The following is a 115343-nucleotide window of genomic DNA, read 5'->3' as shown; positions in this document are numbered from 1 at the left end:
ATTGAATATCTGCGTTGCCTGGGCGATCGAGAAAGTATTGGTCGAGTGTATAGGTATCCGGCGCGATCAACGATTTATGGTGGACACCTTCTTCATACTGAAAACGTGTTAGCTGTAGCGTTACAAATTGCCGCAGGGCTTCACGGTTGGCAGCCGTTGGGTCTTGCCAGTAGCGTTGTATGGGCGCCCAGCCTTCGCTCAGTCCCTCTTCATAGGCATTGCCATTTTGGGAAATGATGGCGGTGATCTTTTCGGGGTTTGCTACTGCCAGCCGGTAGCCTACCGGTGCCCCGTAATCAAAAACATAGATTGCAAACCGTTTCAGCTTGAGCGTATCGATAAAGACCTGCATCGTACGGGCCAGGTTGTCGAATGTATATTGGTATTGCTCGTGCGATGGCATGGCGGAATAGCCAAAGCCTGGCAAGTCCGGGGCGATGACACGATATTGGTCGCTTAAGGCAGGAATGAGATTGCGGAACATAAACGACGACGTCGGGAATCCGTGCAGTAACAGGACAACGGGTGCTTCGGGAGCTCCGGCTTCGCGGTAGAAGATGTTCAGGCCATCGGCCTGGGCCGTGCGGTAATGAATATGATTTTGTTGTTTCATAGAGCAATTGTGTTTTGCATGGCCAAAAGAAGTACTTTTAACCGATCTTTAGAAACGATTATAAATTATGGTAACTATCACTATTTATGATCTATGAATATCCACGATCTAAAACTGTTTGAAGCTGTCGTCTTTCATGGCAACTTTACCAAGGCGGCTGATGCGATGCATACCGTACAATCGAATGTGACGGCACGGATCAAAGCGTTGGAGGAAGCCTTTGACGCGCAGCTGTTATCGCGCAGCCCACGAAAAGTGAGTCTTACCACGGCGGGCGAGAAGCTGCTGTATTATAGCAAGCAAATCAATCATTTGCTGGAGGAAGCCCGTCAGGAGATACATTCCGCGGGACAGGTAGTGGGCGAGCTCAAGATCGGGTGTATTGAAACAACGCTGGCGTTGAAAATTCCGGGGATGATCAACCAGTTTGCAGCGGAGTATCCCGATGTGTTGTTGGAATTTAAGTCAGGCTTTCCCGGCGATCTGGCTCAGGATGTACTGCATTACAAGTTGGATGCGGCGTTTGTCACTGCGCCAATTGATATACCGGAGTTGGAAGAGCGGCACGTCAAGAAAGATAAGCTTGTATTGATTACGGCAGCGAATACAGACATTAAAACAGCGCTGGCCGCAAAGGCAGTGCGGGTTGTGGTGTTTGATCAGGGGTGTAGCTACCGGGCGCGGTTGGAGGCCTGGTTGAATGCCAAGGGTGTGAGCAGGTATACTTGTACCATTATGAATACGATGGAGGGCATTGTGAATTTTGTGGAAGCGGGCGTGGGGATCAGTGTGTTGCCGGAGGATTTGGTAACACAGTTTTACGGGCGGAGAAAGCTCAATACTTTTTCGTTGGGAAGAGGTTTGGATACATTGTCCACGGTGCTGATCTATCGGAAGGATGTGCCGCAGTCCGCGGCATTAAAGGCATTTGTGGATTTATATAAATAGTGGCTGGCATAGTTTTAGGCCTTTTCCGGCAACATTAAACTATTACGCATATGCCATGGAATAAAAAGAATTATCCACCGTCGATGAAGAATTTGCCGGCGGAAGTGCGCAATAAGGCCGTTGAAATTGCCAATGCTCTGCTTGCGGGAACTGATATGCCAGAAGGTATTGCGATTGCTACAGCAACGAGTCGTGCCAAGGACTGGGCGGCTAATCGAGGGAAAGAGACAGAAAGCCTCTCGCCCGAATCGCGTTCGACGGATGTAAAGCATCACGGAGAAGATCGGTATGTGATTCCATATCACGGTGACCAGTGGGCTGTCAAAAAAGAAGGTGCCGCGAAAGCTGAGAAAGTTTTTGATAAAAAGACTGATGCGGTGGATTTGGGACGACAAGAAGCGAAGGAAGCAAACGCCGCACTGACGGTGCGGAAGAAAACCGGTAAGCTGCAGAAGCGTACCTCCTACAATCCCAACAAGCGGGGACGCAAGCAATCATAATTGGTCCAAAAAAACCGATCCGAGCCACCCTTCAAGAAGTCTACGTATTCTTTGTGGAAAAAACATGCCGTTTAATGTTTCGTTCCTGGGGTATTGTATTGGTACAAACTGTGGATCGTTGAGGATAAATGCCACGCTGATTTTGTCCACGGATGGCCTCAATTGAGCGATTAGCCCGGTATTTGCGAAGGGCACAATATTTAAAAGATATGCATCGGAAATTTATCATCGATAAGAAACTAAAAAAGACAGTCATGAAAAAGGTAATGTTTGGATTTTGCTTACTGCTCGGGAGTGCAGTAGCTACGTACGCACAGGACACTACTTCTACTTCGAAGAGCAGTGATCAGTACCGCACCGCACAACAAGACAAACAACAAAAAGACGAGTACACCGATAAGGAAGTAATCGCCACCAGCGACCTGCCGCAGCGTGTTCGCGAACAAATCCAAGGTCAGGATTACTCTGGCTGGACGGTAAGCAAAGCCTATCGTAAAACAAAAGAAGGCAAGACGATGTACGCCGTTGAGCTGATGCAAGGCAGCGACAAGAAGATGGTGAAATTCGATGCCCAGGGCAACAAGCTGAAAGAAAAGAACAAGTAATTAGGGGCTAGCGCATAGTTTAGTCGCTATGTGTATAAAAAAGGTGCATCGGTTATCGGTGCACCTTTTTTATTGGCTGGCTTTCTTTGGCTGCGAACGTGAGCCCTGCATCGGCCAGTACTTTTCGCAGCTTGGGTATACTGGCCGGCCCCATGCCGTGTAACGCCAGGACGTGGGCTTCACTTTTTTTAGCCAGTTGCTGGAGGGTATTGATTCCAGCACCTGCCAGCGCACGTTGTGCCGGTGCGCTCAAGCCTGCCATAAATCCTTCCGTAGGCTTTTCTTCCTGGGCACAGACCGGGCATGTAGGGCAGTCGCTGCTCTTATAGTAGCGGTGCCCTTTCTCGCATATCCGCAGGCTCTTGAGCGAACGCATTTTTGATTATTGGGCTTCGGTATATTTCGCGAAGTTGTCGAGGATGGCTTGCCAACCAGCGCGCTGCATGTCAATGGGGTTTTGCGTCTCGGCTTCAAATGTTTCTACTACGCGCGTATTCTGACCTTCGGGGGTGAATTCTACCTTTACGGTACGACCGTCACCAATGGTATAGGCGATCAGCTTATTTGGCTCCACGGTGGTATACACGCCACCAAAGTCAAAACTCATGCTTCCGTCTTTGGCCGCCATGGTGGTTTTAAAGGTACCATCTTTGCGCAGATCGTTGTCCGCGTAGGGTACATGCCAATCGTCTGAAGCGAATGCCCATTTGGTAATATGCGTGGGTTCATTCCAGCAAGCCCATACTTTGTCTACGGGTGCCTTTACGATGGCTTCTACGGTGATGGCGGTGGCTTTGCTTTCTGTTGTCATTGTATTTTGTGTTTAAGGTTGTTGATGCATATTGATGGGACAAACCTATTACAATTTTTGCAGATGCGGGTGGGCAAAAAATGACAACCTTCGGGGTGTTCTGTGACAAGCGGATGATACGTTGCTTATTATGATGAACGGTTGGAAACTCATTCGCAAAATGTGTAGGTTAGGTTATGCAAAGATCTACCGCCTGTTACGCTTTTATCTCGCTGTTGTTCCTCTCCGTTGTCGCGCAGGGGCAGCAAAAGTCGTCCGATGTGACCAAGCCCTTCATTACCAATGTCATGAAACGCGTATGCGACTGGCAACTGGCCAACCCGGTCTCTTTTAACGCGAAGAACGAAAACGACTGGGCACGCGCTGCTTTTTATACCGGCGTCATTGCTACCTATCAAACCACCGGCGACACCCGCTACCGCGACGCCGCCACCGCATGGGCCGAGTCGTTTCATTGGAAGCTCGCACAACGGTTCCGCCATGCCGATGATCATGCGAGGGGACAGACATACCTGGCCCTCTATGCTGAGAAGAAAGACCCCGCCATGATCGCCGACATTCGCCAGACATTTGACTCCCTCATACTCGATCCCAGGCCTGGACGCGAGGACTGGTGGTGGTGCGATGCTTTGTTTATGGCGCCGCCGGTACTGTCGCGCCTGGCTGCGGTAACGGGCGAGCGCACGTACCGCGACTATTTAAACACGATGTTTTGGGATTCGCACGCCTTTCTATACGATAAAGAAGAGCATCTCTTTTATCGCGACAAGAGTTTTTTTGATAAGAAAACGCCGCGCGGTAAAAAGACCTTTTGGGCACGGGGTAATGGTTGGGTGATGGCCGGCACGGTGCGCGTGTTGCAATACCTGCCGAAAGACGATCCCCGCTATAACGACTACGTCAACTTGCTGCGCGAGATGGCTGCCGCGGTAAAGAAGATTCAATCGAAGGACGGTTTGTGGCGTCCGAGCCTGTTGGATGAAGAAGAAGTGCCGCATCCGGAAACGAGCGGCTCGGCGTTCTTCTGTTATGCGTTGACCTGGGGGATTAATAATGATGTGTTGCCGGCGAAGGACTATTTGCCGGTCGTGAAGAAAGCCTGGACGGGATTAAATCAGTATGTAACAGGCGAGGGAAAATTGCAGTGGGTACAGCCTATTGGCGCCTCGCCGGATAAAGTGACGATCGACAACTACCAGGAGTACGGTTCCGGCGCATTTTTGCTGGCCGGGAGTGAGTTGTATAAACTAAAATAGGTTTTAGGCTAAGTCGCCGGCTTGCGCATGGTGACGAGGTGCTTGATGAAGCCCGCTTTTTCATAGGCTTTTATGGCTGGTGTATTTTCATAATACACATCCAATTGCATTTCCGTGATTCCTTGTTTGACGGACCATTGTTGTAGCGCTTCGAGCACGGCGTTGGCGATGCCCTTACCGCGATGCTGGGGGACGACATACATGAAGCCGACGTAGGCATGGTACTGGTGTTTTAGATAAGGTCTGCCGCGTTCGATGCGGGTGTAGCCGCTGCCTACAATCTCGTCACCCAACATTGCTACGATTAATTCGATGTGTGTCGCCGTGATCATTCCTTCCAGGTCATAATAGTGTAACGGGTCGGGACCGAGCGTGGGATCAAAGGGGCGCTCAGCAAGGATCACGCCCTGTTCGAACACGCGGAGCGTCGGGAGGTCGTCGGGCGTTGCGGTACGTATAGTGAGTTGTGGTATCATAGGGGCCGAAGTTATATTATACGTCTAAATATAGTTTTCGTTGTACGTGATATCACAGAAAATTGTATGTTTGGTATGTGCTCCTCTCCTGTAAATAGCAAGCGATCGTTAGCACACGCGAAGCGCGGCGTGTATATACCTTCTATTTATGAACGAAACAATACAACAGTCTTTGCCGGCAGCGTATCTTGCCATCGATGAGGCCACGAAGGCCTCCGGGTTTGCCATGGCTTCGGATATACTAACCTGCTCGCTGCTGCGCACGCTGGCGGCATCGAAGCCAGGCGGCAAGTTTCTGGAGCTGGGTACCGGTACGGGTCTTTCAACCTCCTGGATATTAGATGGCATGAATGCTGATTCGACGCTGGTATCGATCGATCATGATGCGAATTTTTTGACGATTGCCGACAAGTTCCTGGGAATCGATCCCCGCTTGAAGCTTGTTACCACGGACGGGGAGCAATGGGTGAAGAGTCATTTGGAGGAGCGATATGATTATGTGTTTGCCGATACCTGGCATGGGAAGTATTTGTTACTGGAGGAAGTGCTGGCCATGGTAAAACCGGGTGGGCTCTATATTATCGATGATATGTTGCCGCAGGCGAATTGGCCGGAGGGGCATGATCAGAAGGCTATACGGCTTGTGGCGGAATTAGAGGAACGAAAAGATTTTGTGGTAACGAAGCAGGCTTGGGCTTCGGGGATTCTAATTGCCGTTAGAAAATGATACGCGACAGGTTATTGTCGAACTATATTTCAACCATACGCCAAAGCTTCTGCATCCTATAGATGACTGCAGGAGACGGCGGTGACGGTCATGGATTCGAGGGCGATGGCGACGGTGGGGGTGTTAGAGGACCAGAGAGCGTCAGGCATCACGATGAACATGGTTCGTTTACCCTCGTGGGAGGTGAGGCGGATGTGGCATTCGTCGAGGAATTGCTCGCAGTTCTTTTTGTTGTAGAGCGCGGCGACGTCGTCGAGGGTCATGCCGGGTTCGATGGATTCACATTTGCCATGATAACACAATACGCGGCGTTGATAGGCAACGGTTTTCAGGCCCACATACAGTACAGCGCATGCGCCGACGCAAGCCAGGATAATTTTAAGCATCTTCATGACGGTGGGTTATTTAAATTTATGCACAGTAACGAAACCAACGTGTCAAAAACAGGGGGGGGAATTGATTGGGCCAGAATTACGATCATGAAGATAGTAACTTTCACATACGAAGCAAAGACCGATCGTGCTAACGGCCGAAAGTTGGGATGTTTACGTCCACTAATATTTCCCCAATCCTTACACCTTTTATGTGCAAGAATGTACGTACGGATGTGTTTAACTTTAAGGATAAAGTGATGATACTCCTCAAAAACCTCGAAAATCTCTAAAAACTAATCAGTGATGAGTGGAAAAGCTCGATAGTATATACCTGAAAAATGAGGTTAAAAATAGATTGAGGATCTTGTGTAGAAAAGAAGCAGTTTAACCTTAAATTCATACCTCCAAAACATCACGATAATGGAAACAGTGATCTACACCGAAGCGCTGAAATACCAGTTGGCCATGGTGCGCGAGACTGCCAACGAGCTTGCCAAAGAAGAGCCTTCTAAGTCGGTGGAGCAGTTGCTGGCCGAGATCAGGTTTGTGAAAGAACTGTTAGACGAGGCTTGCCAGTTTGTCGACTGATGTACGCCGTGCGCAGTTGCCCCCAATAGCTTCCGCCCGCTTTATACGTTGCCGTCCCACGGCTGGCCTGACCGCATTATGCCGGTCAAAAGGTTTCGATAAACGCATTCCATACACTATGCCCACCGCACAACCCCTGTTGGAGAGGCTGTGCGATTGCACTTTACAGGCTTACTCTTATAACATGCAACGCTAAGCACACGGGCACGAAGCTGGTGTGAACCGTACACGCACAACTGTTGCGCTGTGGGCCTGAATGGATTGTAGCGCAACTTTCATTCCGATTTGTTGCGATTCGTTCAATAACCCTACATGGAAACGGAGGCAGCCCAAACGCTCAATATCTTTGAGGTTTAAACACGTACAAAATCCTCTGTATGAAAACGTTTGCAACTCTTGCCTTATCATTCACCCTGCTCTCTGCGCTGTCAGCGCAAAGCCTGAATCCCAACTGGAAAAAAGAGCTGAATACTTCGTTGGAAGAGTTTAAGGGCTGTGCCCCAAACAACACCGGTACGCCTACCAACTGTACCAAACTGCAAGGAGAGACGCTAAATACGGTATATAAAGTAAACGACTTTTTCTCGCCAAAGGCCGGCCGTTATATGACGGTGAACGAGGTTGCGGGCTTCCTGAAACAAAACGGCAGCTGGACGGCACTCGGTCCTGCTTACCTGCAAGAGACGCTGACACAAGCGCAGCAGGCTGCGAATGAAAACAAAGCTGTGGTGGCTATATATCAAAACGCTTCGGCGGTCGGTCACGTCGCGCTGGTCCTGCCGGGTGCGCTGGAGCCGTCGGGCTCCTGGGGTTTGAATGTGCCCAATACGGCATCTTTTTTCCTGCCGGAACCGGGTCGTTCGTTTGTAGCCAAAGGGCTGTCGTTTGCCTTTACGAAGATTATGTTGAAGGATATTACCTTCTATGTGCGTAAATATTAAGCACCCTCTTCATTTTTTAATTCAAAAACACTTTATCTGGGCCTCCTTTTAGCCCATCTATAGCCGGCAGCCGCCGGGGTTTCTTTTTATAGTCTGCCATAATTATCTTTATTATAGCCGTGACTTCCCGCCTTAGCCGACATTATGCCGTCGACACCGGCAGGGTCGTCAGCCGAAAGCGTTGCCCGACCGTCATGAGCCGGTGCGGACGATCACCTAAACCTAACAGCTATGCGCAAACCGCTCACAGTTCTTTTCCTGCTAATCTCCTGGCAAGGAGCGCAGGCATGCTTGAATGAATACGGTGCCGTAAATCTCGCGGGACGCGACCTCGCCGGGACCGATATCGCCCAGACGTATCCATTTGCCGAGCCGCCCTACTTCCGGTCATTCAACCGGGTCTTTTCCGAAAACTTTGTCGCGTCACACGATCTACCCTCAGTCCCCGCCGACGACTATAAAACACGTTCGGACATAGCCTTCCACCTGACACGGCTAGGGCGCTACCGGGAGTCGCTCGCCATTCTACAGGACCTTGTGAAACATTATCCGCACGAGTATAACATCCTTTCGAACCTCGGCACAGTATACGAGCTAAACAATATGCCCGACCTGGCATTGCGTGTACTACGCGCTACCAACAAACGCTTTCCGGATGGGCACCATGGCAGTGAGTGGGTTCACCTCAAGGTATTGGAGGCGAAATTACGCGTACGCAATGATCCGCACTGGCTGGAGCAGAATCGTGTACTTGACCTCGGCATTACAGAAGCTTCTCCCGACACGTCACAGCGATTTATGGCGAATATGAAAAAGCTGTGGGACGCCACCTATCAGTTACACGAGCGCCTTCCTTTTACCCGGACACCCGATCCAATCCTGGCCAATATTATCAACGAGTTGGGAGATGCCATTGCGATTGAGTATTCCATGCTGGAGGCTTATAAGTTCTATTATATGGGATTGCAATATGATACCAGCGATATCTATGGCATGCAGGCAAAACAACAGGCGCTTATTGAGGCCATGAAAAAGGGAAATATACCTGTGCCGACAGCCAATGAATTGAATCGGTTCTTCCCGCGAGCAGATAGCATTCCGTTGATTCGTGATCATGACACGCAGTATAGCTCTTCTGAGAAACAAATGGAGCGGGTGTTGGCGTATCAGGAGGAAGAATACGATCGGCGGAATCCGTTTCCGTGGAATTGGGTGGGGGCTGCGGTGGTGTTGGTTGCGGGGTATCTTTATATTAGGCGGATTAGGCCGGCGCCGGAGCGGTGACGTATATTTTTAGCGAGATTGAACGGCCGTGGCGCGGGGCGTCATTGCCGTTTCTTTTTTTGTTGTGCACATAGCGGCTTATCCCAAGCCTCGCCAGTCTAAACTGGCAGCAGAGATAGTCACCCCGACAGAGTCGGGACGCCAGACACGTGGGGACTCTTGCCAACAGTTCGAGCCTGGGCTCGCGTACTTTAGCAATTTTTGCACATTGGTGAATGGTTGGGTGTGGTACTTTTGTTGGCGCGCGCGATGAACGTCTCATTAACTTTAACATTATGATGGAATCAGTATCACCGAATATTTTTGTTTATGATATCGACGCTACGGCGGCGTTTTATAAAAAGCTGGGGTTTGATGTGGCGGTTACGGTGCCGGACGACGATGGTGGGTTGACCTTTGTTATGATGACGTGTGGAACGGCTACGTTTATGTTTCAGACTTTTCGTAGCATTGAAGGACAGCACCCTGTTGTGCGCCGGGAGAATGGCGGGTCGTTATTGCTATATGTCAAGATGAAAAATATCCGGGTATTTTATGAGCGGATCAAAGATACCGTCACGGTGGTGACCCCGCTGGAGAAGACGTTTTATGGCGCCACGGAGTTTTCGATCCAGGACAACAACCACTATATGGTTACTTTTGCGGAAGATGAGTGATCCCACCAACGTGTTAGATGTTAGTCCGCTGGAGAAAAAGAAACTGCGGGCACACGGTATTAAGGTGAAGGAAATGCATCATCATTCCGTGGCGGAGCTGCAGGCGTTGCTGGGTGTATCGAAAATTCGGGCGATGGAACTGTATGCGCTATCGGAGTTTCAGAGTCTGCCGTCGATCGGTATTCGCTTTGCGCATGATATTATCGCGATGGGCTATTATTCGCTGCGCGATGTAAAGGGAAAGGACGGCGCCAAACTTACCGACCAGTTTGAACGACACCTGGGGGCATGGGTCGATCCCTGTCAGGAGGATCAATTCCGATTGATTGTACACTATGCTCAACATCCCACCGTACACCGTAACTGGTGGGACTTTACCGCGGAACGCAAGGCGTTTCGCGAGAAGCACGGTTATCCTGTCAATCGCCCAACGCAACCGTGGTTCGAGTTGCCCCGGTACCAGGCACCCAACCGGGTAGATGCGTCCCTGGAGACCACCAAACAAGACCTGGCTGCTAAGCTGAAGCGGTCGGTGGCCTTTATGAAAAAACATTTGGACGACAAAATCACCTTGGCGCAACTGGCGGACAGCGCCAACCTCTCTTCCTATCATTACCTGCGGTGTTTCAAAAGCGTTTACGAGGTGACTCCCATACAATACCTGACGCACATGCGGCTGAAAAAGGCTTCTCTACTGCTGCGCAGTACCGCGCATCCCATTGCCGACGTGGCCGTGCGCAGCGGGTTCGAAAATGAGAGCTCGTTTATCCGGTTATATAAGAAAGAATTCCAAATTACGCCGGCCGTATTCCGAATCCGGGCAAAAAGCGCGACCAAAAAATCGGGATGAACGGCTATCTTTGCCACCATGATAACAACCATCGTACACGTTCATGTAAAGCCCGAGTTTGTGGCCGATTTTATTGAAGCTACGCGCCTCAACCATGAGCAGTCCATTCAAGAGCCGGGTAACTTTCGATTTGACATCCTACAAGACGCTCAGGATAAAAATAAGTTTGTCTTTTACGAAGCTTATGCCAGCGAACAAGCTGTCGCCGCACACAAAGAAACTTCCCACTACCTGGCGTGGCGTGATACCGTTGCGCCTTGGATGGCCAAGCCCCGAGAGGGTATCAAGCATGTGATGCTTTTCCCCACTGCGAAATAACCATTATTTTATGAATGGCTTTACTTTTGCTGCTACGCCACAGCTGCACTTTGGTGCTGGAAAGATCTCCATGCTTTCCGGTATCACACAGACCTATGGTAACAACGTGTTATTGGTGACGGGTGCCCAGGCGTTTGAGCGCTTGCCGTGGGGTGCGTCTATCCGGCAACAGCTGGATGTGCCGGAGCGCGAGGTTCTGCATTACCGCATTGATGGTGAGCCTACACCCACGATGATTGACGATGCCGTGCGTCGGTATGCCGGGCAGGGTATACATGTCGTTGTAGCCATCGGTGGTGGCAGTGTGCTGGATGCAGGCAAGGCTATCTCGGCCATGCTACCTTTGAACGAGCCGGTAAAGGATTACCTGGAGGGCGTCGGTACACGGGCAACACATCCCGGTGTGAAGATCCCTTTTATAGCGGTACCGACGACGGCCGGCACCGGTAGCGAGGCTACGAAGAATGCGGTGATTTCTGAAGTCGGCGAGCACGGATATAAACGTTCCTTACGGCATAACAACTTTGTGCCGGATGTTGCTTTGATCGACCCAATTCTCACGGTGACCTGTCCGCCGGCAACAACCGCGGCGAGTGGTATGGATGCGTTTACGCAATTATTAGAATCTTATCTTTCTACTGCCGCTACACCGTTGACCGATGCCTGGGCGATGGAAGGGCTACAGCATGTAGCGAAGGCGCTACCCACGGCTTACCAGCACGGTGATAATATCGAGGCCCGCAGTAGTATGGCGCTGGCCGCGTGCCTGTCGGGCGTGACGCTGGCAAACGCAGGCCTAGGTGTCGTGCACGGATATGCTTCGGCGGTCGGTGGATATGTGGCAATTCCACATGGAGTAGTTTGTAGCACGCTAATGACAGCGGCTAACCGGGTGACTGTGCGCAAACTGCTGGCTGGTGGCGGTGAAGAGGCCCTGGGTCGTTACGCAGCTGTCGGGAAGTTATTTACCGGACAATCGTCCAAAAGCGATCGCTACTATATCGATCACCTGCTTACCACAATTGAAACCTGGGCGGCGGATATGCAAATACCCGGACTGGGAGCCTATGGCGTGACGCGCGCGGATGTTGGGAGAATGGTTGCTGTGACCGACAACAAAAACAATCCTGTTAAGCTGAATGCCGAAGAGCTGGCGGAAGTGTTGGAGGATTCTCTTTAACAGGCAGAGTTTATCTAAGCTTCCGCGAGCGTGTATTTTTATCAACACCGAGCGTGCTGGCTCGCCGGGCAGGGTTTTGGAGCGATTGCTCATAAAACTCTGAGGTTATGGCAACAAAAGCACTTACCCGAAAGCCGGTTCGCAAGGTGGCGAAAACGACCCGGGCGGCAAAACCGGTGAAGGCCACAAAGAAAGATGTGAGCCGGTCATACAACGCTTTCAAGGAATTTGACGGCCAGCATTATACCGGCATGCAGGTGGGGCGGAGCCACAAGTGGAATTATGACAAGGGCGTTTGGCGCGAGACGAAGGTAACACCCGATCGTTGGGAATTAACATATAATGTTATTAAACGCCGTGCCGGTCATGCGCCTGAAGGATCGGGTGTACCCATCGGTACCGGGTATCATTGGTTCATCCTCTCCCATCAATACGTCGAAAAACTAAATGCAAACGACTATACTACCTCCATGGTGGGCCTCAAGTTCAAGCTGGCACATAAGCGAGCAACCAAAGATACCTGGAGCTCATCCGATACGGCCCAGCGCAACAAGCTTATTGAAATCCTTCGCGGACTGATCGACGAGTTAGAACGCGAACCCGAAAAGACTATTCCCGTACCATTGCATTTTGTACACAAGGAAAAGGACTATAAGGGTGTGGCCATTCCAGTCATATCGAGCTGTGTCGATGGCGTCTGCCATCAACTTGACATTACCTTAAACAAGAAGCATGTGGGCGTTTTGAAATATACCAAGAATGGCTGGCGGATCACCGACACACCCCAGGGATTGGTAAACGCGATTAGTGCCCAGATCGAAGAATGGTATGAACTTCCATAACAATACTCTGTATGCCTGAATTACCCGATCTCCAGGTTTTTAGCAGCAACCTTGACAAAGCACTCAAAGGTAAAACTGTAGAAAAAGTTTCCGTGCCGGTAAAACAAAAGCTTAATGTTTCCGTCGCCACGTTAACTAAAAAGCTAAAGGGGCAACGTATAAAACATGTCTACCGCGATGGTAAAGAGCTGCATATCTCCTTTGGCGACAATGTATTGGCCCTGCACCTTATGCTCCATGGCAACTTGCAATTGTTTGAAGATAAGAATGATCACAGACATACGGTTTTGTCATTGCACTTTAGCGACCGTACAGGATTGGCATTGACAGATTGGCAACGCGCTGCTGCTCCTACGCTGAACCCCGCGGAACGTGAGGCCCCTGATGCCCTGTCGAAAGATCTGAACGGGAGACGTTTAAAAGAACTGTTACAACGAAAAACTACTATCAAGGCATTGTTGCTGGACCAAAGGGTAATCAGAGGCATTGGCAATGCCTACGCCGACGAAATTTTGTGGGACGCACGAATAGCGCCTACGTCCATCAGCAACAAAATACCGGATGCAAAGGTGAAAGTATTAGCGCGGTCTATCAAAAAGGTGCTGACACAAGCGGAAAAGCAAATCCGCAAGGCTAATCCTGCTATTATTACCGGCGAGATCCGCGGCTTTCTGTCGATTCACAACGCGAAGAAGAAAGAAAGCCCTACTGGCGCTGCCATACGCCGCAGTACCGCCGGTGGGCGCAAAACATATTATACGGACGAACAGGAGGTGTTCAAATAATGCGAAAGGGTAAGATCTATATCGGCACATCAGGCTGGCACTATAAACATTGGGCTGGCACGTTCTATCCGGAGGACATTAAGTCAGACGAGCAGTTTGCATATTACCAGGACTATTTTGACACGGTGGAGCTTAACAATTCCTTTTATCATCTGCCGGATCGTGCCACTTTTCGGAAGTGGAAGGAGACAACGCCGAAGAATTTTATCTTCTCTGTGAAAGGCAGTCGGTATATATCACACATGAAAAAGCTTTCGGATGCGCGTGAACCGTTGCGCGCTTTCCTACATAACGCCCGCGGGCTCGGCCGTAAACTTGGTCCCGTATTGTTTCAATTACCCCCGGGGTGGAAGCTAAACCTCGAGCGCCTACAAATATTTTTAAAGCAGCTGCCGCCTACATTGCGTGTAACGTTTGAATTCCGGAATACATCATGGTATACGCCGGAAGTATACGATGCCTTGCGGGCGCGAGGATGTGCCTTTTGCATTTACGAATTAGCAGGGCATTTGTCACCGATAGAGGTGACGGCCGACTTCGTCTACATCCGGCTGCACGGCCCCGGCGCAAAATATCAGGGGAGCTATAACCGCACGATTTTGAAACAATGGGCCCGGCGGCTTCTGGCATGGCGCGACAAGGGCATTGACAGCTATATTTACTTCGATAACGACCAGGCGGGCTATGCCGCCTTCAATGCCCAAACACTGCAAGAATTGGTAACCGGCTAATGTTCCGGTAGCACCAATTGTGCATATAACCGGTCCAGCATCTGGCATGCATCGGGTGAAAGGCCGGGATGTACGCGTGAGCATTGTACGATCGTGCTGCGCGTGGCGGTCAGCCAACGGAAGCGCTCCACCGGTGGAAGCTTTCCAATAGGACCGGCGCCTGGACCTCCCTGGCAGATGCGCTCAAAGGAACGCACGTACTCACGCAGCTCATCCATGTCAAGCTTAGCGCATAGCAGCTTCAGGCGAGTTTCGTCCAGCGAAATGCGCACCTGTAAGAATTTTTCGGCAGCGCACCACAAGATCACACCGACGTTGAGGAACTCCTCACGTTCCACGCGGGGCACCACGCGAATGACGGCGTACTCAAATAAGCGATTCTCTTGCATGCTGTGCTTCTGTTACAAAGAATGATGAATGGGCCAGCCGTGCCTCCAGGAATTGAGCATATGCCTGGCGTTGCTCTTCGGGTGTGGCAAAAACGGTATCGTCGGTCAGCCACTCGTCGGGTATACACCGCACGATGGCCTGGATGTGTTCGGACGTAAGCTTCGGCCGGAATTCGGCATCGACCGTTTCCAGCAGCGTCGCCTGGGGTAGCAATACGTGATCTTTGACCCGCGTAAAAGGGCGACGTGGCTCTTGCCAGTCATTCCACGAATGGTGGAAGTATAGCGCGGCACCGTGGTCGATCAGCCAGAGCTCTTTATGCCACCAAAGCATGTTGGTGTTACGCGCAGTACGGTCGACGTTCATCAACAAACAATCGAGCCACACGATCTGCGAGGCCAGCTGTGCATCAACGGGGGTGGCGAGTGGATCAAACGTGATCGAACCCGATAGATAATGAATCGCCAGGTTGAGGCCGGTACTGGCTTTTAGTAGGTCCTGTATTTCTTCGTCGCCTTCAATACGGCCGAACGCGATGTCGAGGTTGGCAAGCACAATCTCGGGCACGCGGAATCCCAGCAAGCGGGCGATTTCACCGCCGATGAGCTCAGCAATGAGGGCTTTGGTACCTTGACCGGCGCCGCGAAATTTCAACACATAGAGAAACTGGTCATCCGCCTCTACCAGGCCTGGCATCGATCCGCCTTCGCGCAGCGGCGTGACATACCGGGAGACGTTGACCGTGCGGAGCGCAAGTTGGTTATCGTTCATCCGTAAACTTTTCGCATCGTATATGCCAGGCACCGTGCCCGGCAAGCGCGTAAAAGTACAACATGCCAGGTGATACGACAAAGCATGTATCCGCTAAACCAAAAAGGCCGTCCTAATGGACGGCCTTTTCCTATTTATATATATATGAATAGTCGCCGGTTAGGGCGGTCGTTGAAGTCGGGTCTAGCGGTAAGACTGCGTGATCAACACGGCCTTGCCTTCTTCATTCAGGTTATACGTAATAGAGCGGTTTTCGTTTTCGATGCTGATCACATAAAGATTGGTTTGACTGTCTCGGTACACACCGGCATCATTCCAACCCGCATATTGATCGTCTTTGCGCAGCACCTTGCGCAGTCGATTGGGAATCTCGCGCTCAGCAAGTCGCTTGGTGCTATCGGGTTGTACCGTCGTGGACGTTTGCGCAGCAAGTTGTTTCATACGGTAATCGCCTTCTGCCAAGGAAGACATGTATTGCAAGTCTACGGGCGTGGCACTGGTCTGATACTGATATTGCTGGGTGGGCTGGTCGTTTGGGGTCAGGGTCTGTGCCTGGGTGGCTGCTGCTCCGAGCAACAGGCCGATGGAAAGTATAAGCTGTCTCTTCATAGTGTCGTTCGCGGCGGCGGCTTAGTCCGTTGCCGTATTTACCCACCATGGAACAATAATGCCATTTTCAAAAAACCGCCTAAACAGGCCAAAAATAAAGGTCGGCTACCCGTGTGGTGGTGAAAAATGCCACACCCTGTGTAAGTCCATACCGTATTCGCAGCACAATTACCCGCGCGTTACTTTCGGGGAGAAGATTTAATAAAACCATTACAGCCTGCGGCCGTCGTGAAGAATTTATACCGCCTACTTTTCAGTATAAATTCTACTATGAAAAAGGAAAAGATTTTTACAAAGCTTAGTCGCAGAAGCTTCATTCGTAATTCCGTTGTAGCGGCAGCCGGTGTTACCCTTTTGCCAGGTGCCTTAGCCAGTTGTAGCGACGACGACAGCGGTGGTGAAAACTTCACGCCGGAAGGTGACTTCGGCTTTTTTGAAGGTGTCGCCAGCTTCGATCCTACACAACAAAAAGTAGTTTTATGGACGCGCTACACACCGGCTACCAATGAACCTACCAAGCCGTCTATTCTGCTGGACGTCGCCAAAACCAACGACTTTAAAGACCTGGTGGTGAGTGAGTCGGTGGTGGTCGATATGGAAAGTGATAACACCGTATATGTCGACGTTGACAAACTTACTTCGAACACCCAATATTATTATCGTTTCCGTCACGAAAAGACCGGCGCGGTATCGGTTGTTGGCGAGACCAAAACTCTGCCGGCTCCGGGTGAAGTATCGGAAGTAAAGCTCGCCGTGGTATCGTGCTCAAACTTCCAGGCTGGCTTGTTTAATGTATACGGCGCGGTGGCAGAATCCAACGCGGACATCGTTGTACACCTGGGGGACTATATTTATGAATACGCTTCCGGCGGTTACGGCTCAAATGAAACGACAGCGGCCCTGAATCGTCAGCACAAACCTGCCGGGGAGATCGTTAGCCTCGAAGACTACCGCGCCCGCTACCGCCAATACCGCGGCGACGAGCAGCTGCAGAAGGCGCACCAGCTGAAACCTTTCATTTGCGTATGGGACGACCACGAGATAGCCAACGACGCCTATACCGACGGCGCAGAAAATCATCAGCCCGATACAGAAGGCAACTTTGTCGATCGCAAGGCGCACGCCCTGCAAGCCTGGCACGAGTACCTACCGGCGCGTGTGAGCAATCAGACTGAGATCTATCGTAACTTCGAGATCGCCGATATTGTTAATCTGATCATGCTCGATACCCGCATTGTTGGTCGGAATAGGCAACTGAACTATGTCGACTATCTGTCTGAGGCAGGCTTAAACAGCGCGGCTTTTGTTGCCGATTGGCAGAACCCGCAGCGCACGCTGCTGGGAACAAAACAGCGCGACTGGCTGAGCGGTAGTCTAGCCGGCAGCAGCGCCAAGTGGCAGGTGCTGGGCAACCAGGTGTTGATGGCAAAGATCTTTATACCTGCCGAATTGCTATTGCTCACTGCGCAAATCGCCTCCGGTGCGGTGACCCCTGAATTATTCCAACAATATAATGCCCTGGTAACGGAGCTTGTTCAGATCAAGGTACGACTGATGCAGGGCGATCCGTCGTTGACAGAAGCCGAAAAGGCGCGCGTACAAACTGTACTGCCCTATAACCTCGACTCGTGGGACGGTTATCCCGTTGAACGGGAAATGGTGTTTGCTTCGGCAGCTGGTAAAAAACTTATTTCGCTGGCCGGTGATACACACAACGCTTGGTATTCACAACTGTCAGATTCCGACGGTAACAAGGTGGGTGCAGAGTTTGCCGCGGCGTCAGTTAGCTCCCCAGGATTCGAAGCTATCTTTGGGGATAATGCCGAAGTCGTTGCCGGATTTCAATTAGCCTATCCGATTTTGGTCAATGACCTGGACTATGTCGATGCCGCCCGTCGCGGGTACGTCATGGCAACATTCTCCAACAACAGTGCAAAAGCCGACTGGCAATTCGTCACGACGCTGGCAACGAAAAATACCAAGACCGATTCTGGCAAAGTGGCTACAGAATCATAAGCCTGCATCGCATTGATTCATAAAAAAAGAGACCGGTGTTGCCGGTCTCTTTTTTTATTTCGGGTATTGTTTTTTTATGCTATCCACCGATCGCTCGATGAGGCTTGTGAGGACCCTGGTATCGATATCCTGCAGGCGTTTGATATAAATACAACCTTTTCCGGCTTTGTGTTTGCCGAGTTTTTCCATAGTCGCACTGGTGCCCGGTGTAACGTATAGCGTGATGTTTTGCTTACGCGGAGAAAAGCCCGCCAGGCACATGTCGCCTTCGTGGCCGCTGTCATAGCGGTAGTGGTATTGACCAAAGCCTATAATGCTCGGTCCCCACATGCGCGGTGCTTCGCCGGTCACTTTCGTCATCAGCTTTATGAGTGCAAAACAATCGTCGCGCACATCTTCCGCGGGCACGCCATTCAGAAATTCCTCTACCGACTTTTCAGTTTTCTTTGTCTTTAACTCGGCCATAGTAATTCACTTATAAATGTTGTACGGCGCCGGCTTCCAATGTTGCTTTATCGAGCAAACCCAGGTAAGACCATTTCTCCTCGCCGCTTTTGAAGAGCTTCAGCAACGGAATTTGTGTTATCCCTAATTCGCCGGCGAGTTGTTTGCTCTCGTCGATGTTCAATCGGACGATCTTCAGACGGCCGGTGTGCTCGCGGCCAAACTCTTGCAGAATAGGCTCGAGCCTTTTGCAAGGGCCACACCACGGCGCATAGAAGTCGATGAGCACAGCGGTGTCTGACGCAATGATGGCGCGATACGCCTCCATCGTTATAGCATCCGTGCGCAAGTCGGCTTGTCCGGCCTGCACCAGCGGCAAATTACTTTGCTGCCAGGCGATAGTGCCGCCCTTCAATTCGTATACTGACTTAAAGCCGTGGCTGCGCATATGGGTGGCCGCGTCGGCACTGCGGGCGCCTACCAGGCAGTATACATAGTACGTTTTGTTTTTATCCAGCCCTTCTATCGCCGCGGTAAAATTGCTATTGTTGAAATCCAGATTCTGTGCCCGGGCAATAAAGCCCTCCGCAAATTCGCGGGGCGTACGGACATCCAGCACCACGGCCTCCGCATCGTCGCGAATGGCCTCATCAAACTCGGCGGGCGATAACGCCTGCTCACGTGGTCCGCTGCAAGCGCTTATCAGCATGCAGACAACGGCTACTCCTAACACTCTGTATCGTTTCATAAATGCATGGCGAACGTGTATGATTTTCGAACGCCAGGCAAGATACTAAAAACAACTACCGTTTGCGCGACAACGAACATGCATATTTTGTGAACGGCACATCCGTCAGGTCTGGTTCCCTAAACCAGCGGTGTAATTCTGTAGTAGCCTACGGCGCCCTGCACAGGTTGTGTGTGCTATTTTGATATTCATAGGCTTTCGAGCGGCCGCTGATTAAAATTGTATACACCAATTTCGGGCGACCTGTACGACCCCCGGCAGCGATGACAAATGTCTTGTTTTTCGATGTTTAATCTTCCAATATTGCTGCATGCAAACGACTTATTTCGAGCTGCTGGGCGAGGAGAATATACGCACGCTGGTAGACCGGTTTTACGACCTGGTATTTGAACACGAGCAGATCGCGCATCTGTTTAAGAGCGATAAAGAAGAGATTAAAGAAAAGCAGCGGTTGTTCCTTACTCAGTTTTTGGGCGGCCCATCGCTATACAGTGAAAAGCACGGGCACCCACAGCTGCGGGCCCGCCACATGCCCCATGTCATTACCGAAGACGATGCCGTGGCCTGGCTCTCGTGCATGGCCAAGGCTATCGGCACGCTGCCCATAGACGAGGCGTTGAAAGATTCTTTGTTCAAACGTTTTGTGCCTACCGCCATGTTTATGGTGAATACCGGCGAGAATACGCCCTGATTATTAGGTGTAAAAAGAACGAATAAAATTTTGTATTTTGGTTGTCTAAGCGGATCTCTACAGGTGTAGGCCGATTATGCTATTCTATGCAGAATTCCATTTTTGGGAATCCTGATGCATAAAAGAAGGCGAAAAACCTTATCTTGAGCATTGGCGATAAAATTGCCGCACTCATACGTATTTACTCAGACTACATGGACACGGCGGACATTAATGAAGCGTATTTTTCGGGAAATATGCTTTTTGACATCCTGCTGAAGACCACACCGGATCAGATTTACTTCAAAGATCGGGACAGCCGGTTTTTACGGTGTAGTCAAAAGCAGGCGATCTGGCTGGGTGCTACAAATGAAGAGGAGCTGTGGGGCAAGACAGATTTCGATTTCTTTTCAGCGGAACATAGCAACCAGGCCTTTTTTGATGAACAGCGGATCATCGCCACAGGCATTCCGCTGATCAATATTGAAGAGCGCGAAACCTTTGAAGACGGCTCGAGCCGGTGGATCACGACCTCCAAGTGGCCCCTGCTAAACGACCGGCAGGAAATCCTGGGTACGTTTGGCGTGTCTCGCGATATTACCGACAAAAAGAAAGCCGAGCACGCCTTGCGCGCCAAGCAAACGTTTATGGCGAACATGAGCCACGAGATACGCACACCCATGAATGCGATTCTCGGGTTGAGCAAGTTGCTCATGAAGACCTCGCTCGACACCACGCAGCGCGACTACCTGCAAACCATCGTCTCTTCCGGGCAGAACCTGCTCGTCATCATCAACGATATACTCGATGTCTCAAAGATCGAATCCGGAAAGCTGCGCTTTGAAAAGATCGGCATGAAGCTGGAGCAAGTCGTACCGATGACCATCGCGGGTTTTCAACAAAAGGCGGAAGAGAAGAATATAGCCATCAAGTATAGTATCGACCCTCGCATCAGCCCGGTACACCTTTCCGACCCGGTGCGCATCGGGCAGATCCTAAACAACCTGGTGAGCAACGCCACCAAGTTTACCGACAAGGGTTATGTATCGGTTACGTGCACGCTCCTGGAGAAAAATGGCGATGTAGAAGTTGTACAGTTCACCGTGGCCGACACGGGCATCGGTATGAACGATACCTCCCGCATCTTTAACTCTTTCGAACAAGAGAACAGTACGGTGACTCGTAAATACGGCGGTACGGGCCTGGGCCTCGCCATCTGCAATCAATTGATCAGCCAGTTTCATGGCACCATTGATGTGAAGAGCGTGCACGGTAAGGGCACGACTTTTATTGTCGTGCTGCCGTTACAAGTAGGCTCCGAAAGCGACATTATCCGGCACGACCACGATATCCCCACACACGAAGTATTAGAGGGTAAGCGCGTACTCGTGGTGGACGATGTCGAGACCAATACGTTTTTGACCAGGATGTGCCTGGAGGGCTGGAAGGCTACGGTGGATGTCGCCCACAATGGCAAGGCGGCCATTCAGAAGATCAAAAATTATCCGTACGATATTGTATTAATGGATATGCAAATGCCGGAGATGGATGGGCTGACCGCCACGCGCTATATCCGGAAGGCGCTGCACAACGACCTGCCCATCATCGCGCTCACCGCCAATGCCCTCAAGGAAGAGGAAGAAGCATGTTTGGAAGCAGGCATGAACGACTTCGTGGCCAAGCCCTTTGAGGAGATGGTGTTGCTGCGGAAGATTTTACGCCTGCTACAACTGCGGTGCGATACGGTTGCCGCATCCCTGGTAACAACGCCTGCGGCGGAGCGCGCGCGGTATAGCCTGGATCAATTGATCCGCCTGAGCGACGGCGATCAGGCGGTCTATCAGGAGCTGCTGGGCAAATTCCTGAAAAGCATACCGCAGCATGTACAGGAAATTAAAGATTATGCCCTTGTAAAAGACCTGGCGTCGCTCCGTCATAAGGCACACAGTCTAAAATCACCCGTAAGTTTTCTGCACATTCCGGAAGCCGTGACAATTTTGCAAGAGCTGGAAAAAGGCAGCCTGGAAGACGATCCTCAAAAACATCACAGAAGTATCGTTCAGCTCGATGAGCTGCTGACGGAAATCGTCGAAGAGTTGAAGGCTAAGCTCCTGTAAAAATCTCACAAATTTATACCATATTGCGGTATGGTTGGACTCTATACCCCGTTGCTCATTCTTCAGGCTATTTGCCTGTATCACGCCTATCGTAACCGTGCGGACCAGTATTGGTATTGGCTCATTGTTTTAGTTCCTGGCATTGGTTGCGCTTTTTACCTCGCGCACAATTTCTATAACCGGAATAACTTACAGACCCTGAAGCAGGGACTGAACGAGGCGGTCAATAGCAATTACCGTATCGAGCAACTGGAAAAACAAGTAAAATTTGTCGATAACGTCGCCAACAAAACCCTGCTGGCCGACGCCTATGTTTCTGTCGGGCGGTTGCCAGAGGCTATTGCCCTGTATAACGACTGCCTGAGCGGCGCCTTTATGGCAGACGACCCTATCCTGCGCATGAAGTTGATGGAGGCTCACTACTTCAACAAAGCGTTCGACGAGGTGCTGGCCGTGGGCCGCCTGCTGGAATCGGAAAAAGACTTCCGGAATTCCCAGGCGCGTATTGCATATGCCTGGTCGCATCATTATACCGGCCAGTCGGATGCTGCTGCGGCAATATTTGAAAACCTCAACAAAACGTTCACCAACTACGACCACCGCCTGGCATACTGTCATTTTCTGCGCGAGACCGGGCAGCGTGAAAAGCTGCAAGAGCTCGTGCGGGAACTTATGACGGAGCTCCTGCAAATGAGTCCGCAGGAGAGAAAGTATCACCGCTCGTTAGCCGGCAACATTCGCGGTTTTGCCAAAAATCAGAACGAGGCGCCTGCCAAATAATCCCGGCAATTCTTCCGAACGACTATTGAGATTCTGTGCGTCTTCAGACCAGACGTTGCACAGTCCTGGCTGGTGCCGTTACGCTTAGCCGAAGAGGAACTCGACATCGTCGCGCGAAAGGTTCTTGACAAAGCCTGCGTCTTCGTGAATGAGCTCGTCGGCAAGCATCTTCTTGCGCTCCTGTAACTGGAGAATTTTCTCTTCCACCGTGTCTTTACAGATCATTTTATAGGCGAACACCTTGCGCGTCTGACCGATACGGTGCGCACGGTCGATGGCCTGCTGTTCGGCCGCCGGGTTCCACCATGGATCGACCAGGTATACATAGTCGGCTACGGTCAGGTTCAATCCCGTGCCACCTGCCTTGAGCGAGATCAGGAACGCTTTTATACTTTCGTCTTCGGTAAAGCGCTCTACTTCCGCCTTACGTTTGGGTAGGGACGTGCTACCGTCGAGACGGCAGTGGCTGATCTCCGCCTCGTCGAACGCCTCACTAATGACGTTCAGCATTTCTGTGAATTGCGAGAACACCAGCAGCTTGCGAATGCCCGCATTCTCTTGTACCTCGCGCACTAACTCTTCTACTTTTACGGAAGCTTTCAGGTCGTCGCCTGCGTTCTTGATCAATGACGGGTGGTCGCAGATCTGTCGAAGGCGAAGCAGACCTTCTAACACATATATACCCGATTTCTCCAGTCCCTCTTCGTCTATCTTTTTCAACAGCAGGTTGCGGTAGTTATCGCGGTAAGCGTTGTAAAGTTTGCGCTGCTCTGCTTCCATGACGCACCACAACACGGAAATGGTTTTATCGGGCAGGTCTTTAGCCACCTGCTCTTTGGTACGACGTAGCGTAAAGGGATGAATAAGGCGTTTGAGATGTTGCGTTTTCTCTTTGTTGCCTTGTTTGTCGATGGGGTTTGCAAACTCCCGGTTAAAGTATTCGCGTGAGCCCAACAGACCTGGGTTCAGGAAGTTGAACTGTGCATACAGATCAGATGTATTGTTCTGGATCGGCGTACCGCTCAGGATGACGCGATTCACAGCATTCAACTGCGCGACGGCACGCGTTACGCGTGCATCCGGGTTTTTGATGGCCTGGCTTTCGTCGAGGATGACATATTGAAAAAGGAAGTCTGTGAGATGCTCCAGGTCATTGCGCACCACACCGTAGGTGGCGAGCACGACGTCGTATTCTTTGAAATGCTCTTCTTTAAAGTCGCGTTGTAGTCCGTAGTAGGTATAAAACTTCAGCGACGGGCAGAACTTACGCATTTCATTCTCCCAGTTGAAGATCAGCGACGTAGGGCATACCACCAGCTGTGTACAACCTACGTATTTCTCTTTCACAAATTGCAGGAAGGATATTGTCTGTAAGGTTTTCCCCAGACCCATATCGTCGGCCAAACATCCGCCCCAGCCCAGCTCGTCCAGTGCTTGCAGCCAGTGGAATCCCGATTGCTGGTACGGACGCAGTGTGGCCTGGATCTGCGACGAGAGGGGTACCTTTTCAATCTCGTCATATGCCAGCAACTTACGTTTCCGGGCTTCAATATCCTGTTGCACGGTGGCGCCATCGATCTTGTCGAGGATATCTTCCAGCAGCGTATAGTGCATTTTGCTGACGCGCAGTGTGCCATTGTCTTCGCTGCCTGTACGCAACAGCAAGCTGTACTGACTCACCCATTCGTCTGGTATATGACCCAGGGTGCCGTCTTCGAGCATGATCGTGTCCTGCCGGTTGAGAATGGCGCGACGGATCTCTTTGAGCGTTACCTCCAGCTCGCCCCAGCGTATGGTCACTTTCAGGTCAAACCAATCGGTACCCGTGCTGGCGTGGATAATGAACTGTGCGTGACTGGTATTATACCGGAACTTCTTCAGCTCGTGCAGTCCATGCACGGCATACCCTTCTTGTTGCACCTTGCGCATCATGGTGATGAACCAGCCGTTTTTCATCACATCTGCAAAAGGCAGATAATAATATTGGTTGTTGCGCTGGTTGGAAAATGCGCTGTGTAGCGAGCGCAGGTACTCGTATAGTTTCTTTTCGCGTGGGGTATCGCGTTGAATGATCTTGACTTCGCCGTTGATCTCGGTTACGTGACTTTGTGCATCACTATAATCTATCACCTCCTCGTTATACGCAAACTGCGGACGCAGCATGAGGTTGCTTTCGTTCAGCTCGCTGAGCAACACGCTCGGCTGCGGCTCTGGCTGAACGATGTCGATATTGAGCTTGTCGCTGATGGTGACTTCGTATTTTTCCATCCAGGGCACCAGGTAACGGCGCGTGATATCTCGCTTCTCTTCCTTGGGGAATACCAACGGGCCACTCTTAAACTGGTCAATGATGGCCAGCGTCGCGGCGTCTGGGGGCAGGTAAAACGTGCCGTCCTTTTCAAGCAAACAGCCGCCCGCTATTTTTAGCTCGGACTCTTCGCCATCGAGAAAAAGTTTCAGGCGCAGCACCATGTCGTTGCCTTTGCTGTCGGCGGCGATCGTAATCTTTGCAGGAGCCTCCGCCAGCTTTACGGGCTTAACGTTGTTGTGGTTAAAGCGTCCGTACGACCGGAGCATATATAGTTGCGGCCACGCACGCAATGCAGGCCACAGTTTTTGCAGCAACTCCACGTAGTGCTTGCGCAGGTTGGCAAGTTCTTTAATAGACACGTGTGCCCACGTGCCGGAGTGATTGCGAATAAACCGATTGCCCGTACGCGTCATCCAGTCCAATAACTGGTTGTCGGAAAATTGCAGCACGTCTTTGTAAAACTCGTCACTCAGCGGTTGCAACAGCGCCAGCCCGCGTTCGGTGTTGATGGAAATGCGGCGATATTCGGGGATTCCGTTTTTGCGATAGATCAGCATCGGCTCCAAGTCGAAGCGCGTAGACTTGCCGGATACCAGGTTAAATAAAAAACCTATTTCATAATCGACTACCGTGCCTGCCGGTAGCATGGGGCGCTCAGCACTCTTCTTTTCTTTCTTCTCGTCCGGAAAAAGCATCATAGGATGTTGCGCAAGGTGTTAAGATGCCGGCCGGTTCACCGTCAAAACGGTGGGGGTTCAGCCAGAGGGACCGCAAGTATAAGGCATTGGGCCGGAAGTGTAAAGCCGGTGGCGACGTGAACGCCGGAATGGTCGTTGCACAACCTTAACTCTCTGATCACAAGGGTTTTTAATTTTCTGCAATAATTTTCTTTGTCCGTACGTCCCTGATAGAAAGCTTCGAACATGCAAACGATTTTGGGCGCCAACGGTGCCATTGCAAACAACCTGGTGAAAGCCCTCCCCGCCTATACCGATAACATCAGACTGGTAAGCCGCAATCCTCAACGGGTGTCACCTGCGACTGAAGTCATGGCCGTCGATCTGTTAGACGCCGTGCAAACGGATCAGGCCGTGGCCGGTTCCGACATTGTTTATCTGACGGCAGGACTGCCTTATAACATCAAAGTCTGGCGCGAGCAATGGCCCGTGTTAATGAACAATGTTATCGAGGCTTGTAAACGTCACGGCGCCAAGCTGGTGTTTTTTAGCAATGTATATCCCTACGGCAACGTACAAGGGTGGATGACCGAAGAGACTCCCTTCAACCCGGTCAGCAAGAAGGGTGAAGTGCGCGCGAAAATAGAAGAGCACCTGTTGGAAGAAGTACGCAAAGGCACCGTCCAGGCCATGATCGTACGCGGTGCCGACTTTTATGGCCCGGCCACTCCGCTTAGTTTTTTAACCATGATGTTGTTTGAAAACTATGCTAAAAAGAAAAGCGCGCAGTGGCTGATGCGCGACGATGTACGTCATTCTTTTACCTATACCCCCGATGCCGGCAACGCCATGGCCCTGTTGGGAAATACGCCGCACGCATACAACCAGGTATGGCATGCGCCGACAGACCGAAACGCGTTGACGGGAAAAGAATTTATTACCCTAACAGCCAGGGCATATGGCGTAAAGCCGGATTACCTCGTGCTGAAAAAATGGATGGTGCGCCTGGGTGGCCTGATGGACGGCAACATTCGCGAGGTTGTTGAAATGCTGTATCAGAACAATTCGGATTATTTATTCGACAGCAGCAAATTTGAAAAAGTCTTTGGCGTACCACCCACGTCCTATGAGGAAGGCATTGCTGAAACAGCACGTGCTTACAATCCTTCCGCCCGATAGGGTTGAACAATAATATTTCTAGCGTCCACGCCTCTCTCCAGAATGGCTTTGCGAAAAGCCTTGATGGAATGCGCATTGCCTGTTAGGTAAAAGGCTGCGGTGTGCCATACGTGCCACACGCGTTCGTGTAGCGTTTCAACATAGTGAATGGCGTGGCCGGCAGGTATATCCGATCGTGGTACGACATCGAGCATCAGACCTGCCTGCTCAGGCAGCTCCGTGCATGCTTCACGCAATTCCAATACACCAAAATACTCCTGATTGTTGGCGTGTATCTTGTGCGTGAGACTGCTGAACAAGCGGAGCGAAGTTTCGTCACCAAAGAAAAAATGATACTTGCTTTCTGTGCGATATAGTGATCTGCCGAGCAGGTCATCCATCGTATCTCCCAATCTCTTCGGAACTCCAGGCATAAAGAATAATGATTAGCTTTGGCAAAGATTCGTCTTTAGAGGCGGGCGCTTCTTACCCCAGACGGATTTTAACTGACCTTAAAGGGATTATTTATGCGAATGCGATTGACCGATACCAGTAATTGGGAGCCCGTGTTTGAGCGGATCTTTGCCGACAACTTTCACACCGCCGACGGCATTGAAGACCATTCCCTCGATTTCGATCATGTCGGACTGGGAAGCGCGTCCATACGTGAAATCTGGTTTGAGGGTGTACATCTCAACTTCGGAAAGTCGCGCGTGAACGGCAACACGTCCCTACACTTTGAAAGCGATACACCTGTGATCGAAATGCACTTTGGCCTGGGCGGGACAGCGCATTCGGCAAAGGTCAACAACATCCACGATTTCGTTTTTCAGCCGCAGCAGCATAACCTCTTTTACATGCCGGGGTTTGAAGGCTACCTCAAAACGGGTAGAGAAGAAGTCCTCCATGAGGTATTCGAAGTGCATTTTACCGAAGCGTACTTCAAACGCCTGGCCCATGCGCCGTTTGCCGTGCTGGAGAAATTTATGGAGCAGATGGACCGCGGGCACATCGTAATGATGAGTCGCCAGAACCACCTGATCACACCCGCCATGACACGCCTGATTCACGAGATCATGACGTGCGAACGCACCGGTGTCTTTAAGCGTCTTTCCCTGGAAGCGAAAGTGCTGGAGCTGCTATTGTTGCAGATCGAACAATTTACGCAAGGGGATACCGTGCGCGACACGCCCTGCCTTAAGCCGTGCGACCTCGACAAGCTGCACCACGCCAAATACCTGCTCGAGCAACACCGTGACACGCCGTACTCTTTACAGGCGTTGGCCCGGGAGGTGGGACTGAATGATTTCAAACTAAAAAAGGGCTTCAAAGAAACATTTGGCAATACTGTGTTCGGCTACCTGCACGACTTGCGTATGGAAGAAGCCCGCCTGCTACTGCTGGATAGCGCCGGAAAACCCATTCACGAAATTGCCAGCTACTGCGGCTACGAGCACGCCCAACATTTTACGCGATCGTTTAAAAAGAAGTATGGCGTAACGCCCGGCAGCCTCCGGAACAATAAATAATCTGAAACGAACATTCCCGCCGCTAACACCGTTAGCATTAATAAACACCACTATGGGCATTATCGAGCGCCGTCAACGACAAAAAGAGGAAGTGCGCGCCTTGATTCTGGAAGCCGCCTGGAAAATCGCGCGGGAAGAGGGGTGGCAGGCACTGTCCATCCGGAGAATTGCCGATGCCATTGAATATAGCATACCCGTTATTTATGCGCATTTTGCCAATAAGGAGGCCATTTTATCGGAATTCACCCGTCAGGGCTTTACGATGTTGGCGGACCGTCTGAATGAAACCAAGACAACCCAACCCGAGCCACGTCAGCAGCTGGAAGCTATGTCCCAGACGTACTGGGACTTCGCATTTGAGCAGAAGGAATACTACCAGCTTATGTTTGGTTTGGGCATCCCAGCATGCGAAACCGTTCGAAATTCGCCGGAATTGCAACAATTATCGGCTATTATGATTGACAGTATTGGCAAGGCCGTGGCCAGCGGCCCTTACCCCAATGCCGATGCTTTCTTGAAATTCCACACCTATTGGTCCATTTTACACGGTTTAGTGTCCATTCAGATGATTAAGCGTGATGCTGATCCACTAGGTCAGCTTATCCTAAAAGATGCTGTCGCTGGTTTTATCAAATCTCTGTAAATATTCCAGGCATAACATGAACTAACACTGTTATATTTTGTTTTAATGTTATAAAACGCTGGAAAGCCGCTGATCAGAAAGGTCAAAAAGCATTAAGCGTCAGATAATCAAAACATTAAACATTTTCTAACATGTCAGCAACTACCTGGTCTATTGACCCCCTGCACTCTGAAGTGCAATTCAAGGTAAAACACCTTGTCATCTCAACTGTAAGCGGATCGTTTACCAAATTCCAAGGCTCCGCCACCACGCAGGGTGATGATTTTGAAAACGCCGCCATTGAATTCTCACTGGATACGGACAGCATCTCAACCCACCAGGCACAACGCGATGAGCACCTGCGCTCACCGGAATTTTTCGATACCGCTACCTATCCCACGATCAGCTTCCGCTCGACAGGCTTCAAAAAAGTAAGCGACGACCAATATGCGCTCACCGGCGACCTGACAATGAAAGGCATTACCAAACCCATCACACTGGATGCTGAATACGGTGGCACCGCGAAAGATCCCTGGGGCAACATTCGCCACGGCTTTGAAGTGAAGGGTGTTGTAAACCGCAAGGAATTCGGATTGACCTATAGCGCCCTGACAGAAACCGGCGGCCTCGCACTGGGCGAAGACATTAAATTCGTCGCGAACATTCAAGTCGCTAAACCGGCTTAATATCTTACCCACGCTCCTGCTAAATGTATACTTTAAAGATTATTAATTCGACGGTACGTCCCGGCCGTAAGGGACCAATTATAACTTCGTGGATCGCTGACCTGGCGCGTGCGCACGGTTCGTTTAACGTGGAGGTGCTGGACCTCGCCGACATCAATTTACCTTTGATGAACGAACCGGCCCATCCATATTTCCGTCAATATCAACACGACCATACCAAACAGTGGAGCGCCCTGATCGATCCCGCGGACGCCTTTATCTTCGTGACGGCGGAGTATAATTATAATTATCCCGCAGCGCTGCGCAATGCGTTGGAGTACCTGTCACATGAATGGGCCTATAAGCCCGCTGGCATGGTGAGTTATGGTGGTCTGTCGGGCGGTACGCGTGCGATCAACGGCCTGAAGGCAGACCTGTCGACGCTCCGCATGGTGCCGCTGATGGAGATGGTCAGCATTCCGTTCTTCAACCAATATATTTCTGAAGACGAAAGGTTTGTACCGACAGAATCTACCACCCAGTCAGCCGAGGTACTCCTGAAAGAGTTGACCCGGTGGACGAAGGGTATGAAATTGATTCGCGAAAACAAGTAATGTAATGAAAAAGGCAGGCGATACACCTGCCTTTTCATTGCTCCTTTTCTTAATCTACTTCCTGGAAGCGCTCGTCGCCGCACATCCGTACGATACGCGGCATAAACGTTCCCAGTGTATCCACCAGGTCTTTCTGGTACTCCATTACCTGGTGTATATCTTTATACGCCATCGGCGCTTCGTCCAGGCCTGCTCCGATCAACTCCACGCCTTCGTGCTGCAACATTGCCTTTACCGCTGCCGGTGAAATGCTTGCCTTGGCCTTCGTTCGCGACATTAAACGGCCTGCACCGTGCGATGCCGAGCTGATGGATGCCGCGAGACCTTTACCGCGGACGATAAAGCCCGGGGACGCCATGGAGCCCGGTATAATTCCGAGTACACCTTTGCCGGCCGGCGTCGCCCCTTTACGGTGCACAATGATCTCACGGCCCTGCGCGTCTTTTTCTTTCCACGCAAAGTTATGGTGGTTCTCAATCATCGCGAGCGGCGTCTCACCCAACGCCACCGCCAGACGGTTGTGTATCTGGTGATGGCACGCCGAGGCATAGTCACCCGCCAGGTTCATGGCCAACCAGTATTCCTGTCCGGCCTCGGTATCGAGGTCAAGCCAGGCTAAGTGTTTCGCTTCGGCCGGGAGCTTGCATAGATTCATTGCCACATCGGTATAGTATCGCGCGATGTTAGCCCCCAGACCCCGCGAACCCGAGTGCGACAGCACCGCCAGGTATTGCCCTACCGGCACGTTCAGCTCATTTATAGCGTTCGTGATCTCTACCACACCAAACTCCACGAAGTGGTTACCCCCACCTGAAGAACCGATCTGCTGCCACGCACGATCTTTCAATCCGCGCAGAATATTCAGGTCTTGAAACTCTTGTCGGTCAAAAATGGCGTCCTCTTGTGGCTTTTTAAAGGTCGCTATACCGAACCGTGTATTATCCACCAGCATCTTTTTAAAGGAATCGGTCTTTTGCTGTAGCATGGCGGCCGGCATCGCATACAGCGTCATGCACATACGGCACCCAATATCAACACCTACGCCATACGGAATGACAGCGTTGTGTGTCGCCAGCACGCCGCCGATGGGCAAACCGTAACCCTGGTGTGCGTCGGGCATCAACGCCCCACCTACTGTTACCGGCAGTCGCATCGCGGTTTGCATCTGGCCAATGGCCCCTTGTTCAATACCTTCTGCACCGTAGACCGTATACGCCTTTTGCGGCTCGAGTGCAATGATAGGATCTACCGGTTGCAACAGCTGGCTGGCCACTACTCCAAAATTTACGTCGTGTTGATAGGCTTCGGGGTCGGTTATTACCTTTTTCAAAAGTGAAAGCTGATCGGCTACCGGCAGGGTACTGAAATCCTTTTCCATTACCTGCAGGGCAAGGCCCAATGCTTTTCCTTCCTGGAATCCTATACCTTTCAGATCGTTGCCTGTTAAGCTCATAATTGTGCTTGTTTTACGTACGACAAATATCGCGATCTCCCGGCAAAGGTGTTGTTGTAAACCTTCTACCTGAAAACCCGTTTGATGATGCAAAGCTGAAGGACCTCTGCGCAGCCTTTTTGCGTAGTGAAAAATTTGCCGTTCTTTAATTAAAAAATCCGAGGTCACTATGCCTGTCAATCGCAATGCCCTGATTCGTTTTCGCACGATCGACACTTGCCTGCGCAACCGGTACCGTCGCTGGACGCTGGAAGACCTGGTCGACGCTTGCTCCGAGGCGCTGTATGAATACGAAGGAATCGACAAGGGCGTAAGCCGCCGCACCGTACAAATGGACATCCAACTGATGCGCAGCGACAAGCTGGGCTACAATGCTCCCATTGTCGTACTGGAAAAAAAATTCTATACCTACGAAGATCCCGAATATTCCATCACCAACAGTCCGCTGACCGACGATGACCTGGGCCGGCTTACCGAAGCGGTGGAAATTCTGCGTCAATTTAAAGGCTTCAGTCACTCTCAAGACCTGGGCGGCATGGTACAGCGACTGGAAAACAAGATCCGTTCCGCCAAAACGAACCAGGCACCGGTCATTGACTTTGAAAAGAATGATAACCTGAAAGGGCTGGAACACATCGACACGCTCTACAGGGCCATCCTTAACAAATGCGCTGTTGACCTGACGTATCAGTCTTTTAAAGCCCGGGAGGCGTCGGTCTTTCACTTTCATGCGTATTACCTCAAGGAGTATCGCAACCGTTGGTTTGTACTCGGTGTGCGGAAGCGAGGTGAGCCGTTACTGAACCTGGCGTTGGACCGGATCATTGCCATTCAGGATTGCAAAGTAAACTACGTCACACCCGCTAACTTCAACCTGCACGACCACTTCCAGCATGTAATCGGGGTGAGCGTAAGTCCGGGTCTGCCGACGGAACGTGTCCTGCTCAAGTTCGACCGGCAAACACTGCCCTATGTGCAAACCAAACCGCTGCACCACTCGCAAGAGATTGTCGAGTCCTCTACCGGCGAGCCGCTCGTGTCACTGCAAGTTCAACTCAATTTTGAATTGGAGCGCGAGCTGTTGGGGTATGGCGACCGCGTGCAAGTATTAGAACCGGCACGTTTAAAGCGACGCATCCGCGAAATCCTGACCAACGCGCTGGATTCCTATATCTATGAATTTAACACCAAGTCGCTGCAGAACAACCTGCAACGGTTTATCCACCGCGGCTCAAGCACGCTCCATCATATATACCGCCGGAAAGAAGTCGACAAGATCCGGAATACCCTTTACCTGTATCTGAAGGCCGCCGGCGAGGGCACTGACACATACGCCATCCGGCATGTGTTGAAGGAGATTCCTGCGCTCAAACAAATGCTCTTTACACCGAACCTGTTGGAGGTATTAAAGAAGATAAATCCGAACTTGTTCCTAACCAAAGCTATATTCTTTGACAAGTCGCCCGACGCAAACTGGTATGTAACCTGGCACCAGGACATTACCATTAACGTTGCCGAAAAGATCACGACAGAAGGCTTCACCGGCTGGACCCGCAAGAACGATGTACACGGCGTTACCCCACCGGAAGAGATCTTAAAAGATACCGTCACGCTGCGCATTCACCTCGACGACACCGACGAGACAAACGGCGCGCTACAAATATTGCCCGGCTCCCATCATAAGAAGCTGTCGGATGATGAGATCAAATTCCTGACGCAAAACACTGTGCCCCAATGCTGTGATGTACCGGCGGGTGGTGTGCACGTCATGCGGCCGTTGCTGCTGCACGCGTCGTCAAAAGCCACACAAGGCAAACACCGGCGAGTGATACACCTCGAATTTAACAGTACGACATTGCCCAACGGTTTAACATGGGCGGAAAAATATGACTTATGGAAAAACGCGTAGCATTCGACTTTGAGATTTTCTTTACCAATGGCGGCGGTATAAAAGGAGAAGGATTCCGTCTGGACATTGCCGGCGACGACATCAGCGATCAGGCCCTGGCCGACTACATTGTAGCGGATATGCGGCTGCTTATGGTCGGCGAGACGAAGATTCTCAACAAGCAGATCGTGACCGAGCCACACAAACGCAAAGCCGTGGACGCTACGCGCGGGCCGTTACTCATCGACCTGAGCCATACCATCGAGCACGGCCTGGTAACATACAAAGGGCTTCCCGCCCCGATCATCTGCGACTATCTCAGCCGCGCAGAATCGCGGACGCGCTACGCGCCGGGCACAGAATTTCAAATCGGGAAGATTGAGATGGTTACAAACACCGGTACATACCTGGATTGCCCCTTTCACCGTTTTGAGCATGGCAAAGATCTATCGGAGATTACCCTGGAGAGCTTTACCGACCTGGAAGGTATTGTCATTTCCGTGCCCTACACCGAAACACTCGCCGTCACACTCGACCACGTACGCAACCACGAGATCCGTGGCAGGGCCGTGTTAATCCATACCGGCTGGGCTGAACATTGGAATACCTCCATGTACTACGAGCACCATCCCTACGTAACGGCGGAGGCCGCTGCGTACCTGCGTGACTGCCACGTAGCGCTGGTGGGTATTGATTCGCACAACATCGACGATACTACTGGCAACGATCGACCCGTACACACGACGTTGCTGGAAGCCGACATCCTCATTGTCGAGCACCTTTGCAATCTGCACCTGCTGGCGCACGAAGGCTTTACCTTTAGCGCGGTGCCACCCAAGTTTAAAGGTGTGGGGACTTTCCCTGTACGGGCGATGGCCAAGGTGCGCTAAGGTCTATTGTATGAGCTCTTCAGATCTGCTTGATTCACGCTGCTTTCATCCACACGTCGCTTCGGCAATGCATCAGGGTAGTGCTGGGTAATGAAGGCAATGATGCGCTCGCGCACAATACAGCGCAGATCGAAGGCATTGCCCGAGGTAGCCGCGCTAATCAAAATACGTAGCTGCATGGTTGTTTCTGTCGTGTCTGTTACTTGTACCACAGCGGTGCGGCCGTCCCATAGTGTTTTTGCGTCTTCCTGTGCCAGGATCTTTACCAGTTCCAGGCGCACGGCGTCTACGGGCAGCGTGTAATCTACCGACAGAAACACGGTGCCCAGCAGATCGGATGATGTACGTGTCCAGTTCTGGAAGGGTTTTTCCAGGAAATATGATATCGGTACAATCAGGCGGCGCGAATCCCAAATGCGTAACACTACGTACGTGAGCGTGATCTCCTCTACGCGCCCCCACTCTCCCTCGACAATTACCACATCGTCCAACCGGATCGGTTGTGTAAACGCTATTTGTAAACCTGCCAATAAGTTGGCAATGGACTTCTGCGCAGCGAAACCGATGATTACACTGGCGATGCCCGCCGAGGCGATCAGGCTCGTGCCCAACTCGCGCACACGCGTAAAGCTCATGAGCATGACCGCCAGGGCGATAAGCCCGATAAACAACGTGCCTATCTTTTGAATAAAATCAATTTGCGTGCGAATCTTGCGTTCATTGAGGTTGTTGGCCATCTGTATATCGAAACGCTCGTATAACGTATCACGCACAAATTCCGTGATCTTGATTAGCAATCCGGCTAACGCAGCGATCAGTAACAGATACGTGATCTTATTCACGTAATAATTGCTGATGTTGTGAAAATACATGAACCGCTGTGCCACGATCAGGCCGATGACGGCGATCAACAATCGAAACGGAACGCTGAGGCGTTTATGGATGAGTGCGTACGACGATCCCGATATGCGTTTTACTACCACCGACACCAGCTTAAATAGCAGATAGCTTGCGAGAAAGACGCCGACTACAGTGCCCAGTAGGATGAGCACATTGTAGACGTCGTGTTTAAAGTGAGAAAACTGTGCGGTGAAATCCAGCATGATGATAGAACTCATTATTGCGAAATTGTGTAGCGTAAAAAAGAATGCCGGGGGTAGTAGATTATGTGTCGAGTGAGCGCTGATGGCGGAAAAACCGTTGCGAGATCGGTATCAGCATCAAGCCGGAAAGGCCGAAGGCTACAAACGATACACGAAGACCAAATGCGTGGGCGATATACCCAATAAGTGGCGGGCCAATAAATACACCGGCGATGCCATAGGTGGTGATGATGGAAATTGCCATGCCCGGGGAATATTTGCGTGAGCCCGAGGCCAGGGTATAGGTCAGGGGAATAACCGCCGCCGTGCCCAGGCCTACAAAACAGAATCCGATTAGCGAAGGCCAGAACATAGGGAACAACACCGCCAGCGCGATGCCCATCACGACAAGTGAAGCACTCATGATATAGGTGCGGGTCATGCCAATCGCCTCCACGATGCGGTCAGATGCAAACCGCGATAGCGCCATGCAAATCATAAAGCTTAGATAGCCCAGGGTGAAAATCTTTTCGTGCACAACTTCTTTGAAATATATACCGCTCCAATCGAACATGCCGCCTTCGCACACAGAAGCGAAGAAGACCATCAGGCCCAGGTACATAATATAGGGATCGGGCTTGCTCAACACAATGCGGTTGCCTGACGTAGCGCGGTCATTCCGGATCAGGAAGCGATAAGCATACGCCGTCACCAGCAGTGCGACCACGGCCACACACGACAGGTGAATGTTCATCGGCACATCCCACGCCACGAGCGCAGTCGTAATGCCAACACCTACGATACCGCCCGTGCTCCACAAGCCGTGGAACGAGCCGTTGATCTTGCGTTGAAAAAGTTGCTGCAGGGCGAGCGCCTGGGTGTTGGCCGAGATGTTGAGCATACGCAGGCTAAAGGCAAAGAGGCAGATCGATGCGACCAGGGCCACGCTGGTGGAAGCCCAACCGATGCAGGCGAGCGCAACCGATAGCATGATGAATCCTGCGACCAAAGGAATGCGGCTGTCGTAACGCGACACAAGCCAGCCAGAGATCGGCAGGCCGATGAGGGAGCTGATCGGCATAAAGATCAGAATGGTGCCCAGCTCGGCTTCGTTGTATTGAAAGGTCGTCTTGATCGTCGGAATGCGCGACGCCCATGTCGAAAAACAAATGCCCGATAGAAAAAAGAAAACGCTTAGAAAAACCCGATTCTTATCCTTTGCCTCCATGCTCATCATTCCGGCGCAAATATCCGGCCTGGGGGCATAATATCCAATCGCTTAGTGTTTTGTTACCAGCTCTTCCTTCGCGGCCCACATACCAATGTCCTGTTTGCTCAGCGCCGCCGCCATCAGGTCCGGAAATTTGTCGGGTGTACACGCAAACACCGGTATGCCCAGCGTCGCCATATAGGCTGCATTACCATGATCATACGACGGTGCACCTTCGTCATTCAGCGCCAGCAGCACTACTACCTGTACACCGGCCTCCACCAACGTGCGGGCACGTTTGCGCATTTCCGCGGCGTCACCGCCTTCGTACAAATCCGTGATCAGCACCAGTACCGTATCGGCAGGCCGTTGAATGATCTGCTGGCAGTAGGTCAGGGCACGGTTGATGTCGGTACCGCCACCCAGCTGTACACCAAATAACAGCTCTACCGGGTCTTGCAGCTCATCCGTCAGGTCTACTACGTTGGTATCAAACACGACCATGCGCGTCTGAATGGCCGGTATAGATGCCATTACGGCACCGAATATACCGGAGTAGATTACCGAGGTGCCCATGGAGCCACTTTGGTCGAGACATAATACAACATCCTTCAACGAACGCCGCCGCTTGCCATACCCAATGCGTTCTTCGGGTATGATGGTTTTATACCTGGGCTGATAGTGTTTCAGGTTTTTGAGTATGGTGCTATGCCAGTTAATCTCGTTATGTCGCGGCCGCCGGTTACGTGCCGCGCGATGCAGGCTGCCGGTAATGGCTTGCTGCGTTGGCTGCTGTAGTTTTTTCATCAGCACCTCCACCACCTGGCGTACAACCTGGCGGGCGGTGTCTTTGGTCTTTGCCGGTATGACGTGGCTCAGCGTCATCAGCGTCGCCACCAGGTGTACATCGGGCTCGACATTTTGCAACATTTCTTTCTCCAACAGCATCGACGTGAGGTTAAGCCGCTTGAAGGCGTCTTGCTGCATCACGCGCACCACCGTGTTGGGAAAATAGGTGCGGATATCGCCCAGCCAGCGGCTGATGTTCGGCGACGATGGCCCGAGGCCGCCCTGTCTTTCAGCATCATATAGTGCTTCCAGGGTTTGGTCGATCTGCAGGTTTATACCTGTCAATGTTACGCCTGTGCCATCGTTGTCATTTCCACCGAGCACCATGCGCCACCGCTCCAGGTGTGTCGTCGTTTTTTCGTTCTCTTCCATCAGGGTAATAAAGCTGGTTCATCTGTTGCTATACCGCTGCGCTGCAGGCCCAACAATTGGAGTACGACCGGCAGTCCTTGCCGAGCACGCGTGGGATCGAGCGCGGTAGTATCAAACGCCGCGGCGGGTGCCGTGCCCGCGTCTTGCTGTCGTGCCTTCTCACCGATCTTGCGCCGCTCCGCATGCGAGAACTGCGAGAACGTCCGCCGCATGAGCGGCAGCAACGCCACAAAGTCCGGCTCCTGCAGGTCGCGCACCCAGTGATTGACCAGACTCCACAGACGTTGATCGAGTATCAGTAGCGAGCCGCTGCCTTTGAGAAATCCTTCAATCCACGAAGCCGCTGCCGCCGGGTTCTCCGCCCGGGAGAGTGTACGCGAAAAGCGTGTCTCTAATTCCTCATCGTCAATCACCTTTGCATCCGCCAGCAGTCGCGTGCTATAACCCGACACCAGCGGTGCGGCCTGGCTGTGGTCAGCAATCTGTTGCAATGTCTCGTACCAGGCTTGTCGCTGCTCGGGTATATCCAGCAGGGCGATCGTATCACTTAACTGGTGCAGGTGTACCGTGATGACGGTCGCAGCGTCTTCGTCGATCGACACGCACGCCGGCGGTAAGCTTACGTATACGCGGGCGATCATGGACTGGAGAATTCCGAGTAGCATCTCCTGGTCCGTCTGGCGTACGTTACCGTAGCGCGATGCGGTAGCCAGAGAAGGCAGCACTTCCAATAGCTGTAGCACGTCCCCCGTCGCCGCCGCGAGACCGTCGATCCGCGCAATCAGCGCCTGCGTGGCGCGGGGGAGCTCCGCGGGTATTACTTTTTCCAACAGGCCGCTGACCACACCGAGTGTGGCCGCCTCACCTGCCTCGTTTGCTACATATTGCGTAACAGCTTCTTCAAGCGTATTGCCCCAGTTTCCTTTTTCAATAATGCGAATGGAGTATTCCGGTTCCCACCGCAGTTGCCACTGCTCTTTAAAGGTGCCTTTGCCGCGCACCTGTTGCAGGTGTCCCCAGGTAATCTCCAACAGCAACAGCCGGTGCAGAAATATACTTCGCTCCAGGTGCAGCGATTCGCGCAAGTCGAGCAGCAACTCTTTTATACCCGCCTCGGCCGGCATGCGCAGCCGCTTCTGCGTTTTCTCAACATCCTGCAGGAGCGGCGGTTTGGGAATCGCCGACGGCACTGTGCCGATCGTATCGCTTACGATCAGCGCATCGCGGATAAGCTCGAGTAAGATCGGCTCGCCACCACACAACACCGCCAGCGCGGCTTCGTTGAGCTCGTCCAGTCCGGCTTTGCTCTTGCCACGCAACGACGCCAACGATTCTGCCAGGCGCACGGCTTCGATGATGTGTGCCACCGAGGTATCGATGTCGCGGCTTCGGAACAGACGGGCGACGTTAGTCATCCATTGCGTGCCGTCATCATTCGGGAAATTCCATACATGATGATACCATCCCGGCGACAGAATGCCTGCGCCATAACCACTGGCAAACGACAGGCGGTCGTACGTCCAGGGTATCCAGGTTGTTTCGACCTTTACTTTCGTCAGGCCCTTCAACAAGGCTTCATCGTCCTTTTGTTTGGGCATCGTCTCCAATGCCGGCGCGTGCCAGGCACCACAGACCACGGCAATCTTTTGATGGCCATCTTTCTCCGCTTGCCGGATCATTTTGCGCATATAGGCTTCGCGCAGTTTCTCCATAGGGTCCGCGCGTTCGGGCAGCGCCTGCCGCAGCGAGCGCATCGCTTCGCCAACGGCTTCAAATATATCGTCATTGTTTACACGTTGTTCGAACATCTGGTCCCACCAGCGTTCGCCATCATTAAACCCGGCAGCCTCTGCCAGGTGGCGCAGCGGATCGCGATGATCCTGAAGTGCTTCGACGTTTTCTTCTTCCACGGGCGCAGTACCGGTTGATTCCAGTCCTTCGGCCGGTGGCGCTTGTTCCGATTCGAACGCAAATCGGTATACCAATGGCAAGTCCATAAACCGTACGGGGATGCTATGCGTCGCGCCATGTTGAATGGCCTGCCACTCCGGCGAGAATTCGGCAAACGGATAAAATACCGCGTGTGCCGGCTTGTCGGGTCTGAATGCCAGGATCGCCACCGGCGGCTTGAGCTCGCTGTGTTGCGACCACCGCAGCAGGTCGTCGCCTTCCTGCGGACCTTCTACCAGGACTATGTCCGGCTGCAACTGTTCCAGGAATGTTTTTACATTCCGCGCCGAGCCGGGCCCATGGTGCCGTATACCCAGGATGTGTATACTCATATACCCAGGTCGCGGCAAGCCCGGTAAATATCTTTCCACTCATCCCGTGGCTTAACCACGGTCTCAAGGTATTCCTGCCATACGATCTTATCTTGTACAGGATCTTTAACAACGGCCCCTACTATGCCTGCCGCCAGGTCGGGCGCTTTCAACGAACCATCGCCAAAGTACGCCGCCATCGCCATGCCACTGTTGACTACTGATATAGCTTCGGCCGTGCTAAGTGTACCGGAGGGCACTTTCAGTTTGGTCTTTCCATCCAGTGTGACACCGGCGCGCAATTCGCGGAAGATGGTCACAATGCGTTTGATCTCCGCTATTGCCGGTGGCTCGGCGGGTAGCTCCATAATCTTTTCAAAGCTCTGCACGCGACGGCGCACAATGTCGATCTCTTCTTCCATACTGTCCGGCAATGGCAGGATGACGGTATTAAACCGACGCTTCAATGCACCCGACAATTCGTTTACACCTTTGTCGCGGTTGTTCGCCGTCGCGATCAGGTTGAAGCCCTTCACGGCCTGGACCTCTGTACTTAGTTCGGGCACCGGCAGCGTCTTCTCCGACAGAATGGTAATGAGTGTATCCTGCACGTCGGAGCCAATGCGCGTCAGCTCCTCCAGCCGCACGATCTTACCGGCCTTCATACCCTTCATCACCGGCGTCTCGACCAGCGCCTTCTCCGACGGGCCCTCCGCTAACAGGCGGGCATAGTTCCATCCATACCGCACAGATTCTTCGCTCGTCCCGGCCGTACCCTGTATGATCATGGTCGAGTCGCCCGAGATCGCCGCGGCCAGGTGCTCCGACACCCATGACTTCGCAGTACCCGGCAAGCCGTATAACAACAAGGCGCGGTCGGTTGTCAGCGTAGCGACGGCTATTTCGATCAACCGGCGATTGCCGATATACTTCGGCGATACTTCAAAGCCATTCTTGAGCTTGCCGCCCAGCAGGTAGGTAACCACCGCCTGCGGTGACATCAGCCAGTTCGGGGGACGCTTGTCGGTATCGTTCTTTTTCAGTTCTTCCAGTTCGGCGGCAAACAGCTGCTCGGCATGTTGACGAAGGATGGTGCTCATGGTATCGGTCGTGATTAGTGTGTCTGCGAGAATGATTTTTGCAATTGTTGTTTCCAGGATACAAGCCGGTATAGCTCGTCGGCTTGTGTGCGCCAATATGGTTTTTTGGCTTCCTCCGCCGGTGCAAACGTATCGATATACGATAGCAACGCTGCCGGTATATTGTACACAGCCTGCCGGTAAAATGCACGGTTATATACATACACTTCCGAAGCGGTATACGCTATAATCGCCTTCGCCAGCGCTATATCCCACGGCTCGTCTTGCTCCAGCAACAGTTCGATGATCGCGTGCGGCTGGCGTGACAGGAAGCGGGCAGCATAGGTCATACGTTCTGCTACCGGCAGTGCTTTCAGCAATAGCACGATGGCGGAGTCGATGAGTGCCTCGTCGCCATGATCGAGCAATGCCCGTACCCAGGTAAGATCGCGGAAGGTGACGGCGGCATCGGCCAATGCCGGCAGGTAGAGGGCGGTGCGTTGCTCCTTTTGCAGTAAAGAGATGACCGCACGGGCGTCTGCTTGTTGCAGCTGCGTCTGCCAGAATACCGGCGGCACCGCCATGGCCAGTTGGATCAGGACATATTGCTGGTCGGTAATGCGTTTGTCACTGCTCAGTTTTTCAACACCGGTAGTAAAGATCTCAGGCGGTATAGCCACCGCTTCCCGTATCTCTACCGATGTTTTGTTCAACATGCCCAACAGCGCTTTGCCCGTACGCAAGACAAAGGCCTGGCGAAGCACATCCTGATACGCTGTAACAATTTTTGATCGGGGTATATGTTTTAAAACACGGGTGATTGCAGTCGTTACCTTCTGTCCCTTTTCTTGTAAACTTTCCAGCCAGGGCAAATCGGCATCCGAAGTCTGCGCCTGCAGAATGTTCAGGAACGCCACCTTATCGGCCGCACTCTCGGTTGCCCAGGTACTTTGCAGCAGCGCAAGCGCGCCGGACGCATCCGTTTGACGGGTCCGGGCCAGCAAGGTGCGGCGAGCTTCCGGTTTACCGGTCTGCCACACGGCGGTATCGTCTTCTGCCGGCGTATCGATACGCCAGGCAGGATTGAGGCGCATCAGCCACTGGCCACGATTGCCTGCCACCGCGGTAATCATCGTACGAAACTCTGGACGACGTATCGCCAGATCGAGTAATGCAGGCAAGATCTCGGGTCGCGCCAACTGGCCGGCGGCCTGACAATATTCAAGCCATAGCCGCACTAACGTATATAACTCATCCTCTATCAGCGACTGCAGCTCACTCGCCGCCTGCGACGAGCAATACGGTTTTTCTTCGGGCGCGGCCACTGACGTTACCGTCGATACCGCCGGTGGCAACCCGCCCGTCTGACCATATTGCCAAGCCACGCTGGCCAGCCGCAGAAAATCTTCCTCGGCATCAATCGGTATCCACGACAGCTCGCCGGCAATGGCTGCCGGCAGATCAGCGATCGTAAGGGGTGCACGTGCCGTGCCCAGCATTGCATGTTGTTGTATCGTTTCCCAAGGCTTCATGCCCATGCTACGTAATGTTCGTCGATCCATACACCCAGGGGCTCGAATGCCTGCGCACTACCCAAAACAAAAAGCCGCAGCGGCATGCCGCCGCTGACGGCCATTAACTTCCAGGCACGGTCGTCATTGCCTTGCAGCACCACGCCGTAGCCTTCGCCATCTTTTAATAACCAGCGGTTGTTGCTGTCGCGCACCGGCATGACGCCGTCGATGATTACCGGACTCGCAGCCACCAGGGGGTTGATCATTTGCGCTGTCGCCAGCATATCGGCTACCTCGTGCCAATTCTTTAATCCGTTCACCACACCTGGCTCAACCATACCAAACTGCTGACGCACCAACGCCCGCCGCGGCGTGGCGCCAGAAAAATAACATAGCTCCGCATCGATGCACGTGCCGGGTATGAGTGTGAGCTCAGGCACCGCGTTGCGGACGGAGAACTGTAAGATCAATGCATATTGTTGTGTCGTGGTGCCAAACAGCCATGTGCGCTCCACCGTGAGGTTGTCTTCCTGTTCGGAGCGGCGCGACAACACCATCCAGGTATCACGTATGCCGGCACCGGCTTTCACCTCTTCCTGGCTCTGGGCAAAGCCCACCCACGTACGAAGCTCTGCCTGCAGGTTTCCCGGCAGGTGGTCAAGACGGCTAAATCCTTCTATTACGAGGTATATACGAATCACTTGCTCCAGGAACACATCTCGCCAACCGTCTTGAAACCGGTTGATCTCACCGAGCTGTCGCACCATGGCCGCCAGGCCTGGAGCCTGCGCGTCGACCATTCGCCGTCCCATTGCCTCAAAGTAATTCACGTCGCGGTCCGACAAGGCATGGAGGCCATTACGAATAATATCTTTTATCCAAAGCTTCACATCGGCCATGCCTTCCTCCACGCGCTTAAGCCGTGTGGCCTGTCGCTTCGCCTGGGTCTCCGGATCGGTCTTCCCTCCCTTTTCTTTCTTCTCAATCTTTCTTTCTTCGCGTGCGGAGCGTTTGTCTAGCCAGTCGGTTACCCAGTCCGGCTCGGGCGATTCCGTGAAAAGCTTTTTATCGCGTGCATAGAGCAACATGAGGCCCAGTCCGTGCTTGCACGGAAACTTGCGGCTGGGGCATGTGCATTTAAACGCTACCGCCACCAGGTCAACCTGGGCCTGATACGGCAGCTTGCCGCTGCCCTGGCATTCGCCCCACAACGCCCGCTCACTACAAGCGCGTTTACCCCACTTCGATGCGTTTGCCAGTTCCTTTCCCGACTTTTTGGACGAGTCGTCCGGGGCCATCGCGAGAACTTGTTCCTCCGAAAAATCCATTGCTGCAAAATGATCCTTAAATGAATAGAACCGCGCAGGCAGATGCAAGTCGTTCCTGGAATTTAATTTATCTTCGTGCCTCTTGTTGTATGACAGCGCCAAAGAAACCCCTTTATACCATCGGTCATGGCAACCGGCCCATTACGCTGTTGCTGGATCTACTGGAAGGATATTCCATCCGGTATCTCGCGGACGTCCGCTCACGCCCGTACTCCCGCTACCATCCGCAGTTTAATCGCGAGGCGCTCGCGGCATCGTTGGAGGCCCGTGGCATTACCTATGTCTATCTCGGGGATACGCTCGGTGGCCGCCCGGAAGACCCCTCCTGTTATATCGATCAGAAAATAAACTACGCGCTCGTCGCAGAGAAAGAGTTTTATCAGCAAGGCATCGCCCGCTTGCAAACAGCGTACGACAGAGACATTGCACTGGCTATCCTGTGCGCAGAAAGTAAACCGCAGGATTGCCACCGCGCGCGACTCATCGGTGAGACACTTGCGACCCGGCAGATTGACGTCATGCATATCGACGAGCACGGCGGATTACAAACGCATGCCGCCGTCATGCAGACCTTGCGAAAGGGATTACAAGATCTTTTTGGAAATTGAGTATGATACACTATTTCATCATTCCCGGCCTGGGCAACTCCGGTCCCGAACATTGGCAAACCCATTTTGAAAAAACACTTCCCAATGCCCGGCGCATCGACCAACAGGAATGGGAAGCACCGGTTTGTGCCGATTGGATTGCCACGATCGACACGGCCCTGCAAGGTTGTGATCTTTCCAACGTCGTGCTGATCGGGCATAGCCTGGGCTGCTCCGCCATTGCGCATTGGGCCCAACAATATGGCAAACGTGTGCGCGGTGCATTGCTGGTAGCACCGAGTGACATGGAATCACCCTTGTATACTTTTCCGATAAAAGGATTCAACAAAATGCCGACGAAGCACATCGATTTCAAAACCATTGTGGTCACCAGCACAAACGACCCGTGGGTGACGCTGGAACGTGCCAACTTGTTTGCAAAGAATTGGGGAAGTACTCTGATCAACATCGGCGAAGCAGGCCACATCAACGTTGCCGCAGGGTTTGGCCCGTGGGAAGAGGGATTAGCGCTCGCCAAAATGTTGTAATCCGGCCTCAAAACTGTTAAATACACAGTAACAAATCATATATATACTTACTATAGATATGAAAAAATTAATATAGGTAAAGTTTGCAAAATCGTTGGGGGCTCTCTACATTCGGTCCCAAGAGCCCATCGATCCCGTCATACCGCTAAAAATGTGACCGGATAGATGGGCTTTGTCTATTTTTACGTAGTCTGAGTTGGTAAGTCTTTAATCGATTTGTGCTTTACGGGTTGATTGTGTTCTAACAAGATCCTGCCTCTCCTGGCTATGTGCCTCTGTTCCGGTCGATGTCCGCAAATTTTGCGAAAGTTATGGTAGTCCGGAACCTTTGTTTACCGCTGACTTTATTAGATGGGCTCTAATAAGTACTTAGATTTGAGCACCTCATGCTTTTAAGTTGAGGCATGCATACTCCAGCATGTAAAGGTTGGACGAACCCCCTGCCAATGAAGTAAAAAAAAATTAACCCCTCACCCATGTGTACCCGGTAGCCGGGTACACTTCACCTGACAAGCTCCTAACCGACCCTATCAGGTATTTACTTCCGGTATACCGGACGAAAGTAAAAGCCTCCACGAGGCTTTTACTTTCCGTAAGGATATCGCATAATACTTTTATCTTTTATGGCAGTAGATGCCAGAATTTACATTTATTCTCCCACCGAAAGATTTTTGCCTAGCAGAATAAACTCTTGCAACTGTCCGGGCAGTGTGATCATTTTTTCAAAACTCAATCCCAACCGATTCAATAGGTTTAGCGAGCGCTGGTTTTCTTCCGTCGTGATGGCAATGATGCGCTTGAGCTGCAGCGTCGTCGCAGCATAGTTCAATACGGCATGTGAGGACTCAAACGCAAGCCCTTGCCCTTCGTACTTCGGCAAAAATGCAAACCCAATGTCCGGCTCGTCTAGTGTGTCGCGTTTTAACAGGCCGCAGACACCCAGGGGCAAGGTATCTTCCGTACGCGCTACCCGCCACAAGCCAAAACCAAACTGGGCATAGCTCTTTTGCGGGCCTTGCTGAATATAGTCTTCGGCGCGCTCGAGGCTAAATATGCCACGATCGCCGATGTACCGCAACCAGTTGGGTGTATTGAGCAGCTCCAATATAAATGGAGCGTCTTCCATCGAGAGTGTTGAAAGGGTGAGACGATTAGTTTGCAGTATGACCATGTCTAACAACGTTTCGAATGTCATCTACCCAGCGATCAGCCAATGATACCGTAAAGATGTGTTCGCGGTCCTTCACCTTTACAGTAATCCCGGTGCGATATATACTGTGCGTGACCGATAATTTCACCTCGCTTATTTCTTCCAGATCAGCCTCCAATTGTCTAACACCTATCGGCGGTTCATCCTGCAAGTAACGAAACATTAACCGCTGGTTTGTTAGCTTTAGTCTTCCTTGCACGGGTTTGCTATGAAGAATATACCCCACCTCCGCCGACTTCAAAATCTCTTCGCCTTCCCGCATAGGAAAATCAACAGCCATCTTATGTGAGGCTGTTGGATCCCACTTAAAGTAGATACTCGACATGATCAGTAAGGTCATTAAAAAACTCGGCAACAAAGCATCATCAATCCGCTCTGCAAACGGATCGAGAGAGTTTTGTGCAAGGAATATCGATGAATGCAGAATGAAAAATAAAAGGAATGTTATGCCAAAAAAACGCAGTGGCCTATTCTTCAGGCTCACATATAACGATGTCATCATTTGCGAAACAATATTCCTTTAATATACGCAGAATTGCTGTATAGGTTGGCGAACAACTGTTTTATTTTGTCATTTGCAATGACAACTTACGGACTTGCGAATTTTAATGCTTTTTTAATTCCCGGCGAAGATGTCGTTTTTTTAGTGCTGGCAAGTCGATTTGCACGCGTACGACGTCACCACGGCCAGGCCGCTGGCCGGAATGGGTTGCCTTCCTCCGTTTCCTTTTTTTAATTTGCCCCTTCATGATTCATCATAACCTGCTGCTGATCCTGTCGCTGTTGTTCGCGGTCTCCATTCTTTCCCTGCTAAGCCAGAAGCTACGGGTCTCCTACCCTATATTTTTAGTCATCGGTGGATTGCTCATCAGCCTCATCCCCGGCACACCCCACATCACACTCAACCCCGAGCTGATCTTTCTCATCTTTTTGCCACCGCTGCTGTACGAAGCAGCATGGTATACTTCGTGGCACGACTTCTGGAAATGGAAGCGGCCTATCAGTCAGCTGGCGTTCGGTTTGGTGATCATCACGTCGTGTGTGATCGCCGTGGTATCCAGCAAGATGATTCCCGGTTTTACCCTGGCGCTCGGCTTCTTGCTTGGCGGCATCATCTCACCACCAGACGCTGTCGCCGCTACCTCCGTGCTCAAAGGCCTGCCAGTGCCCCGGCGCGTCGTAACTATCCTGGAAGGTGAAAGCCTGGTGAACGACGCATCGTCGCTCATTGTGTTCCGGTTTGCGCTGGCGGCCATCATCTCGGGGAATTTTATTCTGAACGATGCTATCGGGGACTTCTTTATCGTAGCCGGCATGGGCGTCGTCGTCGGAATAGCCATTGCCCATATCATGTATTTCATTCACCTCTACATGCCCACGACCGCCAGTGTAGACACCGCGCTCACATTGATGACACCGTATATCATGTACATCGGTGCAGAACGATTTCATTTCTCGGGGGTCATGGCCGTCGTCAGCGGCGGATTGTTTCTCTCCTTCCGTTCACACGATTTTCTCAACTATCGCTCGCGCATGCAGTCTACCAGTGTGTGGGCCACGCTGGTATTCCTGATGAACGGCTTTGTCTTTATTCTGATTGGACTACAACTGCCCGTGATTATGGCAGAAATGGGCGGGTATTCGGTCTCCGAGGCTATCCGCTATGGCGTCATCATTAGCGTCATCACAATCGTGCTCCGGATCATCTGGGTTTACCCGATCTTTTATATACCCCGGTGGATCAGTAAGCGTATACGTGAGCGCGACCCCGCGCCGGGTCTTAATACGGTCTTTGTCATGGGTTGGGCGGGTATGCGCGGTGTCGTATCACTTGCCTCCGCACTGGCCATTCCCTTAACGCTGGAAGGTGGCGAAGCCTTCCCTCAACGAAACCTCATCCTCTTTATCACCTTCGTCGTCATTCTGATCACGCTGGTCATCCAGGGTCTTACCCTGCCGCTGGTGTTGCGTTTGTTAAAGATCAAAGAGATCGACGAGATTGTGCCGGAAGAAGAACAGGAGGCTGCCATTCGCTTGCGATTGATGAAAGTCTCCCTGCACTGGTTGGATCAAAAACACGCCACGGAAGTGGAGGAGAATGAGCTGATTGAAAATATTAAACAACAGCTGGAGAGTGACCTGGATCTGACGCGGCAACGGTTGGAGACGCTTACACATCATGATCCGGAGATGCGGGAGATACGGGAGTATACACATATTCTTCAAGAGCTTGTTGAGGCGCAACGGAAGGAACTTGCGTTGATTCGGCGGGAGAAGTTATATGATCATGAAGTGGTGCGGAAACAGGAGGCGCAGTTGGACCTGGAAGAAGCCAAATTGAACCACTATACGCATTAGCGGGCAGGCGCTCGCCATGTGCCGGATGCGTAGTCTGCCATGCCATTCCATACCAAAAAGGCGCGATTTTTTACTATTTTACCGCAGTATCAACACTTTTTACCATGATCACTGTAAACGTCATTGAAACGGAATATACGCCGGTGGGCGATATGGCCGAGTTGCTACTGGACAGGCATGTGGAGCCGGCTCTGGGAATGATGCTGATCGATGAAAAGGGTGATACGTGGGAAGTGACCGGCACGCTGTCTGACAGTCAACGAAATACGACAGATCCGTCCATGCGACGGTGGACCTTTCAGGTCAAGCCCGTCAACACAGACGATAATATCCACACAGGATTATTCAAGCTGATGCACTAAGCACTAGGAAGTGGGGTTTTCCACGACCACTTCCCAACGCCCGCGGTCATCTTTGGCATATGACAGGCCATTGCTCATGGTATGCACCTCTTTGCCCGACGGATCGGTAAAGGTCTTTGTTTCATACACACGAATGCCGCCGTTTTCCTGTGTCAGGAAGACGACCAGCGCGGTTACAGAGGGGGCCACATCGTGTAGCCACAGGTCGTCGTTCTCGCGTACAAATGCCTGGCTCATGATCTTCAGTTGTTTTTCACGTACAAGATTAAAAAAATGGTGCCCTCCTGATCGGGTATTATAACACGAGAGCCCTTCTCTTTCGGGAAGGGCTCGTTCGTTTTGTAGCAGGTTGTGGGCTCCTTCTACATTCAGGTCTTTTTTTTAACTATACAAAAGTCTTAGAGAACGGAAGCTATCCGTAAGGGTTCGTTCATCGGCTCGTGCACCAATAAAGGCTTTATATCGTTGATCTTCTGCACCTGCGCTTCCAGCTCTTCCTGGATCTTATGGTTCAGCTCGATCAGCTTGTTAAGCCGGTCGATGATCTCGGTCTTTTCAAAGTCGTTCAACTCATTGTGCGTACGCAAGTAGTTAGTAATGCCGGAAATACGTTCGTCTATCTGCACAATGGATGTCAGGGCGTTGTCGCCGTATGATACCTCCACACTGTCGAGGTTGAATTTTAGATTTTCCATGATCGTGTGCTTTTTGCTAACAATACATAAAAAAGCGTGCCGTGCTTCTGCACGGTGTTCGAACGTCGAGCGTACAATGAATATACACATTCATCGTCAATTCTGGAATGGTCAGCATGTAATATATTTTCGTTCAGACCCGGCGTTATAACATAGATGTTACTTGCTAACGGTTAGCATACTGGGCATATGCCTCACGTCGTTTATGCCGGTCAAGGTAAATATACCCCAGTAACAACACCAACGAAATGGCCGCGATCCAAATCAACGCCTTTTCGATCTTACCATTGTTCCCATAGATTGCTATGAGCACAATAAGCGGAGTAATACCACCCAGCGTAGCCAGTATATATTTTCGATAACTCATTTCCAGAATGCCGGCAACAAAACTCAACGCATCATTCGAAAAGGACGACAAGCGCGTAATGGCAATCGCCTTTACACCATAGCGCTCGATAAAAATACAAATCTTGTCTTGCGCTTTCTGTGAGACAAAGCGGTCGATAGCACGGGGGCCGAGCTTGCGGCCGATAAAATATCCCAGGGTTGATGAAGCAAATACGCCGGCGAGCGAGATCAACCCGCCCCATATGGGCCCATAGCAAATAATGGAGATCATAAACAACAGGATATTCGGAACCACAAACATAAACATCTGCAGCATCATCGCCACGATCAACACCAGTGGACCCCACAATCCAAATTGCTGCACCCACGGTTTAATGCGTTCTTCGTCGTTGCTTGTAATGACATCAAAAGCCTCATTGATGGCTGCCTGGAACCCGGGGAATACAAAGTAGCAGCCCACCAGCATCGCCAAAACACCGATGGCAGCAAACATCAAAATATTACTGGATTTTTTCTCTTTTCTTTTTGGAGTTTCTTCTGCGCACGGATCTTCCATAATAGGACTGGCATTTGTTAACGGTGGATAAAATTCCTCGTTAAAGAACCATGCCACCCTATTCCTGCCGCAAGGTATTGACCGGGTTCATGTGCGCCGCCTTCAGAATTTGACTACCTACGGCGACAATGGCCAGAACAGCTACCACGACAACCGGCATCAGGAACATCCACCACGTCAACGATGCGCGGTAGGCAAAATCTTCCAACCACAATGTTAGTACATAATACGCCAGCGGTATACCCACCACGTTGGCCGTCAGCAGCAGACGCACATAATCGCGCGAGAAGAGCAGAAAAATACTGGCTGCCGTGGCGCCTAACACTTTGCGCACACCCACCTCTTTCATGCGCACCGTAACCGTATACGACACCAGGCCCAGCAGGCCTAAACAAGAGATGGCAATCGAGAAGAATGCAAACGCAGTAAACACACGGCCAAAGCGTAGGTCCTCTTTATACTGATCCGCCACGTGCGTGTCAAGAAACGAATAATTGAACGGATTGTCAGCGTATGTCTGCTGCCATTGTTGGCGTATGTGGGCAATAACATCTTGCACGGAAGCGGTATTACCCGGACTCAGTCGCAACGATATATAGAGCGGATACGCCGGTGTATTGCGGAGCATCATCGGCTCAAAGCCATTGCGCAATGATTTATGATGGTAATTCCGAACAACGCCCAATACTTCTACGGTCCGGCCCTGGAAGTCAATCTTCTGACCCACGGCCGCTTCTGGCGAAGCAATGCCAAACAGTTCCACGGCTTTTTCATTGAGGTATACCAGGCTGTCTCTGCCCGGCTCGATGGGCGGGAACTTACGCCCTGTCAATAACTTCATGTCGAACACGTTCAGGAAGTCCTCGTCCACACGATAGGTCAACAAGCCCAGGTATTGATCCGATCGACCCAAGAGGCGAATATTGGCCATGTTATCGAGGTCGTTGTAAGATTTGCCCGGCAATGCAGAAGATAACGTCACATACTTTACCGCCGGGTATTTCAGCACCTGCTCTTTGAAATGCTGATAGCGGCTGAAGAATACCGAGTCGTTCTCAATCGTACTGGGACTGTTGATCACCAATGTGTTGTCGAACGAAAATCCGAGGTCGGCCGTGCGCATAAACTGCAACTGATTCATGACGATGATCGTACCGGTAATAAGGCCGGCCGACATCACGAACTGAAACACCACCAGTGCCTGACGTAACCACGACTTGCCCCGCGCAACACTGCCGGACGAAGCTTTGAGCACCCGTAGCGGCTGAAACGATGACAACGCCAGCGCCGGATACAGACCGGCCGCCAGGCTTCCCGCGACATACAATGTGAGCAATGTGCGCAGAAAATCTATATCGCCCAACATCGTAAAGCGCAGATCCTTTTCCAACATCGCGCCAATCAACGGCACCGACGCCTGCACAATCATTATGGCTAGCAAAATGCCGATCAGATTCATGCAGAACGACTCCAACAGAAATTGCCCCATGATCTCCCGCCGGCTGGCGCCGTTCACCTTACGCACGCCAACTTCCTTGCCACGGCTTTCACCCCGCGCAGTCGACAGGTTGATATAGTTCACCCAGGCAATAGCCAGAATCATGATCGAAATTACGACCAGGAACTGCACCGCGCGCCCATCGCCGCGAGGTTCTAATTCAAACGACAGGTGTGAGCGCAGGTGAATATCGCCCAAAGGCAGTAATACAAAGCTCTTATGCGAATCTTTGCCCATATACTTCTCGGCATAACGGTCGTCAAGCTTCGCTTGCAGCATTCTATAGTCAGTGCCTGGTGCCAACCGGATGTACGTATAGAAGTCATTCCAGCCCCAGTTATGGGTCAGGTCCCTGCCGGCAGTAAATTCTGCATACGAGATCAGCACGTTGGGTTTGAAGTGTGAGTTGCCCGGTATATTTTCCATGATACCGGTCACACGCATGATGCTTTGGCCGTTTACCCGGATGGTTTTATTCAACGGGCTCTCTTTCCACGCGTCCATGGGGCCGAAATACTTCTCTGCCGCACGACGCGACAGCACGATCGATGCAGGTTCGACGAGCATTGTAGCCGGATCACCGGCCAACACCTGAAAGTCGAAGAAGCGGAAGAAGGTGGAATCAGCGTAGTATACTTTCTCCTCCTCAAAAATGCGATCGTCAACCTGGAAGACGATGCGGCCGTACTCAGGTGTGGCAAAGGTATAGGCCTGTACTTCCGGAAAGTCAGCTTTCAGCGCCGCGCCGGCGGGCACATAGGTGGCTGCGTCGGTATAGGCCTCCTGGTTGGGGCGGGCAAAGTGCATGGCTACGCGGTAGATGTCCGACGCATGGGTATGAAATCGGTCATAGCTTTCTTCGTATAGTACATACTGCGAAATGATGATGTACATCGCCAAACCGACAGAAAGACCCAGGATGTTGATGATCGAATATGCTTTGTTTCGAAGCATCGTGCGGAGGATCACTTTGAAGTAGTTGCGGATCATGGCGTGCGATTTGGCCAAGGCATGCAATTATGTGACCAGAATCGAGATTGGCATTTGATCTGGCATAGGCCTAGCAAGACACTATGTGGTGTCCGGTTCCGGATGTTTCTGTCCGGCATGGGACGCATGGTCCGGCGTTAGGTTTTGTCGGCGGCGTCCGTTTTATCTGGCGCCTCATTGGGATTCAAAGCTTCCTCGCCGCCGCCTTTCATCATCAAACGTTGGGTCGGCAATGCGAAGTCTACACCCAATGCCTGCAAGCGATCGTAGATTGCCAGATTGATTGATTGCTGAGTGTCCATGTACTTGTTGAAGTCTGAGCTGAGCACAAAGTAAACGATCTCGAAGTTCAGGCTCCAGTCTTTATAGGAAGCAAAGTGTGCACGGTCAAACCGTACGTCTGCCTGGGCCTCCACAATTGCTTTTAGGATTGCCGGGATCTCCCGCACTTTTTCGATTGGTGTTGCGTATGAGATATTGATGTTAAAAACCACCCGGCGTAAGTTCTGGGTTTTGAAGTTATGAATGCGGGCGTTCATGAGGTTCGAGTTGCCGATGACCAGCTGCTCACCACTCAGGCTGCGAATACGCGTCGTTTTAAGACCTATATATTCGACCGAACCCATCTTGTCGTCTACGACAATAAAGTCGCCTACCTCAAACGGCCGGTCAAAAAAGATAACAAAATAATTAAATAGATCACCCAGGATGTTTTGTGCCGCCAGCGCAATGGCGATACCACCAATGCCGAGGCCGGTAATAATAGTTGTAACGTTGTAACCCAGGTTGTCGATTAAGAAGACAGCGCCTAAAATCCAGACGACAATGTTGATGATCACCATCAGGCCACCCAGCTGTTTGATCTTCTCCTCGCCTTTCTCCTGCCGACGGATATAGTTTTGAAGTACCAGCGAAATGATCGAAGATATCAGCCGCAGGATAAAAAACGTAATAACCAGGGCCGTGGCAATGCGCAACACGTTGTCGGCCTTCGGCGTCAGCTCCAGGTAGTTAATACCAGAATAGATTATAAAGTAGTATAAGGCCGGCAGCGCAAAACGCTCCACAGTCTTTAAGAGAAAATCATCATTGGTGGTCTTGGTGGTATTCGCCCATTTTTCCAGGCGGCGCAACAGCGTGCCCTTAAAGATGCGAAGGACCAATATGCCGACAATAATGATCGCCAGGGCAATGAGATAATCCTGTACGGTATTGTTCCAGTACTCGCGTTGTAATAGTTCGTTCATTTATAGACGGTCTTATTGGTGAAACTACCAGCTATCGGAATTTAATTATTGTGCCCAAACAACATGGGAAAACCGGCGACACAGAAGATCGAAAAAGCGGCAATTCCGAATGTAGAATAAACTCAACAAGTCATAGAGCAGAGGCGTAGAACTGTTGACACACTTACCGTAGAGTATTTTCTTCAGACAATGAGCGTCATTAGCGTTTTGATCAATGCTATATACTCATTGTAATCATACGGCTTGGACATGAATGTCACCGCGCCGAGCGCCTTCGACTCGCTGGCAAGCTCATGGCCATCATGGGTAGAGTATATCACAACCGGAATGTGTTTGTAGTCGTCGCTCGCCTTCACTTCTCTCAACACCTCCGTCCCCTTCTTTCGGGGCATGTTCTGATCCAACAAAATCAATGCTGGATATGCATCGCGCCGCTGTTTCGTGGCGAGGAAGGGCATTACCTCGCTGCCCTCTTCGAGCATCACAAGCTGATATTCTTTTTCCACTTCTTGAAAGATCTCCGCGAAGACGGCACGGTCGTACTGATCGTCCTCACATAGCAACAAGTACTTCGACATACTTACTTTTACTGTTTAATCGGAATTACAAGTTCAAATAATGCGCCTTGTCCCTCCTCACTGGAGCCGCGTACCAGCCCCTGGTGTATATCAATCACCTTCTTCACGATGGCCAGGCCGATGCCTGAACCCTCGTATTTGTCCTTGGGATTGATACGATGGAACAACACGAATATTTTTTCCCTGAATTCCTCATTAAATCCTATGCCATTGTCGCGGAAGGTGCATAGACAGAAAGGACCGTTGGGGTCGGAAGAGGCGGTGAACGATTTTTCGGCCACGCGTGTAGCCGTAATGGTGACGTGGGGCGGCACGCTGTCGCGTGCAAACTTGAGGGCGTTGCTGATCAGGTTCTGGAATACCTGGCGGATCAGGTTCGGTATAACTTCCATGTCCGGGAACTGGTCGATGGTAGTAACCGCTTTCTTTTCTTTGATCAACAGCTCATAGTCATCTTGTATATCTTTTAACATGGCGTTGATGTCTGTTACGCGGAAGTCGCCACGGTCGGGAGAGATCTTGGAGAAGTTCAGGATGTTGGTAATCATCGCGCGCATGCGCTCCGACGACGAGGCAATGGCATCGAGGTAAAAGTGCGCCTTCTCGGGCAACTGATCGCGGAACTGGCTGCCGACCATGCGCGAAAACATCACCATTTTCCGAATAGGTTCCTGCAGGTCATGCGACGCTACCGAAGCAAATTGTTTCAGGTCGTTGTTGCTCAAACGAAGCGCCTCGTTTACCTCCTCCAGCTCGCGGGTACGGCTGGCGACTTTTTCTTCCAGCAGCTTGTTCAGACTTTTCTGCTCGTGGATGTCCACGGAGGTAATAACCCAGTTCACAATAACACCGGCGCGGTTCTTCCGGGGGTTGGCGCGCAGCAGATTCCAGCGGTATTCGCCGCCCTGTACCAACAGTCGCAGCTCGAGTGTAAACTCTTCGGCGCGGTTTACAGACTGACGCCACGTCTCTAAGAACACATCAATGTGCTGCGGGTGGATAACCATGCTCCAGCCCTTTGCCAGAATTTCTTCGGTCGACAGGCCGGTATATTTCTCGAACTGACGGTTTACAAACGTGATATTGCCCAGCTCGTCGGTCATCCATACAATCAGTGGCATCGACTCGGCCAGGAACTTGCGCTCGGCTTGTGAGTTGGCAATGGCTTGCTCGGCTTGTTTGAGCTGCGTGATGTCGAGCATCGAGCCGATCATCCGGCAAGGTGCACCGAGCTCGTCCTTGATGATCGTGGCCTGGTCGAGTATGTCGAGGTATTCACCATCGGCCCGCTGAAAACGGTACTCGGTAGACCAGCGCTGACTGTTCTGATTGATGGCTCGGTACAACGTCTGTTGTACACGGTCCTTATCGTCGGGGTGAATCCTTTCAGCCCAGGTAGCACGTGTAAACTTGTCGCGCACAATATCATAGCCAAAGACATTGTAAAAAGTGTCGCTCCACCACGCTTCATTCCGTACAAAATCCCACTCCCAAATAGCATCGATCGTGGTGGTGGCAATGGTTTTGAAACGCTCTTCACTTTTTGATAGCTCGAGCGTACGCTCGCGTACTTTATGCTCCAGGTCGATGTTTAACTCTTTCAAACTATCTTTCGCCCGCACCAATTCTGCATAGCTGTTGCGCAGCTTGTCTTCGGCAACCTTCTTTTGCGTGATATCGGCAAACGTCATGACCAGGCCGTCTTCCATGCGAATGGCGTTTACCTGGTACCAACGCCGTGTGTGGAGGAAGTAAAAGTCCTGCTGCATAGGCACGTTACGCTCCACGACATATTGCATTTCCTGGAACAGCTCGTCGCTGACGAGCTGCGGCAGATCCTTTCGTACCGATTTCCCTTTCAGATCTTCGGTTGTGCCCAGCAACGAGCTGGCCATATAGTTGGAGGTCTCTACAATGAAGTCGAGTATATTTCGCTCCACGCTGCGCACGCTTTTCATTGCCAGAATGGCACTCGGGCTAACGTTAAACACGGCGGCGATAAAAGTGCTGAGGTGTTTCACCAGGCTCACATCAACAAACGATATCACGATGCCTACTTGCTTGTCTTCGTTGGAAAGATAGGGCATCATCCGCATGAGCAGGTTTCGTTCGTTTGCCAGTAACAGCTCCCGTTCAATGGTCTGGTTGGTTTGCTGTACTACCTGCAAGTCCTGCGCCAGGTTATCGTACCGGAAGTTTGTCGAGAAGTGTGTAATGGGTCTCCCCGCATCGCTTTCGATGAGGTTGATCATCTTGGCGGACGCCGGGTTGAACTTTCGTATGTTCAGCTCTTCGTCCAGGAAGATCTGTCCGAAGTCGCTGCTGCGGAAATAATTGTTCAAATCGTCGTTCAATTCCGACAGTTCCTGGATGCGCAGCTGGTACTCCGTATTGAGGGTGTGCAGCTCCTCGTTTACAGACTGCAGCTCTTCATTGGAGCTTTGCAGCTCCTCGTTTGCCGTGAGTAGTTCCTCGTTCGAGCTTTGCAGCTCTTCGTTAATCGTTTCTGTATTCTCTACTGTTACCTGCAGATTGTAGCGTACCTTTTGCAGGTCTATTTCCAGTGACCGGATATAGTCACTCGTGAATTTATCCGTCGAATCGAGATCGGGCACTACCAGTGGCGGCGTCATGCCCGGCATTGTTTGTTGTTGACGAAGTATCACCAGCGTCAGTCGTGTGGGCACTTCTACCTTGGCCGGCACGATCAGTACTTCCAGTACGTACTCGTCATCGTCGCGCTGAAATTTCAGGTCGCGGAGCAATACCCGTTGGTTTGTCTTCCATACCTTACGCACTTCCAGGCTTAGCATCGGACCGAGGTTGGGCGGCAACATCTCCAGTAAGTTGAACACCAATTCGCGCTGTGGCAGTGATAGAATATTGTTATAGTCGCCAACGGTCTTGACGATTTCAAACTCATCATTGATATAACAACCTACATACCCAAATTCGCGGCTGATCTCCTGCTGAAAGAATTTAGCGTAACTGTCCCCGCCCCTTCCCAAGGCAGCACCATCAGGCTCGGGATAGCTGCTTTTACGCTGCGATATGTCCATGAGGTGACGGCTGTTCAGGGGCGCCTCATACTCCTTGCGATATACCTTGGCTTTCGCGTCGACGTCGACCAGGTATTTTTCAATCGTCACCGGCGACTCGCTGGACCCCAGAAACAAATAACTGTGCCGTTTGAGCGCGTATAATAAAATAGGGAACAGCTTCTCTTGCAGCGAGCGCGTCATGTAGATAAGCATGTTGCGGCAGCTTACCAGGTCATTCTTGACAAAAGGCGCCTCGTTGGTGATATCATGCTTAACGAATATAATCTGCTTACGGATATGCGGCAGGATCTGATAGCTATTGTTGCTCCTGGAAAAATACTTTTCGAGCAGTTCCTTGCTGATGTCCGCCTCAATCGAAGTTGGATATATACCCTTGTTGGCAATGGTGATGCTCCGCTCGTCAATGTCCGTGGCAAAGATCTTTACCATCAGATCTTTCTTTTGTCTTTCCAGCGCTTCATTGATGAGGATTGCGATGGAAAGCGCCTCTTCGCCCGTGCTACACGCTACTACCCACACTTTCAAAATGTCGCCATTCTCTTTCGAGGCCACCAGTGGGTTGATCACCTCACGCGCCAACACCTGGAAGGCCTCCTTGTCGCGGAAGAATTTTGTGACACCAATCAGAAAATCGTTGCTCAGCGCACGACACTCCTGTGGCGATTTGCGCAGCACCTCCAAATAACTTTCCAGCGTGCCGTGATTTCCCTTCGATATCCGGTTGTAAATACGCCGCAACAGGGTAGGCGTCTTATAATAGTGAAAGTTAAAACCTACTTCGTCGTGAATAAGCTGGAAGATCTCGTCAAGCGCTTTGTTCTCGAGCAGGTTGTTGGTATTCAGATACGAGAGGTTGGTCTGGGTATGGAACAGAATCTCTTCCGGCATCTGCGACGGTGATAGTATCGCCCGCGCATGACCCGACTGTATCGCGCTGATGGGCATGCCATCGAATTGCGCCGTCTTCGGATCTTGCACCAGTACCAGGCCTCCGCAGTTTTTAATGGCTTCGATGCCCCGGGTACCGTCCGAACCCGTGCCCGAGAGAATCACACCAATGCTTTTCTCTTTCCGCTCGCGCGCCAGCGATTGCAGAAATACGTCGATGGCATTGTTGGGTACTTTCAGAGGCTCCTTTTTTTCAACCGTCAGGTTATTGCCGCGGATCGTCAGCGCCCGGTTACTGGGTATGATATATACACAATTGCGCTCTATCTGCACACCATCGACAGCCTCGTATACACGCATCTTGGTGTGACGGGTAATGATCTCAGCCAGCAGGCTTTTGTGGTCGGGGGAAAGGTGCTGGATCACCACAAACGAACAGTCCGGCGACGCCGGCATGTTGTCGAAGAATTCATTGATGGCATCGAGCCCTCCGGCTGAAGCACCTATTCCTACTATAAAATGATCCGTTTCGCGGGCCATGGAGCGTCTATGTGTTATTTAATACGAGTCGTGCTAAATTCATATAAAAAATTGCGCAGCACTTCCGCGAGGATGAGCTCTTCTTTCCGCCACCGCGCGGACCGTCCCGTGACGGTCTGCCGCCAGATCTTAAAGGAGTTGCGCGGATGATACGACTTGCCATCGCTTTCAAACTGGATACGTTCGTCGGGGTTCCCACCCCATTGGAGAGTCTCGATCACCTCGGACCGGAAGAGCAACAGGAAGTCGTGCCGGCGCGGATCAATAACCAGGCACAGCAGTCCGCTGCAGGCATTCTTGTACGGTTCTGCTGCATCGTTCACCGATGATATCGAAGTGGTATGGTAGAGGCCTTTAATGTCTTGTACACTCAGCCAGAGTGCCAATTCGTGCAGGCTCTCCTCCGGCGGCGTTTTGCCCCATGTGCGCGTCAGCCCGTTGCGTATAATGGCTAACCCGTCCGCCTCAAAGAGCTCGGCAATGCGCCCTGTCCCGACCATCGTGTCATCCGGATTGCCCGACGCATAGATCTCTTTCACCAGCGTCGTATATTTTTCTTTTAAGTTCTGGTCGAATTGGTAGCTGTTCTTATTTACGAGCAACGAGAGTTTGGCGGAAATTGCCGCCGAAAGCATTTCTAACACCGAGCACATCTGGAACGATAGTTGCCGCGGCGTACGGTGATGGCAGGCCATAAGTCCCCACAGCTCGTTGTCTTTCATAATGCGGATGGACATGGAAGCAGCCACGTCCATGTTGCGCAGGTATTCTACGTGTACCCCCGCTACACTGCGCAGGTTGCAATCAAACAGGTCAATGAAGGCGCCGGTGAGTGAGTTAATGACAGGATATAATCGCACAGGCTGTGCGTCACGATCCGGTATATACCGGTAGGCGTTTTTTTTGTACAGCTCCCGTGCCTGGCGGGGTATGTCCGAGGCCGGGAAGGTTATGCCGAGGTATACCTCCATGCCCGGCTCCAGCACCTCGGCTACCACCGTGCCGTTCCACTCCTCGTCAAATTGGTACACCATGATCTTGTCAAACCCCGAAACCTTTTTGATCTCCGCCACCACGATCTGCCAGAGACCCGTAAGGGTCTCGGCGGATTCAATGCGGTTCATGGCATACTTCAATTCATGGTACACATTGGCAAAGCTGGAGTGGTCGTCTGCGCGAACGCCTGGTATTTCGATTTCGGCAAGAAGATAACCTTCCTTGGCGTGCCAAAGCACGAAATGCTCCACGCCGCGAATAGTCCATTGATCAGGAAGCGGATTTGTAAAAGATGTAGCCAGTTTTTGTTGAATCTTTTCTACAGTATTCTTCGGTACATACGCGCTCAGCGGCTGGTCGATCATCTGTTGGACCGGATCACCAAAAACAAGATTACTATTTTCACTGGCCTGAATGACTTTGAAGTCTTTACGATCGATCACTAGCAAGACGCCATACGGCTGAATGTGGTTTGTCAGGTGGATAGGTAAGCTTCCACAAAGCTCCGAGTCATAATTTTTCATGTACACACTAAACTAAAAAGTCCACGAAAGTCAAAGGTATTGATTCATCCTACTAACTATCATACCACCCATAGGAAATTATTATCTTTCACAGATATACTGGGTAGCGGGTTGCAGGCACGGTTTTTTATTATATACCCCTTCGTCGTTAAATTTTACTTATGCAAAAACATTACAAAGCAATCGTGATCGGTTCGGGCCAGGGTGGCAACCCCATGGCCAAGCGCCTGGCAGAAGCCGGCTGGAATACGTGCCTCCTTGAACAACGATGGGTCGGTGGTACCTGCGTAAACGACGGCTGCACCCCTACCAAAACCATGATCGCCTCCGCCCAGGCAGCGAGCATCACCGCGCACGCGAAAGCGCTGGGTATCGACATCGATGGCTATAGCATCAACCTGCCGGCCATCGTAGCGCGTAAAGACAAGCTCGTACTGAAGTCGCGCAATGGCCTCGAGCAAAAGCTGCAAGACACCGACCATCTCGACCTGGTATATGGCACCGCCACCTTCACCGGTCCCAAAACGGTGGCGGTCACGTTGCACGATGGCACCATCGCGTCGTACACGGCTGACGTTGTATTTATTAATGCCGGTGTACGTCCCGCAATACCCAGGATCGAAGGCCTGGACACTGTCCGTTACTTTACCTCTACCACCATCCTCGACCTGAAAGTCTTACCCGAGCATTTACTCGTGGTCGGTAGTGGCTACATCGGCCTGGAGCTGGGGCAAATGTTCCGGCGGTTTGGCAGCCGGGTAACATTGATCGACCCACACGACCGGCTGCTCCTCCACGAAGACACCGACATCGCCAACACACTCAAGACCATTCTCGAAAACGAAGGCATGACCTTCTACGCCGCCAGCAACCTGCGGCGTGTACAGCCCGACGGAGAGGGTGTTGTCGCGACGATCGACAAGCATGGAACAGAGGTCACGGTAAAAGCTTCCCACCTCCTGGTGGCGACGGGTCGAACACCCAACACCGATACCCTGAACCTGGCAGCAGCAGGAGTTGAAACCGACGACAAAGGCTATATCAAAACAGACGATGCCCTCGAGACTTCCGTCCCGGGTATATATGCATTGGGTGATGTCAAGGGGGGACCCGCCTTTACACACGTATCTTACAACGACTATCTTATATTATTTAATAACCTGCTGCGCGGCGGCCATGACCGCATCACCGGCCGGCTGGTGCCTTACTGTATTTTCACCGACCCGCCGCTAGGCCGCGTAGGACTGACCGAACAGGAAGCACGCAACAAGGGATTACCGATCGAAGTCGCCACCCTGCCGATGTCAAGTGTAGCCCGCGCCAACGAAGTGGGCCGTGCCGCGGGATTAATGAAAGCGATCGTGAACCGCGAGACAAAACAGATCCTGGGTGCTGCGATATTGGGCAACGAAGGAGGCGAGATCGTCACGATCCTGCAAGTAGCCATGATGGGTGGCCTGACCTACGAGGCACTCCGCGACGGTATCTTTGCGCATCCCACGTATGCCGAGTCACTCAATAATCTTTTTGCCAGCATCGGTCGGTAGGCATAAAAAAGGCCACAGGGTATGCTGTGGCCTCAAACTACTAAGGAAAATTTAAAACGGTTTTATTTTGCTTTGCGTGTGGTTGCCGGTGTAATCTCAACCATCACAGGAAAGTGATCCGACGGAAAACGAGCACCATAGTTGTCGGTCAGAATACCATACTTCTTTACATTAAATTGGCTGGTCACAAAGATGTGATCTATGCGCACCTTGTTCGTTGTTGCTATGTCAAAGCTGTTGAAGGTTCCGGTAGGCGCCAGCTTGATGGGCGCCAGGTCAAACGAATTACGCAGCTTGCCGGAAGCTATGATGGCGGCAAAACCTTCGTGTTGCTCGTCGAAGTTGAAGTCTCCCGTGAGAATCACCGGTGCATCACCGGCGATCTGAGCAATCTTCTCGGCAATCAACCGGCCGCTCTCTTTGCGCGCCTGAACACCGCGGTGGTCAAAGTGCGTGTTGAAGAAAAAGAAGCGCAAGCCCGTGGCTTTTTCTTCCAGCTGTACCCATGTGCAAATCCGCGACAGTGCAGCATCCCAGCCCGCACCCGGCTTGTCAGGTGTTAGTGACAGCCAGAAGTTGCCTTTCTTCAGCAGCTTGAACTTGTCCTTTTTATAGAACAGCGCTGAGAACTCGCCTTTCTTCTCACCGTCGTCCCTGCCGACGCCGGCATATTCATAGTCCGGGAGCTGTTTCAACAGTCCCTCAACCTGGTGGCTAAGCAATTCCTGACCACCGAGCAGATCAAAATCGTGAAATTTTATCTGGTCAATAATAATAGGCAGGCGGTACTTCCACCGATTAAGACTGTCCCCCGGATTGTCGTAGCGCATGTTGTAGGTCGCCACGCGCAATGTTTGTGCAAAGGTGTTGCCCGCCAGTATCAGCGCGAGCAATGCCGTGATCAATTTGTTCTTCATTGGTTTATTTTATGCTTTCTCAATACCATCCGGGATTCTGACCAAGAGCAGGGTTCATCAGAGAGTCCGTTTCCGGTATCGGGTAAAGATAACGTTTGTCATTCCATTCTCCCTTGTCCACATTCGCCAGCCATGTAATTTCTCCAGCGGTATCGTGTGACAAGCGCTGTGGATTGTCCAGGTTATTAATCTTTTCGCCCACATTGACATACGTGACACCCTTAACAGGGTTCGCCGGCATTGCCTTGTAGAATGCCACGTCCATGACGCCGTCTTCGTTCAGATCCATCGGCACGTCCAGCGCGGGAACATACAATCCGTTCCACACCTTGAGTAGCAGCTCACCATGTTTCCATCGCACGAGGTCGTAGAAGCGAAGCCCTTCCAGTGCCAATTCAATACCGCGCTCGCGGCGTATCTCCATGAGTACAGGGTTGCTAACGTCAGAGAAATATTCAGTTTGCATATAGTCATCGAGCACTGTGGGTAACGTTGTCAGATCTCCCGTAATACCCGCACGACGACGTAATGCCCCTACGGTCTTGGTCCAGTCGTCGGTGGTGATCGTTTCCAATTCTGCGCGGGCCTCAGCATAGTTCAACAAGACTTCAGCATATCGCAGCAACGCCACCGAGTTGTCATTGCGTGTACCGCCATCGTAATAGGTATCGTCCAGAGTCCACTTGATGGGCTGATACCCCGTATACGTGTACGAGAATACCGGCGGTGCTACCTCACGCTTGCCGGCATTGACACGAGTATAGTTACCCATGCGAATGGTTTGTTGCAGGCGCTTGTCGCGGCCTTTCACCTCGTCAGCAAATATCATCGTTTCGTGACCGGGCTGATCTGTAAACGGCGTGCCGTCTTCCAGCAGGTACGTATTGATAAACGTCCGGGTAAAGCTCACGCGCGAGCCATACGTAGCGCTGGTCCAATACCAGTTGGCATCGTTGAACAAGCTCAGGTTCGCGTCCGCCGCAGCCGCCAGCATCACTTCCGACGTTACTGGCGTACGCGAGATAAATACCTGTCGATACGATGCCGTCGGTCCACCCGACTCATTCAGCAGATAGCCTCCCTTATCCATAACCATTTGCGCCGCGTCGGCAGCTTCTTCAAGCCATTTTGCCGCGGCTCCGCCCAGATTATATTCTGTATGATACTTGCGGAACGTTCCCTCAAACAAACAGACCCGTGACTTAAAACCGTATACCACGTACCGTGTCACGGTGCTGCGGCTGTTGTCAGCCGCCTCCCGCACGTGTGCGCCGGCATAGTCCAGGTCGGCCAGTACGGAGTCCATGACCAGCGTCCGCGAATCGCGATTATTATATAGGTCGGGATCTTCGATGCTCATGGTCTTGTTGATCCACGGTACATCGCCAAAGCGTTTCACTTTGTCGAAGTAGAACATCGCCCGGAAGAAACGCGCCACGCCCAGGTAGTGCTCGCGTGCCTCCGTGGAAACGTCGGGCGACGGCTTGGCGTTTTCGATAAAGAAGTTGATGTTGCGCAGGGCACGCCAGTCCCAACCAGAACTTTGACGTGGTCCAAACGCTCCATCACGTAAAAAGTCGGGTACTTGTGTACGTGCGGCAAAGTCCGACATCTCGTCGCCACGCACCTGGTTGTTCGCCGTAGGCAAAATGCTGTAGTCGGGATTTGTCAGCGGCACATAAAAAGAATTGCTATAAACTTCGAGACCCTTCTCGCTATTAAACACCGCGTCGCGGGTAGTAGTAGCTTCGGGCGTTTGCTCCAGGTCGCATGCGCCTAGCAGCACGCTCAGGAGTACGATAGACCAATATTGTTTTTTCATGGTGATGCGCGTTTAGATCTTAGAAAGTGACAACCAAACCGGCGGTATAGCTCTTCAATATCGGGTAGTTATTACCGTTGCCGGCATTGCTTGTCGTCAGCACTTTGTCTGACGGGCCGATGCTCTCTACGTCGATATCACGGGTGAGGCGGTACAGCGGCGACCATGTCCACAAGTTTTCGCCGGTTACATAAACACGCGCATTGCTGGCGCGGATCTTTTCTACCAGCGACTTCGGCAACGTATAGCTCAGCTGCACGTTCTTCAACCGGAGGTATGCGACATTTTGTAAATACTTTGTCTGCTTCACGCCGAGCTCACGCCAGTCGGACTGCGCTGCATAACCCCGCATGCGGGGAAAATAGCCATAGGGTTTATCTTCTGTCCAGTAGTTGCCGACGATGTACTCCGGCGTACCATTGTACGGGCGGTTGTATGGGCCCCAGAAGGCATCTGCCTCGGCACCCGGCCACCAGTCCTGCTTGCCAACACCCTGGAAGAAACCCGATAAGGAAAAGTTATTCCACGTTGCACCCAGCATAATACCATAGGTATAGCGGGCCTGCGAGTTGCCGATCACCCGCATGTCACCCGGCTTGTCTGCCGTGGCGGCACCGTTGTCAATTTTGTTATTGTTATCAAGGTCACGGAACTTGATGTCACCCGGCAGGGTCTTACCACTGGTCGAAGATTTGATTAACGTCTGGTCGGCGTGATTAGCAATGTCTTCCGCTGACTCATAGAAACCTTCTGTTTCATACCCCCAGATCTCGCCTACTTTCTGGCCTTCATAGTAGTCGATCAGCTTTTTGTCGGGGTTGTTATACTTCTCTATGACTGACTGGTTGTCGGCCAGCGTCAGGCGTACGATATACCCCAACGTCTTGGAGCCAACATTAACTTCGTCATTCCAATTCAGTACGACTTCCCAACCCGTGGTTTTCAAGTCGGCATAGTTGCCTTTCGGTACATCTGTACCAAAGACCTTCGGCAGGGTTCTACCCACGGTAAACATATCCGTTGTCTTTCGAATGTAGGCGTCCGCGCTTAGCGTCAACCGGTTTCGTACCATGGATAGATCCAGGCCGATGTTTTGCGTCGTGGACGTTTCCCACGTGAGGCCATCCGGCAATACATTTGGCTGTGACGTATAGGGAGGCTTTACACCGCCCAGGGCCAGGTTGGCCTGACGAATGGCGAACTTCTCCTGAAAAGCATATGAGGCGATGCTGCCGTTACCCAGGGAACCATACGAAGCGCGCACCTTCAAGTCCGAAATAAGATTCGGTGACACATGCCAGAACGATTCGTTGGAAACACGCCAGCCTGCCGATATCGACGGAAAGAATGCAAAGCGTTCGTGCGTGGGAAACTTGGAAGAACCGTCATAGCGACCGTTCACTTCCACCAGGTACTTGTCGTTGAAGTGATAATTCAACCGGAAGAAACCGCCCAGCACATTCCATTTATCCCAGCCACCGATGGTGGTATACGACTGGCCCAGCGCCAGGTTGATGTCTTGCGCACCGTTGTATATAAGTCCGTTGCGTTGCGCCGACAAGCCTTCTAACGCAGACTGCTCGTAGTTATACCCGATCAATCCCTTTACATAGTGCTTCTCGTTGTAGGTGTTTTCGTACTCTGCGTAGATGTTGGTAGCAATATATTGTGCCACGCTGTTGGCGATGCGTATGTCATTGGTACCCGTACCAACATACTCGATTACACCGGGGCGTCTGCTGTACGGCACCGGCACGCGAATGAATTTCCGCGCGGAGTCGGTGTTCTGATACGTAAAGTTGCCCTTCACGCGAAACTTCTTGTCAAAGAACTCGGCGGTAAAGCCCGTGGTGTTCCGCAGCACACGGTTCTTCATATCAATACCGTTCTTGCCAAACCAGAAGTCGCCTACGGTATACGCCGCTGAATACGTCAGCGTACCGTCGGGGTTAAACATAGGCGACATGACGTGTCCTTCGTCGGCAATGTTACGCCAGATGCTGCCACCTTCGCCCGTATTGAGCGGGTTGTGGTATTTCATGTCCGAATACTGCGTGTTGTTTTCCAACTGCAGCCACGGCGTTACCTGGACCGTTCCTTTCACGCGGAAGTTGTACATCTTAAAGTCATCCGAATTGTAGCGGAAGAGACCATCCTGTTTGAAATAACGACCGGTTACATAGAGGCTCGCCTTTTCGGTGCTGCCGGAAACCGAGAGATTATGCTCCATGGCGGTGGTGTGATCTTTATACAGCAGATCATACCAATCGGTGTTGCCGTAGTATACATATTCGCCACTCGGACCCACTTCTACTTTCGGTAGTGTTGGGTCTTCTGACCTGCGTTTTAATTCTTCGAGATACGCGGGTGAAAATTTCAAGGTCTTGTTAACGTTCTGCGGTGTTTGCGAGTAGTCGTTCCACGCCGTCCACGCCTCGTTGAAGATCATCGCTTGCTGGTAGCCGTCGGTGACAAGATCGGGAACCGTGGTCGGGCTCTTCGACGAGAAGTTGGTGCTGTAGTCTACCGTCATCTTGTTTACTGCCGGCTTCTTGGTGGTAATCAGCACGACACCAAAGGCCGCGCGTGCGCCATAGATCGCGGCGGAAGCGGCATCTTTCAGTACCGACACGTTGGCAATGTCGCGCGGGTTCAGCATGCGCGGATCGCCTTCCACACCATCGATCAGGATCAGTGCACTACCACCCTGACCGATAGACGTTATCCCGCGGATATTATACGTGGGTGATTGAATGGGTTTACCGTCTTCCGGCGTAATGTTCAGGTTGGGAATCAATCCCTGCAAGCCTTGAGACACGTTGGCTACCGGCCGGTTTTCAAACACCTCGCCGTTCACCTGGTCGACCGAGCCCGTAAGGTTTGCCTTACGCTCCGTACCATAGCCGATCACCACAAGCTCTTCAAGCGACTTCGAATCCGTCTTGAGCTGTATATCGATCGTGGTTTTTGTACCGGCCACCACTTCCACTGTAGAATATCCTATAAACGTAAACTGAACGATACCGTCGTCGGGTACATTGAGTGTATACCGACCATCCACGTCGGTGGAGGTACCGATGCTCGTGCCTTTTACAATAACGTTTACACCGGGCATGGACTCGCCGGTAGCGGCATCGGTCACCTGTCCCGTGATCACCACATCGGTATTCGACGTCGGTTCAACATAAGTTGTCGGGCTTTTGGACGAAACAGTGATGTTGTAATTGATTTGTTTGAATTTCAGGTCTGCCTGCTTCGAAACCGTACGCAGGATATCGGCAATCGAAATGTTGGACGACTTAAATGTGAACCGTTTTTTAATTTTCCTTACCTGGCTGTTATACCCAAACACATAGTCGGTTTGGGTTTCAATGGCAGAGAAAACCTCTGTCAGGGCCGCATCTTTCAGGTTCAGGGTAATCTTCACCTCCTCCAGGTCCTGGCCGTTCGAAGGTGCCGCAAGCAAACATTGCATGGCGACGATGTGCCATACAAAAACATGGATCAGTTTTCTGGACACGAACATCAATATTTTGAGTAATTTCAAGCGCATGAATCAGGCTTTAAAGGTTTTACAATCTTTAGGGTCGGGCCCATCCCTGTTCCCGCAGCGATGGGCTTTTTTTTTGAGTAGGGGTTGTTTGGTAATCTTTTATCGCATAGGCATTGGTTAGTGGTTACAGGGGTTTCCGGATAAAATTATGGTGCGGTTATTTACAAAGCGGTAGGTAATACCTTGCATGAACTCCAGTCCTTCCAGAATATTGACAAGCTGATCGCTTTTATACTTACCGCTGATCAGGCAATTTCCGAGGCCTTCTTGTTCCAGGGAAATCGTGACGCCATACCACTTTTCGAGGATTCCTACCATCTCGCGAATCGGCGTGTTGTCCAGGTAAATGACGTCGTCCGTCCAGGCCAGGTAGCGCTCCAACGCTACGGTCTGACGGGTCAGGCTGGCGTTCGCGCGCGTATAGGTCGCCTGCTGCGTAGGGGTCAGCACCAGTCGACGACTGCTGTCATCAGCCTCCGGCTCGACCTGTACCCGGCCCGTCTTTACGGTCACTTGTACGATTGTCGCCGTGGCCTCGGCCTGTATATTAAAGGAGGTACCCAGCACCGATGTCTTTAACCCTTGTGAATGGACAATGAACGGATGCTCGGGGTCGCGATGCACATCGAAGAACGCCTCACCCGTCAGCTGTATCTCACGGGTATCCGCTGTAAATTTCTCCGGATAGGTGATCTGACTTTCAGCATTCAAACGCACCACCGAGCCGTCGCTCAATGTAACCGTGGCGCGCTGACCGCGAACCGTTTTTTGGGTGATGTACCGGGGGGAAGGCGCGCTATAAAAACGCGTATAGATCAGCCAACCGAGACCAAGCGCCACCACCACCGTGGCGGCTATGCGCAGTACTGCCGGCATAGTCCGTCGCCATTCGGAGAGACTGGTCGCCCGTTCTTCATCAAGTTGGCGATTGAGCGATGTGTAGATCTCCAACTTTATGCGTTCGCGTGCTGTGAGCTCCCACGATTGCTGCCAGGAGTCATCCTCCTGAAAGGAGGCAAAAAAACGCTCCAACGACTGCCGGTCGGCCTCGGTGCATTTGCCCGCGAGATAACGATCCAACAATTTTAAAAATTCTTCCTTCGTCATGTACCTGTGTTTACACGTCCTATAGTGTCAGGAACGGACGGATACACGGGCCATAAAATCATCAAATAATAGAATCATAATACCCATAACCTGGGCATAACACATTGCGCACGTAACGTGTGTTAGTGCAGCATCAACAGAATCAACAACAAGAAAGTGTTTTCGATGGAGTGCCGCAGATGTTTCAGCGCATTGGAGATGTGCCACTCCACGGTGCGTGTCGAAAGGTTGAGACGTTGCGCGATCTCTTTATTCGAGAGCTGTTCGAAGCGGCTTAGATAAAAGACGTCTCGGCAACGCTCCGGCAATTTACCCAGTGTTGTTTCCAGCAGTGCATCGAGCTCAGAGGCATGGAGTGACTCCTCTGTCGTGTTCATCGTGTGCAAGTGGCCAAGCTGCTCTACGTGGATATCCAACAACTTACCGTGCCGTAGCTGGCGCGCTACCTGAAACTTTACCGCCTGAAAAAGATAGGCTGACAACTGGCGGATCTGCTGGGTGTGACGTTTTTTCCAAATGCTGAAGAATACTTCTTGTACGATGTCCTTGGACGAGTCTTCATCGCGCAAAACTGTATAGGCGGCCCGGTAGAGATTCTCCCAATGCCTGAAATACAATTCATTAAATGCCTGGCGGCTATCCTGCTGCAAGGACTGCAGCAGTTGCTCATCCGACTGAATATGTTGTTGCGGGATCTCCATGACTATTCAGACGTCCAAATAACCCAAATAAAAAGGATGGAAGGGCGAATGTCAGGTTAAGGAATTTTTAAACTTTTGAAACGCATCAATCGATTGCTGGAATAATGCTTATTCCTGGACTGTGTGCTGGGCGGTGAGCATCCGCCACGATGCGAACACTACGCCAGTCTGAAAACTGGCACCATGGCAGGCACCCCGATAGAATCGTGTCAGGTGTACCCGTTAAATACCTTATTTCTCGTATACCTTACTTCTCAGGTATAATATACTTTGAAAATATATACATGTCATTGATCGAATAAAAGTAAAGTATGTCGCTACTGCGATGTTTCTTCCTGGCTTATTGGGTATATTGTTTAGTAACTAAACCGATACATGTTATGAAGAAGAAACTACTATTTATCGCTGTCTTTTCTTTGACGGCTACGTTGGGCATGGCCCAAACAAAAACGTACTGGACCCAGTCCTCAGAGCCTCCGTTGGAAAAGCCACTCGCAGCACGTCGTGCGGAACCGTCGGCACACCAGGTGTTTGCCCTCGATTTTTCCGGCTTTCAACAAGAGGTCAACAAGGCCCCTATACGGGGCTTGTCCGCCGGGCGAGTTGATCTGATCGTCAGCTTTCCTGATCCACACGGTACGCTGAAGCGCTATCGCGTGGTCGAAGCTTCCGTGCTGCATCCCGACTTAGCGGCAAAGTACCCGGGCATTAAATCGTACGCGGGACAGGGCATCGATGAGCCTTCTGCGACCATTCGGTTTAGCGTGTCCAATCAAACGGGGTTTCACGGTATGGTGCTTTCCAGCGATCATGACCACCAGTATTACATCGATCCCTATACCGAGGACCGTTCGTTATATACTGTATACCGTCGTGCCGATGTGACCCGCGAGACGAGCTTTACGTGTTACACCGATGAAGCGAATGTATTTTCGGGCCGCACGGCGGCGCCAACGCCTCTTAGCACCAACGACCGCAAGCTGCGCAAATACCGACTTGCCTTGTCCTGTACAGCCGAGTATGGCAACCTGTTTGCCGGCACGGGCACTGACGCGCAAAAGAAAGCCAACATCCTCGCCCAAATGAACGTGAGCATGACGCGCGTGAACGGTGTGTATGAACGCGATCTTTCTATTACGATGGAGATCGTTCCGAACAACAACCTCATCATTTATCATGGCAGTACAACCACCGACCCGTGGTCAAACGAGTGGAACACTAAAACACAACAAGTGATCGACGCCGCGATCGGCAATGCCAACTACGATATCGGTCACAACTTCAACACCACCGGTGGCGGCAACGCCGGGTGCATCGGTTGTGTGTGTACTACGGGCAGCAAAGGCAGCGGCTTTACCGGCAGCTCCAATCCTACGGGCGATGCATTTGACATCGACTATGTGGCCCATGAAATGGGTCACCAGTTTGGTGGCTATCATACGCAAAGCAATTCGTCCTGTCGCAGTGGCAGTGGTTTGACCGAAGTAGAGCCCGGTAGCGGCAGCACGATCATGAGCTATGCCGGCATCTGCGCCGCCAACGTGCAGAACAACAGCGATGCCTACTTCCACTATGTAAACATCCGCGACATCTCGGCGAACGTACAATCCGGTAACAGCTCGGGCTGTGCGCAAATTATTAACCTGACCAACAACCCGCCGGCGGCAAACGCCGGCGCGGATTATACTATTCCGCGCTCGACCGCCTTTGTACTACGCGGACAAGGCACAGACCCCGACGGCGATGCCATTACCTTCGCATGGGAACAGAACGACCCGGGTAATCCGAACTCCAACTCGGCACCGACCTCCACCCGTACCGTGGGCCCAATGTTCCGCTCGTGGGAAGGAACCACTTCCCCCGACCGTTATTTCCCGCGCATCAGCGACGTAGTCAACAACAACCTGACGCCGACGTGGGAAGTTGTACCGTCGGTAGCCCGTACGCTCAACTTCGCATTAACCGTACGGGACAACAAAGCCGGCGGTGGCCAGACGGCAGAAGATCTCATGCGCGTAACGGTCAACGGTACGGCGGGGCCTTTTGTTATCACGTTTCCTACAGCCGCCACGACGTGGGCCGCGGGCAGCGCACAGACCGTTACCTGGAATGTGGCCAGCACAAACGTAGCCCCGGTAAACTCTGCGACGGTAAACATTCTGCTTTCGACAGATGGTGGTTTTACCTATCCCACTACGCTGGTGGTCGGTACACCCAACGACGGCTCGCAAGCTATTACTGTTCCGACACTCGCGACAACCACGGCACGTATTAAAGTGGAAGCTGCCGACAATATCTTCTATGATATCTCCAACACTAACTTTACCATTACGACAGGTCCGGTGACCTGTAATGCTACTACCCCCACCGGACTTGCAGCATCCGGTGTTACTACTTCCGGCGCAACGCTGAGCTGGAACGCGGTGGCCAATGCTACATACAACGTACAGTACCGGGCCACCAGCGCCTCTACGTGGACAACCGTATCTACGGGCGCTACGACCATTACGCTAAGCGCACTTGCATCGCAGACGGCGTACGAGGCGCAGGTACGCAGCGTCTGTGGCACGACCACTTCGGCTTACAGCGCTTCCGTCAACTTTACCACGCTCAGTGCTGGCCCTTCTTATTGTGCCTCGCGCGGCAATAGCGTTGCCGATGAATACATTGGTCGCGTACAGCTCGGTACTATTAATAATTTAAGCGGTTCAAACGGCGGCTATGGCAATTTTACCAGCCACTCAACAACCCTTAACGCAGGCTCGTCTTACACCATCACGGTCACTCCTACCTGGACGGGCACCTCGTATAGCGAAGCCTACGCCGCGTGGATCGACTACAACCGCGATGGTGATTTTGCCGACAGTGGTGAGCGCGTGTGGTTCCGCAATGCGACCACGGCCACTCCCGTGAGCGGCTCGTTTACGGTGCCTTCTACCGTTACCGCCGGCGCTACCCGATTGCGCGTGTCTATGAAGTATAATGGCGTGCCGAGTTACTGCGAGACTTTCGCTTATGGCGAGGTGGAAGATTATACGGTCAATATTACCGGCGGTAGTGGCCTGGCTAAAACGGATCGCGGCGAGATTGCGCTTCCGGAAGAGGCAAGTATATTGACGCATCGCATTTATCCGAATCCGGTAAAAGATCAACTGACGCTTGAATTGGAAGAAGGTGTTGTCATTCGTGCGCTGCAGATCAATAATCTGGCGGGTGCGGCCGTGCCGTATGTGCAGCGAGAGGAGCGATCGGTGGATGTGTCATCGCTGCCAACAGGGATGTATATTTTATCGGTGTCGACAGATAAGGGGCTGATTCGCGAGAAGTTTTTGAAGGAATAATAGAATAGTCAAAATCCTTTAACCTCCGGTGTCATCATTAGCGCTTGCGCTGGACGACCCGGAGGTTTTCTTTTTGCCTCAGCTGTTGCGGTTTGTTTGATATCTTGCGGGCATGAAAACTATCCGATGCGGGTCGACCGCTTTCCTTTTTACATTGGCCATGGCTTTGATGCAATGCAAATCTTCACAGAAAATTGGTCGCGTTGAATACAACTCGTTGACGCGTGGTTTCCAAAAACACATTGTTATCACCGCGGACAGTGTCATTACGACCATCTCCGGACGTGAGCAACGTGCGTCGCGCCGGCTTGTAACGCCGGAGGAGTGGGCGGCTGTGCAAAAAAGCCTCCGCGGCGTGTCTCTTTCTGAAATCCCTGTGCTGAAATCTCCCTCGCAGGCGCGGGAGTATGATGGTGCCCGGCATTCTACATTAACCCTGTTCACGGGTGACGGGAAAACGGTGGCGCATACTTTTGATGATGAAAAGGCAAATGCGAAGTTGATGCCTTTGATGTCGGCGGTTAGCGCTATTGAGCAAACTAGGGCTGGCCAATAGTCGACGGGGCTCAAACTGTGCCAACCGCGCACTTGATGATCACCTGTTAGTCACCTGTTGGATCAGGTTTGACAGGTTGTTTTGAAATAATTTTCGTTGGTTTGAAAATATGGAATCGGGGGTTCCGCGGAAGAGGGAAGGAATTGCGGGACGGGTCGAAGCCGGGACGGGAAAAAGGCCTTTTTCGCCGGGGATCCTTCGAGTCTGCCACAGGGTTCCTCCATAGATGTTCCACAGATGAACCACGGATGATCTACGCTTTATAGGAGTAGGACATGCCTGGGTCAGGCCTGAATCCAGGGAGGCAAGAGCCCAGGTTAAATTGGCACCATGAGGCCACCCCGCGGACACCGTATTGTTTACTGGCGCGAGTGGCCCGGTGCTAAAACCACGCCTCTTGTCGGGATTAAACTTTGCGCCAGCAACGCAACGGACCAAGTCGCCTTGAAACTTTCTATAAAAGAAGAAGCCTCCCTTGAGCATGGGGAGGCTTCTGTTTTTTAAGAATTATGCGAATCGAATTGGAAATTCTTAGAAGTTTACCATTTCAACTTTGTTGCTGGTGACGATCTCGAACGTCAGGGGCACGTTTGAGTCGAGCTTTGCCTGGCCGAGGTTGTATACCATGCCGAAGCTGCCGTCTACTTGCACCGTTTGTTCGTGCAGGATGGTGTGCTCGCCATTGTAGATTCTTACCAGAACTTTTTCGCTACCGTTGTTGGCAAGGCTCACCAGGTATTTGTTCGGATCAGCTTGCAGGCGGGTAACTTTCGCGACGCTGTTAATGTGGTTCAGCGTGTAGTTTACTTTTTCTACCTGGCGACCGTTTTTGTCTTCCAGGATGATGGTGTATTGACCTTCTTCCAGTTGGCTGAAGTTATAGGGACGAGAGAAAGACGCTACGTTATTCAATACTTCGGAGTAAACCAGCTTATTGGCTTCGTTCACAATCGAGATCTTTACTTTACCGGTACCGCTGGTTTTGTAATACACAGTGTATGTGTTGGCAGTCGATACTACAGACAGGATGGCGGGAGAATCAGCCAGTGCTACGGCGGATGTCAGGAGGGCAAATGCTAAAACGGCGATCTTGGATTTCATATGTTGCTTTTGTGTTGTTTTGATGATACAAAGGTGCGGTACTGCGCGCTGCCCTGCTCGTCAAAGCGGTTCTTACATGAATTCGTGTAAGGAAAAATCTGCTTTTCACGAATCAGGATTTTGTTTTATCAGAGTTGCGGTGCGGAGAATGGTTGACATCGTGTGTGCGGACACACCGAAGGTCATTGCCCATCTGACAACGTTGCAAAAGAAAATTCGGTCAGTGCTGGCTTTTTAAGACGTTTTGGCAAACGTTTTTTGCGCAAAAAAGGCCTTTTGCTTAGAAAGCACCGCAACTATTTGGGCATGGTTCCCCTGAAAACTGTCTGAATTACCCCCAAATTCTGCAAAAAACGCGTGTTAGCCAGAAAAACCCAAAAAATTAGGTTGCACGTAAACAATCTGGCCCTACAAAAACGTTAATGATCCTGACAGCGATCGCTGCCGGCTACTGGCCAGGATTCATAAGGTATTTGAACAGCGCCTGTAGTTCATGTCCCACTAAAAGAAAGGAGGTACCCATGTCTAGTCCCAAGCACATTTTATCAATCAAACGTACACTAACAATTCCAAGGTGTATCACGCATTAGGGTTGGTTAAACCTCTTGGAATTTTAGTTACGGATAAAATTTGAATGAGGATTTTTGGAATCCCCGGTCTTGTTCCTGACCGGGGATTCTTTGTTTTACGGCAGTTGGAGATTGGAGGCGTGATGGGCGTCGGATTTGTTAAACGGCGGGGGCGGGTAAACTTTTTAATGGCGGACGACATCCTCAATAAAAAGTCGTGTCTATGCCGAGTGTTTTTCTCTTCCTGGTGTTATTGTTTGTCGCCTTCCATGCAAACGCGCAGGTGATCTCGGGAAAAATTACCGACCGGGCCACGCTGCAGCCCATTCCGTTTGTGCATGTCTCCATTCCTGAGACTGGCGAGGGTACCCTGGGCGACGAGCATGGTCATTACTCTTTGAAGCTTCTTCCTTCTGCTGCCGGCCGGCATGCTTTGATTTCATCTATCGGTTATCAGCCTGCAAAAATGGCCGTGCCGTCTTTGGGTGGCGTGCTCGATATGGCGCTGATGCCTGACACTGTATTACTCCAGGCTGTGGAGATCACACCCGTCGACCCCCGCCAGCTGATTCAACAAGCGCTTGCACGGCTTTCACAAAATCATGGCGGAACGCGTACACTGACTTGCTTTTATCGGTTGGCGGCACGTAAAGCCGACCACTATATACATATCTCTGAAGCTGCCTTTGACTTACACCAATCCTCCGGCGGAGAAGCGCGGCTCACGGTACGAAAAGCGCGTGAGGTTGAAGACGAACATGCCTTTAACGGAGTAGGCATGGCCATTGGCACCAAGGTGAGCACCGTAAAGACGCTGGACCTGGCGATAAACCCAAACACGTTGTTTTTTAGCAAAAGCGGTCTGCGGAAGCATGACTTCACGTATGAAGGCGTCACCCACATCGGCACGGAAGAAGTCCATGAAATATCGTTTGATCAAAAGCCTCTGATCAAAGACGGATTATACCGCGGCAAGATTTTCTTCAGCGCTTCATCGCTTGCTTTGGTACAGGTGGAATACGAGCTTAGCCCACGCGGGTTACCCTATGTACAAGCCGGCAACGCTGCAGAGCGTGCGGTCTTAAAGCTCCTCAACATCCAGCTCGATGTACATCGTCAGCGAACCGTCGTTCGCTATCGGCCTTTCGGCCGTCGCTGGTATCTCGACCACATAGCCCGTGATGAAAGCACGCGTGTCACCAGCAAGCGTTACAGCTTTGATGTAACAGTGGACGAGCGAAGCGACTTTTTGATAACACGCATCGATACCGCGGCGCAATCTTCAGTTCCGCCGGGCGCCTCTACAGGACGATTCCTGGAGTCGTCCGCTGACACAAGCCGCACATTCTGGGAAGGGTATAACATTCTGCCATCCTCTGTAAACTATAACACGCTGGCAGCAGACATCGAAGCGCGCAATGGCTATACGGCCTTGAAAATATCGGTACAAACAGTCTTGCGAAATTCGCCTAAGCAACCTGCTGCGCGCGTCGACTCTGTTTTGCGCATATATCATCAAAAAGGAATGTTCCAGGGCGTTGCTCTCATACAATACCACGGCCAGGTTATTCTACATCGCGGATATGGTTATGCAGACAAGACCGCGCAGCGTTCGCACGATACGACTACCGTCTTTCGCATCGGATCATTATCCAAGACCTTTACCAGTCGTATAATCTTTGCGTTGCAACAAAAAGGGCTCTTGCAATACCAGGATACTGTGCAAAAGTTCCTGCCCTGGTATCCACACCATGGCATCACACTTGAACATCTACTCACGCATGCCTCCGGCTTGCCGGGCTATACTTCACATCCCAGTTTTATCGATTCTATACAACATGTCTATAGCCTTGAAGAGGTCATTCGCCATTTTGGTTGTGAGCCTCCCCGATTTACTCCCGGCACGGACTTCTTATACAGCAACACCGGCTACACGTTGTTGGCGCTTGTAGCAGAAAAAGTTTCGGGTAAATCCTTTGGACAATTGTTACAAGAAAAAATCACGGCGCCCCTGGCATTGGCCCATACGTCGTTGGATGGCCATGAGCCTTCTCTGGCCAAAGGCTATCTCTATGGCGTCGAGGAACCGACATATGCCGTGACCAACGTAACGGGCGCCGGCGCCATCACGTCGACAGCCGGTGACTTGCTGCGGTGGAGCAACAACCAGTCCACGCCCGGGCTGGACGTACAGTTCATCCCCCGCACGTATTACCAGGACTGGGGTGTTCATTATGGCCATGGCTGGATGATCGACCGGTACCAATTTCGTGTATCGAAACGTCACACTGTTTTGTTACACCCGGGAACGGACTTCGGTTTCAAAACCATGCTGGCGCATCAGCCCGACCACGGCAACACCGTGATCCTATTAAACAATGCCGGCGAATTCCCATTGTTTGATATAACCGACCTGATCCTGAACGAGCTAAATTGATCTATAAATAAGAAAGGCCTCCACATTGCTGCAGAAGCCTTCTTTCCCTGTAAACTAATATTATTATGCGAGGCGCTTAGCCACTTCGTCCCAATTCACCACTTTCCACCAGTTGGTGATGTATTCAGGACGTTTGTTTTGATATTTCAAATAATAGGCGTGTTCCCAAACATCGAGGGCGAGCAAGGGTGTGCCTTTGAAGTCGCTGGAGTCCATCAGCGGGTTGTCCTGATTCGGTGTCGAGCCGATCTTCAACTTGCTACCGTCTTTTACCAGCCAGGCCCAGCCAGAGCCAAATCGTTTGGTTGCGGCTTCGTTGAATTGTTCCTTAAATTTATCGATGGAGCCAAAGGAGCTGTTGATCGCGTCCGCCAGCTTGCCTCCGGGTGCAGCCGCGGCCGGCTTCATCGATTCCCAAAAGAAGTTGTGGTTCCACGCACCGCCGCCGTTGTTTCGAGCTTTGTCAGAAAGCTTAGAGGCGTTCGCAAAGAAATCTTTTTCTGAAGCGTACGTGATCTTCTCTGCCGCGATCGCCTCGTTTACATTCTTAATATAGGTAGCGTGGTGTTTGGTGTAGTGAATTTCCATGGTCTGTGCGTCAATGGAAGGCTCGAGCGCATTGTATGCATACGGCAACGCGATCTGCGAGAACTGGACGGCGGCAACTCCCGTGGTGGGTGCCGTCGCGGCGGGAGTAGATCCGGCAAGGGCGTCGATGGCCAGGGGTGCACCGATGGCGGTGAGCGCGGTCGCCTTTAAAGTACGTTGTACAAATTCTCTACGGGTAGTTTTCATATGATAAGTACTTTTAAAATGAAGGAACAGTTGGTCGTGTAATAAATCATGCCAGAGAAATCACATTTCTTTATAAAGGCTGGAATTTCCTGCACGCGAAATTTAGACAAAAATATTTAGCTTGCGGCGTACCACTCATGTAACCAGTTACAGTTATGGCGGAAGTTCTTTACGATCAAATACCCTCCCTCGACCTGGCCGATTTTCTGTCAGGTGACAGCGATAAAAAAGCCAACTTTGTGGCCACGCTCGGCGAAGCTTATCACAATATTGGGTTTGTCGCCATTCGAAATCACTATCTGACGGATGCCGCGCAGAAAGAACTTTATGCCGCCATTCAGCATTTCTTTGCACTGCCCGACGATGTTAAGAACAAATACGAGCGCGCGGAGCTGGCCGGCCAACGGGGCTATATCGGTAAGGGTAAAGAACACGCCAAAGGCCGTAATACCGGCGACCTGAAAGAGTTTTACCACGTGGGCCAGGAACTGCCGGAAGACGAGCTGCAACGTGAAAACTATCCTGCCAATATTTGGCCCACAGAAGCGCCCGCCTTAAAGACGGTCGGCATCGAAGTGTATCGCGCCCTGGAAAAAACCGGCCTGGATATGCTTCGGGCGATTGCGCTATACTTGAAACTTCCGGAGACGTACTTCGACGCTAAAGTAAAACACGGCAACAGTATTCTTCGCCCGATTCACTATTACCCTATTGAAAACCCCGATGCCGTACCGGCAGACGCCGTACGTGCTGCAGAACACGGCGACATCAACCTTATCACCCTGCTTATGGGCGCCAGCGCCGACGGCCTTCAGGTATTGCGCCGCGACGGCAAGTGGATCCCTATTACCGCACTGCCGGACCAACTGGTGGTGAACGTAGGCGACATGCTGGAGCGGCTCACCAATAAATATCTCAAATCCACGATACACCGCGTCGTCAATCCTCCGCGTGCGCTGATGAACACACCGCGTTACTCTATACCTTTCTTTATGCACCCGCGCGCCGAAATGAGCCTGGCCGCGTTAAAGAGTTGCGTAGACGCCGCTAACCCCAAGCAGTGGGAGGACATTACGGCCGGGGAATTCCTCGACCAACGTCTGCGCGAGATTGGCTTAAAGAAATAATCGGCGGCACATGATCCGGAATGTGCGCTATTATATCTTTTTGAAGGATGTGCTGATGCTGGCGGTCACTACGTTTGGTGGTCCCCAGGCACACTTAGCGCATTTCCAAAAGATACTCGTGGACAAGCGCCAGTATCTATCGGAGGAAGAACTACTCGAGATCAACTCGCTCTGTCAAATCCTGCCCGGCCCGACCTCTACCCAGACGTTGACGGCTATCGGCTTTAAGATCGGCGGCCCCAACCTTGCTTACCTCACCCTCATTCTTTGGATATTGCCCGGCGTGACCTTCATGACGTTGGCCGCCATGATGATGTCGAGTATCGAGCAGAAAAATTGGTCGACCGAGTTTACGCGCTTTATTCAACCCATGGCGGTCGGTTTTGTCAGCTATGGTGCCTATACGATCAGCGTCAAGACGATTCACACAAAAACGGGAGTGGCGTTGATGATCCTCGCCGCGGTGCTTTCGTATTTTATTCAGACTCCTTTTATCTTTCCCATCGTGCTGCTTTGCTCCGGCTTGCTGACCGCGCTAAAGTATAAAGCGCAACCGAAGGAGGAAAAGACAAAGATCATTATACCCTGGGCTAATTTTTTATTGTGGGCCGGTGTATTGATTGGAGCCGCGGCATTAGGGGGAATCACAAAAGCATTGCCCGTGCGACTGTTCGAGAACTTCTATCGTAACGGTAGCCTGATCTTTGGTGGGGGCCAGGTGCTGACACCCCTGCTATATACCGAATTTGTACAATACGCGCCTAAGCAATATCTGTCGTCGCAAGAGTTTCTGTCAGGCTATGCCGTGGCGCAATCTTTACCGGGACCCGTATTTTCATTCAGCTCGTATATCGGCGCGCTTTCCATGCGTGAATACGGCACGGCTGGCCAGCTTGTCGGGGGCTTTGTCGCCGCGCTCGGCATTTTCTTACCGGGCACATTCCTGATCTTCTTTGTGATACGTTTCTGGGAAAGTCTAAAGAAATACCGCGCCGTGCGCGCTTCCCTCGAAGGGATTACGGCTGCGAGTGCCGGACTGGTAATTGCTTCGGCTGTTATTCTATTTCAACCCCTCGAAAATACGGTGATGAATTTTGCCGTCACCATCATTACGTTCGTCTTGCTGGCGTTTACGCGGGTGTGGTCGCCGCTGATTATTTTAGGGGGATTACTGCTCGGCTTCTTATTACGATACGTTTAATAACCTTTAGAACATATCACACGGCAGCATGATCTGATCTGAATAGAACTTCATGCGCGTGTGATTCATATCGAGGGGAATAATTTTCTCAATAATGGTATTCTTGTGCCTAACGAAGACCTCCACATAAAAATTGCCGATCAGATAGAGATTAATCTTATATGAATAGTAGCGAATGGCCATGATGAATGTACCATGCTCATACAAAAGATCGATCTTATCCTCCAGCGTCAGTTTCTTATATTCCGGCCACACAATCATGGCTTGAACATAGTGCAAAAAAAGCCGGAAGGCAACGTTGTTTGTTAGCGAAGTTTTTCGTTAAAGAAGTCGATCGTGCGTTTCCACGCAAGCTTTGCCGCTTCTGCATTGTAGCGCGTCGGCGCAGTATCGTTATGAAAGGCGTGCTGCGCGCCCGGGTACATATATACCTGGTATGTTTTATCAGCCTTCTTCAACGCTTCTTCATACGCTGCTATACCGGCATTTACACGCTCGTCCATTTCGGCGTAGTGCAATTGCAGTGCCGCGTGAATCTTCGGTACATCGGCCGCGTCGGGTTGCCGACCATAATATGCAACCGCCGCTAACAAGTTCGGTACCTGCACTGCCAGGTTATTGGCCATTGCACCGCCCCAGCAAAAACCGACACATCCGTATTTACCATTACTATCCGCTTGTGTGCCGAGGTATTCAAACGCTTTCGCAAACGATGCAATTGTCTTCGGCATATCGAGTTGCTGAAACATGTCACGTGCTTTATCCGCGTCGGTGGGAGTTCCCGCGAGTGGCGAAAGTGCATCGGGTGCCAGCGCGACAAATCCTTCCAACGCAGCACGGCGTGTTACATCTTCTATATGCGGATTCAATCCGCGGTTCTCGTGAATGACCACCACACTGCCATGACGGCCCTGCTTTTTCGGCCGCGCGATATAGGCACGCATGGGTCCTGCTTCTGAGGGATATGAAATATAGCCGGTCGTCAGCCGGTCATCTTGTATGTCGGTCGTGGCGGCATGCGCATAGTTTACTTCCAGCAACGGCAGGATGGCGAGCGCGGCGGCGGTGCTGCCGGCAAGTGTTGCCAGGCGACGCATAAATTCTTCGCGCGATAATGGCTTGTGTGTATACTCGTCAAAGAGGTTGATGATACGTTGATCCATAGCAAAGGGGGGTTGTTATAGACACGAGATACCGCTTTTCAGATTCAAAAGCCATCGGATTTCTATGAAAGGGAAAGGCCGAAAAACAAAAAACCCCTCGTAGGAGGGGTTTATCTTTTGGGTGAAAGACGGGGCTCGAACCCGCGACCCCCAGAATCACAATCTGGTGCTCTAACCAACTGAGCTACATCCACCGTTTAAGGACTGCAAATGTAGCGAGGTTAGCGGAATTTGCAAAAATGATTTCACGTCATTTTCGGTCAAAGAGCAGCCGCTGGCCCATGGCCGACTCATCCAGCATGCCGTCGGCATATGCCAGGTGCCCGGAGACAAAGGTGTGCGTAACGGCAGCCTGGAAGGTGACACCCTCCAACGGCGACCAACCGCATTTCGAGCGGATGTTTTCTTTGCTGACGGTCCACGGTTTGTCGAGGTCCACCAGTACCAGGTCGGCAAAATACCCTTCGCGAATGAAGCCGCGCTTTTCGATCTGAAAGAGAATGGCTGGGTTATGGCTCATTTTCTGTACCACCTTTTCCAGGGTGATTCGCCCCTGGCGACAGAACTCCAGCATGGCGACCAGGCTGTGCTGCACCAGCGGTCCACCGGAAGGCGCCTTGAAGTACGTGTTTTGTTTTTCTTCCCAGGTGTGGGGGGCGTGGTCGGTGGCGATTACGTCCAGATGATCGTCGAGCACGCCCTGGAATATCGCCTGCTGGTCGTGTTGGGTCTTGACCGCGGGGTTCCATTTGATGCGTGTGCCGAGTGTCTTATAGTCCGCTTCGTTAAACCACAGGTGATGAATGCATGCCTCTGCGGTGATTTTTTTCTTTTCCAGGGGTATGGTGTTGTCAAACAGCTCCAGCTCGCGCGCGGTCGAGATATGCAGAATGTGCAGGCGGGTGCCATGTTTTTTAGCCAGCGCCACGGCCGACGACGATGATTTATAACAGGCCTCGGCACTGCGGATCAGCGGGTGGCATTCGATCGGAACCTCCTCGCCATACTGCGCTTTGTAGTCGGCCGAGTTCTTGCGAATAGTCGCTTCGTCTTCGCAATGGGTGGCGATGATGGCCGGGAAACGTGAAAAGAATCCCTCCAGGGCGGTGACGTCGTCTACGAGCAGGTTGCCTGTGGACGAGCCCATGAAGATCTTCAGGCCACAGACCCGGCGAATGTCGGTCTTCATCACCTCTTCGAGGTTGTCGTTGCCTGCACCGAGGAAGAAAGAGTAGTTGGCCAACGAGCTACGCGCGGCAATTTGGTATTTGTCTTCCAGCAGGGCCTGCGTGAATACCGGCGGATTGGTGTTGGGCATTTCCATAAAGCTGGTAACGCCGCCCGCTACCGCTGCCCGTGATTCCGTAAAGATAGTACCTTTGTGTGTCAGGCCTGGTTCACGGAAGTGTACCTGGTCGTCTATTGCGCCGGGTAACAAATAACGGCCGTTGGCATTAATGACCGTGTTTGCCTTGACAGAAGACAAATCTTTGCCAATGGTTTCGATGTGTTGCCCTTTAATCAGTACGTCGCCCTGAAAGACCTTGCCTTCGTTGACTATATTTGCCTGCAGGATCAGTGTAGTTTTCATCGCCCCAAATTAAAATAAAACGTGCCAGCCATTACATCTTTCGAAGAATTTAACCTCAACAAACAACTGCTGCAAGCCGTGGCCGACCTGGGCTTTGAGCACCCAACCGAGATTCAGCAGAAAAGCATTCCGCTGATCCTGGGCGGTCAGGAGGTAATTGGCATCGCGCAAACCGGCACAGGCAAGACTGCAGCCTATATGCTGCCTTTGCTCATGAAGGTGAAATATGCGCAGGGCACCGAGCCGCGGGCGGTCATCCTGGCGCCGACGAAGGAGCTAACTGTGCAGCTAGCCGACCATGCGAAGCTGCTGGCAAAATATACTGACTTACGCATATTGCCTATTTACGGTGGCACCGGTCCGAAGATCCAGATCGAAGCCATTGAACAGGGTGTGGACATCCTGGTTACTACGCCGGGGCGCTTTATGGAGCTTTACCTGCGCGGCAATCTGCCGGTGAAACACATCAAGACGCTGGTGCTCGACGAAGCCGACCGGATGATGGACATGGGTTTCATGCACCAGCTGCGCAAGATCTTTGAAGTTATCTCGCACAAACGGCAGAACTTGCTTTTCTCTGCTACGTTCTCCGAACGTGTGGAGCGGCTGTCGGCGGAGTTCCTGGAATTCCCGATAAAGATCGAAGTCACGCCTCAGGCAACACCGGCGGTGCAGGTAGCACAGGAGATGTATCGCGTACCCAATCATAAAACGAAGCTCAATTTCATCGAACACCTGTTACTGAAGAAAGACGAGCTTACCCGGGTCATGATCTTTACGCGCTCGAAAGATAGCGCCAACGACCTGTTCCGTTTTATAGCCGACACACACCTGGGGCCTGCACGGGCCATTCACTCCAACAAAGACCAGAACACACGCATCAACGCGATGAACGAATTTCGCGAAGGCAAGTTGCGCGTGCTGGTATCGACCGACGTCACGGCGCGTGGGATAGACGTTGCCAATGTGTCGCACGTGATAAACTTTGACGTGCCGGCGTTGTATGAAGACTATGTGCACCGCATCGGCCGCACGGGCCGGGCGTTTCAGGAAGGCAAGGCGATCACCCTTGTGACCGAAGCCGAAGAATATCACATTGAGAAGATAGAAAAGCTGATCCGCGCCAAAATACCGGTGTTGGAACTACCGGCGGACGTAAAGGTCGAAAAGACGCCATACCAGGAACAACAGTCGATCGCACGCACGCTGGACGACCAGCGCAAGAAGGACGACCCAGCCTTCAAGGGTGCGTTTCATGAAAAGAAAGAGGCGCTAAAGAAGGCGAGCCGGCCCAAGACCGGCAGTAAGCCAAGAACGGGCAAATCTAAAAACGAAGAGACTCCGAAAAAGGGTGGATATAAAAAAAGGACGCGCTAGGCGTCCTTTTTTATATCGTATGAAGAATTTATTATCCGTTCATGGATGCCAGGAACTCCTCATTGTTGCGTGTTCCTTTCATTTTCTGCTGCAGGAATTCCATTGCTTCTACTGAGTTCATGTCGGCCATGAATTTGCGCAGGATCCATACGCGTTGCAGATCTTCTTGCTTCATCAACAGATCTTCGCGGCGTGTGCCGGAAGCTGGTACGTCCATTGCCGGGTAAACTCTGCGGTTGGCGAGCTTGCGGTCGAGCTGGAGCTCCATGTTGCCGGTACCTTTAAATTCTTCGAAGATTACTTCGTCCATTTTCGAACCGGTATCGATCAACGCTGTCGCGATGATGGTGAGCGAGCCACCGTTCTCAATCTTACGGGCCGCACCGAAGAAACGCTTCGGTTTGTGCAGTGCATTGGCATCCACACCACCTGACAGGATCTTACCTGAAGAAGGTACTACGGTATTGTATGCACGGGCCAGACGTGTCAGCGAGTCGAGCAGGATCACTACGTCGTGACCACACTCTACCATGCGTTTTGCTTTTTCGAGTACGATGCTAGAAACTTTTACGTGGCGTTCCGCTTGCTCGTCGAAGGTAGAGGCAACTACTTCTGCCTTTACGCTGCGTGCCATGTCGGTAACTTCTTCCGGGCGCTCGTCGATGAGCAACACGATGAGGTATACTTCGGGGTGGTTTTCAGCGATGGCGTTGGCAATATTTTTCAACAGGACCGTTTTACCTGTTTTCGGTTGGGCGACGATCATACCCCGCTGTCCTTTACCGATGGGTGAGAACAAGTCGAGAATACGTGTAGACATGTTGTCGGGTGTTGTGCTGAGTCTCAGTTTCTGCTCGGGGAAGAGCGGCGTGAGGTATTCAAACGCAACGCGGTCGCGAATCTCTTCGGTAGTCTTTCCGTTTACGGATTCTACTTTCAGCAGCGCGAAGTATTTCTCACCTTCTTTCGGCGGGCGAATAAAGCCTTTTACGGTATCGCCTGTCTTCAGACCGAACAATTTGATCTGCGACGGCGAAACATAGATATCATCGGGACTAGCCAGGTAGTTGTAATCGGACGAGCGCAGGAAGCCGTAGCCATCCTGCATGATCTCCAACACGCCTTCGTTGCTGATAGCACCATCAAATTCGCGGATATTCGCGCGGGGCTGGTGTCGCTCGTCGCGGCTGAGGCGATCGGGACGAGGCTCTTCATTGATGATAATATTTTCTATATCGGCATCTGACGTGTCATCGAAGTTCGAAGTAGCAGGGCTATCAAAGTTGATGTTGATATTATCAAGCAGTTCGTCAGAGGTGAATTCACTATCTGTTTTCGGTGTAGCGGCGGTGGGAGGCGCTACGTTTTCGCGACGACGCGGACGCATTTTGCGTTCAGTGGCAGCAGATGCATCGGCAGATTCGGTCGCGGGAGCAGAGGCGGCGGCAGGGGCTGATTTTTTGGCGGGAGTCTTTTCACCCGATACAGCCTGTTGATCGAGTATTTTGTAGATAAGGTCTTGCTTGGACAGCTTCTTGGCGTTTTTAACGCCCATATCTTCCGCAATTTCCTTCAATTCTGAAAGGAGCCTGACATTCAGGTCATCAATAGTGTACATGGGAATGGGAAATGGATTGAATTTTTATTAAAAATGATTGAATACGTTGCTCAGCACCATGGCTGAATGGTAACAGGGTAAACAGATGAAATACAGGACAAAAATTTGATAAAAAATTCCGGATTTATTCAGAGGGCTGGAGATAAAAGCCGAACGACTCTGCAAGTATAGCCCAAAATTGAAAATTATCAAACCGTTAAAAATATTTTCTTCACGTGAAAACCCCGCTGGACGATCAAAAAACCTATTTTTGAGCCTCTAAAAAATCATACACAATGTTACAGGTAGCAGCGATCCGCGAACAAACCAACACCATACTGGAAGGCTTACGAAAACGTAATTTCAAGGATGGGGAAACGTTGGTTCGCGAAGTACTCGAAAACGATCAACGTCGTCGTGATACTCAAAAAGTGCTCGACGAGCTCAAAGCAAAGTCAAACGCCGATGCCAAGAAGATTGGCGAGCTGATGAAGTCGGGTCAATCCGCAGACGCTACCTCGCTGCGCGCGGCCGTAGCGGCGGACAAAGAAAACGTAAAAAACCTGGAAGCATCGTTCGAAGAGTTTGATAAGAAACAACTCGAACTGTTGTATAAAATCCCCAATATACCCCACCCGAACGTTCCCGCCGGTGTTGGTGCGGAAGACAACGTGACGGTATACCAGCACGGCACGGTACCGACGTTGCCCGCCGACGCGCAGCCGCATTGGGATCTTATCAAGAAATACGACATCATTGACTTCGACCTGGGCACCAAAATCGCCGGGGCGGGTTTCCCGGTATATAAAGGCAAAGGCGCTCGTTTGCAACGCGCACTCATCAACTTCTTCCTGGATGAAGCCGTGAGCCAGGGCTACCGCGAAATACAACCACCTATTGTAGTGAACGCAGAATCCGGCTATGGCACCGGCCAGCTGCCGGATAAAGAAGGCCAGATGTACTTTGTAAACGAAGACGGCCTGTATTTAATTCCCACCGCCGAAGTACCGATTACCAACTTGTACCGCGACGTTATTCTTGGTGATAATGACCTGCCCATTAAAAACGCAGGCTATACGCCTTGTTTCCGCCGCGAGGCTGGTAGCTGGGGCGCGCACGTGCGCGGGCTCAACCGCCTGCACCAGTTCGACAAGGTGGAGATTGTACAAATCCGCAAGCCGGAGGAATCGTACGAAACGCTTGAAATCATGTGCGCTCACGTACAGGGTTTGCTGGAGAAGCTCGAGCTACCCTACCGCAAGCTGTTGCTGTGTGGCGGCGACATGGGCTTTGGCTCGGCCATGACCTACGACCTGGAGGTATTCTCCGCGGCCCAACAGCGCTGGCTGGAAGTAAGCTCTGTGAGCAATTTTGAAACTTTCCAGGCAAACCGACTGAAGCTTCGCTACAAAAACAAAGAAGGCAAAACACAGCTGCTGCACACCCTAAACGGAAGCGCGCTGGCCTTGCCACGGATCGTGGCTTCTATTTTGGAGAATAACCAAACACCGGAAGGCATTCGCATTCCAAAGGTGCTGGTGCCGTATACTGGTTTTGATCTAATCGCGTAGGCAGAAGGGATGATCAATATAGCACTCAGCTCGCTGCAGCAGGTCGCTGCGCATTTCGTCGGCAACAATGCCAATGGCGATCCTTTGAAATTATCGGAAGGCCCGTTCGAGTTGCAAGACGATAATCTTGTCAGCTTGCTGCGATCGTATTTCTTATCGGGATTTACAACGCCGGAGTTTTATTCGTTTACGTTCTCCAATGAGGATTTTACACTCAATCCACTCTACCGGTTTGCCTGTGATATTTTTGACGATCCGTATTCGCTATACGATAACTCCATCAACATCGCCAAACATCTCTTTGGCGCTACCCAGCACCCCAACATCAAAGCGGGCGAGCTGTATGTAGCGTACGTCAAAGGCATTGAAGTGGATCACGAGCTATACAATGGCGTGGGCATCTTCAAGTCTGAGAACAAAGAGAACTACCTCAAGCTGACGCGCGACTTCGAGCTCTATACCGATGAAGGCACCAACGTGCGCAAGCTGGATAAGGGCTGTATCATCCTGGATACCGAGCGAGCGTCGGGCTTTAAAGTAATGATCGTCGACAACAAGTCAGACGCTCATTTCTGGAAACATGACTTCCTGAATGTTACACCGCAATCGGATGCATTCCACCACACCAGCAACTTCATGAACATGACCCGGCAGTTTGTCTCTGAGCAGTTGTCAGAGGAGTTTAACGTATCGAAGGCTGAAAAGATCGATCTTCTTAACCGGTCCGTAGACTTTTTCAAGTCAAACGAGGAGTTTAGCAAAGCCGAGTTTGAGACGAGTGTATTGGGCGACGCCGACGTGATCGAGTCCTTCCGTAATTACGGTAAAAACTTTATGGCCGAAAACGAGTTTGACGTCATGGATCAATTTGAGATCTCGGTCCAGGCTGTCAAGCGCCAGGCCAAGGTTTTTAAGACCGTGCTCAAGTTGGACAAGAATTTTCACATCTATATTCACGGCAACCGCGAATTAATCGAGAAGGGATTTGACGAAGTGCAGGGCAAGCACTATTACAAGCTTTACTTCGATAGCGAAAGCTAAGCGCGACCCGTGTTGACTTCGCCTGTTTTGCGAAAGAGTGCGATAAATGCAGCGCCCAACGCCAGTACAAGCACCATGGCGGTATAGATCAGGCCGGTAAATTCGGTGTGGCGCCAGCGAAGATAGATGCCCAGCAACGCCCACATGACCACCAATATAAACGCAGGGGCCTGATACCGCCATGCCATAAAGAATGCCAGTGACGCGGCTACGATCATCATGACGACGGTCCATGCCTGTGGCGATAACGGACCGCCTTGCCACCGAATCGATACCAGCAGTGCGGCGGCATTGGCGATGGTCGCCACGCAGATCCACGCCAGGTAACACACAAATGACAGCCGAATAAAGGTCTTTTCCTTCCAGTCGGCCAACCGCGCGCCGTAAATCGTGACAAAGATGCGGGCCAGCACGGTGAGCAGCATCAACATAATCAGCATCGACACTTCGATAAACAGGTAATGCCACACGAGAATCCACGTCATGTTGAGCACACTGGTTCCGATGAACCACGGTAATACCTGTTGCACCACCGATAGGTGGCGGCGGTTCCAGGCCAGGATCACAAAGCCCGCCAGCAACAGATAGATGACATTCCAGATGAGGAAGGTTGTACCATCGGGTGTGAAAAGGCTGGGATAGCGATCGGATACCTGCCCTGTATTCAATCCATTGATAGGCAGAAGGTTTGCCAGGGCGTTGACGACGATCGTTCCGGCGAAGGAAACGATGGCCAGGCCGGCCAGAAGTTTTTGCTTGCTCATACAGGAGGTTATCTATACTATACGGATATGCTACCAGAAAGAAATAGTGCCTGCCCGTTTGGCCGATTACCAAACTTGTCTTGGGGAATTCGTTCCGCAGCGTTACTTTGAGCGCTAATACCCTTAACCTCCGCCCATGAAGACTTTTATCATACCCATCGCCGCATGCCTGGCCTTTTGCATCACGGCCTGTACACCCGGCAAAGAAGAACACGCTGATACCATGAAATATCCTCAAACAAAAAAAGTAGACACCGTTGACACCTATTTCGAAACGGCCGTAGCAGACCCCTACCGCTGGCTGGAAAACGATACCGCGCAAGAAACCGGCGCGTGGGTTGAAGCGCAGAATGAAGTAACCGCGGGCTACCTTTCTAAAATACCGTATCGCGACGCGATCAAAAGTCGCCTCCGCGAAGTATATAACTACGAACGGCTGGGCACGCCGTTCCGCAAAGGCGACTACCTGTACTATGCCAAGAATGACGGTTTGCAAAACCAAAACGTCTATTACCGTAAAAAGGGTGACGATGGCGCCGCCGAAGTATTTCTCGATCCCAATACCTTTTCGGCCGACGGCACGACCAAACTTGCCGGCTTAAGCTACACGAACGACGGCTCTCGACTGGTATACCTGGTGTCCCGGAGCGGCTCCGACTGGAACGACGCCATCGTCATCGACGCCGTGTCCAAAAGTGTATTGGAAGACACGCTGCACGACTTGAAGTTTGCCTCCATCGCGTGGAAGGGCAACGATTCGTTTTATTACACTGCCTACGACAAGCCCGCGGGCAGCAAGCTGCTGGCCAAAGCTGAAAATCAAAAATTGTATTACCACCGCATCGGCACACCGCGCAGCGAAGATGTATTGATCTTTGGCGACGACAAAAATCCGAAGCGTTACCTCGACGCTCTGGTTACCGAAGACCAGCGGTTCCTCGTAATTGTCGCTACCAACGGCACATCGGGTCAGGAGTTGTACATCAAAGACCTGAGCGACCCCGGCAGCAAGATCGTCACCCTGGTGGGCGACCAGGACAACGACCACTCCTTTGTCGAGAACGTAGGTTCAAAACTATATATCCAGACAAATTACAAAGCGCCCAACAACCGGCTGGTCATAGCAGACATTACTGCCCCGTCCAAAGAACATTGGAAGGACCTGATACCCGAAACAAAAGACGTCGCATCCTTCAGCTCCATTGGCGGCAAGCTGTTTGCCGAATATACCGCAGACGTAAAGTCGCTCATCAAGCAATTTGACCTTAACGGCAAGTTCGAGCACGACGTAGCACTGCCCGGCATTGGCGCTGCCGGCTGGGGTGGTGGAAAAAAAGACGCGAAAGAAGTGTTCTACAGCTTCACATCGTTTCTCTACCCCACGACCATCTTCCGCTATGACATCGCCGGCGGCAAGTCGACACTCTATGCACAACCCAAGGTGAACTTCAACGCCGACGACTACGAAATGAAGCAAGTGTTTTACACGAGCAAGGACGGTACAAAAGTGCCGATGTTCATCGTACACAAACGCGGCCTGGCCCTCGATGGTAAAAATGCCACGCTGCTGTATGGTTACGGTGGCTTTAACATTTCACTCACACCCGGGTTTAATCCTTCGCTGCTGGTATGGCTCGAGAATGGTGGCGTGTACGCACTGCCCAACATTCGCGGAGGTGGCGAATATGGTGAGCGCTGGCACAAGGCCGGCACCAAACTTCAAAAGCAAAACGTCTTCGATGATTTTATTGCGGCCGCTGAATATCTCATTAAAGAAAAGTATACGTCTGCCGATCACCTCGCCATCAAGGGTGGCTCCAACGGTGGGCTTCTGGTGGGCGCGTGTATGACCCAACGCCCCGACTTGTTTAAAGTAGCACTGCCGGGCGTAGGTGTCATGGACATGTTGCGTTACCATCAGTTCTCTGCTGGTCCGGGGTGGGCACCTGATTACGGCATGGCAAGCGACTCGAAAGAAATGTTTGATTACCTGAGAGGGTATTCACCGCTTCACAATATCAAGGCTGGTACGACGTATCCGGCCACAATGGTGAACACGGCCGATCATGACGACCGTGTGGTGCCCGCTCACTCCTTTAAGTTCGCGGCGACACTACAAGAATATCATGCCGGCGAGACACCGGTGTTGATCCGGATAGACACGAAGTCCGCCCATGGCGCGTCGAACCTGTCGAAGGCTATCGATCTTGACGCCGACCAATTTGCTTTCAGCTGGTACAATATGGGTGTGGTACCGCCGCTGGCTAAAAAAGATATGTAAACAATCATCATGGCATTTCAGATTCGCAAAGGAAAAAAAGAAGATTTACCGCGCGTGCTGGAGCTTATCAAAGAGCTGGCATTGTTTGAACGCGCGCCTCACGAAGTAACCAATACCGTCGAGCAAATGGAACGCGACGGGTTCGGGCCTGCTCCTATCTATGGGTTCTTCGTAGCGGAGAACGAGCAGGGTATTGTGGGACTGTCGTTGTATTACTGGCGTTATTCTACGTGGAAGGGGAAACGGCTTTATTTGGAGGACATCATCGTCACGGAGAGTCAACGCGGCAACGGCATGGGGAAGCAGCTTTTTGACCGCACGATGCAATGTGCGCTGGATGAGAACTGTAATGGTATGATCTGGCAGGTGTTGGATTGGAATACGCCGGCGATTGAGTTTTATAAGAAATATGGGGCGGCGATTGATGGTAGCTGGATGAATTGCTCGTTGGAGCGAGTTCAATTAGAAACATTATTGCAAGCAAAGGGGCTTACGTCGGCGTAAGCCCCTTTGCTATATGCTAAATTCATTACGCCAATTTCCTACTATTCGTTGTGTGGAATCAACCGATGAACCAGTAACTGAATTTTGGGGCCGATGATTAGGATGGCGGGGATTACTACGATGTAGGCCATTGCCCATGAGCGGAGCCAAATTTGCCAGAAGCGTTCGATGAATCCCACGTTAATGCTAATTAACGTGAAGGAGATTACGCCCGTTGTTACAATGCCCATGAGTAAGGCGAAGGCTATCTTTTGTTTCAGTTCTGTTTTCATTGGGAGCGGAGTGGTTGGTTATGCCGGGTTCAGAACAGCAAATGCGTCATCGGGTGATGTGCGGCTCAGCTCATAGATATAGGCTGTGTCGCCCACGCGTACCTCGTAGCTGTCTTGTTCGAATGCAGTCAACAAATCTGCGGCTACTACGGATGGAGGTATGCCGCGTTCTGCACCACCGATGTCGTGCGAAAACTCGGTATTCACCAGCGGCGGCATGAGCTCAAACACTTTTATACTGCTGTTTTTCGATAGCGCGTGGCGTAGCGACACGGTATACGAGTGCAAAGCAGCTTTCGTGGCGCTGTAGGTGGCGATGATGTGGTTCGGTGTATAGGCCACGATCGATGACACGTCGACGATCGCTGCTTCCGATTGTTCGCGGAGAATTGGGATCAGTTTTTCATTCAGTCGAATAACCGAAAGGTAGTTGGTCTCGATCTCTTCTGCTGCCTTGTCATACGTACCCTCTGCGAGGGCCAGGTCGTGTACGAAGGCGCGGCCTGCATTATTGATTACAACGTTTAGGCCGGGGAATTCTGCCTGCAGTTGAGCCACGAGCTTGTCTACGTCGGCTGTGCGGGTTACGTCGCTTACGATGCCGGTTACGCCGGGGAACTGATCAGTGGCTTTCTTTAACCGGGCGGCATCACGACCGGTAATGATTACTTTGTTTCCTGCGGCCTCAAATTGTTTTGCGAGCTCCAGGCCAATGCCTGCGCTGCCGCCCGTAATCAGGACGGTGTTGTTTGTTGTTTTCATAGTTTATACTTGTGTGTAGGTTATTCTGATAATAATTCTTTGACGGTATGTTCGACCGAACGCATCACCGTTTTCAGTAAGGCAGGCTTGCCCGTCACGCGCGCCATCATGACGCCGCCTTCGATCATGGCCACTATGGCCACCGCCACCTCCTGCGCGTTGACCGATGCCTTAAACTCACCCGCCTGCATACCTTGCCTGATCACCGCTACAATGGTGTCTTTCCAATCCATCACGGCAGCATGCGCGCGTTCACGCAACGCCGGATGTGTGTCGTCGGCGTCAATCGCGGTATTCAGGATGGGGCAACCGCCCTGCGGAAAAGCATTGCGAAAGGAAGGGTCGTTGTAAACGCGTATGTACGCCATCAGCTTTTCATGTGCGGATTCGGCCTTTGCCATCTCCGATTCGATGAGCGTTTGGACCATGTTGAGGTTGTAGTCAAAGGCGGCCAGGGCTACTTCGTCTTTGTTTGCGAAGTTGTTGTAAATGCTGCCCTTTGTCAGGCCAGTCGCCTTTTCGAGATCTGATAGTGATGTGCCCGCATAACCTTTCATGTTAAACACGGGGGCCGTGCGCTCGATGATAAATGTCCGGGTTTGTTCTGCTTTTGGCATTGTTCTTAACCTTTTGGTAAAACCATACCGATCGGTATGCTCTTAGAACCATGTCCTCTGCCATTAGGTTCACGCAGTCAAAAAAATTTCACCGTTATTTTCTACCCATTGGAAGCTAACCCTTGTAAAGAGATTTTTTTGACTCTGCCTTTTAATAATTGACGCCAACCGTTTAATCAATGCTTTTTTTCTTTCCCCCATTCATCCGGAGTTTTAATTCCCTCTTCAGGCCGTGCACGGCCTGTTTCAAGTGTACAACCAAAACCAAATTTCAATACTATGATTAAACTATTCCGAATTGTTATGTTACACCTACTGTTGATCGCAGCCTGCTGGCAGCTGTCGGCGCCGACGGCGCACGCACAGACGCCCGTGCAGAAAAACGGTCAGCTAAGGGTGATTGGCACCAAGCTTTGCAACCAGTATGGCAACCCCATTCAGTTGCGCGGCATGAGCACGCACGGTATTCAGTGGCACGGCTGGGGTAAGTCGCTGAACGAAAACTCTCTCAACACCCTCGCGTACGAGTGGGGCGCTGACATTCTCCGCATTTCGCTGTATGTGCAGGAAGGTGGTTACGAAACCAACCCGACCGGTTACACCAACCAGGTGAAGACGTTGGTGAACGAAGCTACCGAACGCGGCATGTATGCCCTGGTAGACTGGCACCAGCTCACCCCGGGTGATCCGAACTTCAACCTGGCCCGTGCCAAGACTTTCTTTACGGAGATCGCCAACACGTTTAAGGGTTACAATAACATCATCTATGACGTGTGTAACGAGCCTAACGGCAACAACACCACGTGGCCTGTTATTAAGACGTATGCCGACCAGATCATTCCTGTGATCCGTGCGATTGACTCGGATGCTGTTGTCCTTGTCGGTACGCATGCGTGGAGCTCGATGGGTATATCGATGGGCCGCAGCGCGCAAGACATTGTCAGCAATCAGCTCAGCTTTCCGAACGTGATGTATACATTCCACTTTTATGCAAAAGATCATCGCGATCAATACCTGAACGAGCTGAGCTGGGCAGCCGACCGCCTGCCCGTATTCGTATCTGAATTTGGCTCGCAAGAGGCATCGGGTGACGGCCCCAACGATTTTGTGATGACGCAGCGTTACATCGACATGATGCGTCAGAAGAAGATCAGCTGGACCAACTGGAACTATTCAGACGACCCGCTGTCGGGTGCGGTATGGAAGACCGGCATTTCTCCGAACGGTCCCTGGACTACGAACAACCTGAAAGAAGCTGGTCTGTGGATCCGCGACAAGATCATGAGCCCGGCCGATGACTTCCCGGGTAGTGGCACCAACCAATTGCCTACTGTGAGCATCACGGCACCTGCCAGCGGCAGCAGCTTCACAGCACCTGCCAGTGTTACAATCACGGCCAATGCCGCAGACGCTGATGGCAGCATTACCGGTGTTTCATTCTATCAGGGCACTACTCTGCTGGGTACAGACAACACTGCACCTTATAGCTATACGTGGAGCAACGTAAGCGCAGGCAGCTATTCTTTAACTGCCATCGCTACGGACAACGCCGGTGCTTCTACTACATCAGGCATTGTGACTGTTTCTGTTACTACCAGCAACAGCGGCTCGAACATTGCGCTGAACAAGGCTGTTACGACCTCCTCTATTGAAGGCGCGGGCATGGAAGGCAGCAAAGCCGTGGACGGCAACCTGTCAACGCGTTGGGCCAGCGCTGAGACTGCGACGGAGTGGATCACTGTTGACTTAGGAGCAAGTTACGCCGTAAACCGGGTGAAGATTACCTGGGAAGCTGCTTATGCTGCCAACTATGTCATCGAGATCTCATCCGATAACAACAACTGGGTGCCGTTGCGCACGGTAACGGGCAATACCGCCCTTGTAAACGACTACGCTGGCCTGAGTGGCAGCGGACGTTATGTACGGGTCTATAATACCGTACGCGGTTTACCTTACGGTTACTCTATCTATGAACTGGAAGTATACGGTTCGCTGGTAACAAACCCGGTATCAAACATCGCGCTGAACAAGTCCGTAACAACCTCTTCAGTAGAGGCTGCGGGTCTGGAAGGCGGCAAAGCTGTTGATGGCAACGCTACAACCACCCGTTGGGCGAGTGCAGAGACAGCGCTCGAGTGGATCGCTGTGGATCTCGGTGGCACATATTCCATCAGCCGCGTGAAGATCACGTGGGAGGCGGCCTATGGCAAGGATTATGTTATTGAAACGTCCAACGATGGCAACGCATGGTCTACATTAAAACCGGTTACGGGCAACACGACGCTGGTGAATGATCACACTGGCTTGAGTGGCACGGCACGGTATGTACGCATCAACGCTACTGTACGCGGCACCGAGTGGGGCTATTCTATCTATGAGCTGGAAGTGTACGGCACTGCGACCGCAGCCGCCCGCACCGCGGAGGCAACCGAAATCGTGCCCTATCCCAACCCGGCGGAAGATGAAGTGACCTTGCTCTTCGACGCGTCATGGCGCGGCGGCAAAGTATTGTTGCTGGATTACTCAGGCAACGTATTGAAGCAAGAGAACATCGATAACATCGAACATAACTTCGACCTGAGTGGTGTACCGACAGGAAACTACCTGTTGAAAGCAACTAACGGCACGAAGAGCACCGTTCGAAAAATACGCAAGAAGTAGCGTGTATTAACAGCTTGAAGAAAGGACATATAAAAAATACCCGGCTGACGAACCGGGTATTTTTTTTGTCATTATTTAAACCTCCTCCAGCAATGTGCGGAAGGCCACATGTCTATCTCTATAGCGTTGCTGGTGTGCCTTGTTCAGCTCCGGCTCCACTTGCTCAACAAATTGCACTACCTGCTCGATCGTTGTGGCAAAATATTGCACGCTGTACGACACCGAGCCGTCTTCCTGGTCGTGCAATACCTTGTACATCTTCCAGTCAACAAACATGCCGGTAGCCATCACCACCGGTACATATTGCCCCTTCATCCATTGCACCCACTCCGCTTCAAGCTCCTTGTCGATGCCCACTGTTACATTATATAAAAACATGGTACAAAGTTAATGGCGCGGTCTACCTATGCCAGCGCTTCTTTCAGAAAATCATTTAATGGCTTGCCCGATTTAAGTGTGTCGGCCACTTGCTTGAGGAATTTCTTGTCGGCCACTTCAGCGTCGCTAAAGTTGCGAATGACAATAAAGCTCTTGAGCTTCAGCCAGTCGGCATGGGGGTGATCTTTGGGGTATCCTTTGGGCGCATTCTTCAGCGCGCCTTCATCCCAAAACTTTTCGAAGTTTGCCTTGAACTTTTTCTCGCGAAAAATCTTCTCCAGCGCGGCGGCATTGTAGTCTATTTCCTGACGCACCCGGGCCAGGATCTCCGGCTCGGGTTGAAAAAATCCAATGGCTACAAAGCTTTCCCCGCCGGGCTGCACCTGAAAATAATATCCAGGCATGCCGAGTCCTTTGCCTGATGCGGAGAAGCCGGCACCGAAATTATTCTTATACGGTCTTTTGTCTTTGCTAAAGCGTACGTCGCGGTAGATGCGGAAGATCAATTTCTTCGGTTCCAGGCCTGCCAGCGATGCATCAAATTTGATCATGTCGTTTAACAAGGTTCCAACGGCCTGCTCAAAATACTCACGCACCTCTACGTAGCGCGGCTTGTTCTTTTCAAACCATTCCCGATCGTTGTTCTTAGCCAGGTCCTTCAGGAACTTGAGTATGGGTGTAAACTCCATGCGTAAATACTATTGTGTGTTTATAAGCTGTCGACTATCATTTCCAGTCCAATGCCGCGTGACGCCTTTACGAGGATTGTCGCTGATTCGAGCGGATGCTTTTTTAAGTCGGCAATCAAGTCTTCCTTGGTGGTGAAGTGCCGGGCGCCGGGTAAGGCCGCTGCCGTCGCGCGCACGAGGTTGCCACACAGGTATACCGCGGTGAAATTCTTTTCGCGCAGCAATGCGCCCAACGCAGCATGTTCCTTTTCTGCCTCTTCCTCCAACTCGAACATATCGCCCAGGATCGCCACTTTCCGGTCGGCTTTCATTGCTGCCAGGTTTTCGATGGCCGCCTGCATGGAGCTGGGGTTTGCGTTGTACGCATCCAGTATAACGGTATTATTGCCTTTCTGTACAATCTGCGATCGCATGTTTCCCGGCACGTAGGCGGCGATGCCCTGGTTTGCCAGTTTGTCGTCCACGCCAAAGAACTTGCCAATGCACAAGGCCGCCGCGATGTTCTCGAAGTTGTAGCTGCCGATCAGGTTGGTCGTGATCGTGTCGCCGTTCTCGGCGCGCACGCGCACGAACGGGTCGGCATCGATCAGCTCGCAGTGATAGTAGTCGCCTGATGCGGGGTAAAATACCGGGGTGGCAAAGCGCTCGGCCATATTGGCCAATACGGGATTTTGGGATTGAATAAACACGGTGCCCTGATGCGTCAGCAGGTGTTGGTATAATTCAGACTTCGCGCGGATGATATTTTCATATCCGCCGAAAGTACCGATGTGAGCCCGGCCGATGTTGGTAATAAAACCGTGTGTGGGATTGGCAATCGAACAAAGCAGCGCGATCTCGCCGACGTGGTTGGCACCCATTTCTACCACGGCTATTTCATACGAGTCGTCTATGGCCAGCAGTGTGAGCGGTACACCGATGTGGTTGTTCAGGTTGCCTTTGGTGGCATACGTCTTAAACTTCTGGCTCAGCACGGCGTTGACCAGCTCTTTGCTGGTGGTCTTTCCATTGGAGCCCGTCAGTCCTACTACCGGCATTTTTAACTGGCTGCGATGATGCCGGGCCAGCGCCTGCAGGGCTGTTAGCACGTCGTCCACCAGCAGGCAGCGATCGTCCACTTTATACCGGGCTTCATCTATCACTACGTACCGGGCACCGGCCTCGAGGGCCTTCGCGGCAAATTCGTTGGCGTTAAAACGGTCTCCCTTCAGCGCAAAAAACATCGCTCCGGGCTCAATTTTACGGGTGTCGGTGGATACCCTTCCTGCCTCTTTGAACCGGGCATACAATGCGGCTATTTCCATACGGTACTATTCTCTATATTAACACGACCATCCTTCCAGGCTAACCCAGAAGAAAAGTATCTTGCAGCAAGATAACAGGCCGTATCGCGACTACGTTATGCTAAGGAAGAAATTTATTTTACATGAGAAGGTTTTTACACGCCGCATTGATTCTCTTCCCGCTAAGCCTGCAAGCCCAGTTTACGTATACGCTGGAAGATTCGGTGCTGGTCACCAGCGCCGAGAGCAACCTGGACTTAGCCTGGGCCGGCGGACTGAATGCCCCCCAATACAACACGCTGGACCTCGACCACGATGGCAAGGACGACCTCGTGGTGTACGACCGCATGGCGGCAAAAATTTCTACTTTCCTGCAGCAAGACGGTCGTTATGTATACACGCCTGCCTACGAACGTTTTTTTCCAACCGAGATCATCAACTGGTTACTGCTACGCGATTATGACTGTGATGGTCGGAAAGACATCTTCACCGGCGACAACTTTGGCATTCGTGTATTTCGTAACATCACTCCCGATGGCGGCCTACCGGCATGGAAGCATATTCGTTTTTACAGTGGTAGTGGCATGAGTGATGCGGTATTATATAAAGGATCCGGCGAGATCAAAACAAATCTTCAAATGGCTCCCGATGACATGCCGTCGATTTCGGATGTAGACGGCGACGGCGACCTCGACATCTTTAGCATCAGCTTTGGTAGCAATGGTACGGTTGGCTACTATAAAAATCTGGGCATGGAGGATCACAGCCGCTGTGATTCGCTGGACTTCAAACGCATCACCGCCAAATGGGGAGGCTTCGTGGAGTGTGGCTGCGGCAATTTTGCCTTTGATAATGCTGCCTGTTTTACAGGGGGGCGGCCCGAACATGCCGGCGGCAAAAGCCTGCTTGTGCAAGACTTCACGCACGATGGCATACCGGACATTTTGCTATCCGAGGCGGCGTGTAATCACCTCTGGCTACTCGAAAACAAGGGCACCCTCGATGCTCCCATTATTAACACCAATGTCAACTTTCCCGGGGTAACCTCACCGAACTTCTTGTACCCTGCGGCCTATTACGAGGACGTCGATTTCGACGGTAAAAAAGACATCATTGTCTCCACCAACCTGCCCAGTAAACAGATCAACCGGGCTGACCCGGCGACATTCATCGACCTCGCGCGGTCCAGCTGGCTGTACAAAAACAACGGTACGAATATTGATCCATCGCTCGCCTTTGTCAAGAATAACTTCTTACAAGACGCCATGCTGGAAGTTGGAGACAACGCCGTGCCCGCCTTTTTGGATTATGACGGCGACGGTGACTATGACCTCTTCATCAGCCAAAACAGCTCCGACATTATTTACGCCACGATACAGGTATACGAAAACACCGGCTCGGCCGAACTACCCATCTTTACGCTCGTCGATCCGGATTATCTCATCTTTACCTCGCTGCGGCTTTATAACGTCAAGATCCAGTTTGCCGATATGGACGCGAACGGTAGCAACGATCTCGTCTTCACCGGTACCTCTCCGGACGACGGGGTGACACGCCTGTATTATATTCCGAACCGCGCTAGTGGCAGCGCCAACTTTTCCCTGAACGATCGTCAACTTATTACGCTCCCTGCGCTGCCCAATAATGCTACGCTAGTCTCGTCGGAGAACATACTCGTCGTTGACGTCAACCTCGACCGGCGTCCCGATCTCTTGTATGGCCGTACCAACGGTACGCTCTTTTATCTGCGAAATACGGGGGGGCTGAGCTTTGTACTCGAGACCAGCGCGTATCTGGGCCTCACGTCCAGCGTGGTTCGTCAGAACATCGCTTGCGCGGTGGGGGATCTCGACGGCGACGGCACGGTCGACCTGGTGATGGGCGATCAGACGGGTGTCCTGCGCATTGTCAGTAATTTTCGTCTTGCTACGCAGGCAGAAAATGCCTCCACCAATATTCTGTGGAATCCGCTGTTGGGCGAATACGAATCCTACAACCTGGGCGGGCGGGTGTGGCCCGTGGCTGTCAATTTATTTAGCAGTGCGCGACCGGCCCTGGTGGTGGGCAATATGCAAGGCGGTATATACATTCTGCGCCATGACAATGAAGGCGTCCTGCCGGGAGATCCTGCGATCTACCTCGGACCTAATCCCGTCGCACGCCAGACACAACGACTGGAAGTTCGCATCGACCGGGCTGCCACGGCACAGATTTACAGCATCACCGGTCAGGCGGTTGGCCGTCCGTTGTATCTGCATGGGCAGCAAACAAATGATGTCCCGGTGGCGTCGCTCGCGCCGGGCGTATACATTTTACGCGTGGCGATTGGCCACAAATCGTTTGCACGAAGATTTGTCGTGCTTTAATATGGAATGTTTTGTAATTAACGGCGCATGAGTAAAGCCTTTATCTTTGATATGGATGGCGTCATTGTCGACAGCAATCCTTATCACAAAATAGCTCTTCAACAATTTTGTAAACAGCTTGGCTACGACCTGACCGAGGCGCAACTACGCGAGAAGATCTACGGCCGCACCAACAAAGATTGGATCTTCAATTTGTTTGGCGACATCGGCGATGCCCGCATCCAGCAATACGCAGAAGAAAAGGAGGCGCTCTATCGCCGGGTATGCGACAAAGACATTACGGCTGTGCATGGGTTGGTGGCCTTTCTGGAAAAGATGGATGCTCTCGGCATTGCACGGGCCATTGCCACTTCTGCACCGCGCGCGAATGTAGATTTCTCTCTTTCCAAGACGCATACCGAGCGGTTTTTCTCCACGATTCTTGACGACAGCTTTGTCAGCAAAGGCAAGCCTGATCCTGAGATTTATTTAAAGTCGGCCGCGGCCCTGGGCTACGCGCCTGCCGACTGTGTTGTTTTTGAGGATTCGCTGTCGGGCGTGCAGGCGGGCAAGCAAGCGGGGTGCAAAGTTGTAGGCATTACGACTACGCACACGCCGGAAGAGCTGCACGAAACGGATTTTATTATCCGCGATTTTGCTGATTTGGAGCCGCAGGAACTGATTTCCAAGCTTTTTTAGGGTTTTATTAAAGATCGGTTTGTATTTATGGACTGCTTTTAACGATATTTGCAGTCCCTTTTCGAAAAGGGCTAAAAAAGCTGAATATGGCACGAGTTTGTCAAATAACCGGAAAAAGACCTCAGGTAGGCAACAATGTTTCGCATGCGAACAACAAGACCAAGCGTCGTTTTTTGCCGAACCTTCAGAAGAAGCGCTTCTTTATCCCTGAAGAGGGTAAATGGATCACTTTGAAGTTATCCACAAAAGCAATCAAGACTATCAACAAAAACGGTATCTCTGCGGTTTTAAAGGAAGCTAAAGCCAACGGAAACCTGGTACTCTAGTAAATAAAGCAAAGAAATCATGGCAAAGAAAGGTAACAGGATCCAAGTGATCTTAGAGTGCACAGAGCACAAGACCAGCGGCCAGCCGGGTATGAGTCGTTACATCACCACGAAGAACCGCAAGAACACAACAGAACGTCTGGAATTGAAGAAATACAATTCAATCCTGAAAAAAGTAACTGTACACAAAGAAATTAAATAACCATGGCAAAGAAAGTAGTTGCTACCCTGAAAAAAACCGACGGAAAAAGCTACGCTAAAGTGATCCGTGCCGTGAAATCCGAAAAGACTGGTGCTTATACCTTCAAGGAGGAAATCGTTTCGTCTGATTTGGTAAAAGAAACACTCGCCAAGAAATAAGCTGGCCTAACAGAATAAAAGAAGTCCCCTTGAGGGACTTTTTTTTTATTTTAATTTGTACGTCAGCGTCTATCCGCAGGATACCTTACCCCAGACCCATTATGTTCGGACTGTTTTCAAAAGACAAAAAAGAATCCCTCGATAAGGGACTTGAAAAAAGCAAGGATAGCTTCTTTGGCAAGCTGGGGAAAGCGCTTGTCGGTAAATCTACCGTAGACGATGAGGTGCTTGACAACCTCGAAGAGATTCTCGTGTCGTCCGACGTGGGTGTGGAAACCACTCTGAAGATCATCGAGCGCATCCAGGCTCGCGTGGCCCGCGACAAATACCTCGGCACTACGGAGCTGGACCGGATTTTACGTGAAGAGATCGCGGTACTTATGTCCGAAAGCAATTCACAAGACGTAGCCGAATTCGAAACGCCTTCCGATAAAAAGCCCTATGTTATTATGGTTGTGGGTGTAAACGGGGTGGGTAAAACGACCACCATCGGCAAGTTGTCGGCACAATTCAAAAAGAAGGGTAGGAACGTTGTACTGGGTGCGGCCGATACCTTCCGCGCGGCCGCGGTGGATCAGCTTAAACTGTGGGGCGAGCGTGTAGGTGTACCCGTCATTTCACGCGGCATGAATACCGACCCTTCGGCCGTAGCATTTGACGCCGTGAAAGAAGGTTTGGATCGGAATGCCGACGTCATCATTATCGATACGGCAGGCCGACTGCACACCAAGGTCAATCTGATGGCCGAGCTCACCAAGATCAAACGCGTTATGCAAAAAGTTATACCCGATGCGCCCCACGAAGTATTGTTGGTGCTCGACGGGAGCACAGGACAGAATGCCGTGATTCAGGCGCGCGAGTTTACCAAGGCCACCGAAGTAACGGCCCTCGCCATCACCAAACTAGATGGCACTGCAAAGGGTGGTGTGGTGATCGGTATCTCCGACGAATTTAAGATACCCGTCAAATACATTGGCGTGGGTGAAAAGACCGAGGATCTACAGGTGTTCAATAAGACGGAGTTTGTCGACTCTCTTTTTAAGCGCAACGGGTAAGCACTCCTACGCTATTTCTCTTTCGTACTTTCTGTCTCTGTCGTCGGCGCTGCTGCTGTAGGCACTTTGGCTTTGCCCAGGGGGATCCTAAACAACAGCATATAGTTGAAACCCCAGGTGGACGGTTTGTCGGTGCGGCCAAAGCCCGGCACATCACTGGGGATCATCTCGCCCGTCTCATTGGTTTTGAGACCGAACTTAAAACGAGCGGTATAGCCCATCCAGAAATTTCCGATCATCTTTACACGAAGCCCTGTAGTCAACTCATACCAGTGGCCGCCAATGTTTGTGTTGTGATAGGGTTTGTTAATGGTGCCAAAGTCCGGGTCTTCAGCATTCGTAAATAGATGTTCTGAAAACGTCGAGCGTCCGTAGCGCAGGCCGAAAAAGAACATGTTTTTCTCGGGATCCTTTGTGAGGAAGTTCACATCTATACCTGCCCGGAAATAGCGGCCGTCATTGTCATATACGTTGCCACTGCCATCGAAGCTACGAGACCACGTGCCGTATTCCAGCGCCAGGAAGTACCGGTCAAAATCTACATCAGCATCTACCTCCCACCCTGAAAAAGTATTGTCGTAAAAATTGCGGGCGATCGTCAGACCGTCGGTGCCAAAGCGTACACCGGTAGGAATGAACCGTCGCGGGTCTTTCTTTACCTTAACAGTATCCTTCTCGGGGGTAGCTGTAGCCACCGCGGCTTTGTCTTTTTTGGGCGCGGCCGGCTGTCGCGGAGCAGCATGCTGCGCCAGGGCGACGGTGGTAACCAAAACAAACGCTATGCTACTGATCAGCCTCATGGATAACCTGAATGTTAGTATGCGTGGGGGGATTATGTAAAGAACCCGAGTTCGTGTTACTCGTTGGCGCGACGATGATATTATTCGTATTCTCATCATCCCCCACTTCCGCCAGTTCGGTATACGCGGTTATAGTGCCACAATTCCGTATTCCGCTGGCGCTTGTCGTACGGGTGTAGCGGATATGTACCGTATCCGTCGGTATGTTGCTGTCAGCATACTCGATATAAAATATCGTTTCGTCGCTGTCCGGGTTCACGGGCAATGTAACACTGGTAAGATCCCTGTTGGCAGCGTAGATCCTGTCGGGAGCATAGTCCGATGTAATCTTTTTGACGGCGATCGTATCGTCTTTCGTCGTGGTCACGTTCGGTGCCGTTCGCTGGCGGAAGACGAGCTTTGCGAGGTTTGTTTGCGGACACCGAAATAACCGGATATTGCTCGACGGCGGGTCGGTCAGATAATCCAGGAACTCGTTGTCTTCGTCAATGCCAAGGCTGTCGGCTACTGCCAGGCCCGCATCTAATGTCGCCACATCCAGATTCTCGACACGGCGTATTTCAGGACACAGGTCGGGGAAAGAGTTCTGTAGGCGTGTCGTATAGGTCACCCGTAGTTTTTGTGGGATGGTCGGGTTTCCGCCGCGCGTATAGAAGCTAAAGGTTGTTTCGCCTGAATTTGGGTCTACCGGTAAGTAAAAAAGCGTGCGGCTTGCTTGTGGGTAAAGTACCTCACCATTGTAATCGGCGATGATGCTGTCTACCGCCAGTGAACCCGCCCTAATGTTAAAGGCAACGGTGTTGTTGGTGGATGCTGACATATCGTAGAAGGCCACCCCCACGTATCGCGGGTTGGGGCATCGCAGGAGCTCGATGTTGATCGCGCCGGCGGCCTTGTTGGGCGCGCTGCTGATTACGCGTACTGAGTCTATGTCCGTACCCCGCGCCCGGAGGTCCGACACTTCATACCGCGCGCCACAATCCTCGGAAATAAACTGCGTCTTAAGATTATATCGCAGGTCCAGATAGCGGGTGCTGCCATCCTGGTATGTAAATATGACGTTTGTGGAATCCGTGGTGAAATTGATTGGGACGTATACGCTGGAGGTGACCGTGTCGGGAACATAATTGTCCGTACCGCTGACGTTTACCATTACCAGTCGAACGGTGTCGGCGCGGTTGGAACCGATTACCCGAAAAGCAAATCCGACCACATTATTATTTAGACGAAAACAGTCGGGATCGTCGAGACAAGAAACGGCCAAAATCAGGAAAAAAATGAACCAGGACGACTTTTTCATGGTTTGGTTTGAGGCTGTAAAGATACTTTAACACCCGGAAGCCCAAATTCCGTGCCCGTTTATTTTTGTATTTTTGCCGCCGGAAAGGCATGGGGGTGGCTGTTTCATCGGGCCGGCCTTCAAATCTGCCAAGAGACATGAAGACAAAGGGAAATAAAAAGACGAAAGTCAACATTGTGACACTGGGTTGCTCCAAGAACCTGGTGGATTCGGAGGTGCTGCTCACCCAGCTTCGCGGCAACGGCATCAACGCTGTACACGAGTCGAACGACGACGATGCCAGCGTGGTGGTGATCAATACCTGTGGATTTATCGATAATGCCAAGCAGGAGTCCATCGATACCATTCTGCGGTATGTGGATGCAAAGGAAGAGGGCATTGTCGACAAAGTGTACGTCACCGGCTGTCTTTCCGAACGCTACAAAGACGACCTGGAAAAAGAGATCCCCGATGTTGATGCGTGGTTCGGTACCCGCGACCTGTCACGGTTGTTGAAAGTCTTCAAAGCCAATTATAAGACCGAACTGGTGGGCGAGCGTATTTTGACAAACCCCAGCCATTATGCTTATTTAAAAATATCCGAGGGCTGCGATCGTCCCTGCTCATTTTGCGCCATTCCTCTGATGCGCGGCGGCCATATCTCGCGCCCGATGGAGGAGTTGGTCCTCGAGGCCAAAAACCTGGCCAAGAACGGCACCAAAGAACTGTTGCTCATTGCGCAAGACTCGACTTATTACGGTCTCGACCTGTATAAAAAACGCAACCTGGCAGAGCTGATGCAGCGACTGTCGGATGTAGAAGGAATTGACTGGATCCGTCTGCACTATGCATTTCCCGCAGGCTTTCCGATGGATGCCCTTGACGTCATGGCGGAGCGGCCGAACATCTGCAAGTACCTCGACATTCCCCTGCAGCACGGCTCGTCGAAGATGCTGCAGATCATGCGGCGTGGTACAACACGCGAAAAGACCGAGCAATTGCTCGAGACCATTCGCGAGCGTGTGCCCGGCATTGCTATTCGCACTACCATGATCTCCGGCCACCCGGGAGAAACACAAGCCGAGCACGAAGAAATGCTGCGTTTTATTGAGCGGTCGCGATTTGATCGCCTGGGTGTATTTGCCTACTCGCACGAAGAGAATACGCACGCCCACTCCCTGCCCGACGATGTACCCACGGATGTGAAGCAAGAACGGGTAGACGAGATCATGGAGCTGCAACAAGGCATATCGCTGTCGTTGAACCAGCAACGGGTTGGTAAAACCCTCCAGGTGCTGATCGACCGGAAAGAAGGCGGCACATTTATCGGCCGGACGGAGTTTGACTCACCGGAAGTAGATAACGAGGTTATCATCCAGAGTCCCGACAACTATCTTCGTGTCGGTGATTTTGCCAACGTAAAAATCAAATCTGCCACGGAGTTCGACCTGACGGGTGAGGTCGTGTTGTAACGCAGGGGCTTTAACAGATCATTAACAAATTTTATTGTCCAAAGGCGGGCTGCGCTTCTCCGGTGATAGAATTCTTTCAAACATAATACCATTAATTCCCGTTATTCGGGGTGTAGTTTCTGAGTCCACCAACCTCCGCACTTTTTTATGCAGCTTGAGAAAATTCCCTTTGCTGACACCCATGCATTCCATCCCTTTTTTCTCGATTACATTCAGCAAAAAGAATCGCTGCGTCCTTTCTATAATCGCTTTCCGACGTCAGGCGAATTCAAGCGGCAGATAACCGACAAGCAAGCCGCCTTTACCCCCGACCGCCGCACGACACTCGTCGAGGTTCTGCAGCGACAGTACAAAGACGTAACGACACCCGAGGCCGTACAGGGTAACATCAAGGCCCTGACCAACGATACGACCTTTACCGTGACCACCGGCCATCAGCTGAACATTTTCACGGGGCCGCTATACTTCATTTATAAGATCGTAACGGTCGTCAACACCTGTCGTCAGCTAAAGGAAAAATATCCGGACTACACCTTTGTGCCGGTCTATTGGATGGCCTCGGAAGATCACGATTACGACGAGATCAAATATTTCCGGTTATATAATAAAAAATATACCTGGGAGACTCCCCAACGAGGAGCTGTCGGCCGGTTCTCGACAAAGGACATGGCGGGGCTGCTGCGCGAAGTTCCCGGCGACATTCAGATGTTCCGAGAAGCTTATACGAAAAACAAGACCTTAAGCGGTGCGGTGCGGCATTATGTCAATGCGTTATTCGGCGCCGAAGGGTTGGTGGTGATCGACGCTGATGAGACGGCTTTTAAAGCGGGTTTCCGCGACGTGATCCAACAAGATATTTTTGACAACGTCGCCAAGAAACACGTTGATCAAACCACGCAGGCATTGGAAGCAAAAGGCTACAAGCCTGCTGTAAACGGTCGTGACATTAATTTCTTTTACCTGGGCGATGGCCTGCGCGCGCGGATCGAAAAAGTGGGTGATCAATTTCAGGTGGTCGATACCGATATATCCTTTACCGCCGAGGCGCTCCGCGAACTCATCGACAAGCACCCTGAGAAGTTCAGTCCCAACGTCATCCTGCGTCCACTGTACCAGGAGATGATCCTACCGAACCTGGCGTATGCGGGTGGGCCTTCGGAAGTGGAATACTGGTTGCAGCTTGGCGGTGTGTTCAAACACTTCCAGGTGCCTTTCCCGATTCTCATGCCGCGCAACTTTGCGTTGGTCCTGGAGCATGCCGCGCATCGTAAGTTCCTGCGGACAGAGCTTCACATTCGTGATTTCTTTGAGGACAAGAACTATATCTACAATCATTGGGTGTTGCAGCATTCGCCGCGTAATCTCACGGTAGGGAAAGAACGCACGGACGTTCAGGCGTTGTTCGAGGTTCTGCGCGAACGCGCCCATGAGATTGATACTACCCTCGCTGCCTATGTGGCGGCGGAAGGAAAGCGTGCGCTGAACAGCCTGGAGAAGATCGAGCACAAGTTGGTCCGCGCGGAGAAACGTCTGCACAGTGACACCTTGCGACAGATCGAGGCGGTAAAAGATTTATTATTTCCGAACGGGAACTTACAGGAGCGCACCGACAACTTCCTCAACTTCTACCAGCAGGACCCGCAGTTCATCCAGCGCCTGCTGCAGCATTTTGATCCATTCGATTTCCAATTCTATATCTTTGCGTACGAGGAACCGCTGGCGAACCCCGCATGACCAAGGCCGAACTACGCAAGCTTTATACGGAAAAACGGGCGACAATGTCCGAGGCGGAATATTTCCACCTCAATCATCTTTTGTGTGAATACTTCTTTGCGTTTGTCGATCTCTCCTTTGTACGCGTACTGCATAGCTTTGTTCCGATTGAAAAATTCAGAGAGCCGAACACCTGGTTGATCATCGATCGGATCCGGCGGGAGTTTCCACATATCCGGCTATCGTTGCCACGCGTACAACCGCAGACTGGGCAACTGGAGAATATTTTTTTTGAGGGTATGCACCAGCTACAGACCAACGCCTGGGGCATTCTGGAGCCCAAACAAGGTGTCCCCACCGAGCCTGAAAAGATTGATATGGTGTTGGTCCCGCTGCTGGCCTTTGATGTATACGGCAACCGTGTGGGGTACGGTAAAGGTTTTTATGATCGGTTCCTGCCGCTGTGTAAGCCTTCATGCCAGCGCGTCGGGCTGTCGTTGTTTGCCGAGCCAGTGGCCATCGATGATACCAATGCCTTTGACCAACCGTTGACTCAAATTGTTACACCCGCCGGTGTAACGGTGTTCTAACGTTGCTGCACCAGCGCGGGCTGGAACACCACCGAAAATGTGTCCGATGCAAATACAGGCTTTCCAGAATACGTGATTCCATCAATTTGAATACTATACGTTCCGGTGTTGTCAGGTGTATAAAACGATATCGTTGCGTCACCCATGTCGTTCGTCGTAAGCTCGGGATTCCAATACAATGCTGCCTTTATTTGAGGGTACCGGCGGTCGGCTTTTGGGTTGACAGTTTGTGGGAGCGTGGCAGTGGGTGTGATGCCTTTCACGGTTACCATATTGCGGGGCACAGGAACATTTCGTGCATTGTCCGGTATTGTTGTCTCGACCAGCACCATGCCGTTTTTGCCGATCTGCCCAAAGGTCCGTAACTTCTCCCATGTACACACTACTTTGATGGTAGCAACTTCGTCCGGCTTGAGCGACATGAAGTAGTCTGTATTATCGGTCAACACACCGTCGATCATATATACCGGGTCTTCTGTACCCATAACTTCCAGGTCCGTAATATACATTCTGACAACGTGTTGTTTGTCGTGCCAGCGGTGTTGCACAAATGGTATTATCTCGCGCAGCGTCTCTTCCATATCCGGAAAGAGCAAGTAGTCGCGCAGGTTGATTGTTACATCGGGGCTAAAAATTTCCTCTTCCAGGAAGGCATGTGGGTTTACTTTTTCATAGTGTTGCACTGGAGCTCGCTTTGCAAATCCATAGGCTTGTTCGATGACTTTTTGCTGTTCGGCAAATGTGCCATAGGCAGCGTGGTCGGCGGTTTCGCGATAGATGGCATCTGTTGTCATTGCGGGTATGGTATCTTTCTGTCCGAAGTCTACGGCTATGTCCTTTTGTATAACGCCTTTCCGGTCTGCCCGATAGTATACTTTATCATCACCAACGAAGTCGTTTAGCAACGGGAAGTTGAACGTTCCGTCCGAACGCGGATAAATGGCATAGGTCATGACATCTTCCTGTAAAAAGAATGTCAGGTGCGTGGAGTCGGGCAACGGCCCGGAGGAATTTCGGCGGTAGGCGCGACCGGAAAAAGACAGGCCCGTGCGAAAATTATGTATTTCTTCTGCGCGGGTGTTGTTCCATACCTCCGGCCAGGAAAACAGTCGTTCGTGCTGTGTGACCAGAAAATTGTCAAAGACGTTCGCGGGTGCGGTGGCGTACCGACGATACGCTGTGTACGGAAGCTCGCCCGAAAGCTGGAGTGGGTGTCGTGGTAAATGTGCAGAGGCCTGCGGGAACAAATCCTTCTGAAAGACGCGCACGCGCAGCCTGGCCTTGCCACCTTGTGGATCGTTCACATGCAGCTTGATGGTAACTTTCTCGCGGGTGCCGTACGTTTGCTGATCAAACGTCGTCATGATCTGCACCGGCGATGCCTCCTCTACAAAGAACAACCGCTCGGCCAATACCGTGGCGTCGTCGCGGAATACAGTGGCCCGGGCTACACCCGCGGGCAGGCCTGCTGTTGGGATGGATACAACACCAGTCCGGTTTGCACCAAAGGCAATTGCCGCACTATAGTATGCGGTGCCGTGCGCACTGATGATGATATACGCCTTGTCACCGGCTTCGCGAAGCGTTTGTGTACCGGCCTGCAGAACGATTCGCAGCGAGCCACCCGCTGTGGCTGGAGTCAGTAATAGATTTATGCCCGTGTCTGTTGATGTCGGCAGGGCTGTTCGTAATGCACCGTTTGCCGTTGCGAAGTATTGCTCACCGGGTTGCGGTGTCAGATAAAAAACACCCAGGCCGGTACTGTCGGGGGTGCAGGTTAAGATTTCTTTCCCCTGGGCGGTAACAATACTATACTTTGCTCCCGGTGTGCCCATCATCACCACTTTGTTGCTCACCTGTTGGATCAGGTTGCCACCTTCGGGGTAAAAGGCTGTGGAATATATACGCTTCTCGAGTAGTTCTTTGCCAGATAATATAGAAAGGGATGTATGGTATATCAGCTCCGGGTCGTAATTTTTCATCCAATCGCTGTAGGCCGTTACCGTGTAGTTTCCGGGATCAAGCGACGCCGGTATGGCCACCTGGTTGTAACCAAAACCATCGCGCACCAGCACCTGCTGCCGCACCACCGGTACGTTCTTATCATCCACCAGGGCAACGTCGATAATCTGCCGGCCGGAAAATCCTTTGTATCCTTCTGCGGTTAGAAACGAAATGTGAAAATAGGCTGTGTCCCCGGGGTGGTAGGCGGGTTGATTAAAAAACAAATGAAGCTTAACGGGTATATGCCGTGCATAAAAGGTCGACAACCTGTCTGTTAGGCGCGTAGCAAAATCCGCCTGCGCGTGGACTGTACCCACGGGCAACAGGAGAACAAACGCTATGTTAAATATCAATTTTCGCATATTACCAGAAGGGGGGTCGTGTTGTTGTAGCGCCAGGATAAATGGTTCGACAGTCAGCCACCAGGGTATCAATCGCGGGGTATAGTTTGGGAATGTCGCTGGGTGTGATGAAGATGGCGCTCTTCACGACGGCCGACGCGGTAAAGATGCCGTAAGCTTTCTCCGCTGGGTTGGACGTGCATTCGATCGTGCCTTTTATCTTCACCACCGAGGGCTGAAAGATATCGGTGCCGCCTTGTTGCTGCGCGCGCACGAGCTTCCAGAAGGCATATACATCTTCCGACAGGCTGAGCTGCTCAATGGCAATATGATATTTCTCATAGAAGAGACGCTTGTCTAACGGGATCTGCGCAACTTGTACAGCGTTGAAGGTCATTTCGTCGGCAAAGTCATTGTCCGAGATAAACGCATCGGTGCTATACTGCGGGGCCCAGCAGTCACAACATTCGCAAGGTTTTACCTGGTAGAGGTCCCCGTCGTATACATATCCGCTACAGGGAAGCGGATCTGGGATTACTCCATCGCGATCGCCTTTGGTGCGCAACTCGGGAAAGGTTTTGTAGTGAAACGTTCCCGTCCAGCGCCAACGAAATAAGTTGGAAACGCCTTCTGTACCCCTGGCATCGATAAATATGGCAAAGGCATCTTGGGGCAAACTCAGCACGTTTTCATTTATAACGTTTTCTTGAAATTGAAAATAGACTCTCGAAATGGTACCGGCAGGCTCCAACAGCACGGGCGATGACTCGTATTGTCGTCCATCCGACAGGCTGATAAAAAGTTGATAGGTATACCCTACCGTGCCGCGAAACGATTCTTCGGTGGTAACGTATATTCCTTTTTCGTTTTCCGTCAGCGCAGTGACGTTGCCGTGATCATCCTGGATGCGGACGGTGGCATCGCGTATATAGGTCTGTCGGTCGAGGTCACCATCCAGGGACTGGGTGGAAAAGATCTTTACGCTATACGGGCCCGGCTGGTCGGTAATGGCGCCATCCACTACGATGCCGTCGGCCACCGGAATGTCAGGCACCTTTAGCGGGTCTACACAGGCGCCGATGGCCAGTAGCACCATGAAGAACAATATGTTTCGTACGCGCATGTTGTCAGAATTTAAAACTATAGCTCAACGATGGGACGATCGAACCCACGACCGATAATTTATAGGGCTTGTAAAAGCCTCTTCCGTTATCCTGAAAGAACACCGAGTAGGCATTCTTACGCCCGTATGCATTGTAGAACGAAAGCACCCACGTGCCATCCAGGATCTTCTTACGTTTGTGCGTGCCTTCGATGATGAAGGCCAGGTCCAGACGATGGTAGTCAGGAATGCGATATTTATTCCTGTCCGAGAATGTCATCACCGGCACACCATCTACACTGTAGCCGGCGATCGGCAGCGACATTGGCCGGCCGGTATGGTATGTAAAGTTGCCCGAGAAAAATATTCGCCGCGAGATGCCATACCGCCAGGTGAGCTGTACAACATGTGGC

Annotated in this window: 104 protein-coding genes and 1 tRNA gene (2 of these 105 cut by a window edge); 51 read left to right on the top strand and 54 right to left on the bottom strand. The window is 51.6% G+C overall.

Annotated features, from left to right (window positions below; genetic code table 11):
* Positions 1–613, bottom strand: partial view of an alpha/beta fold hydrolase gene (locus KK062_RS03045; protein ID WP_254082756.1) — the 5' portion only. 260 nt of this gene lie to the left of the window's left edge; only the first 613 of its 873 coding nucleotides appear in the window; it begins with the start codon at positions 611–613; its stop codon lies beyond the left edge, outside the window.
* 93 nt (positions 614–706) lie between these two features.
* On the opposite strand from KK062_RS03045, the gene KK062_RS03040 reads away from it, so the two are divergent.
* The 3 genes from KK062_RS03040 (at position 707) to KK062_RS03030 (ending at position 2666) form a co-directional block, all read left to right on the top strand.
* The gene (locus KK062_RS03040; protein ID WP_254082755.1) at positions 707–1561 is read left to right on the top strand and encodes a LysR family transcriptional regulator; all 855 of its coding nucleotides are present in this window, start codon (positions 707–709) and stop codon (positions 1559–1561) included.
* A gap of 50 nt (positions 1562–1611) precedes the next feature.
* Positions 1612–2061, top strand: a complete 450-nt coding sequence (locus KK062_RS03035; RefSeq protein ID WP_254082754.1) for a DUF2188 domain-containing protein — start codon at positions 1612–1614, stop codon at positions 2059–2061.
* Between the two features lie 254 nt (positions 2062–2315).
* A complete protein-coding gene (locus KK062_RS03030) occupies positions 2316–2666 on the top strand; it encodes a hypothetical protein (protein WP_254082753.1) in 351 nt (116 codons plus the stop codon).
* Between the two features lie 52 nt (positions 2667–2718).
* On the opposite strand, the gene KK062_RS03025 is transcribed toward KK062_RS03030, so the two are convergent.
* Both KK062_RS03025 and KK062_RS03020 read right to left on the bottom strand, forming a co-directional pair.
* Complete coding sequence (locus KK062_RS03025; protein ID WP_254082752.1) at positions 2719–3042, bottom strand: RNA polymerase alpha subunit C-terminal domain-containing protein; 324 nt, start codon at positions 3040–3042, stop codon at positions 2719–2721.
* Positions 3043–3048: 6 nt separating this feature from the next.
* A complete protein-coding gene (locus KK062_RS03020) occupies positions 3049–3477 on the bottom strand; it encodes an SRPBCC family protein (protein WP_254082751.1) in 429 nt (142 codons plus the stop codon).
* Positions 3478–3653: 176 nt separating this feature from the next.
* Between KK062_RS03020 and KK062_RS03015 the strand changes: the two genes are divergently transcribed.
* Complete coding sequence (locus tag KK062_RS03015; RefSeq protein ID WP_254082750.1) at positions 3654–4733, top strand: glycoside hydrolase family 88/105 protein; 1080 nt, start codon at positions 3654–3656, stop codon at positions 4731–4733.
* An 8-nt stretch (positions 4734–4741) separates the two neighbouring features.
* Here the strand turns inward: KK062_RS03015 and KK062_RS03010 are convergent, their stop codons facing one another.
* On the bottom strand, positions 4742–5209 hold the full coding sequence (locus KK062_RS03010) for a GNAT family N-acetyltransferase (protein ID WP_254082749.1): 468 nt from the start codon (positions 5207–5209) through the stop codon (positions 4742–4744).
* 148 nt (positions 5210–5357) lie between these two features.
* On the opposite strand from KK062_RS03010, the gene KK062_RS03005 reads away from it, so the two are divergent.
* Positions 5358–5936 (top strand): O-methyltransferase, encoded by a 579-nt coding sequence (locus KK062_RS03005; protein ID WP_254082748.1) that lies wholly within the window; start codon positions 5358–5360, stop codon positions 5934–5936.
* Positions 5937–5992: 56 nt separating this feature from the next.
* On the opposite strand, the gene KK062_RS03000 is transcribed toward KK062_RS03005, so the two are convergent.
* Positions 5993–6328 carry a hypothetical protein gene (locus KK062_RS03000; protein ID WP_254082747.1) on the bottom strand — a complete coding sequence of 112 codons (336 nt, stop codon included), beginning with the start codon at positions 6326–6328 and terminating at the stop codon, positions 5993–5995.
* Between the two features lie 402 nt (positions 6329–6730).
* On the opposite strand from KK062_RS03000, the gene KK062_RS02995 reads away from it, so the two are divergent.
* The 10 genes from KK062_RS02995 to KK062_RS02950 all read left to right on the top strand — a co-directional run bounded on the left by KK062_RS02995 (position 6731) and on the right by KK062_RS02950 (position 14485).
* Entirely contained in the window at positions 6731–6898 is a 168-nt protein-coding gene (locus KK062_RS02995) for a hypothetical protein (RefSeq protein WP_254082746.1), read from the top strand.
* 377 nt (positions 6899–7275) lie between these two features.
* Entirely contained in the window at positions 7276–7839 is a 564-nt protein-coding gene (locus KK062_RS02990) for a hypothetical protein (RefSeq protein WP_254082745.1), read from the top strand.
* 231 nt (positions 7840–8070) lie between these two features.
* Complete coding sequence (locus KK062_RS02985; RefSeq protein ID WP_254082744.1) at positions 8071–9123, top strand: tetratricopeptide repeat protein; 1053 nt, start codon at positions 8071–8073, stop codon at positions 9121–9123.
* Positions 9124–9398: 275 nt separating this feature from the next.
* Positions 9399–9779 (top strand): VOC family protein, encoded by a 381-nt coding sequence (locus tag KK062_RS02980; protein ID WP_254082743.1) that lies wholly within the window; start codon positions 9399–9401, stop codon positions 9777–9779.
* Positions 9772–10629 carry a helix-hairpin-helix domain-containing protein gene (locus KK062_RS02975; protein ID WP_254082742.1) on the top strand — a complete coding sequence of 286 codons (858 nt, stop codon included), beginning with the start codon at positions 9772–9774 and terminating at the stop codon, positions 10627–10629. The genes KK062_RS02980 and KK062_RS02975 overlap by 8 nt, the downstream gene beginning before the upstream one ends.
* An 18-nt stretch (positions 10630–10647) precedes the next feature.
* Complete coding sequence (locus tag KK062_RS02970) at positions 10648–10947, top strand: antibiotic biosynthesis monooxygenase (RefSeq protein ID WP_254082741.1); 300 nt, start codon at positions 10648–10650, stop codon at positions 10945–10947.
* A 10-nt stretch (positions 10948–10957) separates the two neighbouring features.
* Complete coding sequence (locus tag KK062_RS02965) at positions 10958–12127, top strand: iron-containing alcohol dehydrogenase (RefSeq protein ID WP_254082740.1); 1170 nt, start codon at positions 10958–10960, stop codon at positions 12125–12127.
* Between the two features lie 107 nt (positions 12128–12234).
* Positions 12235–12969, top strand: coding sequence for a hypothetical protein (locus KK062_RS02960; protein ID WP_254082739.1), 735 nt, complete (start codon positions 12235–12237; stop codon positions 12967–12969).
* An 11-nt stretch (positions 12970–12980) separates the two neighbouring features.
* Positions 12981–13754 carry a DNA-formamidopyrimidine glycosylase family protein gene (locus KK062_RS02955; protein ID WP_254082738.1) on the top strand — a complete coding sequence of 258 codons (774 nt, stop codon included), beginning with the start codon at positions 12981–12983 and terminating at the stop codon, positions 13752–13754.
* Positions 13754–14485, top strand: coding sequence for a DUF72 domain-containing protein (locus KK062_RS02950; protein WP_254082737.1), 732 nt, complete (start codon positions 13754–13756; stop codon positions 14483–14485). The genes KK062_RS02955 and KK062_RS02950 overlap by 1 nt, the downstream gene beginning before the upstream one ends.
* Here the strand turns inward: KK062_RS02950 and KK062_RS02945 are convergent.
* From KK062_RS02945 to KK062_RS02935, 3 genes are all read right to left on the bottom strand, one after another.
* Positions 14482–14874, bottom strand: a complete 393-nt coding sequence (locus KK062_RS02945; RefSeq protein WP_254082736.1) for a DUF3037 domain-containing protein — start codon at positions 14872–14874, stop codon at positions 14482–14484. The genes KK062_RS02950 and KK062_RS02945 overlap by 4 nt on opposite strands.
* Complete coding sequence (locus tag KK062_RS02940) at positions 14852–15646, bottom strand: HipA family kinase (protein ID WP_254082735.1); 795 nt, start codon at positions 15644–15646, stop codon at positions 14852–14854. The genes KK062_RS02945 and KK062_RS02940 overlap by 23 nt, the downstream gene beginning before the upstream one ends.
* Before the next feature lie 183 nt (positions 15647–15829).
* Entirely contained in the window at positions 15830–16255 is a 426-nt protein-coding gene (locus tag KK062_RS02935; RefSeq protein WP_254082734.1) for a hypothetical protein, read from the bottom strand.
* Between the two features lie 270 nt (positions 16256–16525).
* Between KK062_RS02935 and KK062_RS02930 the strand changes: the two genes are divergently transcribed.
* Complete coding sequence (locus KK062_RS02930; RefSeq protein ID WP_254082733.1) at positions 16526–18271, top strand: alkaline phosphatase D family protein; 1746 nt, start codon at positions 16526–16528, stop codon at positions 18269–18271.
* 54 nt (positions 18272–18325) lie between these two features.
* Here the strand turns inward: KK062_RS02930 and KK062_RS02925 are convergent, their stop codons facing one another.
* Together KK062_RS02925 and KK062_RS02920 are read right to left on the bottom strand one after the other, a co-directional pair.
* The gene (locus tag KK062_RS02925) at positions 18326–18736 is read right to left on the bottom strand and encodes a DUF1801 domain-containing protein (RefSeq protein WP_254082732.1); all 411 of its coding nucleotides are present in this window, start codon (positions 18734–18736) and stop codon (positions 18326–18328) included.
* Positions 18737–18746: 10 nt separating this feature from the next.
* The gene (locus KK062_RS02920) at positions 18747–19463 is read right to left on the bottom strand and encodes a thioredoxin domain-containing protein (protein ID WP_254082731.1); all 717 of its coding nucleotides are present in this window, start codon (positions 19461–19463) and stop codon (positions 18747–18749) included.
* 310 nt (positions 19464–19773) lie between these two features.
* Between KK062_RS02920 and KK062_RS02915 the strand changes: the two genes are divergently transcribed.
* The 3 genes from KK062_RS02915 to KK062_RS02905 all read left to right on the top strand — a co-directional run bounded on the left by KK062_RS02915 (position 19774) and on the right by KK062_RS02905 (position 23030).
* On the top strand, positions 19774–20154 hold the full coding sequence (locus KK062_RS02915; protein WP_254082730.1) for a globin domain-containing protein: 381 nt from the start codon (positions 19774–19776) through the stop codon (positions 20152–20154).
* A 143-nt stretch (positions 20155–20297) separates the two neighbouring features.
* Positions 20298–22250: a PAS domain-containing hybrid sensor histidine kinase/response regulator gene (locus KK062_RS02910; protein WP_254082729.1), complete on the top strand. Its 1953-nt coding sequence runs from the start codon at positions 20298–20300 to the stop codon at positions 22248–22250.
* 30 nt (positions 22251–22280) lie between these two features.
* Positions 22281–23030, top strand: a complete 750-nt coding sequence (locus KK062_RS02905; protein ID WP_254082728.1) for a hypothetical protein — start codon at positions 22281–22283, stop codon at positions 23028–23030.
* 84 nt (positions 23031–23114) lie between these two features.
* Here the strand turns inward: KK062_RS02905 and KK062_RS02900 are convergent, their stop codons facing one another.
* Complete coding sequence (locus KK062_RS02900) at positions 23115–26039, bottom strand: DEAD/DEAH box helicase (protein ID WP_254082727.1); 2925 nt, start codon at positions 26037–26039, stop codon at positions 23115–23117.
* Positions 26040–26264: 225 nt separating this feature from the next.
* Between KK062_RS02900 and KK062_RS02895 the strand changes: the two genes are divergently transcribed.
* Positions 26265–27197 (top strand): NAD-dependent epimerase/dehydratase family protein, encoded by a 933-nt coding sequence (locus KK062_RS02895; protein WP_254082726.1) that lies wholly within the window; start codon positions 26265–26267, stop codon positions 27195–27197.
* Here the strand turns inward: KK062_RS02895 and KK062_RS02890 are convergent.
* Complete coding sequence (locus KK062_RS02890) at positions 27176–27610, bottom strand: SIP domain-containing protein (RefSeq protein WP_254082725.1); 435 nt, start codon at positions 27608–27610, stop codon at positions 27176–27178. The two genes, KK062_RS02895 and KK062_RS02890, sit on opposite strands and share 22 nt — an antisense overlap.
* Positions 27611–27703: 93 nt before the next feature.
* Between KK062_RS02890 and KK062_RS02885 the strand changes: the two genes are divergently transcribed.
* From KK062_RS02885 to KK062_RS02870, 4 genes are all read left to right on the top strand, one after another.
* Positions 27704–28705 (top strand): helix-turn-helix transcriptional regulator, encoded by a 1002-nt coding sequence (locus tag KK062_RS02885; RefSeq protein ID WP_254082724.1) that lies wholly within the window; start codon positions 27704–27706, stop codon positions 28703–28705.
* Positions 28706–28757: 52 nt separating this feature from the next.
* A complete protein-coding gene (locus tag KK062_RS02880) occupies positions 28758–29348 on the top strand; it encodes a TetR/AcrR family transcriptional regulator (RefSeq protein WP_254082723.1) in 591 nt (196 codons plus the stop codon).
* Between the two features lie 131 nt (positions 29349–29479).
* Positions 29480–30013 (top strand): YceI family protein, encoded by a 534-nt coding sequence (locus tag KK062_RS02875; RefSeq protein WP_254082722.1) that lies wholly within the window; start codon positions 29480–29482, stop codon positions 30011–30013.
* Between the two features lie 23 nt (positions 30014–30036).
* Positions 30037–30606, top strand: a complete 570-nt coding sequence (locus KK062_RS02870; protein ID WP_254082721.1) for an NADPH-dependent FMN reductase — start codon at positions 30037–30039, stop codon at positions 30604–30606.
* A 49-nt stretch (positions 30607–30655) separates the two neighbouring features.
* Here the strand turns inward: KK062_RS02870 and KK062_RS02865 are convergent, their stop codons facing one another.
* Positions 30656–32059 carry an RtcB family protein gene (locus tag KK062_RS02865; RefSeq protein ID WP_254082720.1) on the bottom strand — a complete coding sequence of 468 codons (1404 nt, stop codon included), beginning with the start codon at positions 32057–32059 and terminating at the stop codon, positions 30656–30658.
* 169 nt (positions 32060–32228) lie between these two features.
* Here KK062_RS02865 and KK062_RS02860 point away from each other — a divergent pair, with 169 nt between their 5' ends.
* Together KK062_RS02860 and KK062_RS02855 are read left to right on the top strand one after the other, a co-directional pair.
* Positions 32229–33968, top strand: a complete 1740-nt coding sequence (locus KK062_RS02860; RefSeq protein WP_254082719.1) for a WCX domain-containing protein — start codon at positions 32229–32231, stop codon at positions 33966–33968.
* Positions 33953–34837: a cyclase family protein gene (locus KK062_RS02855; protein WP_254082718.1), complete on the top strand. Its 885-nt coding sequence runs from the start codon at positions 33953–33955 to the stop codon at positions 34835–34837. The genes KK062_RS02860 and KK062_RS02855 overlap by 16 nt, the downstream gene beginning before the upstream one ends.
* Here the strand turns inward: KK062_RS02855 and KK062_RS02850 are convergent.
* From KK062_RS02850 to KK062_RS02820, 7 genes are read right to left on the bottom strand one after another with little or no spacing between them, the layout of a single operon-like run.
* Entirely contained in the window at positions 34834–35955 is a 1122-nt protein-coding gene (locus KK062_RS02850) for a mechanosensitive ion channel family protein (protein ID WP_254082717.1), read from the bottom strand. The two genes, KK062_RS02855 and KK062_RS02850, sit on opposite strands and share 4 nt — an antisense overlap.
* A 46-nt stretch (positions 35956–36001) precedes the next feature.
* Entirely contained in the window at positions 36002–37147 is a 1146-nt protein-coding gene (locus KK062_RS02845; protein WP_254082716.1) for an MFS transporter, read from the bottom strand.
* Between the two features lie 51 nt (positions 37148–37198).
* Positions 37199–38350: a VWA domain-containing protein gene (locus tag KK062_RS02840; RefSeq protein WP_254082715.1), complete on the bottom strand. Its 1152-nt coding sequence runs from the start codon at positions 38348–38350 to the stop codon at positions 37199–37201.
* Entirely contained in the window at positions 38350–40632 is a 2283-nt protein-coding gene (locus KK062_RS02835) for a DUF5682 family protein (protein ID WP_254082714.1), read from the bottom strand. Before KK062_RS02835 ends, KK062_RS02840 begins: the two co-directional genes overlap by 1 nt.
* Positions 40629–41711 (bottom strand): ATP-binding protein, encoded by a 1083-nt coding sequence (locus KK062_RS02830; protein ID WP_254082713.1) that lies wholly within the window; start codon positions 41709–41711, stop codon positions 40629–40631. The genes KK062_RS02835 and KK062_RS02830 overlap by 4 nt, the downstream gene beginning before the upstream one ends.
* 14 nt (positions 41712–41725) lie before the next feature.
* Positions 41726–43222, bottom strand: coding sequence for a DUF5691 domain-containing protein (locus tag KK062_RS02825; RefSeq protein WP_254082712.1), 1497 nt, complete (start codon positions 43220–43222; stop codon positions 41726–41728).
* Positions 43219–44532, bottom strand: coding sequence for an SWIM zinc finger family protein (locus KK062_RS02820; RefSeq protein WP_254082711.1), 1314 nt, complete (start codon positions 44530–44532; stop codon positions 43219–43221). Before KK062_RS02820 ends, KK062_RS02825 begins: the two co-directional genes overlap by 4 nt.
* Before the next feature lie 89 nt (positions 44533–44621).
* Here KK062_RS02820 and KK062_RS02815 point away from each other — a divergent pair, with 89 nt between their 5' ends.
* Both KK062_RS02815 and KK062_RS02810 read left to right on the top strand, forming a co-directional pair.
* Positions 44622–45140: a DUF488 domain-containing protein gene (locus tag KK062_RS02815; RefSeq protein ID WP_254082710.1), complete on the top strand. Its 519-nt coding sequence runs from the start codon at positions 44622–44624 to the stop codon at positions 45138–45140.
* 2 nt (positions 45141–45142) lie between these two features.
* Positions 45143–45667 carry an RBBP9/YdeN family alpha/beta hydrolase gene (locus KK062_RS02810; protein ID WP_254082709.1) on the top strand — a complete coding sequence of 175 codons (525 nt, stop codon included), beginning with the start codon at positions 45143–45145 and terminating at the stop codon, positions 45665–45667.
* A 649-nt stretch (positions 45668–46316) separates the two neighbouring features.
* Here the strand turns inward: KK062_RS02810 and KK062_RS02805 are convergent.
* Both KK062_RS02805 and KK062_RS02800 read right to left on the bottom strand, forming a co-directional pair.
* Positions 46317–46838, bottom strand: coding sequence for a GNAT family N-acetyltransferase (locus tag KK062_RS02805; RefSeq protein ID WP_254082708.1), 522 nt, complete (start codon positions 46836–46838; stop codon positions 46317–46319).
* A complete protein-coding gene (locus KK062_RS02800) occupies positions 46819–47361 on the bottom strand; it encodes a PH domain-containing protein (RefSeq protein ID WP_254082707.1) in 543 nt (180 codons plus the stop codon). The genes KK062_RS02805 and KK062_RS02800 overlap by 20 nt, the downstream gene beginning before the upstream one ends.
* A gap of 263 nt (positions 47362–47624) precedes the next feature.
* Here KK062_RS02800 and KK062_RS02795 point away from each other — a divergent pair, with 263 nt between their 5' ends.
* Both KK062_RS02795 and KK062_RS02790 read left to right on the top strand, forming a co-directional pair.
* Positions 47625–49235 carry a Na+/H+ antiporter gene (locus tag KK062_RS02795; protein WP_254082706.1) on the top strand — a complete coding sequence of 537 codons (1611 nt, stop codon included), beginning with the start codon at positions 47625–47627 and terminating at the stop codon, positions 49233–49235.
* Between the two features lie 104 nt (positions 49236–49339).
* Positions 49340–49597, top strand: coding sequence for a hypothetical protein (locus KK062_RS02790; RefSeq protein ID WP_254082705.1), 258 nt, complete (start codon positions 49340–49342; stop codon positions 49595–49597).
* 3 nt (positions 49598–49600) lie between these two features.
* Here the strand turns inward: KK062_RS02790 and KK062_RS02785 are convergent, their stop codons facing one another.
* From KK062_RS02785 to KK062_RS02750, 8 genes are all read right to left on the bottom strand, one after another.
* Complete coding sequence (locus KK062_RS02785) at positions 49601–49834, bottom strand: hypothetical protein (RefSeq protein ID WP_254082704.1); 234 nt, start codon at positions 49832–49834, stop codon at positions 49601–49603.
* A gap of 161 nt (positions 49835–49995) precedes the next feature.
* Complete coding sequence (locus KK062_RS02780) at positions 49996–50292, bottom strand: hypothetical protein (RefSeq protein WP_254082703.1); 297 nt, start codon at positions 50290–50292, stop codon at positions 49996–49998.
* Between the two features lie 166 nt (positions 50293–50458).
* The gene (locus tag KK062_RS02775) at positions 50459–51196 is read right to left on the bottom strand and encodes a TVP38/TMEM64 family protein (protein ID WP_254082702.1); all 738 of its coding nucleotides are present in this window, start codon (positions 51194–51196) and stop codon (positions 50459–50461) included.
* Between the two features lie 58 nt (positions 51197–51254).
* The gene (locus tag KK062_RS02770) at positions 51255–53702 is read right to left on the bottom strand and encodes an ABC transporter permease (RefSeq protein WP_254082701.1); all 2448 of its coding nucleotides are present in this window, start codon (positions 53700–53702) and stop codon (positions 51255–51257) included.
* Positions 53703–53821: 119 nt separating this feature from the next.
* Positions 53822–54931, bottom strand: coding sequence for a mechanosensitive ion channel family protein (locus KK062_RS02765; RefSeq protein ID WP_254082700.1), 1110 nt, complete (start codon positions 54929–54931; stop codon positions 53822–53824).
* 182 nt (positions 54932–55113) lie between these two features.
* Positions 55114–55509, bottom strand: coding sequence for a response regulator (locus KK062_RS02760; protein ID WP_254082699.1), 396 nt, complete (start codon positions 55507–55509; stop codon positions 55114–55116).
* An 8-nt stretch (positions 55510–55517) separates the two neighbouring features.
* Entirely contained in the window at positions 55518–59999 is a 4482-nt protein-coding gene (locus tag KK062_RS02755; protein ID WP_254082698.1) for a chemotaxis protein CheB, read from the bottom strand.
* 14 nt (positions 60000–60013) lie between these two features.
* Positions 60014–61519 (bottom strand): GAF domain-containing protein, encoded by a 1506-nt coding sequence (locus KK062_RS02750; protein ID WP_254082697.1) that lies wholly within the window; start codon positions 61517–61519, stop codon positions 60014–60016.
* Positions 61520–61680: 161 nt separating this feature from the next.
* Between KK062_RS02750 and KK062_RS02745 the strand changes: the two genes are divergently transcribed.
* The gene (locus KK062_RS02745; RefSeq protein WP_254082696.1) at positions 61681–63066 is read left to right on the top strand and encodes a mercuric reductase; all 1386 of its coding nucleotides are present in this window, start codon (positions 61681–61683) and stop codon (positions 63064–63066) included.
* Positions 63067–63128: 62 nt separating this feature from the next.
* On the opposite strand, the gene KK062_RS02740 is transcribed toward KK062_RS02745, so the two are convergent.
* The 5 genes from KK062_RS02740 to KK062_RS02720 all read right to left on the bottom strand — a co-directional run bounded on the left by KK062_RS02740 (position 63129) and on the right by KK062_RS02720 (position 71166).
* On the bottom strand, positions 63129–63983 hold the full coding sequence (locus tag KK062_RS02740) for an endonuclease/exonuclease/phosphatase family protein (protein ID WP_254082695.1): 855 nt from the start codon (positions 63981–63983) through the stop codon (positions 63129–63131).
* A gap of 19 nt (positions 63984–64002) precedes the next feature.
* The gene (locus tag KK062_RS02735) at positions 64003–65805 is read right to left on the bottom strand and encodes a RagB/SusD family nutrient uptake outer membrane protein (RefSeq protein ID WP_254082694.1); all 1803 of its coding nucleotides are present in this window, start codon (positions 65803–65805) and stop codon (positions 64003–64005) included.
* Positions 65806–65824: 19 nt separating this feature from the next.
* Positions 65825–69358 (bottom strand): SusC/RagA family TonB-linked outer membrane protein, encoded by a 3534-nt coding sequence (locus tag KK062_RS02730; protein ID WP_254082693.1) that lies wholly within the window; start codon positions 69356–69358, stop codon positions 65825–65827.
* A 117-nt stretch (positions 69359–69475) separates the two neighbouring features.
* Positions 69476–70465, bottom strand: a complete 990-nt coding sequence (locus tag KK062_RS02725; RefSeq protein WP_254082692.1) for a FecR family protein — start codon at positions 70463–70465, stop codon at positions 69476–69478.
* Between the two features lie 122 nt (positions 70466–70587).
* On the bottom strand, positions 70588–71166 hold the full coding sequence (locus KK062_RS02720; RefSeq protein WP_254082691.1) for an RNA polymerase sigma-70 factor: 579 nt from the start codon (positions 71164–71166) through the stop codon (positions 70588–70590).
* Positions 71167–71546: 380 nt separating this feature from the next.
* On the opposite strand from KK062_RS02720, the gene KK062_RS02715 reads away from it, so the two are divergent.
* On the top strand, positions 71547–74507 hold the full coding sequence (locus tag KK062_RS02715) for a zinc-dependent metalloprotease (protein WP_254082690.1): 2961 nt from the start codon (positions 71547–71549) through the stop codon (positions 74505–74507).
* 112 nt (positions 74508–74619) lie between these two features.
* Positions 74620–75063, top strand: coding sequence for a hypothetical protein (locus tag KK062_RS02710; RefSeq protein ID WP_254082689.1), 444 nt, complete (start codon positions 74620–74622; stop codon positions 75061–75063).
* Positions 75064–75594: 531 nt separating this feature from the next.
* On the opposite strand, the gene KK062_RS02705 is transcribed toward KK062_RS02710, so the two are convergent.
* Positions 75595–76164 carry a T9SS type A sorting domain-containing protein gene (locus tag KK062_RS02705; RefSeq protein WP_254082688.1) on the bottom strand — a complete coding sequence of 190 codons (570 nt, stop codon included), beginning with the start codon at positions 76162–76164 and terminating at the stop codon, positions 75595–75597.
* A gap of 792 nt (positions 76165–76956) precedes the next feature.
* Here KK062_RS02705 and KK062_RS02700 point away from each other — a divergent pair.
* On the top strand, positions 76957–79170 hold the full coding sequence (locus tag KK062_RS02700; protein WP_254082687.1) for a serine hydrolase: 2214 nt from the start codon (positions 76957–76959) through the stop codon (positions 79168–79170).
* A 63-nt stretch (positions 79171–79233) separates the two neighbouring features.
* On the opposite strand, the gene KK062_RS02695 is transcribed toward KK062_RS02700, so the two are convergent.
* Positions 79234–79965, bottom strand: a complete 732-nt coding sequence (locus tag KK062_RS02695; RefSeq protein ID WP_254082686.1) for a superoxide dismutase — start codon at positions 79963–79965, stop codon at positions 79234–79236.
* 155 nt (positions 79966–80120) lie between these two features.
* On the opposite strand from KK062_RS02695, the gene KK062_RS02690 reads away from it, so the two are divergent.
* On the top strand, positions 80121–81092 hold the full coding sequence (locus KK062_RS02690; protein WP_254082685.1) for an isopenicillin N synthase family dioxygenase: 972 nt from the start codon (positions 80121–80123) through the stop codon (positions 81090–81092).
* 10 nt (positions 81093–81102) lie between these two features.
* The gene (gene chrA, locus KK062_RS02685; protein ID WP_254082684.1) at positions 81103–82293 is read left to right on the top strand and encodes a chromate efflux transporter; all 1191 of its coding nucleotides are present in this window, start codon (positions 81103–81105) and stop codon (positions 82291–82293) included.
* A gap of 6 nt (positions 82294–82299) precedes the next feature.
* On the opposite strand, the gene KK062_RS02680 is transcribed toward chrA, so the two are convergent.
* The 4 genes from KK062_RS02680 to KK062_RS02665 all read right to left on the bottom strand — a co-directional run bounded on the left by KK062_RS02680 (position 82300) and on the right by KK062_RS02665 (position 85047).
* Positions 82300–82572 (bottom strand): hypothetical protein, encoded by a 273-nt coding sequence (locus KK062_RS02680; protein ID WP_317195734.1) that lies wholly within the window; start codon positions 82570–82572, stop codon positions 82300–82302.
* Between the two features lie 26 nt (positions 82573–82598).
* Positions 82599–83456, bottom strand: a complete 858-nt coding sequence (locus KK062_RS02675; RefSeq protein ID WP_254082683.1) for a dienelactone hydrolase family protein — start codon at positions 83454–83456, stop codon at positions 82599–82601.
* A gap of 119 nt (positions 83457–83575) precedes the next feature.
* Positions 83576–83651 (bottom strand) — tRNA-His (locus KK062_RS02670).
* 55 nt (positions 83652–83706) lie between these two features.
* Entirely contained in the window at positions 83707–85047 is a 1341-nt protein-coding gene (locus KK062_RS02665) for a dihydroorotase (protein WP_254082682.1), read from the bottom strand.
* Between the two features lie 21 nt (positions 85048–85068).
* Between KK062_RS02665 and KK062_RS02660 the strand changes: the two genes are divergently transcribed.
* Complete coding sequence (locus KK062_RS02660) at positions 85069–86424, top strand: DEAD/DEAH box helicase (protein WP_254082681.1); 1356 nt, start codon at positions 85069–85071, stop codon at positions 86422–86424.
* 31 nt (positions 86425–86455) lie between these two features.
* Here KK062_RS02660 and rho read toward each other — a convergent pair whose 3' ends face one another.
* Complete coding sequence (gene rho, locus KK062_RS02655) at positions 86456–88042, bottom strand: transcription termination factor Rho (protein WP_254082680.1); 1587 nt, start codon at positions 88040–88042, stop codon at positions 86456–86458.
* A 275-nt stretch (positions 88043–88317) separates the two neighbouring features.
* On the opposite strand from rho, the gene serS reads away from it, so the two are divergent.
* Both serS and KK062_RS02645 read left to right on the top strand, forming a co-directional pair.
* Positions 88318–89592, top strand: a complete 1275-nt coding sequence (serS, locus tag KK062_RS02650) for a serine--tRNA ligase (RefSeq protein ID WP_254082679.1) — start codon at positions 88318–88320, stop codon at positions 89590–89592.
* 9 nt (positions 89593–89601) lie between these two features.
* Positions 89602–90633, top strand: coding sequence for a nucleoid-associated protein (locus KK062_RS02645; protein WP_254082678.1), 1032 nt, complete (start codon positions 89602–89604; stop codon positions 90631–90633).
* On the opposite strand, the gene KK062_RS02640 is transcribed toward KK062_RS02645, so the two are convergent.
* Positions 90630–91397 (bottom strand): TspO/MBR family protein, encoded by a 768-nt coding sequence (locus KK062_RS02640; RefSeq protein ID WP_254082677.1) that lies wholly within the window; start codon positions 91395–91397, stop codon positions 90630–90632. The two genes, KK062_RS02645 and KK062_RS02640, sit on opposite strands and share 4 nt — an antisense overlap.
* Positions 91398–91533: 136 nt before the next feature.
* On the opposite strand from KK062_RS02640, the gene KK062_RS02635 reads away from it, so the two are divergent.
* Both KK062_RS02635 and KK062_RS02630 read left to right on the top strand, forming a co-directional pair.
* Positions 91534–93678 (top strand): prolyl oligopeptidase family serine peptidase, encoded by a 2145-nt coding sequence (locus tag KK062_RS02635; protein ID WP_254082676.1) that lies wholly within the window; start codon positions 91534–91536, stop codon positions 93676–93678.
* 9 nt (positions 93679–93687) lie between these two features.
* The gene (locus KK062_RS02630; protein WP_254082675.1) at positions 93688–94182 is read left to right on the top strand and encodes a GNAT family N-acetyltransferase; all 495 of its coding nucleotides are present in this window, start codon (positions 93688–93690) and stop codon (positions 94180–94182) included.
* Positions 94183–94223: 41 nt separating this feature from the next.
* Here the strand turns inward: KK062_RS02630 and KK062_RS02625 are convergent, their stop codons facing one another.
* From KK062_RS02625 to KK062_RS02615, 3 genes are read right to left on the bottom strand one after another with little or no spacing between them, the layout of a single operon-like run.
* On the bottom strand, positions 94224–94454 hold the full coding sequence (locus tag KK062_RS02625) for a DUF2798 domain-containing protein (RefSeq protein ID WP_254082674.1): 231 nt from the start codon (positions 94452–94454) through the stop codon (positions 94224–94226).
* A gap of 18 nt (positions 94455–94472) precedes the next feature.
* Positions 94473–95216, bottom strand: coding sequence for an SDR family oxidoreductase (locus tag KK062_RS02620; protein ID WP_254082673.1), 744 nt, complete (start codon positions 95214–95216; stop codon positions 94473–94475).
* Positions 95217–95236: 20 nt separating this feature from the next.
* Positions 95237–95833: a TetR/AcrR family transcriptional regulator gene (locus KK062_RS02615; protein ID WP_254082672.1), complete on the bottom strand. Its 597-nt coding sequence runs from the start codon at positions 95831–95833 to the stop codon at positions 95237–95239.
* A gap of 303 nt (positions 95834–96136) precedes the next feature.
* Between KK062_RS02615 and KK062_RS02610 the strand changes: the two genes are divergently transcribed.
* Positions 96137–98494 (top strand): cellulase family glycosylhydrolase, encoded by a 2358-nt coding sequence (locus tag KK062_RS02610; RefSeq protein WP_254082671.1) that lies wholly within the window; start codon positions 96137–96139, stop codon positions 98492–98494.
* 75 nt (positions 98495–98569) lie between these two features.
* On the opposite strand, the gene KK062_RS02605 is transcribed toward KK062_RS02610, so the two are convergent.
* From KK062_RS02605 to KK062_RS02595, 3 genes are read right to left on the bottom strand one after another with little or no spacing between them, the layout of a single operon-like run.
* Positions 98570–98872, bottom strand: coding sequence for a DUF4286 family protein (locus KK062_RS02605; RefSeq protein WP_254082670.1), 303 nt, complete (start codon positions 98870–98872; stop codon positions 98570–98572).
* Between the two features lie 26 nt (positions 98873–98898).
* Positions 98899–99561, bottom strand: a complete 663-nt coding sequence (locus KK062_RS02600; RefSeq protein WP_254082669.1) for a DUF2461 domain-containing protein — start codon at positions 99559–99561, stop codon at positions 98899–98901.
* Positions 99562–99581: 20 nt separating this feature from the next.
* Positions 99582–100865: a UDP-N-acetylmuramoyl-tripeptide--D-alanyl-D-alanine ligase gene (locus KK062_RS02595; protein ID WP_254082668.1), complete on the bottom strand. Its 1284-nt coding sequence runs from the start codon at positions 100863–100865 to the stop codon at positions 99582–99584.
* Between the two features lie 122 nt (positions 100866–100987).
* Between KK062_RS02595 and KK062_RS02590 the strand changes: the two genes are divergently transcribed.
* The 6 genes from KK062_RS02590 (at position 100988) to ftsY (ending at position 105629) form a co-directional block, all read left to right on the top strand.
* A complete protein-coding gene (locus tag KK062_RS02590; protein ID WP_254082667.1) occupies positions 100988–103210 on the top strand; it encodes a T9SS type A sorting domain-containing protein in 2223 nt (740 codons plus the stop codon).
* A 27-nt stretch (positions 103211–103237) separates the two neighbouring features.
* Positions 103238–103888, top strand: coding sequence for an HAD family hydrolase (locus KK062_RS02585; RefSeq protein ID WP_254082666.1), 651 nt, complete (start codon positions 103238–103240; stop codon positions 103886–103888).
* A gap of 86 nt (positions 103889–103974) precedes the next feature.
* Positions 103975–104214 (top strand): 50S ribosomal protein L28, encoded by a 240-nt coding sequence (rpmB, locus tag KK062_RS02580; protein ID WP_254082665.1) that lies wholly within the window; start codon positions 103975–103977, stop codon positions 104212–104214.
* Positions 104215–104233: 19 nt separating this feature from the next.
* Positions 104234–104416: a 50S ribosomal protein L33 gene (gene rpmG, locus KK062_RS02575; RefSeq protein ID WP_254082664.1), complete on the top strand. Its 183-nt coding sequence runs from the start codon at positions 104234–104236 to the stop codon at positions 104414–104416.
* A gap of 2 nt (positions 104417–104418) precedes the next feature.
* Entirely contained in the window at positions 104419–104574 is a 156-nt protein-coding gene (locus tag KK062_RS02570) for a DUF4295 domain-containing protein (protein WP_254082663.1), read from the top strand.
* A 101-nt stretch (positions 104575–104675) separates the two neighbouring features.
* A complete protein-coding gene (gene ftsY, locus KK062_RS02565) occupies positions 104676–105629 on the top strand; it encodes a signal recognition particle-docking protein FtsY (RefSeq protein ID WP_254082662.1) in 954 nt (317 codons plus the stop codon).
* A gap of 11 nt (positions 105630–105640) precedes the next feature.
* Here the strand turns inward: ftsY and KK062_RS02560 are convergent, their stop codons facing one another.
* Positions 105641–106429 carry a DUF6048 family protein gene (locus KK062_RS02560; protein ID WP_254082661.1) on the bottom strand — a complete coding sequence of 263 codons (789 nt, stop codon included), beginning with the start codon at positions 106427–106429 and terminating at the stop codon, positions 105641–105643.
* The gene (locus tag KK062_RS02555; protein ID WP_254082660.1) at positions 106413–107729 is read right to left on the bottom strand and encodes a DUF6452 family protein; all 1317 of its coding nucleotides are present in this window, start codon (positions 107727–107729) and stop codon (positions 106413–106415) included. The genes KK062_RS02560 and KK062_RS02555 overlap by 17 nt, the downstream gene beginning before the upstream one ends.
* Positions 107730–107866: 137 nt before the next feature.
* On the opposite strand from KK062_RS02555, the gene rimO reads away from it, so the two are divergent.
* The 3 genes from rimO (at position 107867) to KK062_RS02540 (ending at position 111483) form a co-directional block, all read left to right on the top strand.
* Entirely contained in the window at positions 107867–109180 is a 1314-nt protein-coding gene (gene rimO / locus KK062_RS02550; protein WP_254082659.1) for a 30S ribosomal protein S12 methylthiotransferase RimO, read from the top strand.
* A 147-nt stretch (positions 109181–109327) separates the two neighbouring features.
* Positions 109328–110914: a bacillithiol biosynthesis cysteine-adding enzyme BshC gene (bshC, locus tag KK062_RS02545; RefSeq protein WP_254082658.1), complete on the top strand. Its 1587-nt coding sequence runs from the start codon at positions 109328–109330 to the stop codon at positions 110912–110914.
* Positions 110911–111483, top strand: a complete 573-nt coding sequence (locus KK062_RS02540) for a 5-formyltetrahydrofolate cyclo-ligase (RefSeq protein ID WP_254082657.1) — start codon at positions 110911–110913, stop codon at positions 111481–111483. Before bshC ends, KK062_RS02540 begins: the two co-directional genes overlap by 4 nt.
* On the opposite strand, the gene KK062_RS02535 is transcribed toward KK062_RS02540, so the two are convergent.
* The 3 genes in view from KK062_RS02535 to KK062_RS02525 are tightly spaced (at most 4 nt apart) and all read right to left on the bottom strand, a layout consistent with a single transcriptional unit that may run on beyond the window.
* Positions 111480–113849, bottom strand: a complete 2370-nt coding sequence (locus tag KK062_RS02535) for a hypothetical protein (RefSeq protein WP_254082656.1) — start codon at positions 113847–113849, stop codon at positions 111480–111482. The genes KK062_RS02540 and KK062_RS02535 overlap by 4 nt on opposite strands.
* 1 nt (position 113850) lies before the next feature.
* Positions 113851–114951, bottom strand: coding sequence for a DUF4249 domain-containing protein (locus KK062_RS02530; RefSeq protein ID WP_254082655.1), 1101 nt, complete (start codon positions 114949–114951; stop codon positions 113851–113853).
* A 4-nt stretch (positions 114952–114955) separates the two neighbouring features.
* A protein-coding gene (locus tag KK062_RS02525) for a TonB-dependent receptor (RefSeq protein WP_254082654.1) crosses the window boundary here: on the bottom strand, positions 114956–115343 show its 3' end. It continues 2321 nt past the right edge of the window; the window shows 388 of its 2709 coding nt (coding positions 2322–2709); its start codon lies off the right edge, out of view; the stop codon is at positions 114956–114958.

This window comes from Dawidia cretensis (assembly GCF_018598175.1).
GTDB classification, from domain to species: domain Bacteria; phylum Bacteroidota; class Bacteroidia; order Cytophagales; family Cyclobacteriaceae; genus Ohtaekwangia; species Ohtaekwangia cretensis.
This window is presented reverse-complemented; position numbering and strand designations above follow the sequence as displayed.

Bases quoted from the DNA above. Each gene is read 5' to 3' on its own strand.
- KK062_RS02755 (WP_254082698.1), bottom strand. From the start codon at position 59,999: ATGGCCCGCGAAACGGATCATTTTATAGTAGGAATAGGTGCTTCAGCC.
- KK062_RS03040 (WP_254082755.1), top strand. From the start codon at position 707: ATGAATATCCACGATCTAAAACTGTTTGAAGCTGTCGTCTTTCATGGC.
- KK062_RS03025 (WP_254082752.1), bottom strand. From the start codon at position 3,042: ATGCGTTCGCTCAAGAGCCTGCGGATATGCGAGAAAGGGCACCGCTAC.
- KK062_RS02945 (WP_254082736.1), bottom strand. From the start codon at position 14,874: ATGCAAGAGAATCGCTTATTTGAGTACGCCGTCATTCGCGTGGTGCCC.
- bshC (WP_254082658.1), top strand. From the start codon at position 109,328: ATGCAGCTTGAGAAAATTCCCTTTGCTGACACCCATGCATTCCATCCC.
- KK062_RS02530 (WP_254082655.1), bottom strand. From the start codon at position 114,951: ATGCGCGTACGAAACATATTGTTCTTCATGGTGCTACTGGCCATCGGC.
- KK062_RS02875 (WP_254082722.1), top strand. From the start codon at position 29,480: ATGTCAGCAACTACCTGGTCTATTGACCCCCTGCACTCTGAAGTGCAA.
- KK062_RS02835 (WP_254082714.1), bottom strand. From the start codon at position 40,632: ATGAGTATACACATCCTGGGTATACGGCACCATGGGCCCGGCTCGGCG.
- KK062_RS02795 (WP_254082706.1), top strand. From the start codon at position 47,625: ATGATTCATCATAACCTGCTGCTGATCCTGTCGCTGTTGTTCGCGGTC.
- KK062_RS02845 (WP_254082716.1), bottom strand. From the start codon at position 37,147: ATGGAGGCAAAGGATAAGAATCGGGTTTTTCTAAGCGTTTTCTTTTTT.
- KK062_RS02980 (WP_254082743.1), top strand. From the start codon at position 9,399: ATGATGGAATCAGTATCACCGAATATTTTTGTTTATGATATCGACGCT.
- rho (WP_254082680.1), bottom strand. From the start codon at position 88,042: ATGTACACTATTGATGACCTGAATGTCAGGCTCCTTTCAGAATTGAAG.
- KK062_RS02830 (WP_254082713.1), bottom strand. From the start codon at position 41,711: ATGAGCACCATCCTTCGTCAACATGCCGAGCAGCTGTTTGCCGCCGAA.
- KK062_RS02645 (WP_254082678.1), top strand. From the start codon at position 89,602: ATGATCAATATAGCACTCAGCTCGCTGCAGCAGGTCGCTGCGCATTTC.
- KK062_RS02790 (WP_254082705.1), top strand. From the start codon at position 49,340: ATGATCACTGTAAACGTCATTGAAACGGAATATACGCCGGTGGGCGAT.
- KK062_RS02895 (WP_254082726.1), top strand. From the start codon at position 26,265: ATGCAAACGATTTTGGGCGCCAACGGTGCCATTGCAAACAACCTGGTG.
- KK062_RS02855 (WP_254082718.1), top strand. From the start codon at position 33,953: ATGGAAAAACGCGTAGCATTCGACTTTGAGATTTTCTTTACCAATGGC.
- KK062_RS02975 (WP_254082742.1), top strand. From the start codon at position 9,772: ATGAGTGATCCCACCAACGTGTTAGATGTTAGTCCGCTGGAGAAAAAG.
- KK062_RS02995 (WP_254082746.1), top strand. From the start codon at position 6,731: ATGGAAACAGTGATCTACACCGAAGCGCTGAAATACCAGTTGGCCATG.
- KK062_RS02870 (WP_254082721.1), top strand. From the start codon at position 30,037: ATGTATACTTTAAAGATTATTAATTCGACGGTACGTCCCGGCCGTAAG.
- KK062_RS02815 (WP_254082710.1), top strand. From the start codon at position 44,622: ATGACAGCGCCAAAGAAACCCCTTTATACCATCGGTCATGGCAACCGG.
- KK062_RS02675 (WP_254082683.1), bottom strand. From the start codon at position 83,456: ATGGATCAACGTATCATCAACCTCTTTGACGAGTATACACACAAGCCA.
- KK062_RS02780 (WP_254082703.1), bottom strand. From the start codon at position 50,292: ATGGAAAATCTAAAATTCAACCTCGACAGTGTGGAGGTATCATACGGC.
- KK062_RS02960 (WP_254082739.1), top strand. From the start codon at position 12,235: ATGGCAACAAAAGCACTTACCCGAAAGCCGGTTCGCAAGGTGGCGAAA.
- KK062_RS02885 (WP_254082724.1), top strand. From the start codon at position 27,704: ATGCGAATGCGATTGACCGATACCAGTAATTGGGAGCCCGTGTTTGAG.
- KK062_RS02585 (WP_254082666.1), top strand. From the start codon at position 103,238: ATGAGTAAAGCCTTTATCTTTGATATGGATGGCGTCATTGTCGACAGC.
- KK062_RS02605 (WP_254082670.1), bottom strand. From the start codon at position 98,872: ATGTTTTTATATAATGTAACAGTGGGCATCGACAAGGAGCTTGAAGCG.
- KK062_RS02620 (WP_254082673.1), bottom strand. From the start codon at position 95,216: ATGAAAACAACAAACAACACCGTCCTGATTACGGGCGGCAGCGCAGGC.
- KK062_RS02810 (WP_254082709.1), top strand. From the start codon at position 45,143: ATGATACACTATTTCATCATTCCCGGCCTGGGCAACTCCGGTCCCGAA.
- KK062_RS02950 (WP_254082737.1), top strand. From the start codon at position 13,754: ATGCGAAAGGGTAAGATCTATATCGGCACATCAGGCTGGCACTATAAA.
- KK062_RS02690 (WP_254082685.1), top strand. From the start codon at position 80,121: ATGGCGGAAGTTCTTTACGATCAAATACCCTCCCTCGACCTGGCCGAT.
- KK062_RS02805 (WP_254082708.1), bottom strand. From the start codon at position 46,838: ATGGTCATACTGCAAACTAATCGTCTCACCCTTTCAACACTCTCGATG.
- KK062_RS02985 (WP_254082744.1), top strand. From the start codon at position 8,071: ATGCGCAAACCGCTCACAGTTCTTTTCCTGCTAATCTCCTGGCAAGGA.
- KK062_RS02625 (WP_254082674.1), bottom strand. From the start codon at position 94,454: ATGAAAACAGAACTGAAACAAAAGATAGCCTTCGCCTTACTCATGGGC.
- rpmB (WP_254082665.1), top strand. From the start codon at position 103,975: ATGGCACGAGTTTGTCAAATAACCGGAAAAAGACCTCAGGTAGGCAAC.
- KK062_RS02735 (WP_254082694.1), bottom strand. From the start codon at position 65,805: ATGAAAAAACAATATTGGTCTATCGTACTCCTGAGCGTGCTGCTAGGC.
- KK062_RS02560 (WP_254082661.1), bottom strand. From the start codon at position 106,429: ATGAGGCTGATCAGTAGCATAGCGTTTGTTTTGGTTACCACCGTCGCC.
- KK062_RS02935 (WP_254082734.1), bottom strand. From the start codon at position 16,255: ATGAAGAGACAGCTTATACTTTCCATCGGCCTGTTGCTCGGAGCAGCA.
- KK062_RS02640 (WP_254082677.1), bottom strand. From the start codon at position 91,397: ATGAGCAAGCAAAAACTTCTGGCCGGCCTGGCCATCGTTTCCTTCGCC.
- KK062_RS02730 (WP_254082693.1), bottom strand. From the start codon at position 69,358: ATGCGCTTGAAATTACTCAAAATATTGATGTTCGTGTCCAGAAAACTG.
- KK062_RS02880 (WP_254082723.1), top strand. From the start codon at position 28,758: ATGGGCATTATCGAGCGCCGTCAACGACAAAAAGAGGAAGTGCGCGCC.
- KK062_RS02765 (WP_254082700.1), bottom strand. From the start codon at position 54,931: ATGAACGAACTATTACAACGCGAGTACTGGAACAATACCGTACAGGAT.
- KK062_RS02825 (WP_254082712.1), bottom strand. From the start codon at position 43,222: ATGAAGCCTTGGGAAACGATACAACAACATGCAATGCTGGGCACGGCA.
- KK062_RS02990 (WP_254082745.1), top strand. From the start codon at position 7,276: ATGAAAACGTTTGCAACTCTTGCCTTATCATTCACCCTGCTCTCTGCG.
- KK062_RS02940 (WP_254082735.1), bottom strand. From the start codon at position 15,646: ATGAACGATAACCAACTTGCGCTCCGCACGGTCAACGTCTCCCGGTAT.
- KK062_RS02905 (WP_254082728.1), top strand. From the start codon at position 22,281: ATGGTTGGACTCTATACCCCGTTGCTCATTCTTCAGGCTATTTGCCTG.
- rimO (WP_254082659.1), top strand. From the start codon at position 107,867: ATGAAGACAAAGGGAAATAAAAAGACGAAAGTCAACATTGTGACACTG.
- KK062_RS02920 (WP_254082731.1), bottom strand. From the start codon at position 19,463: ATGAAACGATACAGAGTGTTAGGAGTAGCCGTTGTCTGCATGCTGATA.
- KK062_RS02970 (WP_254082741.1), top strand. From the start codon at position 10,648: ATGATAACAACCATCGTACACGTTCATGTAAAGCCCGAGTTTGTGGCC.
- KK062_RS02865 (WP_254082720.1), bottom strand. From the start codon at position 32,059: ATGAGCTTAACAGGCAACGATCTGAAAGGTATAGGATTCCAGGAAGGA.
- KK062_RS02535 (WP_254082656.1), bottom strand. From the start codon at position 113,849: ATGCGAAAATTGATATTTAACATAGCGTTTGTTCTCCTGTTGCCCGTG.
- KK062_RS03035 (WP_254082754.1), top strand. From the start codon at position 1,612: ATGCCATGGAATAAAAAGAATTATCCACCGTCGATGAAGAATTTGCCG.
- chrA (WP_254082684.1), top strand. From the start codon at position 81,103: ATGATCCGGAATGTGCGCTATTATATCTTTTTGAAGGATGTGCTGATG.
- KK062_RS02600 (WP_254082669.1), bottom strand. From the start codon at position 99,561: ATGGAGTTTACACCCATACTCAAGTTCCTGAAGGACCTGGCTAAGAAC.
- KK062_RS02930 (WP_254082733.1), top strand. From the start codon at position 16,526: ATGAAAAAGGAAAAGATTTTTACAAAGCTTAGTCGCAGAAGCTTCATT.
- KK062_RS02590 (WP_254082667.1), top strand. From the start codon at position 100,988: ATGAGAAGGTTTTTACACGCCGCATTGATTCTCTTCCCGCTAAGCCTG.
- KK062_RS02595 (WP_254082668.1), bottom strand. From the start codon at position 100,865: ATGGAAATAGCCGCATTGTATGCCCGGTTCAAAGAGGCAGGAAGGGTA.
- KK062_RS02710 (WP_254082689.1), top strand. From the start codon at position 74,620: ATGAAAACTATCCGATGCGGGTCGACCGCTTTCCTTTTTACATTGGCC.
- KK062_RS02850 (WP_254082717.1), bottom strand. From the start codon at position 35,955: ATGAGTTCTATCATCATGCTGGATTTCACCGCACAGTTTTCTCACTTT.
- KK062_RS02965 (WP_254082740.1), top strand. From the start codon at position 10,958: ATGAATGGCTTTACTTTTGCTGCTACGCCACAGCTGCACTTTGGTGCT.
- KK062_RS02540 (WP_254082657.1), top strand. From the start codon at position 110,911: ATGACCAAGGCCGAACTACGCAAGCTTTATACGGAAAAACGGGCGACA.
- KK062_RS02695 (WP_254082686.1), bottom strand. From the start codon at position 79,965: ATGAAAACTACCCGTAGAGAATTTGTACAACGTACTTTAAAGGCGACC.
- KK062_RS02635 (WP_254082676.1), top strand. From the start codon at position 91,534: ATGAAGACTTTTATCATACCCATCGCCGCATGCCTGGCCTTTTGCATC.
- KK062_RS02610 (WP_254082671.1), top strand. From the start codon at position 96,137: ATGTTACACCTACTGTTGATCGCAGCCTGCTGGCAGCTGTCGGCGCCG.
- KK062_RS02570 (WP_254082663.1), top strand. From the start codon at position 104,419: ATGGCAAAGAAAGTAGTTGCTACCCTGAAAAAAACCGACGGAAAAAGC.
- KK062_RS02775 (WP_254082702.1), bottom strand. From the start codon at position 51,196: ATGGAAGATCCGTGCGCAGAAGAAACTCCAAAAAGAAAAGAGAAAAAA.
- ftsY (WP_254082662.1), top strand. From the start codon at position 104,676: ATGTTCGGACTGTTTTCAAAAGACAAAAAAGAATCCCTCGATAAGGGA.
- KK062_RS02700 (WP_254082687.1), top strand. From the start codon at position 76,957: ATGCCGAGTGTTTTTCTCTTCCTGGTGTTATTGTTTGTCGCCTTCCAT.
- KK062_RS02840 (WP_254082715.1), bottom strand. From the start codon at position 38,350: ATGGAAGAGAACGAAAAAACGACGACACACCTGGAGCGGTGGCGCATG.
- KK062_RS02665 (WP_254082682.1), bottom strand. From the start codon at position 85,047: ATGAAAACTACACTGATCCTGCAGGCAAATATAGTCAACGAAGGCAAG.
- KK062_RS02725 (WP_254082692.1), bottom strand. From the start codon at position 70,465: ATGACGAAGGAAGAATTTTTAAAATTGTTGGATCGTTATCTCGCGGGC.
- KK062_RS02890 (WP_254082725.1), bottom strand. From the start codon at position 27,610: ATGCCTGGAGTTCCGAAGAGATTGGGAGATACGATGGATGACCTGCTC.
- KK062_RS03010 (WP_254082749.1), bottom strand. From the start codon at position 5,209: ATGATACCACAACTCACTATACGTACCGCAACGCCCGACGACCTCCCG.
- KK062_RS02750 (WP_254082697.1), bottom strand. From the start codon at position 61,519: ATGAAAAATTATGACTCGGAGCTTTGTGGAAGCTTACCTATCCACCTG.
- KK062_RS02630 (WP_254082675.1), top strand. From the start codon at position 93,688: ATGGCATTTCAGATTCGCAAAGGAAAAAAAGAAGATTTACCGCGCGTG.
- KK062_RS02720 (WP_254082691.1), bottom strand. From the start codon at position 71,166: ATGGAGATCCCGCAACAACATATTCAGTCGGATGAGCAACTGCTGCAG.
- KK062_RS03030 (WP_254082753.1), top strand. From the start codon at position 2,316: ATGAAAAAGGTAATGTTTGGATTTTGCTTACTGCTCGGGAGTGCAGTA.
- KK062_RS02760 (WP_254082699.1), bottom strand. From the start codon at position 55,509: ATGTCGAAGTACTTGTTGCTATGTGAGGACGATCAGTACGACCGTGCC.
- KK062_RS02615 (WP_254082672.1), bottom strand. From the start codon at position 95,833: ATGCCAAAAGCAGAACAAACCCGGACATTTATCATCGAGCGCACGGCC.
- KK062_RS02915 (WP_254082730.1), top strand. From the start codon at position 19,774: ATGCAAACGACTTATTTCGAGCTGCTGGGCGAGGAGAATATACGCACG.
- KK062_RS02820 (WP_254082711.1), bottom strand. From the start codon at position 44,532: ATGGATTTTTCGGAGGAACAAGTTCTCGCGATGGCCCCGGACGACTCG.
- KK062_RS02925 (WP_254082732.1), bottom strand. From the start codon at position 18,736: ATGGCCGAGTTAAAGACAAAGAAAACTGAAAAGTCGGTAGAGGAATTT.
- KK062_RS03000 (WP_254082747.1), bottom strand. From the start codon at position 6,328: ATGAAGATGCTTAAAATTATCCTGGCTTGCGTCGGCGCATGCGCTGTA.
- KK062_RS02860 (WP_254082719.1), top strand. From the start codon at position 32,229: ATGCCTGTCAATCGCAATGCCCTGATTCGTTTTCGCACGATCGACACT.
- KK062_RS02555 (WP_254082660.1), bottom strand. From the start codon at position 107,729: ATGAAAAAGTCGTCCTGGTTCATTTTTTTCCTGATTTTGGCCGTTTCT.
- KK062_RS02715 (WP_254082690.1), top strand. From the start codon at position 71,547: ATGAAGAAGAAACTACTATTTATCGCTGTCTTTTCTTTGACGGCTACG.
- serS (WP_254082679.1), top strand. From the start codon at position 88,318: ATGTTACAGGTAGCAGCGATCCGCGAACAAACCAACACCATACTGGAA.
- KK062_RS02900 (WP_254082727.1), bottom strand. From the start codon at position 26,039: ATGATGCTTTTTCCGGACGAGAAGAAAGAAAAGAAGAGTGCTGAGCGC.
- KK062_RS03005 (WP_254082748.1), top strand. From the start codon at position 5,358: ATGAACGAAACAATACAACAGTCTTTGCCGGCAGCGTATCTTGCCATC.
- KK062_RS03020 (WP_254082751.1), bottom strand. From the start codon at position 3,477: ATGACAACAGAAAGCAAAGCCACCGCCATCACCGTAGAAGCCATCGTA.
- KK062_RS03015 (WP_254082750.1), top strand. From the start codon at position 3,654: ATGCAAAGATCTACCGCCTGTTACGCTTTTATCTCGCTGTTGTTCCTC.
- KK062_RS02745 (WP_254082696.1), top strand. From the start codon at position 61,681: ATGCAAAAACATTACAAAGCAATCGTGATCGGTTCGGGCCAGGGTGGC.
- KK062_RS02705 (WP_254082688.1), bottom strand. From the start codon at position 76,164: ATGAAATCCAAGATCGCCGTTTTAGCATTTGCCCTCCTGACATCCGCC.
- KK062_RS02740 (WP_254082695.1), bottom strand. From the start codon at position 63,983: ATGAAGAACAAATTGATCACGGCATTGCTCGCGCTGATACTGGCGGGC.
- KK062_RS02785 (WP_254082704.1), bottom strand. From the start codon at position 49,834: ATGAGCCAGGCATTTGTACGCGAGAACGACGACCTGTGGCTACACGAT.
- rpmG (WP_254082664.1), top strand. From the start codon at position 104,234: ATGGCAAAGAAAGGTAACAGGATCCAAGTGATCTTAGAGTGCACAGAG.
- KK062_RS02955 (WP_254082738.1), top strand. From the start codon at position 12,981: ATGCCTGAATTACCCGATCTCCAGGTTTTTAGCAGCAACCTTGACAAA.